Below are 115,343 nucleotides of genomic sequence, written 5' to 3'. Positions count from 1 at the left end.
TCGCATACAAAGTAGGATTTTCATAAACAGTAGAATCTGCCATTTGCTGTTCGAGCGAGCGGAGCGTTTGTTCTTGGGCTAAAAGGGGTTCGAAAATGGTCATCATTTCATCCCAAATAGTTAACGTAGAATTTAATCCGGCATGTTGCTCTAAATAGCCAACCTGGATGCCCTTTGGAATAATGATATCCCCTGAGTCATAGGACATTTGCCCAGCGATTATTTTTAATAAAGTCGATTTACCTGCACCGTTTCGCCCTACTAAGGCAACACGATCACGGTGTTGAACTTCTAATTTCACACCACTCAAAATTTCATCTGCAAGAAAGGATTTAGTTAGTTGATTGACCTGTAAAACAATCATTCTTGACACCTCAATTCTACCTTAGTGTAATGGATGAACGATTTGCATGCAATGTCGGTGCTTTACTTATTCCAAGCAGTCATGTAAGATTGAAACGATTTCTTTTTAGTTAGCTGCGTACATAGCGCCATTAACTAAAGAGAAATACGCTAGTGGATTGCAAAAATGTTGTATATAGTTAAGGATAAATGTATTAAAATTAGTAGTTAAATACAGTAAAATTGATTGAGGTTCAACATAAGGAGGAGAAAGTTTGAAACAAGAATTAAAAATTCCACAAGCCACTACAAAAAGACTTCCTCTTTACTATCGATTTATTCAAAACTTTGCACAAGAAGGTATGGAACGTATTTCGTCGAAGGAACTGAGTGAAGCGATGAAAATAGATTCTGCAACCATTCGCCGTGACTTTTCTTATTTTGGTGCACTTGGAAAGAAAGGCTATGGCTACGATGTACAGCATCTATTACAGTTTTTTAGCCAGACGCTTGATCAGCATGAAACAACAAAAGTAGCGTTAATTGGCGTGGGGAATTTAGGCAGTGCATTATTAAAATATAATTTTCAAAAAAACCACAACACACATATTGTTGTAGCATTTGATTCGAAAGCTCCGAAGGATGGCAAAATGATTAGTAACATTCCTGTTTTTCATCCTGATTTGCTAGAAGAAAAGTATGCAGAATACGGGGCAGAGCTAGCAATTTTGACAGTATCACCACGCTCTGCACAAAAAATGGCAGATCGCTTAGCGGCTATGAATGCAAAGGGAATTTTAAATTTTACGCCCGAGCGATTGACTGTGCCAGATAGCATGCAGCTCTTAACCATTGATTTATCGGTAGAATTGCAAGCGCTTATTTATTTAATTCGTAATCAGGAAGTGTGAAAATTTTACATATTTAAAGTGGAGTTCACCGTTTCTGTCAAATAGTAATTTTAAACAAAACGCGGTAATATCAGTGAGAGTGACGAAAAACTTTCACATATAATTAGTTAGCAAAATGGCGAAATATGCGTTAAAATGATGGATATAAAGAGGAGGTGGCTGTAATGGGTGGTATTGGTCCTATGAGCCTCATTATTATCGGAATTGTCGCGTTACTAATTTTTGGTCCTAAAAAGTTACCAGAGCTTGGTAAAGCATTTGGTTCAACACTACGTGAATTCAAAAATGCTACTAAAGGTTTAGCCGACGAAGATGATGATGACAAGAAAAAGAAAGAACTAGATAAGTAAGTTAGGATGTTTGAGGAATGAATCCAAAAGATCTAACTGTCATTGAGCATATAGAAGAATTAAGAAAACGGCTGTTCATTGTTGCCGTTTTCTTTGTTCTCGCTATGGCTGGCGCCTTTTTTGTCGCAAAGCCACTTGTTAAATATCTTCAAACTACAGGAGCAAAATATAATATCGAGCTCCATGCATTTGACGTAGTAACACCACTAGCCATTTATATTCAAGTTGTTTTTTTAATTGCATTTATTCTTTCATCGCCAGTTTTAATGTATCAATTGTGGTCGTTTATTAGTCCAGGGTTAAGGGAAGTAGAGCGAAGAGCAACCTTAAGCTATATACCATATTCTTTTTTATTGTTTATCGCAGGGTTATCATTTTCATACTTTTTACTATTCCCGTATGTCATCAAATTCATGATGAATTTATCAAATGATTTAGATATTCAGCAAACAATTGGTATACATGAGTATTTTACATTTTTATTTAAACTCACAATACCATTCGGTTTTCTATTCCAATTACCTATTGTAGTATTATTCTTTTCACGGATTGGAATATTAAGTCCAGATCTATTAATTCGTATTCGTAAATATTCATATTTTGGTTTATTTGTATGTGCTGCTCTCATTGCGCCGCCTGAATTGGCGTCTCACTTAATGGTATCAGTACCACTGTTTATCCTGTATGAAATTAGTATTATGATATCTCGGGTTGGTTATAGAAAATATCTAAAATCAGAGGAAATTCGATTAAAAGAAGAGCAGGAAGCTGAACAAAAGCGCCAGATTGAAGAGGCATTGGAACAGCAACGACGACAAATAGAAGAATTGAATAATCAGTAATAGTTAAAGCTCGGTGGCCTCATGAAGGCACCGAGCTTTTGTATTTTTGGCAACTTTATATAGCTTTTAAAAAAATTATTGCATTTTTTCTAGTTCTTGAAGAAACTTTTGCAATGGTTCTGCATAGAATTGTACAAGTGTCACAAATCCATTCAACATGACGTGTGCAATAATAGAAGTCCAAATACGTTTTGTTTTGTGATATAAAAAGGCAAAGATTAAACCACAAATTGTATAAAGTAAAATATGAGAGAAGTCGAAGTGTATAATCGCAAAGAATATAGCACTTACTATTGCCGCCACCCAGAAGTTTGTTGTTTGGACAAGTGATCCAAATATAACTCTACGGAAGACGAACTCTTCTAAAATGGGACCGAATACAACAATCGCTAATATGGCAATAGGAGCTCCTTTAGCTATAGCGACAATATCTGCGGTATTTTGGGAACCTCCTTCGATACCAAAAACGGCCATTTCAATAGCTGCTCCAATCATTTGACCAAAAAATACAAGGATGAAGCCAAGAATACCCCAAATAATTGTGAGCGGTATCGTTTCTTTTTTTCCTTGATAAACGTTCCAAAAGGTTTTATCACGAGATGTTAAGATTAAACTTAAAATGAGCGCAATTGCAAAGCTAAGCGCAATATACCAGCCTTGAGTTATAGGCGCTGCTTGCTCAGAAGTTAGGTCGGTCATCTTCATAACGAGCTTGTGAAACGGTAAGAGCAACCATCTACTTGAGATTTGCATAAGGATATAAATCAGTAAAACATATAGAGCGGTTTTTTTATGTTTTGTTACTTTTGGAGAATTAGTCACAGTCAAAATCCTTTCCATTCATAGGCTTCCTTTCTATTGTAGATGAATATGGAAAGAAAACAAAATTTTTCGAAGTTCTGACTTGCAAAAAAAAGTGTGATTGATTATCATAATAATTGTGTTAGCACTCGATGATATAGAGTGCTAATAAATTCAACAATTATTATTATTAGGAGGTTGTTTCACTTGTTAAGACCACTAGGAGATCGTATTGTAATTGAACTAATCGAGGTAGAGGAAAAATCTGCATTCGGTATTGTACTACCTGACTCTGCAAAAGAAAAACCACAAGAAGGTAAAGTTGTAGCAGTTGGGACAGGTCGTGTTTTAGAGAACGGACAACGTGTAGAGCTTGACGTTAAAGTTGACGACCACATTATTTTCTCTAAGTACGCTGGTACAGAAGTTAAATATGAAGGTAATGAATACCTAATTTTACGTGAAAGCGATATTCTCGCAATTATTGGATAATTTTTAATGCACCTTCAATGAAGGTGAATGCTTATTGTTTCTTGAACGAAAAGTGACAATAAGATGAAATTGATATAAATATATTGAAGAAGCTTAACGAATATTCCATTTCAGGAGGGTAAATTCTCATGGCAAAAGATATTAAATTCTCAGAAGACGCTCGTTCATTAATGTTACAAGGTGTAGATAAATTAGCGAATGCAGTAAAAATAACATTAGGTCCAAAAGGACGTAATGTAGTGTTAGAAAAAAAATTCGGTTCACCACTTATTACAAATGATGGTGTGACAATTGCAAAAGAAATCGAGCTGGAAAATCCATACGAAAACATGGGAGCAAAATTAGTAGCTGAGGTTGCTTCTAAGACAAACGAAATCGCTGGTGATGGTACAACTACTGCAACAGTTCTTGCACAAGCAATTATTCGTGAGGGCTTGAAAAACGTGACAGCTGGTGCAAACCCTGTAGGTATCCGTAAAGGGATTGATAAAGCTGTTGCTGCGGCATTAACTGAATTACACACGATTTCGCGTCCTGTAAGCAATAAGGATGAAATCGCACAAGTTGCTGCTATTTCGGCAGCTGATGATGAAGTTGGACAGCTTATTGCTGAAGCGATGGAACGTGTAGGTAATGATGGTGTTATTACAATTGAAGAATCTAAAGGCTTCACAACAGAGCTTGATGTAGTAGAAGGTATGCAGTTTGACCGTGGCTATGCATCACACTATATGGTAACAGATACAGATAAAATGGAAGCAGTTCTGGATAACCCATATATCTTAATTACTGATAAAAAAATTACAAACATCCAAGAAGTATTACCATTATTAGAACAAGTGGTACAACAAGGTCGTCCACTTTTAATGATTGCTGAAGACGTTGAAGGAGAAGCACTTGCAACACTTGTCGTGAACAAGCTTCGTGGTACATTCAACGCTGTAGCAGTAAAAGCACCAGGTTTTGGTGATCGTCGTAAAGCAATGCTTGAAGATATCGCTATCTTAACTGGTGGTCAAGTAATTACAGAGGAATTAGGTTTAGACCTAAAATCAGCTGATATTTCTTCGCTAGGTCGTGCTGCAAAAGTAGTTGTGACAAAAGACAATACTACAATTGTTGAAGGTGTAGGCGGTGCAGATGCAATCGAAGCACGTATTGGCCAAATCCGAGCACAACTTGCTGAAACAACTTCAGAATTCGATAAAGAAAAACTACAAGAACGCCTTGCGAAATTAGCGGGTGGTGTAGCAGTTATCAAAGTAGGGGCTGCAACAGAAACAGAGCTTAAAGAGCGTAAACTTCGTATTGAAGATGCTTTAAACTCAACACGTGCAGCTGTTGAAGAAGGTATCGTATCAGGTGGTGGTACTGCACTTCTTAACGTGTATGCAGCAGTGGAAAAAGTGTCTGAATCTGAAGAAGGCGATGTAGCAACAGGAGTGAAAATTGTTCTTCGTGCTTTAGAAGAGCCAGTTCGTCAAATCGCTAACAACGCTGGTCTTGAAGGCTCTATCATCGTGGATCGCCTGAAACGTGAAGAAATTGGCATTGGTTTCAATGCAGCAACAGGCGAATGGGTAAACATGATGGAAGCAGGTGTAGTAGACCCAGCAAAAGTAACTCGTTCAGCATTACAAAATGCTGCGTCAGTAGCTGCTCTATTCTTAACAACAGAAGCAGTAGTTGCAGATATTCCTGAACCAGCTGGCGCAGGTATGCCAGATATGAGTGGTATGGGCGGCATGCCAGGAATGATGTAATCGAACGCTAAATGCGATTTGAGTAATAAACTTATAAAAGAAACCAGTTCTCAGTTATAAAATTGAGAGCTGGTTTTTTGTTATGGATACGAAATTCAAATTAAAAATTTTTTCCTGTTGTTTTTCTATAAGATATCACTTACAATACAAATTGATAATGATAATCGTTATCAACGATAGTGATTTTGATAGATAGAGGTGACATTTTGGATAAACAGGAAGCTAACAGAATAGGGATGGGCAATATATATTATGTCATAGTTTTACTATTAATTGCCTCCATTGTAATATCTGCCATTTTTTCTGTATCAATTGGGCAGGTCAGTATACCCTTCAAGCAATCAATGGATATCTTGTTGCATGCTGTATCTAATGGGAGGTTTGGCACACTTGATAGTGTGGATAGTGAATCCTATCTGAATATTATTTTACAGGTCAGAATGCCGCGTGTTATCTTTGCATTGCTCATCGGTATTGGACTTGCTTTATGTGGGGCTGTGATGCAAGCAGTTGTACAAAACCCCCTTGCTGATCCATACATACTTGGCATTTCTTCAGGTGCATCCTTAGGTGCAACTTTTGCCATTCTCGTTGGTTTTGGGAGTAGTGCATTACTGGCACAATTTGGTGTAGCCTTTGGTGCATTTGCTGGAGCTATGCTTACTTCTATGGCAGTGCTTATTTTATCTAGTATAGGTGGTAAAGCAACATCGGTAAAACTTGTTTTATCTGGTGTTGTCATAGGTGCATTATGTAGCTCCTTTTCAAGTCTTATTATCTTTTTTGCCAATAATGCTGAGGGCATAAAAACTGTTACTTTTTGGTCTATGGGAAGTTTAGCCTCTGCAAGCTGGGATAAAACACCGATTTTAGCAATCGTCATTGTATTAGGAGCTGCGTTATTTCTTTGTCAACATCGTGTGCTTAATACGATGCTACTTGGAGATGAATCTGCAATTACATTAGGTATCAATTTAAGTGTTTATCGTAAATTGTATATGATTCTCACATCACTAATAACAGGAACGATGGTTGCTTATGCAGGTATGATTGGTTTTGTCGGCTTAATTATTCCGCATATTACGAGAGGGATTTTTGGAGCAGATCATAAACGATTAATGTTAGGAACGTTACTCTTAGGAGGACTTTTCATGATATGGGCAGATATTTTATCTCGAACATTAATCGAGAATGTAGAACTACCGATTGGCATCATTACTTCTGTCATTGGATCACCATTATTCATCTATATGATTGTAAAAAAAGGTTATAACTTCGGAGGGTAGAACAATGGAATTAGTAGCGAAGGAAATAGAAGTAAAGATTGGAAAGAAGGAAATTGTAAAAAACATATCGATTCATGTAAACAAGCAGCAATTTGTGGGCTTAATCGGACCAAATGGATGCGGAAAGTCAACTTTATTGAAAAGTATTTATAAAAGCTTAGTACCACAAAAAGGGATGGTCTTTTTAGATGATTTAGACGTTTTGAAAAGCCCAGAAAAAAAGATTTCACAGCATTTAGGTGTAGTGGGGCAATTCAATGAAATGCACTTTGATTTAACGGTACAGCAAATGGTGATGTTAGGCAGAACACCTCATAAGAAAATGTTAGAGTCCGATAACCAAAAGGATTTTGACATTGTCGAAGAGGCTTTAACACGGACAAATTTACAAGCTTACAAGGGTCGTAGTTTCCTATCATTATCTGGTGGGGAAAAACAACGGGTTATTTTAGCGAGAACAATCGCCCAGCAACCTAAATTTATGATTTTAGATGAACCAACGAACCATTTAGATATACGCTATCAAATTGAAATACTATCTTGTGTGAGAAGCTTAAATATTGGTGTGTTAGCAGCACTGCATGATTTAGAAATGGCTGCACATTACTGTGATTATCTTTACGCAGTAAAAGATGGTGAGATTTATGCGCATGGTACCCCGGAGCAAGTTTTAACACCCGAGATTATAGAAGCTTTATATCATATCAAGTGTCAAACGTTTACTAACCCAGTGACGAATGGATTAGGCTTTGCATATGGACTATAGGAGGAGCAACAATATGAAGAAAAAATTATTATTAGGAATTGGTTTAGCCGCTGTATTAACGTTAACAGCTTGCGGTAATACTACCAAAAATACTTCAGAAGAAGCACAAACAAAAGAGCATTATCCATTAACTATCGAAAACTTTACAAAGGCTGAAGGTGGTTCGACATGGGAGAAGAAAGATCAAGTATTCGATAAAGCACCTGAAAAAATTATGGCAAATACACGCCCAGCAGCGGAACTACTATTGCATTTAGGACTAGGGGATAAAATCGTTGGTGTTGGTGCAAACTTTGGTGCTGTAGATAAATCTGTAGAAGAGGCATATTCAAAGTTAAATATATTAAGTGATGAATATGTAGGGAAAGAGGTAACATTAGGAACTAATCCAGATTTAGTATTTGGTCGTGGTGGCTTATTTGATAATGCTGAATGGGGGGTAGGCACAGTAGACTCACTAAACGACATGGGCATTAAAACATTTGTATTAGAATCATCCATTACAGGTGGTACATATGATTCTATTTATAAAGATATCGAAAATATCGGTGAAATTTTCAATGTTCAAGACAAGGCCACTAGCTTCATTAAAGAATTAAAAGATCGACAACAAGACATTACTTCAAAATTAGAAAGTATTAAAGAAGAAAAGTCATTTGCTTATTTACATACAAATGATCCAAAAGAACTTTTTGTATACCCCGCGCACGATGAAACATTTTTTAACGACGCATTCAAAATGGTGAAGTTAGATAATATTTTCAAAGATGAAACAGGAGATGTTAGTGTAGAAACATTAATTGCATCAGATCCAGATGTGTTAATTCTTCCAAACTGGGATGGGTCTGATCTGACAAAAGTTCGTGAAGAAATCTATGCTAACCCTAAGCTTTCAAGCATGAAGGCTATTAAAAACAAACAAATTTATATTGTGGATTACAATTATATGTTTGGTTATGGCTATAATACAATAGATGGTATGGAAGCCTTAGCGAAAGAAATGTATCCAGATTTATTTAAATAATATATTGGAGCTGCCCAGACGGTTTATAAAACAGACACAATGGGCAGCTTTTCTATTCATAAAAAAGGGAGGAGAAATGATAGTTTTCTCCTCCTTGTTTTATTACTGTAGAAGCTGATGTTTATTTAATGTTGTTATTTTTACATGGGTAGAGCCATTGTTCCAGCAAATGGTTACAGGATGACGTTGATCGAGATAATGTAATTGCGTTGAAAGATCCGCTCTTGTTTTTTTTATATCGATAGTATCAAGCATGTGAGGTGATAGGTGAGGGAATAAGCCTGTTTTAAAAAGAGCCTCCTTTAAAGTCCAAAGCTCATAAAAAACATGTAGAGGTTGATGAAGAGCCATGTGGAACTCTTGTTTAGATAATGCAAAGTGCATAATATCTTTATTCACTGGCTTTATTTCTTCAACATCAATTCCTACTCGCCCGTTTGTTGTTAGGGCCAGGACAATCCAATCACCAGAGTGAGAGAGATTAAAATCGCCTTTCCAGTGCTGATGACTCGCTACATTTGGACGACCATATATGTCTTGAGTTATTTGGAATGTGGTCTTATCCATGAATGGGAGGAGCACCCACCTAATAAGCGTGTTACCTAGCAAGGCTCTTTGACGGTCCTGCCACTGCTTGTACTGCTGGATATTTCTTTGAACATGAGAAGGGAGTACATTATGAAATACATTCCATTCTGCTGAAGTTAACGGTTCCCCTAATGGTAGTGCAAAAAGCTGTATATCATTTGTGCTCATCGTATATTGACTTGCGTAGGCTCAGGAAAGTAGCCAGTTTCTATCCCGTATTCAATCATTTGGTGAATAAATGCTGTATTTGGTGCAGCACATTCAATTCTTGCATTGGCTAGAAATTCAATCGTTTTTTTACAGTTAAAGATAAATGGTGAGTCACTAGCTCCATCACCTTCTAGCTGTGCAATAGCTAATGCTAAATATTCCTGTACTTCTATAGAATGATCATCATGTAATAGCCAATTTGTATACTCTTGCTTTGACATAACTTGTAAATCATAGCCAAATTCCTTCAGCATGTCGATTAATTCTAAATAAGTAAGCGATACAGGGTTACATAAATGGAAGACATGACCATTTGATGCTGGCTGATTAGCTAGACATACTAATGCTTGGCTAGCATAATTAATTGGTGTAAAGTCTACATGCCATTGTACAGAAGGTGTTTTACCTAAATAAAGCATAGCTTTAATCATACGGTAAAAGGCGTTATCATCGATATTACGTTGGAATTTTCCTGTTTCAGAATGACAACTCAAATTACCTACTCGATAGATTGAAATAGGAATCATATCATGTACTGCATTTCTTACGAGATTTTCTGCTTCCAGCTTACTTTGTGTATAGACATTATGAAGCTTCGTATCGTAGTTGAAATCACCATTAGCCTCTTCTGCCCCCCATTGAATGGCAGCGAGCTCCTCTGGAATACCGATTGTTGATACATAATGAAAATGAATACCAGGTTTACGCTCTGCCAATTCAAGTAAATAACGTGTCCCATTTACATTGACATTATTAAAATGCTCAGTCGCTCCGAAGTGACGTACATCAGCTCCACAGTGGATGATGGCATCGATTTCATCTATTAGTGTCTGTTCATCTTCACTAGTTAGATGAAGTTTTTTCTTTCCTAAATTGCCTTTAATGATAGTTACTCGATTCTGCATATGTCTACCAATGTTATGTCCAAAGTAAAATTGCATACTTTCCATTAGCTTATCCTCTAAAGTGCTCTTTTCACTTGGTCGAATAAGGCAATAGATGTGCGCTTTTGTTGAGACTAGTAGCTCATATAGCACGTGGCTTCCTAAATAACCTGTCGCACCTGTTAATAAAACCGTAGTCATCGGTAATGGCTTCACTATTGGTGAGATTGGTAGCGGACCAGGCTCCATTAAATCCTTATAAACAAGGTTAGTAGGTTGCGTTTGCACGTCTAAATCTTCAGGCTGATGGTTGCAAATATATTGATCTAATTCAGCAATCGTTTGATATTGGAAAAAATCCTGAATCTTTAGGAATGGTATATGCTTCTTCACTTGTACAAGAATTTCAAGTACTTTTAATGAATGTCCGCCAATGTGAAAGAAGTTATCATGAATACCTATTGGGCTGACGTTAAGTACATATTCCCATGCATTTGCTAGTAAATGCTGCGTATCATTTTCAGGGGCAACGTATAAATTACTCCGTGATAAATGTGTATCCATTGAGGCCAACTGCGTGCGATCAATTTTGCCAGTAGGGGATAATGGCATTTCTAGTAATTCGATGAATCGTTCAGGCACCATATAATCTGGTAAAAGATTGTGTAAATAGTCTCTTAAATTGCGTTCCTCTAGCTGAATACCACTTGCCACCGTATAATAAGCAAATAAATGGTTCTGACCATCAGACATTTTCTTAGCTATCACTACAGATTCCTGAATGGTAGGGTAATTGCTTAATACTGTCTCAATTTCTCCAAGCTCAATACGGAAGCCTCTTACTTTAATTTGCGAATCCTTCCGTCCAACAAATTCAATGACACCATTAGGTAAAAGGCGCACTAAATCACCTGTGCGATACATTTTTTGATCTGGTTTAAACAGATGCGGGACAAAGACCTCGGCTGTTTTTTCAGGCTGATGTAAATATCCTGCTGCCAAGCCAACCCCAGCAATACATAGTTCGCCTGTTACATGAACTGGGCAAAGCTGTTCATCCTCATTCACCACATACATCTCATAATTGGCAATCGGTTTGCCGATAGGAATACTAGATTGCATGTCTGTAAGCTGACTTTTTATCTTAAAGTAGGAAGTTAACACTGTACATTCAGTTGGTCCATAAACATTTATAATTTCTGTAGAATATCCGAACTTTTCTTGCCATTTTTGAACAATGGCAGGCAATAGAGCTTCGCCGCCGACGGATAAATATTGTAGTGTCATCAACTTGTCCCGATACTCTACAGGTAAATGTGTGGCTAATTGTGTAAAGAAAGCGTTTGGTACAGTTGCTGTTGTTACTCGCTCTCGTGCAATCATATCAGCAAATGCTTCTATTGAAAGACGCTCAATACTTGTGAGCATATGGAGTCTTGCACCAGAAAAGAAAGCGGTAAAAGTCTCTGTCACAGAGGGATCAAAACTGTAAGAAATAAACTGAGAAAATACACCTTCTTCAGTCGAATGGTAAATTCTTTGATTATCTGTAATTAGGTTAATAACGGCTGTATGTTTAAGCAAAACACCTTTAGGTTTACCAGTAGAACCAGATGTATAAATAATATAGGCTAAATCGGATGGATGTAGGTTACATGGCAAATCCTCTTTTGAAAGGCCACTCTCCATTTGATTGATTGTTAGCACTGTGTGTGATTGGAACTTATTATGTATTAGGTCATTCAGTAAGTCACTATATTCGTTTTTCGTAATGATAAATGGTGCACCTGTATCATGTAACAAATACTGGCAACGTTCTTTTGGATAACTAGGATCGATAGGAACATAAACACCACCCGCTTTTAGCACACCTAACAAACTAATAATAGTTTCCTTACTACGGTCCATGATAATTGCCACATAGTCACCTTTTTGAAGACCATTGGCTAATAGCATATGTGCAACTTGGTTGGACTGTTCATTTAACTGACGATAGGTCATCTTGCCATCTTCATAGGATAGAGCGATACGGTCTGCAAATTGCTGTGCTACTTGATAAAATACTTCTGGTATTGTAATAGTTTTATCATAGTCAGCCATAGTGCGATTTAATGTTTGATAAGCTAATGTATCCTCTTCATTTAATAGCTGTGTATGATTGGATAGTAGCTTCTCTTGTTTAGAAAAATGCTTATTAAACTGTGATGTAGGACAATCAAATTCTCGTTTATTATTCAATCATTACAACCCCTATTCTAGAAAAGGGCAGTCACTTATGCAGGAAATTTTAAGTCCGTTAGCTCTGACAGAAAGTATTCTGTAGAAGCTAAGGGACCAAAAACACCGTATAAGGGCAGCCCTTTCTCTTTTTATTTCACTACAAAGGTATTGACAACATTCAATAATTCTTCAGATAACTCGGATAGTACTTGTGCTTCTTCAGATACTTGCTGTACTGTATTTAGCTGAGAGGCAGAAGTTGCAGCTACTGCTCTTGTACTATCTTTAGAGTTGATGGAGAAGTCCTCCATATCTTTAACAGCAGAAGTGACTTGTTCCATGCCAGCCGCCATTTCTTCAATAGTTGCGGATAGCTCTTGTATTTGCCCTGTTACATGATGAATAGATGTTAAAATTTGACTAAATGATTGTTCTGAATCGTTGATCATGACAATACCATGATCAACTTCCTCTACCGCCCGAACCATGATATTAACAGATTCATTCGTATCGTGCTGAATATGAGATATAAGCGTGGAAATTTCCCGGGCTGAGGCCTCAGACTGTTCAGCTAGCTTACGCACTTCATCAGCTACAACGGCAAATCCACTGCCAGCTTCTCCTGCACGAGCAGCTTCAATGGCTGCATTTAAGGCTAGGAGGTTTGTTTGAGAGGCAATGCCAGTAATAATGCCGACAATTTCTTCAATTTTATTAGAATGATCGCCCAGCAATTTAACAGATGCCGCTGATTGATTGACTGCCTGACTAATCGCATTCATTTGAGCGACAGACTTATTAGTTGAATCATTCCCTCTTTCAGCTTCCTCAGATGCTAAAATAGAAGATTCTGAAATCTGATTGGATGTCATCGCAATACGTTGAATTCCAATACTCATTTCTTCTATTGTAATTGTACTTTCTTTAGCTCTTTGAACTTGAAGATCAGCTGAACTCGCAATTTCTTGCATGGAAGAAGCTACGGTATTGTAGGAATCAGAAGTTTCCTGCATATTCGTAGACAAAATATTAGCTGTGTTTGATACACGTGCTGATACATTTGTTGTACTTTTAATAACAGTTTTTAAGTTTTCAATCATCGAATTAAAGTTTTGAGTAAGCGTTCCTACTTCATCCGTTGAAGTAACTGGTAAAGGCTCAAGCTCTAAATTACCATTTGCTACTTTTTTAGATTGTAAGGATAGCTGCTGAATAGGTGTTAATTTTTTTCTTAAAAGAGTATACACAGCAATAGATGAACCAATTAAGAAAATAACCGTTACTACCAATGTCCAAAGTGCCTCTGACATAGCCTTACCAGTTACCATCGACACGTCATAATCAATAGCATACGCAGCTAGCATATTTCCATCATCATCTAAAATTGGTGTAAGGCCAGTTTTATAGCTACCAAATTCATCGCTATAGATATCTGTAGCTGTAGCCTCTTTTGTCTCAAAAACCTCTTTAATTCTCGCTAGGAAATCAGGCGATAAACCCATAGCAATCATGTCCTGATTATACTCAGCTCCTAGTTTAAGTATACTAGAAGAAAGGACAGGTGCATTAATATTTTCCCCATTAACAGTTATTAAAAAGAGATTGGTAATGCTATCTGAATAATCATTAATAGCATCCATTTCCTTCGTCAGTCGAAGTGCATCAGGGTTACTGTCTGAAGGATTATCTAATATCGATTTCAATGTGTTAACATCAATTGTTTTGGCTAAGATCATGCCTTTGTCATCAAGTGATTGATTCATATCTGTTAAATTACTATTTCTTACTATATAATAAGAAAGACCTAAAGTAACTAATCCAAACAGTAATAAAATACTTACCATTATAGCAGTTATTTTCTTACTAATAGACATATGCTGCTTCTTACGTTTTTTCATGCTTTTCCTCCTAATTATATTATACCGATTATTTCATGTTAAGGATGAGAAATGGGTATTTAATCGATGAAATAAAAGCTCATTCAATGTAATGTCGTGGTGTCATTCATAGAATTCTAGATGCATTCTCAATAAATATATACCAGTGAAAAATAATCTAATTATCCCCTAACAATAAACTACTATACTGCCAAAAAAAATGATTCACAACCCAGAAAACTTACTATTTGAAGTGTAGATTTTAGTAGATGAATGAGAATTTTTAGTGTTTTAGTCTATGTATTTTTCAGCTTAGACGATATTTTTACGAAAATTTAGAGGCTATTTAATATAAAAAACAAGTATGCTCAAAACTGAGTCAAATTTAATTTAATTAAAATTTGGCTAAAATCTTATTTTTTAATCTCTCGTTAAGTCTTTTTGCCTATTAGGGAATGTCATTTCTTCTAGAAAATACTATTGCTTATCGTAGTTTTGTTACGGGAATAAAATATAAAAATGTAAAAAATAGGCTTTCTCTTTATTCGTAAATGAATAAAGAGAAAGCCTATTATTTTTTACGGCTGTCTGGGATTACCGATGATACCTGGCATTATATTGGGGAGTCCTGGCAATAATGGGGGTGGGAAGCCTGGGAATTGTCCCCCTGGAAATGGCGGATATGGCCTTGGTGGTTGTGGTGGATAAGGTTGTGGTGGATAAGGTTGTGGTGGATAAGGTCTTGGTGGATAAGGTCTCGGTGGATATGGCCTTGGTGGGTACGGTTGCGGCGGATAAGGTGTCGGATAGGGTGGTGGATAAGGTGGTGGATAGGAATTACCAGGAGGTGCTCCTGTACCAGCCGCGGTTATTTGGCTAACATCAACAGTCACTATTTGACCGTTATCTAATTGAATTTCAGCAGTTCTTCCTCCTGTTCCAAATGTTCGAATTAATGTACCTGAATAAGTCCCAGTAGGAAGTGTCACCCATATTTTCATTCCTGGACGGAATTGACTGTTAAAATCTTCAGGGGCCAATCTAGGATAAACCAATGAAACACACCTTTCTTCATTTTCTTTAACATATTCCCACTTACTGTGAGTGTCATAGGCTATAGGCTAGTTGATAATTAAGTGGAATATTGTTATAAAATATATCAATTTTCATTATAATAGGGGAAAAGAGCTAAAGGGTGTTTAGCAGATGGCAATCATTAAAGTGAAAAAAATAAACATAAAAAATTTACGGAATGTACGACATGGTGAGATTATTCTGGCTGTTAACTTTGAGACCTTCTTAAAAGCAAATGTTGTTGGACTATACGGACAAAATGGCTCAGGGAAGACAACCATTGTTGATGCGTTTGGTTTATTGAAGACCCTTATCTCAGGTTGGCTTGCTGAAGTGAAGCTGCCCTCGCAAGAGAAGCGGCTAATTTTAGCAGGCGAGGATACAGCCAGTCTTGATTTTGAATTTTTAGTTGAGAATCAATTTGGTACATTTTTTGTCCATTATTATGTAGAGCTGCAGGAGGATCAACATCGGCTCTATACAACACTGGAACGTCTCACGTACCGAGAAAATGACAAAGGAAAACGCTCAAAGGTGTTAATGGCTATGACAGAGAATGGTATTCAAATTCGTAACTCTCATTTGCCTGATATGAGTGAACAAGCACGTATTCAATTGCTTGTTATTCAACAATTAGCAAGAAAGGAATATCGATCCTTTCTCTTTCATAAAGATTTGAAGCCATTATTACAGGAACGGCTTACCGAGCAAGAAATACAGCTGCTCCAAAATATGGCCGTTGATTTTAATCGAGATTTACATGTAGTGAATAATCAAAATATTGCTCCTCTATTTGAAGAACGTATCATGCCATTTAGTATTCATTTAGAGAAAACAAGAGGGCAAATTCCGTATGATTTAAAGGGTCCTGCATTATTGCCAGAGGATGAATTCTATGCCTTATGTGAAGTGATTGAACAGAGTAACCGAGTGCTAGCTGCTATTATTCCAGGTCTAACTATTAAAATCAATATCATTACAAAGCAAACAATGGATGATGGTGGACAAGGCATCCGTTTTGAATTTTTATCGCAGCGTGGAGAGCAGGAATTACCCTTACGAACAGAGTCTGAAGGGATATTGAAGATTATTTCAGTTCTTAGTGTATTGATTGCCGTATATAACAATCCAAATGCTTGTGTCGTGATTGATGAATTAGATTCAGGTGTTTTTGAATATTTGCTAGGTGAGTTGTTAACAGTGATAGATGAGGATGGAAAAGGACAGCTTTTTTTCACATCCCATAATCTACGAGTGTTAGAGGTGCTAGCTATTAAAAATTTATGGTTTACGACAACGAATGAAAATCACCGTTATATGCAGTTAAAGGGCATTAAAGAAGTAAATAATGCCAGAGATGTCTACTTGCGTGCTATTCAGCTTGGCGGCCAGGATGAAGAGGTTTATAAGGAGACTAAAACATTTAAAATTAAGCGTGCTTTTCGTAAGGCAGGTGTGCACCATGACTAAAAAAGTACTTTTAATCATTGTTGAGGGGCAGACGGAGCAAATTATTTTAGAGGATTACTTGGATGCTTACTTCGAGAATGCAACTATACGATTTGATGTCCAGCGTGAGGATGTATTAACAAAATGGGATGCCCATAAACGCATCCCGAATATTAAAAACAGTGTTATACGGGTAATCCAGAGTTATTTAGAAAAATATAAATTTTTGGCGAAGGATTTAACTGCTGTTGTTCATATAACAGATGCAGATGGTTGTTTTATTGCACCAGAATGCGTCCAAGTCGATGAGAAAATTGAGCAAAAATTGTTTTATACTGAGGAAGCCATTTTAGTGAAGTCTAATAAGCGTAAGGAGCAAATTGAACAGCGCAATGAAATGAAGGCGAGAAATGTCAGAATTTTAATTGCCAATGACCATTTTAGTATTAATCGCTTAAAAGTGCCTTATCAATTATTTTATTTCTCTACAAACTTAGAACATGTACTATGGGATGAACGCAATGAAATCCCAACAGAGAAAATCCACAAGGCGGATGAGTTTATAGAAAACTTGTCTGGTACAATCGAAGATTATTTAAAGGCTTATTTGCCAGTCGATACTGAATTACCATATAGGGAAAAAATGAAAAAAAGCTGGTCATATTTAATGGAAGGAAGCCATTCATTACAGCGAGGAACGAATGTACCCCTTTTATTTGAAATGATAAAAACAGACGTACAATAAAACAGGTGACATATGTTTCGTCACCTGTTTTTGTTTTATATCTCTTAATGCGTTTGTTCATAACTTCGAATATGAGCTAAAATGGCTGGGTCCTTAATTTTAGTATCTTCACTTAGCAATAAAAGCTTTGCCATAATTTCAGCTGTCCGTGGATCATCATCCACCATAGGTAAAAATATACGTCCACGATGCTGAGATGGGACTGCGACAATCGGTATCATCGAACCACCGACTTGATGAACGATACCGCTGCCTAAATGCAAGGAATAGCTTGCTAATTTACCTTCAATAAGGACATGTTGTTTTTTAGTTTCTACGTTGGATAGTTTTAATAATTTAGCTAATTCTTCAACGATAATACTCCGCATGTCAACAGTAGAATGACTGGCCTCAGGGTCGACACCACCAACATGGGCAACGCTGACAACGAGGTCCATATCCCGCATAACCTCGGAGAAGATTGCGGCTGGAATATCATCTAAGACGATATCTTTTCCTGTTAAACGGTTGTAGAAATAAACACCTTCGATTGTAGGTGCTTCGATTTCTGCTGGAGTAAACCAGTCTGCCTGCGCATACAAGGAAGCCACTATATTTTCTTTGTAATACACCTTACGAGGTCCAGTTTCATAACTAATTTGCCAGCCTCGTGTTTTTAACAAGGCTACTGTTTGAGATGGATTGACTTGATGTCCCGCATAACGCAATGATTGTTTTCGTCCTTTTTCGTCTGCATTTATAAGGTATAGTTCACGGAACACTTGTTTAAATGGCTGTTGTATTTTGTGCTCGAACATATAGGCTTGCCATTGTCTCCATTGACCACTTTCAAGAAGATGATAAGGATGAGCAATCATTAAGGTTGTTGTTGGAGCCAAATTCACAACGTTACCTGATAGTACTTGTAAGCCCTCTGGTGTTATCATCCCAACATGCTCGCCGCTAATAAAGACAAGCTTTTGTAAAAGAGGAGCTAGAATTGGGTGAGCTAACAGGTTGATTAGCTCTTCCGCTGAAAATATGGTTTCTAATGCCATTGCCTGCTCAAGTGCTGGACGTGCACGTTTATATTGCTCTTGCAAATCTTTGCGAGCTTCTTGAAGAGTGACAACGTCAGCATGCTTTTTTAAAGCAGTAGGTATGTTTTTTAGTCGTTTACCATCTTTTTCAACAATTATCGTAATAGTTGCATCTTCTTCGATTTGTAAATGCGCTGTTATTTGTTCGATAGGCTGTGCTTTAAATAAATGCTGAATATCGTTAAAGGCTGATAATTCCATTCGCCATATGAAGCGAGTGGCTTCCCCATCTCCAGCATTACGGGCTAAATTTTCTAGTGCAATACTAGCTGCTCGTGCCTCACTTGCCCTACGTTGAGCGCCAAATTGTTTACTCTCCTTTAAAAACTGTTGAATAAATTGGTAACGATCTAGAGCATCTTTGTCATCTGCTGATTTTAAAGGAATAAGTCCAAGTGCACGTAGTTTATCTTTATTGCGCTTTTCTTGAATTTCTTTCATTAATGGTTTCGGACTAAGTTTGCCAATGGCTGTATCTGCATATAACTGAGCTCGACGATGGTTGGCTCCTTCAGAAGCATATTTTGCTGCATCATATACAACTTTAAATTTCTTCGAACCCAATGTTTGGTAAGCACTTTGGAACCATGCTAAATCAAAGGCGCCATCACCAAAATCTTCTGCCGTTATGCTGGAGAAGAGAGCTATCTGATCTTTGGCAAAATCTGATAAAGAATCTGTAGTATGAGCAATAAAATACCAAGCTGATTCCTTTAGTCCTTCCCAGTCAATCACTTCACTGACAAGGTCAATCCAATGCTGGTTATACATCATAGCTTCAATTAAACGCTCTTTAGAAATCTCTGTTTTTTGCCATGCTTCTTTTAATTGCTGTGCCGTTTCTTCTTTTTTAGGATAGCAGCTAGTTAAAAGGCGGGAGAATACATCTTTCTTCGTTTCAGCCTGCCATATATAGCCTCGCGAAAGCTTTTCACCATCAAGTGCCTGTAAAATTTGCAGGAAATAATCAATCCCTTCAAAGTAAGAAATGCTACTAGCCAGCTTGGTAACAGCTGTTGGAGTATCACCACGCTTCAGTTCTATAGCTAAGATGCGATCTATAGCTTCATTACGAATAGCAAGGAAATCCGTTAAGTCATCAAACGATTGATAGCGATCTAGTAGTTTACTTGGTTCAGTAAATATTTCTGAGGCAAGAGTATTCGTAAAAATGGCTTCATATAAATGGTCTTGCTTTAATAGACCAGCTTTAAAGGCATCTAAATATTGGAATAATGATAAATCGTATAGAATTGGGCTATAATTTTCTTTTTGCATACGTTTTGTTAGCTCTTCATTGATGGCAAGCATTTTAGCATAGTCTTCATAAGTTGCATAATTCGATAGTCGATCGACAAATGCCTCAATAATATCTAAGTCGATAATTGTAGAGGTAGATTGATAGTAGTAATAACCTTTATCTCTTACATTCACTCGCCATTGATCAGCAGGGATTTGATGTAATAGCTGAAGCACAATACCAGCCGCCTGATTGAAGCTATTAAATGCCGGTGTATGTCTTTCCAGTAATGAAACTGCTTCTGTATGCAGTGTTGTCTCTCCTGAAATATTTTTGATATCTTGTGACAAAACAGAAAAAATTTGTTGAAGTGTATAGTGATATTTCAAGGAATTAAATTGAGCAACATATTTTTTTATTTCTTCATACTGAAAGAATGGTTGTATAAGAACATGGGCTGCTTCAGAAAGGTCATGCGCAGCAGGGTATTCAGATAGATGACTATAAAAATTAAAATACGCTAAGTCTTCACTGCTAAAGGATGATGATTGAATCCATTGAACAATAGCCTCTGGGATAGGATAAACATCCAAACTAGCATGTCGCTGACTGTCTGTTTTAGTGGCCAATATACTGTATTTTTGTCCTAAAGTAGTGGTCATTTTAGTGTCATTCCATTGAAAAGTTTCATATTCAAAATCAGCATATTCATCAAGAATATGAATAAGTTGCTCTAACTTGAAGAGAAGCTTATCTAAATCATATTGGAAAAATTTTTCAATAGGTGTAGGTGTTTGTACATATAAAGGTATAAGCTGTTGCCAAGGTTCTTCACTGTTCATTTTGATGGAGCTATTGGTAATGCTATCGTATGAAATAGGGGCATGTGGTGTATACAAGCCAAAGCCATTGCTTTCGTTATATTCTGGTACATCCCTTGCTACTAATTGTTCTAAAAATACTTGTTCATTTTTTGTTATCTTTGGTAATAGTGAGCATAATGCCGTAATTTGCTCGTTAGCTAAATTGTAGTCCTTAGAGGCCTCTAATAATAATTCAAGACCGCCAAGCCTCTTTAGCTGTTTATTATCTTTTATTAATCGTTCAGCGCTTTGCAATACATGATCTTGTGGTTGTACTTTCAAGAGTGAAATAGCTTCTTTTCGCAGAGCCCCAGATTTATTAGCTAAAAGATCCTCAATTTTTGCTATTTCTTCTTGGGTTGGTGTCAGGGCATGTATTTTTTTTAATGCAAGGGAACGATTGATAGAGCTTCGATCTCGTAAAGAATTGAATAGAAATTCACGCTGTCCTTGTGTGATTGGATCAAGACAATAAATATTCAATAGACCAATCCTACTTGATGGTGGATAAGCATCTGAACGTGCAATGATTCGTTGGAATAACTCTTCATCCTGAAGATAATGCGCAAGAATGATTTGTGTTGAAATTAAGTCTTCGAATGACAAGTGTACAAAGACAAAAGATAAAGGCTTGCCTGTAATGGATAATCCGTCTTTTGTCATTTCATTTTTTGCCCATTCAAGCTGTTCAAATAAAGGATATTCTATGCCTTGTAGCTGTGGATTTTCTTTCATAAAGCCTTGAAGTGTTTTTTCCCATTCGTTATCTCTCGCATATTCACTATTTATATAGTGGTTGGCATGAATGAAATTATTCCATGCAAATGCAAATAACTCGATATCCTTCGTTGTTAAAATTAATTCCTTCACAAAAGGCGCTGTAAAGGAGATTTTTGATAGATTCTTTAAAAAGGCTAATGTTGTAAGCTGAATATGCTTGTCTCGCTTTAAGAGATCAGCTAATAGCAATTCTAGCTTCGTATAGTCTTTTGTAGAAGTCGCCCATAATGCGACGTAAATATCAATGGTACGTTCACTTTTTAGCAGCTGTTCGGTGAAATGATCATCTTCCACCGCTTGGATGGCTAAAGACAAAACTTCTTCCGTAATTTTTTGATTTTCAAAGCTACTATAGCCAAGTCCCATCCATGTATCGACCGCTCGAATAACAGAGGAGAACCTTGTTAGTTGATGTTCCTGGATAAGTTTCATCATTTTTAGTTGTGCATCTAGATTCCCATGGTCAATATTTTCTACAATTGCTTGTCGAAGCCCTTCTTGACGTGCAGCCGCTACTAATAATTTACCAAGTGCTTCATGCATCCGACTATTGCTTGATTTAAAAATGCCACGAATGAGGGGATGACCGAAAAAGCTACTGCGGTGCTCATCAAATAAAATACTTTCTATCTTTTCTTCAATGATAGGATTTTCTAAGGATAACTCTTCAGCAAGCAATTGCTCAAATACATGAAAGCTCATTACTTTTTCATTTTCGTTTTTCAATACATAGGAGCTATAGTTAGGGTATGTACCATGCTCATATTGGCTGTGGTGAGCTAGTAAATCTTGTAAACCAATTTCCTCAAATGTCAGCATCTCCTCTATTAATTGTAGACATTGAAAAAGATGATCTTGTACGGACGAGGCTGACCGAAATGAGCGACGTAAACTATCAGTTTGGAATATCGTAGCATCAAAACGTAAAGCTAATTTCTTGATATGGAATGCCCGTTCCTGTGAAGAAAAAAGTGTAAGCACTTCTAATAATGGTCCGCTAAATAGTTCCTCTAGTGATTGAACGTGCTGTTCTGTAATAAGCTGTTCAATATCATAATTCCGATTGTCCATATATTTTAGTAATGCAGCCGCTAATGGCTGTATAGTTGACGGTGCTGTGTCAACTATACTTTGAAAATGTGTTTTTTGTTCATGTGAAAGTGTCATGAAACATTCCTCCTTACCAAATTCGTCCTGCAAGCATTGTTAATTTAATAAATGTAAAAACATCGTCCTCCTGTACAGCTAGTGGTGAGTTAAGCGAATCTATGGTCTCCTCATTATGAAGGACTAAAAAAAGTTCATCTTGAAAAGCTTGGAGCATTGTAGAGACGGCTTGGTCTACTGGTTGGAATGAATCGTTTTTTTTCTCTCCAAAATGGACTTTGCCGTACTGAGCAGCATGATCTAATTGCTGATCGGTTAAATATAGATGGAGAGGCGTATCTACCATTTTTTCGTTATATTGTTGTACCTGTTGTGTGACAATCTTTATAAGTAAATCCTGTAAATTTATGACAGGCTCTTCGATAAAAAATGGAATCTTTTGAAGCTTACGTGATTTCTTACCGATTACTTTTTGTTGGTAAAATAAACGCAATCTAACACCTCCTTACAATAATTTCATTATACAAGAGGGGTAGCTGTGAAAAGAATAAGGCATACGAAGCTAGTTGCATAAATATTTTTGGGAAATGTGTAACAAAAATAGTGTATTACGGATGATTTGTAAGGTAAAAAGAGGGGGAAGTTCTGCTAAAGGATACTTCAAAAATAGAACGTTTGTACGATTATTTTCGTTGGGGTATGTATCATTTTGCGCTCTAACACAAATAGTAGAGAAAAGACAGAGGATGTTACGCAAGTATTTTTCAGGAATAAATACGTATGGAAATATATACTAAAAAAGAAGGTGCTTTTCTTACTTGAACAATTATTTGCCCAAGCTGTAAAGCTATTAAAAAATCCATTACTGCTTCTAGTGAATGGATTTTTTATGAGATTTCTAGTAAGACATCATTTCATTCCTTATTTCATAAACTTTATAGGTATGATTTATCAAGCTAGAAGGAGGCAAAGTCATTCAAATACATGTTGTACGGGCTGGCGAGTCTTTATGGGGTATTGCGGAGGCATATGGGACTACAGTTCAAAGTATTGTAGACGCCAATAAAATTCCAGAGCCAAATCGTTTAGTCGTGGGGCAAGCACTCGTTATTCCAATTGTCGGCAGTTTTTATTATGTACAGCCAGGAGATAGTCTATGGTCAATCGGGCAACGATTGGGTATTAACTATGTAACACTTGCACAAGTAAATGGTATTAATCCAAACCAACCATTAGCTGTTGGGATGAGATTATATATTCCGCAACCACCAAAAACCAGAGCAGAAACGTTAGCATACTTAGAACCAAGGGGTACTTCTGTTAGTGAGGTGCTTTTGGATCAAGCCAGAGAAGCGGGTCCCTATTTAACATACTTGGCTTTATTTAGCTACGAAGCCAGACGAGATGGCACCTTACGGATACCGCCTAGTCAAGGTGTACCTCAGATTACGGATGATACTGGGGCTTCTTTGGCAATGGTTGTTACGAATCTGGAAAACTTCAGTTTTAGTGGAGAGCTAGCGAGAGATATTTTTCAAAGTACGGCTGTTCAGGATTTACTCTTTGATAATATTCTTGCAGAGGCTAATAAGCTAGGTGACGTTAAGGATATCCATTTTGATTTTGAAAATTTACCAGGCGATCAACGAGAAGCCTATAACAATTTTTTAAGAAGAGCTGTGGAGAAGTTTCATGCTCAGGGTTACACAGTATCTACTGCGTTGGCTCCAAAAACAAGTGCAAGTGATCGAGGTCCATGGACTGCGGGACATGATTATAGGGCACATGGTGAGATAGTGGACTTTGTTTTACTAATGACCTATGAATGGGGTTATTCAGCAGGACCACCAATGGCTGTTTCCCCACTTCCTGAAGTGGAGGAAGTGGTCAAGTATGCGGTGAGTGAAATACCTGCAGGCAAAATTATGCTGGGACAAAATTTATATGGTTATGATTGGACGTTACCATTTGTTCAGGGGGGGCCTATTGCAGAAGCATTGAGTCCTCAACGAGCTATTGAGACTGCCAAACGTTACAATGCGGCAATTCAATATGATTGGAGAGCACAAGCTCCGTTTTTTGAATACTATGATGAACAAGGTAGGGCACATATTGTATGGTTTGAAGATGCAAGATCCATTCAAGCTAAATTTAATCTTGTTAAACAATATAATCTTCGGGGGATCGGCTATTGGAAATTAGGACTACCATTCCCTCAAAATTGGCTATTAATTGGTGCTAACTTTGATGTGGTAAAGAAATGATATGCGATAGAAGAATAGGGTTTACCCAATGTATTTTCTGCGTAGTTGGTAATTATCTGTAAAATTGTTTCTAAATATAGGAATCTGTATTATAATTATGGTAAATTGTATTTTAGGAGGGATATTTTGGGTAAATTTAAAAAGTTAGGAATCATTTTAACATCAACAGCTTTTTCTGTTGGTATGCTAGCACCAATATCGCAGGCATCAGCAAATGTAAAGGAATCATCGGAGCGTATTGAAATTCAAGTAGCTTCAACTGAAACAAAAATTACAAAAAATATGCTGATAAAAAAGCTCCGTTCACTATTCCCGGAAGAGTTCAAATTTGTAGCGGATCAAGATTTTAATTCTGGACCTGGACATTTCTATAGAGATGATACAACGGTTCGATATGAACTAAATTTCTATAAAACCATTAAAGGTAAAGATGTACATGGTAGTTTTGTATTTAAGGGTGATGATTTAGAATTAGAACACTTTTATTATCAGCCTGCAAATATGGCAGAGGCAATCTATCCAGCAAAGTATTCAGAGAATGAAGCACAAAAAATTGCGCAAAAATTCCTGGGTAAATTTGTGAATTCGGATAATTTTAAACTTCGAGATGATAATAACGAATATGGTTTTAATATTACTAGACCGTTATCAGAACCAATTACTTACTCCTTTACCTATTCACCAATTTATAATGGGGTTCTTATTGGAGATCAAAGTATAACTATTAATGTTCTGGCAAATGGTGATGTTACCGGGATGTCTAGTAATGCAGAGTCTATTAGTAAAGCTTCTTTTGATAATTTAGATCAAAAAAAGAAAGAAGAAGATGTGTTGGCGCAAGTTCGTGAAAACCTAGCTATGGAACTTCGTTATTATATTGATTATGATTACAGATCTGACCAAAGTAACGTGAAGCTTGTTTATGCGCCTGTTACAGGGTTCAATGGTGTACATGCTCTTAATGGGCAATGGCAGACAGCAAATGGCTTCACTGAACAGTTGCCGAAGACAAAGAGTGTTGAAAAAATTTCAGCACAACCGCTACCTCCAAGAAAGAACGGTATAACGGCAACTGAAGCTGAAGAATTCGCAAAAAATTTCTTAAAAGTTGATGAGAGTAAAGCAAAGCTTACGATCGATTTAGTAGATGAAAGAGAAAATGACAATGGTGAGACGATCTACTCTGTAAACTATACGTATATGTATGGCAATGGTGGATCGGGTAGCTCTTTAGAAATTAATAAGGCGACAGGTGAGCTAGTTCAGTATCATGACCTATCAAGAGACTTTTTAACAGATAACAAAGTAAACGCTATTTCTAAGGACGCTGCATTGAAGAAGGCAATCGATTACTTAAAGGAATGGGCACCTTCGTATTTACATGAATATTCAATGCCAATAGAGGATGCTGTATTTGATCAATATAGTAAGGACTATTACTTCACCTTCCCACGCATCATGAATGGAATTGCAGTTGTAGGAGATGGTTTACATGTAGGGATTGGGGCTGATGGAACCTTACGCTCATTAAGTGTTAATAAGCAGAAGATAGATAACTGGCAGCCGATTAAAAATGTCATATCAGCTGACAAAGCAAAAGAAGCTTATAGCAAAGCACTTACATTGCAATTACAATATGTAAAACAAGATACAGAGAGTAAACTACATTACGATTTAGTCTATGCGCCTACTTACAATGGCAGTTTATATAACCAGATAGATGCTGTGTCTGGTGAATGGCTAAATAATGTAGATGGCTCCACAGAGAAACCAGTTATTTCTCATCCAACAGCTGCCAAAGAGTTGAACTATTTATTCAATCAAAATGTGTTAGATGTAAAAGATATAGCAAACTTTAATGCGGACGCTGCTGTAACAAAAGGAGAAGCATTGAAAATTTTATTGCATTCCTTAACATATGGTTACTATGGTAGTGGAGATGGAGAAAAGCAATCCTTCAACAATATTGATAAAAAACATCCTCTCTATGGGGTAGTAGAGCAAGCTGTTAAAATGGGCATCATTCAGCCAGCTAATCAATTTGCATTAGATGCTACTCTGAGTCGTCAAGAGTTCGCAGAGTGGTCAATCAAACTATTACAATTAGACAATGTTGCTAAGTATAAGGATATTTATAAATTAAACTTTGCTGATGCAGCTTCAATTGATCCAGCGTATACAGGCTATATTGCATTAGCAAATGGTATGGGTCTGATTGACGCACAGCAAAATAACTTTAATGCTACGAAGAGTGTGTCATATGCTGATTTAGCTGTCTCAACAGTCCGTTTAGCAAAGGCTATTCAAGAAAATAAAGTTGATCGCAACTTCTATTATTAAGTTATATGTCATAAAAAGGGCATTTCCTCATTAGAGGAGATGCCCTTTTGGGGTTAGTTTATAGCAGAATGGGGAAATAATATGAAAAGAAAGGAGTGTACAACTAGATGAAATTAAAATTATTATTAGCGATTTCTTTCGTAATGGTTATATTGTATGGCTGTAACAAAGAAGAGGTGAAGGATGTACCTACTAATGCGCCGGCAGATCAGAATGCTTCACAACAGACTGGTGATACGCCTACAGACCAAGTGACATTCAATTTTTTAGAGTTTTCATTAGATGTTGATTATTCTGCTACGGAGTCATACGAGGTAGAGTATGAAAATAAAAAAACAGGTATCTCAGCGAAGTTACAGGATGATCGACAAAATGTAAAGTTACAGGGTGATGAAGCCTATACAAAACTAGAGCCGTTATTTAAGCAGTTAAATTTTGATTCTACCACTCCAAATGATGAAGTGATTGATCAAGTAATTAAAGTTTTTAATATTGAAGATAACTATCAGTCCATTGAAGTCGAAGTAGAGTTTATGGACGGAAATGAGAAGGAATTCAAACGACTACCTTAAAAATGAGACAAGCCAGCTAAAGCGTTAGCTGGCTTTTACATGTATGAACGTTAACGTTCCCAATGTCGATGCTTTGCAAGGAGTTGAATAAAAGAAGGTAAGTTATTAGCAACCCCATTTTTATTGGCGAGATGCTGTGAAAACGATACATTTTTAGCAAGGCCAATTGTTTTAAAGTGCTGGTAGGCTTCTTCAATAAATTGCTCTGCTTTAGCTTGTTGATTCAAATCATGGAAGGAACCAGAAACGTAAATCCCATCATAAAGTACGGAAGAAGCAGTGGCAAATGTTTCATGAATCTCAAAGCCATTTAGTAACCCCTGTTTTGTACTAACTAATTCAACTACTATATTTTTGCTCAGCAGTGTAGCTATTAGCTCATTTAAGTTTTCTTCCGTATTTTCTGCTACAATCACCGCTACTTTAAAAGTTTTGACACTTTCTACTGCATTCAAGATTTGGCTAACAGCAGGGGAAGTTTGCATTATGTGCGGGACCTCTACTTGTACAGGCGGTACGATACCAATATTATCTGCAATAGCTGTAGCAAGGGAATGGCTGACATGAGCAAACATATCAACAACTTGTTTTCGAATGGCTTTGCTTTTTACTTTTCCCAGTTCGAAGCTAAAAGCATTGATGATATGTTCCTTTTCAATCTCTGTCATACTCAGCCAAAATAACCTAGCTTGTGTAAAGTGGTCTTTAAAACTTTCACTGCGGGCGCGTACCTTATGTCCCTCTACTTTTTCCTCATAATGTGTATAGCCACCTTCTTCCTCAGAGACAGGGGACGGTGTATTATCAGCTAAGGAATTTTTATGGTAGCTAACTTGCCCAACATTAATCGTTTGTCGACCATAGCCATCTCGTTGATTATTATGGAAGGGACAGATGGGTTTATTAATAGGGATCTCGTGAAAGTTTGGGCCACCTAATCTTATTAACTGTGTATCTGTATAGGAGAATAAGCGGCCTTGTAATAAAGGATCATTAGAGAAGTCAATGCCAGGTACAACATGTCCTACATGAAATGCAGCTTGTTCTGTTTCAGCAAAAAAGTTGTCCACATTTTTATTAAGCGTCATTTTGCCAAGGATACGGACAGGAACTTCTTCTTCAGGCCATATTTTCGTTGCATCTAAAATGTCAAAATTAAATTTGAATTCATCTTCGAGCGGAATAAGCTGCACGCCGAGTTCCCACTCCGGATAATCCCCTCGTTCAATGGATTCCCATAAGTCTCTGCGGTGGAAATCAGGATCTTTACCAGCTATGATTTGTGCCTCATCCCATACTAACGATTTAACACCTAGAACAGGCTTCCAATGAAACTTAACAAAATGGGACTTCCCTTCAGAATTGATGAAACGATAAGTATTCACACCGAAACCTTCCATCATTCGATAGCTTCGTGGAATTGATCTATCTGACATATGCCACATAACCATATGGGCAGATTCCTGATTGTTTGCAATAAAATCCCAAAATGTATCATGGGCACTTTGAGCTTGAGGAATTTCGTTATTTGGTTCGGGCTTTACTGCGTGTACGAAATCGGGGAATTTAATAGCGTCTTGTATAAAAAATATAGGAATGTTATTTCCGACCAAATCATAATTACCTTCCTGTGTATAAAATTTTGTAGCGAAGCCACGTGCATCGCGGACGGTATCAGCGGAGCCTCTTGAGCCTGCAACGGTCGAAAAACGAACAAAGACAGGTGTTTTCGTTCCTTTACCATTTAAAAATTGTGCTTTTGTAATGTCACTTGCACATTCATAGGTTTCAAAAATCCCGTGTGCAGCCGATCCACGTGCATGAACGACTCTTTCTGGAATACGTTCATGATCAAAATGCGTCATTTTTTCACGAAAATGAAAATCCTCTAGTAAAGTAGGACCTCGATTGCCAGCCTTTAAAGAATGTTCATCCTCAGCTATTTTTAGCCCTTGATTGGTTGTGAGTGGTTGATTTTTATCACTTACTCGGAATGCTTCTAATTGATGTTGTTTTTGATTGATATCTTTTTTCATTTTATAGAATCCTCCTTTATAAGTTACAACTACCTTCTACCCGCAGAGGATGATCACAAACATTTTCAGCTCACAATTAAAATACGAAACAAAATGATTGCTGATTAAAAATGGATATGTTATTATTATCTCGAATTAAAGATAATTAAATTCGAAATAAGTGAGGGAGTCGTATGAAGGAAGACAATCGTAACTTAAAAGCATTTACGGTCTTGTTCCGAGCATATCAAACGATTCAGGAAGCAACAAAAAGGGATTTACTTCAATTTGACTTAAATCAAACCGAATTTTCAGTCCTTGAATTTCTGTATCATCGTGGCGAGCAGCCCATTCAAGTAATCGGCAAAAGAATATTAATTGCTAGCAGTAGTATTACGTATGTAATTGATAAGCTTGAACAAAAAGGCTATGTATATCGCAAATCTTGCCCTAGAGATCGACGTGTCACTTATGTATTGCTTACACATGAGGGACAAATTTTAGTGGAAGAGATTTTCCCTAAGCATGAACAAAAAATAAATGAAATATTTGAAGTATTGGAGCCTCAGGAGCTGGATACAATGATTTTGTCCCTTAAAAAGGTTGGCAAAAATGCTAATGAACATTAAAAAAATTTAAATAAATATCTCGATTTCGAGATAATAGGAGGAGAATTTTATGAACCATTTAAAAGGTGTACACCACGTAACGGCTATTACAAGCAGTGCTGAAGAAAACTATAAATTCTTTACCTATGTATTAGGAATGCGTTTAGTGAAGAAAACAGTAAATCAGGATGACATTCAAACATATCATTTATTCTTTGCAGATGATAAAGGTAGTGCTGGTACAGATATGACGTTTTTTGATTTCCCTAACATTCAAAAAGGTGTACATGGTACGAACGAAATTTCAAAGACTTCCTTCCGTGTGCCAACAGATGCTTCCTTAGAATATTGGGAAAAGCGCTTTGATCGATTGCATGTAAAGCATACTGGTATTAAAGAGCAGTTTGGTAAAAAAACATTATCATTCGTGGATTTTGATGATCAGCAGTATCAGCTTATTTCTGATGAGCATGATACAGGAATTGCATCAGGTACGCCTTGGCAGGTCGGTCCTATTCCACTTAAATATGCTATTACAGGTTTAGGACCAGTATTTATTCGCGTAGCTAATTTCAATTACTTTAAAGATGTTTTAGAAAAAGTAATGCTGTTTACCGAGATTGGGGAGGAGGGTGACTTCCATCTATTTGAAGTAGGTGAGGGTGGAAATGGAGCCCAAGTGATTGTAGAACACAACACTGTGTTACCAGTAGCGCGCCAAGGTTTTGGTACTGTTCACCATGCAGCCTTCCGTGTAGAGGATCGTGCAGTATTAGATGAATGGACTGCGCGTTTTGAAAGCTTTGGTTTCCACACATCTGGCTATGTAAATCGTCATTTCTTTGAATCATTATATGCACGTGTAGCGCCACAAATTTTATTTGAGTTAGCAACAGATGGCCCAGGATTTATGGGAGATGAGCCGTACGAAACTTTAGGAGAAAAACTTTCATTACCACCATTCCTAGAACCAAAACGTACCCAAATTGAAGGCCTTGTTCGCCCTATAGATACTGTAAGAAGTTCCATTACGTTCGATAAAGAATATGAGTAATATTATTTTATTCAGTAGACAATTTTTTCTCTACTGAATGGTTACATATTGGATTGGGGGTTTAATGAATGGAATTTTCCAAATTAATTGATAAGCGTCGATCGGCGAACAATTTTTTAAAGGACGTAAAAATGACTGAGGAAGATATACGTCCAATTTTAGAGGATGTTAAACTTGCTCCGTCAGCTTTTAACTTACAGCATGCCAATTACATCGTTGTGTTAGATGAGACTATGAAGGAAAAAGTAAGAGAAGCTGCATATGGTCAATATAAAGTACATTCAGCTTCTGGGGTCATTCTTGTATTAGGTGATAAAAAAGCTTATAAAAACACGGCTGAACTAAGTCAGGGTATGGTGGACTTAGGGATTATCACAACATATGAGTTAGAAGAAATAGTTGCTGAGAATACTCACTTTTATGAAGATCGCGGCGATGCATTTATGAAAGAAGAAGCGATTCGAAATGCATCTTTGTCAGCAATGTTATTTATGCTAGCAGCGAAAAATCGCGGATGGGACACTTGTCCTATGATAGGCTTCGATAATCAAAAAATGCGTGAGCTTTTCAATGTGCCCGAAGAGCAAGAAATAGCTCTCATGATTACTATTGGGAAAGAAAAAGAAAGCAGTCGTCGTTTACGCGGTTATCGTAAGCCAGTCGAAGAATTTGCCACTTATTATTAAAGTGGTATAAAATTACAAAAGTTATATAAATACTATGAATAATATACATTTAGGAGGAAACATCGTGAAAGTAGTAGCCATCGTAGGGAGTATCCGTAAAGAATCTTATAATATGCAATTAGCTCAATTTATTGAAAAACGTTATGCCGAGAAATTGGATCTAGAAGTGTTAAGTCTGAAGGATTTACCGATGTACAACCAAGATATCGAAAATGAAGCACCACAAGCAGTACTTGATTTTAAAGCGAAAGTAAAGGCTGCAGATGCAGTGTTATGGATAACACCAGAATATAATGGAACTGTTCCAGGTGTGATGGTTAATGCAATTGACTGGTTATCTCGTGTAGATAAAGTAATGATTGGCAAGCCATCTATTATAATGGGTGCATCTATGGGGAATTTAGGTACTGTTAAAGCACAATTACATCTGCGTGATATATTATTCTCACCTGGTATTAATTCACCATTACTAAGTGGTAATGATGTTTATATCGGTGCTGTGCATACTAAATTTGATGAAGAAGGTAATTTGACGGATGAGGGTACAGTGAAATTCTTAGATGTAGTCATCGATAATTTCTTAAACTGGTCAAAAAAATACATTTAATTTAAAACCTAACCCATAAGTTTATAGTATACTTATGGGTCTTTTTCTGTTTGGATCGAGTTTTTTTCTGCATGAAATCTTCATATTTTGCCGATATACTAGTAAGAAACTCTAAAATGGTGGTTACAGATGAGAAAATTATCACTAAAGCTAGGCATCATCTTTTTCATTACATTATTTTGTATTGAAACATTTATGATGTTTTTTTTACACGCCTCATTGACTAATTCTAGAGTCGAAGAAGAATTAGCAAGTTTGCAAGCGAGAGGAAACTCACATCGCACAATATTAGAACAGAACTTTAATAACGAAACATTAGCACATGTCGTCCTGATGGAATCGGAAGAATCTACAGATGTAGTGGTGACAGATGCTGAGGGGATCATTTTAGCCTCCTCGCAACTACATCCTGAAATCAAAGAGCTGATAAAGAAAATAGATGAGACTATTCCATACGAGGGAAAGATTCTACAAGATAACTGGCGAGAGGTAAAAGCTATTGCTACTATTAGTCCAATGAAAAGAGAGCAGACAACGATTGGCTATGTCTTTATGTTTCAAAATACAGACTCAATCCATGCTTTAATGAAACGTTTAAATAAACATTTTCTTATTGTGGGCATCGTCTCTGGTTTAGTAACCATTGCTGTCATCATTGTGTTATCTAGAAAACTTGCGGAACCATTAATTCAGATGAAAGAGGCCACTTTGAAAATGAGTAAAGGGGATTTTACTGTCGCTCTTTCTACAAATGGCAAAGATGAACTTGGAGATTTATCGAATGCCATTCAGCTACTATCCAATGAGTTAAATCATTTAAGGCAGGAACGCGAAGAGTTTTTATCTAGTATTGCCCATGAGCTTCGTACACCGATAACCTTTATTAAAGGCTATACCGATATTCTTTATAAACGTGATTTATCAGCGCAGGATCGACAAAAATATTTAGCCATTATACGGGAAGAGACAAATAGACTTTCTCGTTTAATAAAGGATTTATTTGATCTAGCTAAAATGGATGAAAACTCCTTTATAATTGAAAAACAAAATCTAGATTTACAGGCTTTTTTTACTGGCATTAAGGGGAAATTAAGCCCTGCTTTTCAAGAAAAAGATATCCACTTTGAGGTATGCTGTGAAAACGGCTTAACGTTATGGGCAGATGAGGCAAGATTAGAGCAAATAATAATCAATCTATTAAATAACGCATTGACCTATTGCGGACAGGGAGATACTACCACGGTAAATGTTAAGAAGGTCAATGGTGTTTTAACGATTATTATTCGTGATACAGGAAGAGGGATTCCCAACAAAGATTTACCGTTTATTTTTGAGCGCTTTTACCGTGTAGAAAAATCTAGAAGTCGTGCTTTAGGTGGCTCTGGATTAGGTCTTGCAATTGTTAAGGAACTCGTACAGGCCCATGGGGGAGAAGTGACGGTTAAAAGTGAACTAAATAAAGGGACTGTTTTTGAATTATCGTTTAAAGGAGTAGGATCGGATGAAAACCATTTTATGCATAGACGATGAACCAAGAATGTTAGATTTATTGACTCTTTATTTAGAGCCCGTGTTTCATTGTAGAGCCATGTCGTCCATTCATGATGCGCTCATATATCTAGAGGAAGAGCATGTTGATTTAGTTCTTTTGGATATTATGATGCCAGAGATGGATGGATTTCAAGTGTGCCAAGAAATCAGGAAGTTTTGGCATGTACCTATCATCATGCTTACGGCAAAAGGAGAGCACTCGGATATTGTAAAAGGATTAAACATTGGGGCAGATGATTATATATTAAAACCTTTCGATGAGGAAGAGCTATTAGCACGTATACATGCTGTATTAAGGAGAACCAAAGTAGAAAACAAAGTCGTTGTCTTTGAGGGGTTACGCTTAGATAAAGAATCCTTTGAATTATATTTTCAACAAGAAGCCATCCCATTAACACCAAAAGAATTTTCCATGATGTCCTTATTTCTAGATTATCAAAATAAAGTATTTTCAAGGGAACATCTTATTAATACAGTTTGGGGATATCATGTATCCATTGAGGATCGCACTATCGATTCCCATGTCCGAAATTTACGTGAAAAATTAAGAAAAAGCGGTTTTCCTGCTGATGATTATTTGCAAACTGTTTGGGGAATCGGCTATAAATGGCATAAGTTTGCGGATCGAAAGCCTTTAGAACATAAAAACTAGAAAACAACCTCTGCCAAATCTATTGGGAGAGGTTGTTCGGATTATTGCGCTGTTAACTCATCTTCTGTTACCCATTTATGATTTTTCACTGTTTCACCATTCGTCGTAGAAATATAATCAACCATATAAACAGTGGTTGGTACAGCTTCTTCAATTCGGACAGTCGCGTTTTTCATTCCTGCCATATGAGTAGCAGTCGTTTTTACCTCTGTGTCAGAGGATAAAGGCGCTTCTCCTACATCAATTAATTCCTCATGGATAATCCATTTATGATTCTCTACACGTTCGCCACCAGATGTTGGATTATAAGAAATAATATAGGCTGTAGTTTTATAGGCACCAACAATTGTCGCTTCAGCACCTTTCATCCCTTCCATATGCCCATCTTTAATCAAAGCGGTACTTCCTACCGGAAATGTTGGATCTTCAGCCTTTGTTAATGTAGCTGGTACTTCTGCTGAGCTAGAATGGTTCATCGTGGAGTGATCCATTTCTGTTTGTTGCTCCGACTCTGGAGTATTATTTGAAGTTGATGAAGGCTCCGTTTTATCTTCAGAACAAGCTGATAAAGTTAGTAAAACAACTGCTAATAATAGTCCACCTGACCACCTTCGTTTGAATGTCATATGAGATTCTCCTTTCTATTTGCCCTTACTGTAACAAACAAATATGCAGAAAGGATGAACATTAACGATTACAAAAAACTTCTTTAGTCCATTAACTAAAGAAGTGGGTGTAAGCGTTATTGAATGGGTAAGATTTTCAATGTTTTTTGCAGTCGGTACGCTAAAAAACCAGCGAAAATAGCTAAAATAATATCTTTTGGAAGTGGGGGGATCATCCAGAGCCAAGCTAATCTATAGGAAAAATCCTCTGGCGCACTGGCCCATAGTTTGTATGCAATAAACAGCCAGTTGGTACCTATTAAATAATTGAGAGCAGTTGCCAAAAATGCCGCTAGAATATAGCTTTTTCTTGTACCACTTCGTTCTACCATTAATCCAGCCATATACGCTGCTAAAATAAAGGTAATAATGAATCCAAATGTGGGGCTTAATAGTTGACTAAAGCCTCCACCAAAGCGAGCAAAGACAGGGGCTCCTGCTAATCCAATGCACATATAAACTGTGCAGGCAAGCGCTCCCTTTCTACTACCCAAAATAAGTCCTGCTAAAATGGCAAAAAGGGTTTGGAGAGTAATCGGTACTCCTCCCACTGTCATAAAGGGTACAAAGGAAGTTATATTGGCGCCGATCATCATAAGGGTAGAAAATAATCCAATATATGCCATATCTACAGTTCTTAATTTTTGATGACTTTGATTTGTTGCTGTTGTCATGATTTCACCTCTTATTTCAGAGTACTTACCGATAGTGTAAAAAACTAAGTTTTTTGTGTCAACTTAATTTTCGTTCATTGTTAACTCAAGTATGCTGGAAATTCCTTGTAGACTAAGTATCTATAAAAATGTATGATAGAATCGTCATAATTTTATAACTTCACATACTATTGGTGTGACATTTGAAACAATGTCGCTTAAAAGGGAAATCGGTGGAAGTCCGATGCTGTCCCGCAACTGTAACGAGGAGTCCTATCATGTTTATTTGCCACTATTAAAATGGGAAGGCTAATTATAGGATGATGAATCGAAGCCAGGAGACCTGCCAATAAGTAATACCTGTAATGCCCACGAGGATGCAAGCAATTACGGACAATAGCTGGATTTTCTGACTTTGTTTATTCGAGGGTATTTTTGTGCATATTTTGCACGAAATGCCCTTTTTTTATTGAGTGCTAACTGAAGTAAGAGGATCTGGCCAAAATCATGCGAAAGTATATTTAATTGCTTCATTCATCATCTTAGTAGGAGTTTAATGAATGAATAAAAAATTTATGTTATTTTCTTTAGTGCTTCTTTTAGTATTAATCGTATCCATGACATTTGCTGTGATGGTAGGATCTGTTTCTGTGACGCCATTATATGTATGGAAAGTAATTCTTTCAAAATTACCCTTTATACAACACACAATAGAGCAGGATTGGAGTCGCTCACAGGAAATTATTATATGGCAAATAAGAGTACCCCGTGTCATCCTTGCGGCTATTGTTGGAGCGGGTTTAGCCATTGCAGGGGCAGCAATTCAGGCACTTGTAAGAAATTCCATTGCAGACCCGTACATATTAGGAATTTCTTCAGGAGCAGCAGTTGGAGCAACTTCAGTAATTATTTTAGGTGCTTTTTCATTTTTAGGTATTTACGCACTTTCTGTATCAGCTTTTATAGGGTCTTTGCTTGCGATTGGGTTAGTGTTTTTCTTATCGCGCGTAGGTGGCAGGGTCTCGATTTTTCGCTTGCTATTGGCAGGAATGGCAGTTTCCTTTATATTAACAGCCATTTCTAATTTTATATTAATGATGTCAAAGCAAGAGGGTGCATTAAAGGCCGTTATGTTTTGGATGTTAGGTAGCTTAGCTGGAGCTAAATGGAGTAATATTATTATTCCAGCTTCCATCTTTTTCATAGTGTTTGCCCTTTTATGGCTATTTTATCGAAATTTAAATTTGCTATTACTTGGGGAAGAGGCTGCTGTAACATTAGGAGTCAATCTTCAACAATTTCGCATACAGCTCATATTACTTGTCTCTCTTTTAACGGGGGTACTTGTAGCAGTCAGTGGTTCTATCGGATTTGTGGGATTAATTATTCCGCATATAGTACGGTTAATTGTCGGTTCTAACTATAAATATGTAATACCGGTCAGTGCTTTATTAGGAGGGATATTCTTAGTCTGGGCAGATGCTTTAGCTCGCATTATAATTGCCCCACAGGAGATGCCAATCGGTATTATTACAGCTTTCTGTGGAGGACCATTTTTCATTTGGTTACTCCGTCGTAACAATTATTCTTTCGGTGAAGGAGATTAAGTTCCATGACATTAGAAGCAAAACAAGTATCATTCTCCATTTACGATCAGCAAATACTTCACGAGGTAAGTGTAAAAATAAAGAAAAAGCAATTTGTCGGGTTAATCGGCCCTAATGGTAGTGGGAAGTCGACCTTGCTTAAAAATATGTATCGTCTCCTAAAGCCGGAAAGTGGGACAGTCTTGTTAAATGAACAAGATATTTTAAAGCAATCTAGTAAAGCCATTGCTAAAAATTTAGCCGTTGTGAGTCAAGAAACACCTGTATTATTTGACTTTACTGTTCACGATTTAGTCAGTATGGGAAGGACTCCACATAAAAAGCTTTTAGAGCTTGATCAGGAACAGGATTTTCAAATTGTTAAAAATGCTCTCAAGCAAACGGGTATATTGCATCTCGCGAAACGAAGCTTTAGCTCACTTTCCGGTGGGGAAAAGAAGCGTGTCATGGTGGCAAGAGCACTTGCTCAGCAAGCACACGTACTTATATTAGATGAACCAACAAATCATTTAGATATTCAACATCAACTTCAGTTGATGGACTTAATTCAAACCTTACATCTAACAGTAGTAGCCGCTTTGCATGACTTGAATATCGCCGCAATGTACTGTGATCAAATTTATGTTTTACAGCGTGGACGCATTGTTTGTCATGGTACACCAGAAGAAGTGCTTACACCATCATTACTGCAAGAAGTATTTGGAGTATTTGCAGATATTCAAACACATACACTGACGGGTAAACCGTATCTTACATATGTCCCTGAACAATTTGCAAGAAGGACCAACCCTATTTAGTAATCACAATTGTCTTGCCTCAATCATTTAACATCATCTAAATAAAAAGGGCGCCACTTCATTAAGAGGGCGCCCTTTGTAATCAAATATCAAGATACTGCTTTTAAACCTGCAACTCCAATGATAATTGCAACGATACTGATGATTCGTGCAAGGTTTTTAGATTCCCCAAAGAACATAATATTGACAAGCACGGCACCTACAGTTCCAATACCAACCCAAACAACATAGGCGATACTTAATTGTAAATAATTGAAGGAAGCATATAAAAGTGCAAAAGATAAACCAAAGCCTCCGATGTATAATAATAAATTTCGGACGGTTTTATGTTGACTATAAAAGCGTAAACCAATGACACCGACTATTTCCGCCACTGCTGCTAATATAACGAATACCCAGCCCATTATGCATCCACTCCTTTTGTCGTACTAGGATCTTTCGATGGATTATCCGCCAATTTTAGGCCAATAACGCCCAACACTAAAATAACCATAAATATCCCCTTAATCGCATTAAAGTCACCATTGAAAATAAAAATATCCATTAAGGTCGTTCCGATTGCACCTGCTCCAGCGAAAATTGCATAGACAGTACCAGTAGGAAGTTTTTCACAAGCCTTTGATAAGAAGTGAAAATCAATAGCGATAATAGATACAATAATGATCCAATGCCACCATGAATTTGCTACATTAAAACCGAATATCCAGAACAATTCAAATAAACTTGTTAGTCCTACATACATCCATTCTTTTTGCATAAATAAATTCCTTTCATAGTAAAATATTATGACTGACATTCAGTCATTTTTGAGGTAAAAGAGAACGCCACTTATGCGTGACGTAGGCCAAGTGCATGATATAAAAAGTCTAGAAGCTCAAGTTTAAGCTGTTGCATGGTTTCATCCTTACTATCGTCAAACAAATAAATTTGTTCGGCAGCAGATTCAATTAGCCCAATGATAAGCTTGGCTGAACGTGATGGGTTAATGGAATCTCGTATGACTCCTTGCTGTTGAGCCGTTAATAAGAAATTACTCATCCAATGATAGTAGGGTGAATAGATGTTTTCCCATTCTTTCAAATGCTCAGTTTGTGCAATACCCGCATAAATAAGTGCAACGATATCTCCATATTCTTTCGTAATTAAGAAAATCATTTCAACCACTTCTTCAAGCTGCTGTTCAAAGGGTTTATGATCTGAAACTCCTTCTTCGACAGTCGCTATAATGCGCTCTACCATATTTTTTGCAATAGCAGGCATAACTGAAAGGCGCGATGGGAAATAAAGATAAAATGTTCCTTGTGCAATACCAGCGGCCTTTACGATATCTGAAACCTTTGTTTTTTCAATACCTTTTTCTCGAAATACTTCAATGGCTGCTTGAATAATTTTTTCTTCCTTTGACATGATATCCCTCACTTTTGCCATCTTTATTAGTATGTTACAGGAGAGAAAAATGAATGTCAACGAAAAATGACTGATAGTCAGTCATTTTTTAGGTAAGTATAGTTGTTTTAAATTCGGGGAACTTTATATTTGAAAGGATTGATGACAATGGAAGACATTAAATTTGCACAATTAGATTCACAGCAACTTGCGAAAATTAATGAACTGGAGAAAAAAATGGGTGTCACATTAGTTGCCTATGATTCATCATCTACACCCCCACACAGCTCTGGGGCTTATGAGGAAAATAATAGCACAACCAATAATCATCCATCATAATAAAATGTGAAATGCCTTGCAGTCATGTAAGGTATTTTCGTTTAAGTAGCGCTTAAGGAGTGAATGAACATGAAAGAATTCTATGCTGATTTACATATTCATATTGGTCGTACAGCCAAAGGGCGTGCCGTGAAAATTACTGGCAGTAAAACGTTGACATTAGCCCGTATATTGGAGACTGCTAGTGCAAGAAAGGGACTGGACATCATTGGTATTATTGATTGCCATTCGCCCGAGGTAATAGAAGAAATGAAAGTGATGATTGACCAAGGAGAACTGGTGGAGCTGGCAGAGGGTGGACTACGTTTTCAAGAAACGACACTGATTCCTGGTTCAGAAATAGAAATCTATGACCATCATTGTCATGGTCCCATTCATGTACTTGCTTACTTTCCTACATTATTGCGAATGGAACAATTTTCAGATTGGATGTCTCAGCATATGAAAAACATTCATTTAAGCTCACAACGAATTTACTGTGAAGGAAGGACATTACAAAAAAAGGTCCGTGAGTTGGGAGGGCTATTTATCCCTGCACATGTATTTACCCCATTTAAAAGTTTATATGGGAAAGGTGTTCATCGCAGTTTAACAGAGGTTTTTGATCCGCAGCTAATAGATGCCATTGAATTAGGGTTAAGCTCAGATACAAACATGGTACGCCAGATTAAAGAGCTTCAATCCTATCCATTCGTGAGTAATTCTGACGCTCATTCTCTTGGAAAACTGGCACGTGAGTATCAAAAATTACGATTAGCAGATGCAAATTTTATAGAATTACAAATGGCTCTCCGTGATCAACAGGGACGAGCCATAATAGCCAATTATGGCTTAAATCCATTGCTAGGTAAATATCATCAGACAGTTTGTAGTAAATGTGGAGAACAGCTTAGTAACGAGGCTATGATTTGTACGAACTGTGAAAGTACGCAAATCATAAAAGGCGTTGCTACACGTATTCAGGAGTTATCAGAGAATTTTCCACATGAAAAAAATAGACCACCGTATATCCATCAAGTACCGCTCGATTTTATTCCAGGGATTGGCCCAAAAATGATGGAAAGACTACTACATGCTTTCGGAACAGAGATGAATATTTTACACCAAGTTACCATGGAACAGCTTGAACAAATAGTGCCATATAAAATAGCCAAATTAATTGATGCGGCAAGAACAGGTCATTTAGATATTGAAGTTGGTGGTGGAGGAATTTATGGGAAGGTACACATGGAATAGCAAAAATGATTAAAAAACATTGCTGGGTTTTTAACCTATTTTTATCCTTCTTCTAGTAAAATAGTTAAAACAATTACTATTTTTAGGTAGGGGAGAGAGTGTATGAAACTTTCAAAGAAATGCCAATTTTTAGCTACTAGTATGCTAGCATTACAATTAACGATACCTGTCGTTGCGAATGCTGAAGAAACAGGAGATTACATAGCACCAAGTTGGACTACTCAGGCAGATTATGTAGCTCTAGGTGATTCAATTGCACATGGGATGAATGAGGTCGGTGCAATCGGATTAGGCTACCCAGATTATGTTGCACAAGCTTTACAAAAAGAGGGTTTCATTACTTCTTTTAATAAAGGCTTTGCGATGTCAGGCTATACAACAAAAAATGTGTTGGCAGATATACAAAATGATGTTGCAAAAACAGTGACAGGTTTTGGCTATCCCATTGAACAGGTTAAATTAAAAGCATCTATTAAAGAGGCAGAGATTATTACGTTAACTATTGGTGCTAATGATTTACTGCCAATATTAAAAGAATCACAGACAGCGGGAATTGATACACTAGCCATTATAAAGGCTACAAAAGAGGCTGTAACCAATATTGCAGCAATTTTAACTGAAATAAAAAAACTAAATCCACAAGCAGAAGTTTATGTGATGGGCTATTACAATTCGTTCCCCTATTATGGTGAGAGCCTACAAAATCAATTTAAAATACTATTGGCTACAATGAATACAACCATTAAAACGACAGTTGAAAAGGCTGGAGCATTTTTTGTACCAACATCTGATATTGTAGCAAAGGATGTTCCAAGCTATCTTCCAAATCCAGAAAATATTCATTTAAGTGAAGCCGGTTATTTCGCAGTAGCCAATGAGGCATTTTTACCAATCATAAAAACTAGTTCCTTATGGGATGTAACAAATGCTATTCAAGTACATGTGAGAGATCATAAAACTGTGGATATAAGTTGGCGAGAAGCGACGGATAATGTAGGTGTGGAAAATTACCAAGTATATGTAAATGGGAAATTAGCTTCAACAGTAACTGCTGATACAACAGAGATGACACTTACGGATCTGACTGAGAATACAGACTACACTATTACAATAAAAGCAATTGATGCTGCTGGTAATGAAAGTGTTCAAAATCCAACAGCGGCTTTCACTACTAGAGAAACGATACGTTTTACAGATACAGCTCATCATTGGGCAAAAGAGTATATTCAACAAGCAGCAGAAGCGGGGATGATGAATGGCTATCCAGATGGTACATTTAAACCTAATCAAAATGTGACACGAGCACAAGTAGCTTCAATACTAGTGAGAAGTCTGGGGATATCAACACAGGAAAAGACGCCGTTTACAGATATCGCCAAATATGATGCGAAAACACAGTCGGAAATTGCGGCAGCGTATGCACATGGCATTATTAAGGGTGCCGATGGGAAATTCAACCCTGCAAGACCTGTAAGCCGCGCTGAATTAGCAGTAATGATTGAGCGTGCCTATGAGCAACAATTTAAACAGCCTTATATTGTCCAAGGAAGTTCACCATTTACAGATATTACATCTTATAATGCAGAGACAAAACATGCCATCACGATGTTATTTGAGCTAGGAATTGTGTCCGGAGATGGACAGAAGTATTCACCAGCGGCTTCAACTACAAGAGGGCAAGCAGCTAAAATAATGGTGAATCTGAATCAATTATTCAATAAGTAGACCATCAAAGGTAGAGGTGAAATGGCGCCTCTACCTTTTAACGTTTTCGTGATAAATGAAAGCTTCTATGTTTTTTATTCGTCATACAACTTTTTCAGCAACGTTTTCATTACCTGTCAAGTGACGAGGACCTGCCTGACAGTGTTGTTCACCACCGGTTTTTCTTTGGAAAAGATTTTCGTAATGATTGAAGCGCCATTACACAGTTCAACTGTATACCGCAAATGCTATAGCGACATAAACTAAACAATAATAAGCGATAAGGATAAAAATGAGATTGAACTTGTCCTAAATTACTACAATTTAGATCAGGTTTAAAAATAAATGTGTTGAATACCCTCTAATGATAGTTATAGGGTGTTTTTTTATGATTAAAAGATATAAGATTTGTCTAGATAAAATTATAGTAGGTAAATACCTGGGTTAGAGGATAATATATGAATATAAGCAATACTTTTAATTCGTACTTATATAGAGTTTACTGAATTAAAGAAAGGAAAATGAGGATGTTATCATTTATTTTATCTACCAAAAGATTAGTTAAAGGATTGTGGCGGTCATTTAAAAGACCCCAGTTTCTTTCATTATTTACAACTCTATTCCTCATCATTCTATCGGGTACGTTGTTTTACAAGGGGACAGAGGGGTGGCATTGGCTAGATGCCATGTATTTTGCCGTAGTCAGCTTGATTCCAACAGGCGTAGAAACGGGGCTATACCCAACAACCTCGTTCTCCAAGATTTTTACCATGATCTATCTTATTGTAGGTACGGGTGTAATGTTTATTATGTTGCTCACGCTTGGCCGCTCTATCGTAGACTTTTCCTTAAATGAGGAGGAAGCGGTTGCGGTTAAGAAACGTTTGAAAAAGTAAAATAGCCGTACAATGAATCTGGTGAAAGATTCATTGTACGGCTATATTTTTATGAAAGTTTAGCTATAATGCCTTCTTCGTCGTCTAAAACAAGTTCAATACCTGTTGAAAAAGGATCACCATGTAGAACATCTTTTATCCAAACACGTAAGGCACCAATCATGGCTCCTGTATTGAGTATTTCGATTTGACCATTTACTTCAACCTCCGCACCGAAGCCTGTGCCATCATCATATGTCAATTCGACGATAACATCCTCTGGGCGAATGCTCTTATAATACGCTTGAGATAAACAAATAGCGTTAATAATATCTTGTTCGTTAATTATTTGTGCCATTGGGCTTCCTCTTTGCGTTTTTTATCTTTAAACATATTCATAATTTTTACGACTAGCATCACAATAACAGCAATTGCAGCTACGTTAATGAGCAATCCTAAGATGTTTCCAAGTAAACCCATACCGCTAAATAAGCTACCGAATAATAAACCTGCAAGTCCCCCAAGCATTAAACCTTTCATAAGACCACCCGAGAAGAAACCACCTTTTTTAGTTGTATCAGCTTTATTTGTTGAGTTGGTATTGTTTTTATTTGTTGTGGCATTTTTTTGATCTTTAGAAGTGTCCTGAGACTTCTGGATATTTGAGCTATTGTTATTATTTGAGAAGCCTTTTTTACCTGATTTATAGGACTTAGCCTCTGCTGTTGGTGTGTCAGAGATGAATAATGTTGCACCAACTGTGGAAAATATCAGTGTCGCTGCAAATAGAGCGGCAAGAATTTTTTTCATTACTTACATTCCTCCAATATAATTTTTGGTTTGGTCATAAACTAGTTCTTATATAGTAATATTACATGAACTTTATTAAAAAATAAAACCAATACCTTCTATAAATAAGCAATATCAAAAAATTTGAACAAATAGTGACAGATGTAGCGTTTGGGAAAATTTTATAATAGAAAGAGGTGAAATGATGCTAGTTACATTCATATTCTTCATCTCCATATTTTTATTGCTGTACCTGACAGAAAAAAGGCGTTTCCTTAACGCGGTAGCTCTGGGTTTGATAGGTGTATATATAGTCAGGGTGCTCATTATACATTTTCCTTTATTACTGCCGAATAATCAGGGCATCATATCAGAAATGGGGATTTTTATTATACTAGGAAGCTTTCCTAGTATCATGTTTATGTTATCTATAGCTATGTTTTTCAATAGTAAGGTTTTGTTAGAGAAGGAAGGACGTAAAGTAAGGAATTTAATGTTAGCTATTATGGGGCTTAGTTTTGTTATTATGATGATAGGGTATGTATTCGTTATTTTTATTCAGATTGAAAATGTGCTTTGGCATATTCTTTTCTTCTATGCCTTTTTAATTTTTGGCTATACCATGTTTTTATACACAAGTGTCCTAGCATACGCTGTATTGTATCATTTCACACCTATACGCTATGAACCAAACTATATAATAGCTCTTGGATCAGGATTAATTGGCGATAGAGTTCCACCACTTTTAGCAAGTCGCTTAAATGAAGCGGTAAAGCAATACAAGAAGTACGGGGAAAGACCGTTTATCATTGTCTCAGGTGGTCAAGGGACTGATGAAAACGTATCTGAGGCAAAGGCTATGAAAAAATATTTATTAGATGTTCATGATATTCCCGCTAATAAAGTTCTAATGGAAGATCAGTCAACCAATACAGAAGAAAATATGATTTTTACGAAAAACATAATGGATCAACATGCTCAAGGAGAAAAATATCGTTCCATATTTGTGACAAATAATTTTCACGTATTTCGCGCAAGTCTCTATGCAAAAAAAGCAAAATTAGATGCAGAAGGAGTTGGCTCAAAAACAGCCTTTTACTATGTTCCTAATGCATTTACAAGAGAATTTATAGGCTTATTAGAAATGAATAAGTGGGCCCATATGACAGTTTTTTTGATCATTACGCTATTCATAGGCTTACTGTTGCGAGCATATGTGTAACCAAAAATCAACTGTCTTCCATATAATAATGGCAAGACAGTTTTTTACATAATGTGCAAGGGAGGAAAACAATGTACGAGCAAATTTTAGCTAAGCGCAATAAGGAACGCATTCAGTCCCTACAAGAAATCATGCAAACAAAAAATACAATGTTTGCTCAAAATATTACATTACTAACATTCACTGAAGTTAACTTAACAGCCTTGCAAAAAATACTGTATCAAATAGTGCGAGGGTTATTAAAAGATCAGCAACAGCGACATTTACAAATTGTCCATTCAGATCAAACTCAATCTGTGCAGGATAATGTTTTAACGTTGTTAGCAGAGTATGATGATGTGTTGCGTGATGCCATTCCACAACCAATCTATATACTCATTTGGCAAATTTCATCCCTCGAAAGGTTAACAAGCAGAGTAGAAGTTGTAGATGATGTACTTGATGTTGTTGAATGGTATTTCGACCATCAGGATGATCAAGTCAAGATTTTAGATGAAGAAGATTTAGATCATGAGGTAATGATTGATTTATATAAAGAGGCGGTTGAAGATCAAGACACGGATGCACAATATCAGCTAGGGGAGTATTACAATGCTAAGGAAGGGAATTGTTTTCAACCTGAAAAATCATTAAAATGGTTCGAATTAGCCGCAGCCCAAGGAAATGCAGATGCTCAATATGTGCTAGGGAATTTTTATTTTGAGGGAGTCGGTGTTGAGGAGAATTACACGCAGGCCTTTTCTTTATATGAAAGGGCTGCTTTACAAGGGCATGCCGATGCTGCCAATAATTTAGCGGATATGTACTTTAATGGAGAGGGTGTGCCGCTGGATTTTACTCTGGCAAGAAAATGGTTTGATTTTGCAGCTAGTAAGAATGTGGCAGAGGCTATGTTTACGCTAGGAATTATTTATGAGCAAGGATTAGGAGTCAATAAAGATACAAATGCAGCTTTTAATATGTATAAAAAGTCTGCCGAAGCAGGATATGTGGAAGCGCAGTATCGTCTAGGGGGTATTTATCTAGAGGGGCGCCTTGATCAAGCAAAAGATATAAATCGAGGTCTATTTTGGTATGAAAGAGCTGCAGAGCAATTTCATATCGATGCCTTTTATGATTTAGGCTTTATTTGGAGTAAAGGTTTAACAGGCATCCGAAATATTGAAAAGGGCATTCATTGGTTTAAACAGGCTGCTCTACAAGGGGATGCAGATGCAAAGCTACAACTTGGTCATATATATAATAATGATGAAGGCATTGCTAGAAATCTGAAGGAGGCTCTTAAGTGGTATAGACTTGCTGCAGATGCTGGCATAGAAGAAGCGGCTAAAATAGTAGAGGAACTTAAGGGATTGTAAATTTTATATTAAAATTTCATAGCTCAATAAGATTATTTATACGAATGTATATAATGAACCTTTTGTATTGTTAGAGAGCTAGATATTAGGTATTTATGATTATTTAAAATAAAGGTATAAAATATTAATATAGTGAAATTCAATGATGATTGATCGAAAAATAGAAAAAAGGTAAAAAAAATAAGCATAATCAAACAAACAAATGAAACAAAAGGCTACCAATAATATTGTGGTAGCTTTTTTTTGATGATATTCATACAATGTAACAACAAGGACTTTATATACATATTATGTAAAATTATGGTAATGATAAAATTGACAGTATTTTTTAAAATGTTTAAGGTAAATGAGTAATTTTGAAATGAATCAAACATAAATAAATCGACTGTAGTCAATGTATAGAGAAGATCTGTTAGTTGGGTGCAAATTACCTTTTATTCATGATAGAACAATGTGTGACTGCTTTTTTGGGAGGAAGAAGTGTGACAAATGAAATAGCTGAAGCAAATGGGCTCATAGTAATATGCTAAGCTATTTATCGGTATTTTTTGTTGTATCAATCAATATGCTAAAAGGTATTTGTTGTTTCTCAGCCTAATAAAGTAAACGGGACGAAAGAGGGAAGATAAGTGATTTTTCAAAAACAGAGTAAGACGAAGGCGTTGGATTTACAGCAATATACGGTGAAAATGGATCTGTCTAATCGCCAATTAATGGTGAAGCAAATTGAAATGCTGAATGTAACGAAGCAGGACTTACAATATTTAAAAGCATTCCAGCCGTATGTTATGGACAATGTAGACCACATCGTAAACCGTTTTTACAATATGATCGGTACCGAACAACATTTGGTAAATATCATTAGTCATCATAGTTCTGTAGAAAAGCTTAAAGTAACGTTACGGCAGCATATTATTGAAATGTTTAATGGAACGATTGATGAGGTGTATTACCAAAGGCGTGTGAAAATTGCAAAGGTGCACGTCCATATTGGGCTTAGAACACAATGGTATATTTGCGCATTCCAAGATTTATCTCTCTCATTTATAGACTTGGTTGAACAGCATATTGGTCATCCGCAAGATCAGTTTAATACAATAAGAGCTATTTCTAAAATTTGTAATTTTGAGCAACAACTTGTTTTAGAGGCATATGAAAATACAGTGGAACAGCATAAAGAAAACATGGAACAAGAAAAAGAAGTAATTGAACGACAAATTGTACAATCTTCTGAATTACTTGCAGCCATTTCACAGGAAACCAATAGTTCATTTTGCAGACTAAGCGAGCAGTCTGGGGATATTGAACAATTGGCGAAGAGATCACTAGAAGTGTCTACTCTTGCTGAAAACCAAGCACTGGATGGACGTGAATGTTTAAAGAAACAATCACAAAATATGCACAATATTATTCAATCTCTTCATGATATAGAAGAAAATATTGAACAATTATCTGATATGTCGAAGGAAATGGAAACGATTATGAGTGTCGTTACCAATATTGCCAATCAGACTAATTTGTTGGCTTTAAATGCCGCTATTGAAGCAGCCCGTGCCGGAGAAGCAGGGAAGGGATTTAGTGTAGTAGCTGATGAAGTACGTAAATTATCCATTCAAACAAAGGAATCTGTCACGGCTGTTGCATTATTGCTGCAAAAAACGAGTGAACGCACAGAGAAGTTAGAGCAATCTCTCATTAATATCCAAGATGAGGTGGCATCTGGTGAGGATAATATGTTACACACGGAAGGTCAATTTACAAATATAGTAGGTGCAATGACAGAAGCAAAAGATCAAAATGATTGCATGGCGACGAAAATACAAGCAATTGCAGGTATATTAAGTGGGTTGGGTACTTCTTTTACTGAAGTAACGAACTCAGCAGAAAAATTAGCTAGCTTTGCCCAAAATTTAAAAAGCTAGACCACTAGTAACAATATTTAACACTATAGTACTCATTGTAATGTGTGTTTAGTAAGTATCATTCTTTTGAGCTAGAGTTATCTCACGGTTGAGATAGCTCTATTTTTGCTAAATTTGTAAAGGGTTTAACGTAATTTTCAATGAAAATAAGTTTATACTGTAGACAGAACTAAAAATAGGGGCGGTTTACTATGAAAACAGTTGTTGTATTAGGTGGCGGTATTACTGGGTTATGCACAATGCATTATCTACAACGTCAAGTGAAGGAAAAAAATTTAGATGTTCAGCTAGTGCTCGTAGAAAAAAATACATATTTAGGTGGTAAATTATATTCAGCCTATGAACAAGGTTTTATTATGGAAACTGGTGCTGATTCTATTGTAGCTCGCCATAAAGGTGTAATGGAGCTAGTGCAGGAGCTAGATTTTGAAGATCATCTCGTTTACAACGAAACAGGTATATCCTATATTTATACAAATAACGAGCTGCACGCCATCCCAGCGGATTCTACTTTCGGTATACCTATGAGTGTGGCATCACTTGAAGAAAGCACACTTATCTCTGATCAGGCCAAACAAGAAGCTTTAAAAGATTTAACTTTACCCAATGCAGGCTTTACAAAAGAAAGCTCGATAGGGGAATTTCTAACTTATTACCTTGGTGAAGAGCTAGTGGAAAATCAAATTGCACCAGTTCTAGCAGGTGTCTATTCTGGTGATTTACACCAGCTTTCTATTGCCTCCACTTTACCGTATTTAATTGACTATAAAAATGAATATGGAAGTATCATAAAAGGTTTTGATGCGAATCGTGAGCAATTTGTTAAAGCAGCTAATAAAAAATTTATTTCATTTCAAAATGGATTATCCTCTTTAATTGAGCGATTAGAGCAAACATTAACAGATGTAGACATCATTAAAGGTGTAGCCACAAGTCAGGTCAAAAAAATGGAGAACCACTATTTGATTTCCTTAACAAGTGGTCAAAACATTGAGGCAGATTATGTTGTTCTAGCACTACCAAATGAGGCAGTCCAAAGTATATTGCAGGACGACTCCTTAACACATTATTTTAATCAGTTTACTACAGCGTCAGCCATTACCATTTATCTGGGCTTTGATGTGCCTGATGCAAACTTACCAGCGGATGGTACAGGCTATATTGTATCTCATAATTCTGATGTCACTTGTAATGCAGCAACTTGGACGAGTCGTAAGTGGAAGCATACATCGAAAAACAATCAATTACTTGTGCGCCTATTCTATAAGAGTATAAATCCGGCGTATGAGCAGTTACGTGATATGACTGATGATGAATTGGCAGCGGTTGCTTTAGAAGATGTTCGAAAAAGCCTAGGAATCGATGAAAAACCAACCGTTGTGAATGTTACAAAGTGGATTGATCAAATGCCTAAATATGACTTAGCACATCGTGAAGCGCTGCAAGGCTTATTACTAGAGCTAAATGAAAACTACCCGAATTTATCGATAGCAGGTTGCTCTTATTTTGGAGTAGGTATTGGTGCTTGCATTCAAAATGGGAAAAAAATTGGTGAAGAGCTTGCGGAAGAACTATCCAATCTTTAAGTTTTTAAGCGGAAAAATTCTTTGTTGTGAGAAATAGTCTTGACTCATACGTCTGTAAACGATATGATTCTTTTAATTATTTAAAAAATTCATACTTAATAATTCTTATCAAGAGAAGCAGAGGGACTGGCCCATTGAAGCTTCAGCAACCAACTTTTTGTCAGGTGCTAAATCCAGAAGACCGTTGAGTCGAAGATGAGAAGGAACAATAATGATGAGTCGTTAAAGCCTTCTTTTTATATAAAAGAAGGCTTTTTATTATACAGAGATAGAGGAAGAGAGGCTAGATTTATGGGATTGCTGGAAAGGTTAAAAACACATGTATTGACGGCAGATGGTGCAATAGGCACAGTGTTGTATGGCTATGGATTGGAGTATTGCCATGAGGAAATGAATGTTCAAAGACCTGAATTAATTGAAAAGATTCATAGAGAGTACATTGCAGCTGGTGCTGATATCATTCAAACGAATACATACGGTGCCAATGCCATTAAATTAGCTCGCTATGGACTAGAATCGAGTGTCCAACGATTTAATGAAGCAGCTATTACTATTGCCAAGCGAGCAGCAGCAGATGGCGGTCAATTTGTTTTAGGAACAATAGGTGGTATTCGTGGTATTCGTAAAAGCGATGCCACATTAAATGACATTTTAAAGACCGTTGAAGAACAGGCAAGTGTGCTACTTGCAGGGAATCCAGATGGCCTTTTACTCGAAACCTATTACGATTTTGAAGAATTAACAGCAACATTAAAAATGCTACGCGCCAAAACTAATATACCGATAATTGCTCAAGTATCTATGCATGAGCCTGGTGTTTTACAAAATGGTATGTCTCTAAATATTGCACTACATGAGCTAGAGATTCTTGGTGCAGATATAGTAGGTGTCAATTGCCGTCTAGGTCCATATCATACGATTCAAGCCTTTGAGGGTGTAGAACTTCCAGAAAAGGCGTTTATGTCGGCCTATCCAAATGCTTCGTTATTAGATTTAGAGGATGGGCGTGTTGTTTATGAGTCGGAGGCTGATTATTTTGGTCGCGCTGCTGTCGAGCTGCGTGATCAAGGGGTACGCTTAATTGGGGGGTGTTGTGGTACGACACCAAAGCATATTGCAGCCGCAAAGAAGTATTTAGAGGAGCTATCACCAGTTAGTGAAAAGTATGCGAAACCTGCAAAGATTGAGATTGTTCGTGATGCAGAGCCAGCTAAGTATGAACCACTTCATGAAAAAGTAAAACGTGAGCGCTCGGTCATCGTGGAGTTGGATACGCCTAGACACTTAGAAATAGAAGGATTTCTTGAAGGGGCCAAACAACTATATGAGGCAGGTGCCGATGTAGTGATGATGGCAGACAATTCATTGGCATCCCCACGTATTAGCAATATTGCAATGGGTGCCTTATTGAAAAGTACGAATGGTGTACGCCCTCTTACTCATATTACCTGTCGAGATCGTAATTTAATTGGCCTGCAATCGCATTTAATGGGCTTAAATGCATTAGGGATTCATGATGTGTTAGCTGTTACGGGTGACCCAACGAAGGTTGGAGACTTTCCTGGTGCCACCAGTGTATATGATGTCTCCTCGATGGAGCTTATCCAATTAATTAAACAATTAAATGAGGGAGTCTCTTTCTCAGGGAAACCACTCCGAAAAAAGGCAAATTTCTCTGTGGCTGCTGCATTTAACCCAAATGTTCGTGTTTTAGATCGTGCTGTTGCACGCTTAGAAAAAAAGATTGAGCATGGGGCAGACTACTTCATTTCACAGCCTGTGTATACGAAGGAAAAAATGATAGAAATTTATGAAGCAACCAAGCATTTACAAGCACCGATTTATATTGGTATTATGCCCGTTACGAGTTATAAAAGTGCTGAATTTTTACATCATGAGGTGCCAGGTATTAAATTATCTGAAGATGCTTTAGCAAGAATGAAAGCATGTGGTGAAGATAAGGAACGCGCCACACTTGAAGGTATTGCAATTGCCAAGGAATTAGTAGAAGTGGCTGCGCAATATTTCAATGGAATTTACCTCATTACACCATTTTTACGCTACGATGTGACATTAGAGTTAATGAAATATATAGAGCAATTGGATGAACAGAAAAAAGGGGTAAGTATAAATGGCTAAGCACTTAATTGAAGAACAACTTGATAAACGAATATTAATTCTTGATGGCGCGATGGGAACAATGCTGCAAAATGAAAACTTAACAGCAGATGATTTTGGCGGGGAGGAGCTAGATGGGTGTAATGAAAATCTAGTGCTAACTAGACCTGATGTCATTGAAAAAATACATCATAAATACTTAGAGGCAGGAGCAGATATTATTTGTACGAATACATTCGGTGGAACACCACTTGTATTAAATGAATATAGTCTGGGTGCAAAAGCGGAGGAAATTAATAAACGTGCAGTCGAGATTGCTCGCCAAGCAGTAGATAATTATTCTACTTCTGATTGGCCCCGCTTTGTTGCTGGTGCAATGGGTCCAACAACTAAAACACTATCCGTAACAGGTGGTATTACATTTGATGAATTAGAAGAAAATTTTTATGTACAAGCAAAGGCATTGATTGAAGCAGGGGCAGATGTGCTTTTACTAGAGACAAGTCAGGATATGTTAAATGTGAAAGCAGGTACCCTTGGGGTAACGCGTGCTTTCGAGAAAACTGGCAAAGAGCTACCTGTTATGATTTCTGGAACGATTGAGCCTATGGGTACTACTCTTGCAGGACAAACCATTGATGCTTTTTATATTTCCATGGAGCATATTCAACCACTATCAGTGGGCTTAAACTGTGCAACGGGACCGGAATTTATGACGGATCATATACGCTCGTTAGCAGAGCTGTCAACAGGGTATATTAGCTGTTATCCGAATGCAGGCTTACCGGATGAGGAAGGATGTTATCATGAGTCTCCAGAATCTTTATCGCAAAAATTAAAAGGATTTGCAGAAAAAGGTTGGCTCAATATTGTAGGTGGATGCTGTGGTACAACTCCAGCACATATTGCGGCCATTCGTGAAGCTTTAAAGGATGAAAAGCCTCGTCAGCTACCAGAAAAAACGCATGGTCACGTAGTATCAGGGATCGAGCCACTTCTATACGATGATTCTATGCGTCCGTTATTTATTGGGGAAAGAACAAATGTTATTGGTTCCCGCAAATTTAAAAACTTAATTATTGATGGAAAGTTTGAGGAAGCGGCTGAGATTGCAAGGGCGCAAGTGAAAAACGGCGCACATGTCATAGATATTTGTTTAGCGAACCCAGATCGGGATGAATTAGCAGATATCCGTGGCTTTATGCAGGAGGTCGTAAAAAAAGTGAAGGTTCCACTTGTTATTGATTCCACAGACGAAAAGGTTATTGAAGAGGCACTCAAATTTTCGCAAGGAAAGGCCATCATTAACTCTATTAATCTAGAAGATGGCGAAGAACGATTTGATGCAGTATTGCCATTAGTGAAAAAGTATGGTGCCTCGTTAGTTGTGGGAACAATCGATGAGACAGGGATGGCAGTCGATCGTCATCGGAAGCTTGAAATTGCTGAGCGTTCCTATCAATTACTAACAGAAAAATGGGGAATTGAACCTGAAGATATCATCTTTGACCCATTAATGTTCCCAGTAGGAACGGGGGATGAGCAATATATTGGCTCAGCACTTGAAACAATTGAAGGAATACGTCTCATCAAAGAAAAAATGCCTCGTACTTTAACGGTGCTTGGCGTTAGTAATATTTCGTTTGGCTTACCACCGGTTGGACGCGAAGTTCTCAATGCTGTATATCTTTATCATTGTACACAGGCTGGTTTAGATTATGCCATTGTAAATACCGAGAAGCTAGAACGGTACGCATCTATTCCAGAAGCAGAAATAAAACTAGCCAATGATTTGTTATTTAATACAAATGATGAAACATTAGCTGTATTTACCGATTTTTATCGTGACAAAAAGAAGGAAAAGACGGAAGCTGATATTCCGAAAACTGTAGAAGGTCGCTTAGCCTACTATATATTGGAAGGGACCAAAGAAGGACTTATTGCTGATTTAGAGGCTGCCCGAGAAATATTTGAGACACCTCTTGATATCATAAATGGACCTCTTATGAATGGGATGGCTGAGGTTGGTCGTTTATTTAATGATAACCAACTGATCGTAGCGGAGGTTTTACAATCTGCTGGAGTGATGAAGGCTGCTGTTGCCCATTTAGAGCAATACATGGAGAAGAACGAGGAGAGCGCTGGTAAGGGTAAAATGGTGCTTGCTACTGTAAAAGGTGATGTGCATGATATTGGAAAAAACCTTGTTGATATTATTTTAAGTAATAATGGCTATAAGGTTGTAGATTTAGGTATCAAGGTGACGCCTGCTCAATTAATAGAAGCTATTCGCAAGGAAAAGCCAGATTTCATCGGATTATCAGGTTTATTAGTCAAATCTGCACAGCAAATGGTCACTACTGCTCAAGATTTCAAAGAAGCGGGAATTGATGTACCCATTTTAGTAGGAGGAGCTGCACTTTCTCGACGTTTTACAGAAACAAAAATTGCTGATGAATATGGTGGTCCTGTTATTTATTCAAAGGATGCGATGCAAGGATTAGAGCAGGCAAATTTACTAATGGGTGAGGGGACACGTGAAAACTTCTTAGCAGAAATAGCGGAATCTCGACAAAAACGTTTAGAGGCAGATGAAAAAAGAGCGGCTCGTCCTGCCAAAGAGGTCACAATAAAACCTGCGCGTACCGTAAAGGAAGCACCAGTTTTTTTACCTGCTGATTTACGCCGTCATGTAAAGAAAGAATACGCTGTCTCTCATTTATATCCATATGTGAATATGCGGACATTGTTGGGGCATCATTTGGGGTTAAAAGGGCAAGTGCAACCATTACTAGATGCTGGCGATCCAAGAGCTACAGAGCTAAAAGATTTAGTGGATGATTATTTAAAAAGTGATTTATTAAAGCCTTCAGGTTTATATCAATTTTTCCCTGCCCAAGCAGATGGAGATGATGTAATTATTTATGATCCAGCGGATAGCAAGACAGAAATTGAACGTTTTACATTCCCACGTCAGCAGATAGACCCTTTTTTATGCCTGGCTGATTTCTTAAGAACGGTAGAAAGTGGAGAAATGGATTATATTGCCCTTATGGTAGTGACAGCAGGGCAAGGAGTTATGGCAAAAGCTCGTCAGCTAAAAGAAGATGGCAAATTCCTTGAAAGTCATGCCTTGCAGTCGACGGCACTAGAATTAGCAGAGGGCTTTGCTGAACGCATGCATCAAGAAATACGTGATCAATGGGGTTTCCCAGATGTGACAGATTTCACGATGCGCGATCGTTTTGCGGCTAAGTACCAGGGACAACGTTTTTCATTTGGTTATCCAGCATGCCCAAACTTAGAGGATCAAGAAAAATTATTTGGTTTACTAAAGCCAGAAGATATTGGTGTTCATTTAACGGAAGGCTTTATGATGGAGCCAGAAGCATCTGTATCGGCGATTGTTTTTGCTCACCCTGATGCTCGTTATTTCAATGTGTAAGGCGTAAAATTGAGGATATAGATAGTGGAATGATAAGTCTATCTATATCTTCTTTTCTTACAATCGAAGATAAGGATAATGTCGGAAGGACGTGAGGAAAATAATTCGATTGATGGAAGAAAAAGATATACCTGAGGTATTAGAAATTTATAATGATATAATTTTAACAAGCAAAGCAGTCTATCGATATGAAATTCAATCTTTAGATGAAAAAGTGAAGTGGTTTAGGGAACAGCAAGCATTAGGAAATCCGTTGCTTGTATTTGATGATAATGGGATGGTCGCTGGCTTTGCAACTTATAGTCAATTCCGTCCTTATCCGGGTTATAAATATACTATGGAGCACTCCGTTTATGTACATAAGGAGCACTATCAAAAAGGTATTGCAACGAATCTTATGCTTCAGCTTATAGAGATAGCGAAGGAGCAAGGGGTAAAGACATTAGTTGCAGGTATAGATGGAGAAAATATTGGTAGTATTAAAGCACATGAGAAACTAGGCTTTGAATATGCAGGAACCATAAAAAATGCAGGCTATAAGTTTGAACAATGGCTAGATCTTGTGTTCTATCAACTACATCTGACTGGACCGATTCATAAAAGGATATGACAAATGTCATATCCTTTTTGTGATGTTTGCGTCTGTTGCTGACTTATACTCTTATTTTATGATGAGGTCATAAGAAAAAGGAAACGAGGGAGTAAAAGATGGCAACAATAAAAGAAAAAACAAAAAAATTACGCCAAGATGTAGCGCCTTTTGCTAAATCAGACACGCGTAAAAGTGTTTTTCAAATGATTAATACCATTGTACCGTTAATTGCTTTGTGGGTGGCAGGTTACTTGTTAGTTGATGTTTCACCTTGGCTAACAGTTGGTTTAAGTGTTATTTCAGCAGGTTTTGTCGTAAGAACTTTTATTATCTTTCACGATTGTACACATGGATCATTTTTCAAAAGTAAAAAGGCAAACGACTGGGTTGGATTTTTTACTGGGGTGTTAACTTCATTCCCATATGAAAAATGGAAACGTGAGCATACAATTCACCATGCAACAAGCTCAAACTTAGACAAGCGTGGTATTGGTGATATTGATATGATGACTGTGGAAGAATATATGCAAGCCTCAAAGGGACAACGATTATGGTATCGCTTTTATCGTAATCCATTTGTAATGTTTGGTTTAGGACCTTTATATATGGTACTTGTTTTAAATCGTTTTAATCGTAAGGATGCAAAGCAAAAGGAACGTACTAACACAATTTTAACGAATATTGTTATTGCTGGAGTTTGTGCCGCTTTAATCTTCTTTATGGGCTGGCAAGCGTTTTTATTAGTCCAAGGTGTAACATTATTTATTGCGGGTGCTTTAGGAATTTGGTTATTTTATATTCAGCACACCTATGAAGATTCTTACTTTGAACATGATTCAGAGTGGGATTATGTGAAAGCCGCAGTAGAAGGTAGCTCGTATTACAAATTGCCGAAAATCTTGCAATGGGTTACTGGAAATATCGGTTTCCATCATGTTCATCACTTGGCACCTCGTGTACCTAACTATAATCTTGAAAAGGCTCATAATGAAACGCCGCCATTACATACGGCGACAACGATTACTTTACGTACAAGTTTAGAATCATTGCGTTATAAGCTATATGATGAAGAGCAAAGTAAATTTGTCACATTTAAAGAAGTCGAATTAATTATAAAACGTAAAGCAAAAGGCAGTATTGCCGCTTAGCTAGAAACAGCCATCTCAATTAGAGAGATGGCTGTTTTAAATATAGCCGAGAAAATAAGCATGTATGGGCAAAAAAATAATTTTCTTGTTATAATAAGGGAAAAGTAGGAAAGAGCGTGAGATTATGTTGAGGAAATGGCATAGTATTATTCCGAATAGTCCTATGCTCAGTATATATTTATGGATTATTTTTTGCTTTCTACCGTTTTTCTTTATTTTTAGAAAATCATCTTATATAGAAATCTCTATAGGCATTACGTTTTTAATGCTATATTTTATTTTTTATCGATTTTCCATGAATTCGAAAAGCGGTCTTGTATATATGTGGATTAGCTTCGAAATGGTTATTAATATTGTCATGACGATTTTATATGGTTATGTTTATCTTTCCATTTTTACAGCATTTTTCATTGGAAATATACGAAGACCAGTTGGTTTCTATATCATGTACGGTCTACATATTGGCTTTACAGTCATTTCTACAGGCGCTGGCTTTTTTGTCGAGCTTCACTTATTTTTATCACAATTACCTTTTGTCGTGTTAACTATTTTGGCTGTTGTTCTTTTACCACTAACAATCTATTCCAAAAACAAACGTGAGAACCTAGAAGGACAGTTAGAAACGGCCAATGAACGTATTGCTGAGTTAATTGTTTTTGAAGAACGACAACGTATTGCACGTGATTTACATGATACATTGGGGCAAAAATTGTCTATGATCGGTTTGAAAAGTGATTTGGCATCAAGGTTGATTGAGCGTGATCCACAGCAAGCTTTAGTTGAGATTAAGGATATACGCCAAACTGCCAGTATTGCCTTAAAAGAGGTTCGTGAATTGGTTTCAGACATGCGGACAGCAAAATTTGAAGATGAGCTTATGCGTATTTCTCAAATACTAAAGGCAGCAGAGATGGAATTTGTCTTTGAGGGCGATAAAAATGCCTTGCAAGTGCCACCACTTGTAGAAAATGTTTTGTCTATGTGCTTAAAAGAGGCTGTTAATAATGTTGTTAAACATAGTGGTGCGACAAAATGCGAAATAGCATTCCATCAAAATTTTAAAGAAGTTTACTTAGTAGTTCGTGATAATGGACAAGGGATTACAAAAAAACAAGCATGGAAGACTGGGAACGGGTTAAAAGGAATGCGAGAGCGTTTAGAGTTTATCAATGGTTCCTTTAAAATTGAAAGTGTTGACGGAACGACATTATCGGTAACCATTCCAGTGGCTATTACGCATCAAAGTGTAAAAGAAAATCTGAAGAACATATAGAAAAGAGGCTTGTGACATGATACGAATTGTGATTGCTGAAGATCAGGGGATGCTATTAGGCGCTCTTCGCTCTTTACTTAGTATGGAGGATGATATGGAGGTCGTTGGCTTAGCCAAAAATGGTGAGGAAGCAGTGATGCTTGTTGAAGAGCACCAGCCTGATATTTGTGTGATGGATATTGAAATGCCTGTTAAAACTGGCCTTGATGCAGCAGAAGAGATGCATGGCTCTGGCTCGGATTGTAAAGTCATTATTTTAACTACGTTTGCTAGACCGGGTTATTTCGAGCGTGCTAGAAAAGCTAGTGTAAGGGGATATTTATTAAAGGATAGCCCTATTGAAGAATTAGTTTCTGCAATTCGTACGATAATGGATGGTAAACGGATTTATGCCCCAGAGCTCGTTGATTTTGTTTATGAGGATGATAGCGAGAATCCATTAACAGAGCGAGAAAGCCAGGTGCTGACACTTGTGGCAGAGGGCAAAACAACAAAGGAGATTGCCGCAGAGCTATTCCTATCTGCTGGAACCGTTCGTAACTATATTTCTACGATTTTAGAAAAATTAAACGTAGGCAATCGTATTGAAGCCATCGCACGCTTTAAAGAAAAAGGATGGAATAAATAAGAAAAGAACCTTATCGCATGGTTGCGGCAAGGTTCTTTTCTGTTTTATTTATTGCGTTTTGTTAAACGTCCAAGAACGAATGCACCTGCTGCTACAGCAAGAACTGTATTCGTCTTTTTCGTAAACACTTGTTTTGTGACAAGGTTAAGGTTTTGAGGGCGTTCAGCTAGGCGACGCATAAAGTAACCATACCAATCTTCGCCGAATGGAACGTATACACAGAAGTTATAGCCTTCTTTAGCTAGTTCTTTTTGCATATCTGTACGGAATCCATAAAGCATTTGGAATTCGAATTTATCAAGTGGAATATTATGATCAGCTACAAAGCGTTTAACGTGAGCAATAATATTATGGTCATGTGTTGCAATGGACGTAAATTTACCATGTAATAAATGATATTCAATTAACTCAATAAAGTTTAAATCGATATCCAATTTATCCTGATAAGCAACTTCAACAGGCTCTTTATAAGCACCTTTTACGATACGTAAACGATAGTCCTTGAATTTTTCAATGTCGTCCTTTGCACGGTAAAAGTAAGATTGAATGACAGTTCCAACATTACTAAATGTTTTAGATAATTCTTCTACCATATCAAAGGATGTTTGAAGACGCCCGAAGTCTTCCATATCGAAGTTAACGAATATATCGTAAGCAGCCGCTTTTTCAACAATTTCATACAGATTGTCATAGCAGAAATCTACATCAATATCTAAACCTAATTGAGAGGGCTTTAATGAAATATGTGCTTTTACATCATTTTCATGAATAGCTTCTACGACAGAGAGGATTTTATCTTTTGCAGCAGTTGCTTCTTCTTTACTTGAAACAAATTCCCCAAGGTTATCAACTGTACAAGAGATATTATGTGCATTTAGTTCTTTGATGCTTGCAATCGTTTCTTCAATATTTGTACCAGCTACTACACTTTGTGCTCCTAATTTTAGGCCATATTTCTTTGCAGCACTATTCAATAGTTGGTTTTCAGATAGATGGATGAAAAAATCGCGTAATAACATGGTCATTCTCCTAACTGCATTTTCTTTTTAGTATATCATAAATTATTAAAACTATATTAAATCTGCTTAACAATTATTTCATTTCAAGTATTTGCATACGCTCATTAAAAAGTGCAGGATAACTTAAAAAACCAATCATGATACTTGATAATGTTGCCGTTGTTAGAAGAGCGAAGATGATCAAAAGCTGAAATTGTACAGCCTGAATGGGGTCGGCACCACCGATAATTTGACCGCTCATCATGCCTGGTAGCTGTACCAAGCCAATTGTTTTTTGGCTTTCAATAGTAGGAATCATACTTGCTTTTACGGCATTGATAAGTTGTCGATGAACGGCTTGTTTAGGTGTGCCTCCAAGTGACAAGATTAATTCCATTTGATCTTTATGGCTAGTAATTTCAGCCGTAAATCGGTTTAAAAATAAAATGGATAACACCATTGAATTGCCAATTAACATGCCACTAATGGGAATAATATATTGAGCGGTTGCTGGCACAATGTTGAAGCCCAGCAAGACACCTTGTGTAATAATTTCTATTATCACAAGCGTCAGTGCAATCTTCCAGGTGATTCCTTTAATACCTTCTCCTTTTTTTCGAGCATTAAACGTAGCAACTAGTATCATTAAAGCTACCATAAGAAAAATATACATATAACTATTTGCATCAAAGACAAATTTAAGTATATAGCCAACAGCAAGCAATTGAACTATTGAACGAAGAGTTGCAATAAGTGTATCTTTTTCAAGTCCTAATTTTAATGTTTTGGATAGCAGTAAAGGGATGCAAACAAATATTAATGTCAGTGATAAGGACGTATATGTCATATGTTAGCCCCCTGAACAAATTCAGCTACACGTGGGTTCGTTGGTGCTTTAAGTAAAGCACTCTTGCCAGTTTCAATTAGCTCTCCATTCATCATGACCCATGTGTAGTGTCCAATTGTTAACGCTTGTTGCAAATTGTGAGTAATCCAAATCATCGTTACATTGTATTTTTGATTAATAGTGACGATGAGTTTTTCAATGTCCTTGACTGATTGGCGATCGAGAGCGGAGGTTATTTCATCTAATAATAAAATAGAGGATTGATTAATAAGTGTTCTTGCTATAGAAACCTTTTGACGTTGTCCTCCGGATAATTCATTTGTGGATTGATATAAGAAGCTTTCATCTAAGCCAACATCCTCTAAATATTGAATGGCCTCCTGTTGAGAAAGTTTTTTTCCTTGCAATGTTCGCGGGAGTGCAATGTTTTCCTTAACAGTACCAGCAATCATAGGAGCAGCTTGTAGGGCAATACCAACATGTCTTCGTAATGCTGAGGGCTCATAATTTGAGATGGGTTCATTATCAATAAGTATTTGCCCATTTGTCGGTGAAAGAAGGCCATTACATAATTTAAGCAGGGTTGTTTTACCTGCACCAGAAGGGCCGACGAGAGTGGTAATTTGACCTTTCGGAAACGACCCCGTAATTGACTTTAATATCATTTTGTCATTTACTGAGAATTGAACTTGTTGAAAGTGAATGGCAGGCTCGTATAGCGTATTCATATAGTGAAACTCCTTTGCTATAGTCAGTAAAATAACTGTAGCATGAAATGAAGGAAAGATGCAGTTTAAATATAAGATTTTAGAAATGGGGAGAAAAGGGAATGGAAAAATTGTATTTTGATACATTAACGTTTGCACAAGGTAGTATGTACATTGTGGCTTCAAATAATGGACTTGCCTATATTGGAACACCTAATGCATCATTTGATGAGGTTAAAGAGTGGGCTAAAAAGCCTTTCAAAGGTTATAGCTTTGAAGAAAATCAAGAGCAATTGCAACCATATAAAGAACAATTAACAGCATACTTTAATAAGGAACTGACAGAATTTGATGTACCTATCCATGTGAAGGGGACACCTTTTCAATTAGCTGTATGGGACGCCCTTAAAGAATTACCCTATGGTTCAACAACATCGTATGGAAGTATCGCAGAACGTATTGGGAACCCCAAAGCGGTTAGGGCTGTAGGCAGTGCTATTGGTGCAAATCCAATCTTAGCAATTATTCCATGTCACCGGGTCATTGGAAAAAATGGTCAATTAACAGGTTTTCGTAGTGGACTAGATGTAAAACGATTTTTATTAGAACTAGAGAAAGCTTAACATCATTAGTTTGCTAAAAAAATCTGCCTGCTACTTTATTAAAGGCAGAGCAGATTTTTCTTTTGGTTATATGTGTTGTTCTTCTTGTTGTACGTTGCTTTGGGTTTTACCGAAATGTGTTAAACGATGTGCAAAGGTTTCTCCTCGAACAGCAGAACTCTTGAAAATATCTTGGAATTCGTAGGCCGGAGCTCCGTGCTCTATAACGTCTAAACCAGCAATTTCCTCTTCAGCCGTTACCCGTAATGGTACAAAAGCTTTGATGATAAATATACCAGCTGTTACAGAAACACTAACCCAGGCTATTGTAGCAATAACACCGACTGCTTGAATGCCTAATAGACTCAAGCCCGCACCATAAAATAAACCTTGACCGTTACTATCAAATAATCCAACTGCTAGTGTCCCCCATACACCGCAAATACCATGTACAGCAATTGCACCAACTGGATCATCCACTTTTAGCTTCCACTCAAGGAATCGTACACCTTCAACAAGTAATGGGGCGGCGATAAGGCCGATGATAATAGAACCGATAATGCTGACATTCGCTGCACCTGCTGTAATTCCTACTAGTCCTGCTAGTGCACCATTTAATGTGAGGGAGCCGTCAATATGGCCATAACGGAACTTCGTATAGAAGGCGGTTGCTACGACACCAGCGGCCGCTGCAAAAAATGTATTAGCAATGACATTTGGAACAAGTTCAGGATCAGCAGCTAAAGTGGATGCACCATTAAAGCCAAACCAACCGAACCATAGTAAAAATACGCCTAATGCTCCTAATGGTATACTATGACCTGTAATAACATTTACTCGACCGTTTTCATATTTACCTAGTCGTGGTCCAACCATAACTGCTGCGACAAAAGCGGCTACAGCACCTGTTAAATGAACGACTGTCGAGCCGGCAAAATCTACAAAGCCTAAATCAGTCAACCAACCTTGACCACTCCAAACCCAATGGCCTACAACTGGATAAACAACTAATGACATTAGTATAATAATTCCTATATAAGCAAAAATATTAGTACGCTCTGCTACAGCGCCAGATAAAATAGTTGCTCCTGTTGCAGCAAACATTGCTTGGAAAATAAAGAATGAAAGATCATCGACTCCGTTTAAAGCAAAGCCGCTTATGCCGAAAATACCACCTACAGTGTCACCAAACATAATGGCATAGCCACATAAAAAATAAACAATTCCCCCTAGGGAAATGGTAAGAAAATTTTTCATGATGATGTTAACAGCATTTTTTGAACGTGTAAATCCTGCCTCTACCATAGCGAATCCAGCGTGCATAAAAAAGACTAAAATTGTGCCTAACATCACCCAAATTAAATTAACCGATAATATTATTTCTTCCATCTATATCGCCCCCTTATTCTACTGCAATTGATCCGACTTCTTTTGTTCGGATACGAATCGCTTGTTCTACTGGATAAATGAAGATTTTCCCGTCCCCAACCTTGCCAGTGGCTGCTTCACGCAATAGTATTTCTACAATGCCATCCACTTTACTATCATCTACAATCATTTCTAATTTCAATTTAGGTAAAAATTCGATTTCATACGTATTACCACGAAATAAACCAGTCCGCCCTAATTGACGACCACAACCTGCGATTTCAGAGACACTTAACCCTGCAATTCCTTGTTGTGCAAGACCGTCCCGAACGGCTCCAAAAACCTCAGGACGAATGATTACTTCGATTTTTTTCATCTGTACCAGCTCCTTGCGTAATTTTAATTTACATGATAAATTGCCTTGAACAGGAGTGCAATTACTTTTTGGAAGTTCGTGTCAGTTTTTATTACATGAATTATTTTTGTTCTCGAAATATTCGTGAGAAAAAGGTTTCAGAATGGGAATGAAAGCGGTACTAAAATTTGTGTCTAAAATATGAACAGTTCTAAATTTTCTGACTATTAATGTTAGAAAACCTAACATGGAGGAGTGAGAATGTCATACGCAAGAATTTGGGTATATAGTGTATACTAGGACTAATTATCAAAGCGGAAGAAGGGGTTTCTTGTGAGATCAAACTATGCAGACGATAGCTTAGCGCTACACACAGACTTATATCAAATCAATATGGCCGAATCCTATTGGGCTGATGGGATACATAATAAAAAAGCAATTTTTGAGTTGTATTTTAGAAAATTACCTTTTGGCAATGGCTATGCAGTATTTGCTGGCCTAGAGCGAATGCTGGATTATTTACGCAATTTCCGTTTTAGTGAATCTGATATTACGTATTTACGTGAGGAAGTTGGTTATAAAGAGGACTTTATTGAGTATTTAAAAGATATTCGATTCACAGGTGATATGTATTCGATGGTAGAGGGAGAGCTTGTTTTTGCCAATGAACCAATTGTTCGAATTGAAGCTCCATTAGTGGAGGCTCAGCTTATAGAAACAGCATTATTGAACATCGTTAATTATCAAACATTAATAGCAACGAAGGCTAGCCGTATTAAACAAATTATTAAAAATGAAGTGGCCATGGAATTTGGTACACGACGCGCTCAGGAAATGGATGCAGCTATTTGGGGGACGCGTGCAGCATTCATAGGTGGCTTTGCTTCCACTAGTAATGTACGAGCAGGTAAACTGTTTAACATCCCGGTGTCTGGCACACATGCTCATGCTTTGGTACAGGCGTATAAAAATGATTACGATGCTTTCCATTCTTATGCAAAGCGTCATAGAGATTGTGTTTTTCTTGTAGATACGTACAATACTTTGAAATCTGGTGTTCCAACCGCTATAAAAGTAGCCAAAGAATTAGGTGACAAAATTAATTTTATTGGTATACGTTTAGATAGTGGAGACATTGCGTTTTTATCAAAAGAGGCTCGTCGCATGCTAGATGCGGCTGGTTTCCATGATGCGAAAATTATTGTTTCAAATGATTTGGATGAATACACCATATTAAATTTAAAAGCTCAAGGGGCAAAAGTTGACGTGTGGGGAATTGGTACGAAGCTTATTACAGCTTATGACCAGCCTGCGTTAGGAGCTGTTTACAAAATGGTTGCCATTGAAAATAGTGAAGGTCAATTGGAGGATACCATTAAAATATCAGCGAATGCTGAAAAGGTAACAACGCCAGGTCTCAAAAATGTATATCGTATTATCGATAAAAAGAATGGCAAAGCAGAGGGAGATTACATCGCGATGCAGGATGAAAATCCTCAGGAGGAGGACCGTATTAAAATGTTCCACCCAATTCACACGTTTGTATCTAAATTTGTCACGAATTTCGAAGCGAAAAATTTACATCAGCATGTGATTCATCATGGCGAAATAAACTATACAAACCCAACGCTTGAGGAAATGCGTGACTATGCAGCCGGAAATTTAGAGCTGCTATGGGATGAATATAAACGTGCGATGAATCCTGAAGAGTATCCAGTCGATTTAAGTCAAAAATGCTGGGATAATAAAATGCGCAATATTGAAGAAGTTCATAACATGGTTAAGCAAATGTAAATAGGGAGTGATGGAACGATGACTTTACAGCAACAGATCATTGAAGAATTACGTGTACAACCAACTATTAATGCGCAGGAGGAAATACGTAAATCCATTGATTTCTTAAAGGAATATGCGAAACATTATAGTTTTGTAAAAGGATTTGTTCTTGGTATTTCTGGTGGTCAGGATTCAACGTTAACAGGAAAACTAGCGCAACTAGCTGTTGATGAATTGAATAAAGAAGTTGGTGAAATGAAATATTCATTTTGGGCGATTCGCTTACCGTATGGAGTGCAAGCAGATGAGCAAGATTGTCAGGACGCTATCGACTATATAAAGCCAACGGGGTCTTATACAGTTAATATAAAAGATGCTGTCGATGCGAGTGTGAAGGCCCTAGCAAATGCGGGTGTTGAGCTGAATGATTTTGTCAAAGGGAACGAAAAAGCGCGGGAGCGTATGAAAGTGCAATATTCGATTGCTGCAATGAATGGAGCAGTTGTATTAGGAACGGATCATGCGGCAGAGGCTATTACAGGTTTTTATACTAAGTTTGGTGATGGAGGAGCTGACTTAATGCCAATCTTTCGTTTAAATAAAAGACAAGGGAAGCAGTTATTGGCAGAACTCAATTGTCCAGAGCATCTTTATACGAAGGTACCAACAGCAGACTTGGAGGAAAATCGTCCATCTTTGCCAGATGAAGTGGCTCTTGGTGTGTCCTATGATCAAATTGATGATTATTTAGAGGGAAAGGAAATCCCAGAAGAACCTCGCCAATTACTAGAAGGGTATTATTTGCGTTCACAACATAAACGCCATATGCCTATTACAATATTTGATGTTTTTTGGAAGTAAAATTAGGGAAAAGGGTTATAAAAGTGAATCTCACTTTTGAAAATAGCTCTTTTCTCTCTTTTTTTATGCAATTTGGTTCTATGTTGTTAAATATCATCATATAATGTCGATATAATTACCTATAAGGATTATAAAATGTAAGGGAGGGTAACTTAATATGAGGACTTCTAGAGTAAATGCAACGACAAGTAGTGTTTTTCGTCAGGAAAATCAGTATCTACATGCAGGTGATATTAGCCATAATTTTGGGCAAAATCCACAAAATTTATTTAAAAATAGTTTGCAAAGAAATAAAGAGAAGAAGCGCAGTTCGATCAATACACCAAATCAACAGAAACAGCATCAGCAAACTGCGCCCATCCATATGGATAGTACGAATGATTTGCAAATTCGTCGCGAATTAAATGAAACTGCGTTAAAACTTAGTCGTTTAAGCAGACAAAAGAAGTTACTTAATAGTTACCGTTCTTCCATATAAAGACTAAACTCCCCACAGCTAAACATGTGGGGAGTTTTTGATGCGAGTGAAAAAGAAGCACTAAATTCAAATTATTTGAAATGAAGATGTTCATTGAATGTTCAAGATAATTTTTCCAAATCTTCACCTCGATTTTTTACTAATTTCACAACTAATCTGTATTGTAGAATATGGCAACACAAAATTAAAATTGGAGGAAAAAATTTGTGAAAAAATTATGGTTACCAGCATTATTATTATTATTTTTACTTGCAGCATGTAATGGCGAAAAACCACAGGTAAAGGAGAAGGGATCAGAGCAAGATGCTACCGAAATGGAAACGGAAGTAGTGGATGATTCTGTACAAGTTGCTTCGCTTGTCGATTCACGGTTACAAGAGCCAAAGGAAGATACAGTTTGTGAAATGTGTAATATGAAGGTATACATGAAGGATCATGAGATGGGCGTATTTTCAACGCAAGCGATCAAAGAAGATGGAACTATTGCATTTTATGATGATATTGGCTGTTTGTTAAATGCAGAGGTTGCCAATGAAGAGAAAAATGCCAAATTCGTCCGTGATTTTGTGACGAAGGAGTGGGCGAAGGTCGAAGATGTAACAATTGTGAAAACAGAGCTGAAATCTCCGATGAACTGGGGCTATATTTACTTCGTGAACAAAGCGGAAGCAGATACATACATCCAAGAAAATCCGAATGCTTATGTTGAAGAACTACAAAAAATTAAAGATGACGCATTGGAACGACGTAAGAAAATGATGGAAAAAAAGGCTAAGGAAGAAAGTGGAGATTCTAGTTCTATGCATTCAAATGAAATGAATCATGGGCAAGAGGGACATGGCCATTAAAAGCCTAGACTAGGGGGCTCTCCTCTAGTCTTTTTATGCTGAATAAGGTGGTGAACGTGATGAAACGAATATGTTTGTTCGTATTGTTTTTTCTATGGGCAAGTCAAACAGCGAATGCGGAGTTTGATCTTCAATTGGCTATTGATCAAGCGAAACCAGGAGAAATTGTTCATATTCCTGCCGGTCGTTACCAAGGAAATTTTATAGTAAAGAAACCGATTAAACTCCTAGGTGAAAAAGGGGTTGAACTTTATTCTCAAAATACTGAACCTGCACTAAAAATTGACCATACGGCTAATGTCTCTATCGAAAATATAATGATTTCTGCCAAAAACAAAGGAATTGTTGTTAATGAAACGGAGAATTTAAAACTGAAAGCTATTGAGATAAAGAATATACAAGTGGGTATCCATATTCAACGTTCTAAGCATATTCGAATAGTTGAAAACAAGATTGTTGGTAATCAGTTACATTATGCTGAAAAAGGCAATGGGGTTGCTGTGTTTAAAAGTGAGGACATTGCTATTGAACACAATGCTATTGATCTTGTGCAAGATGGAATATATGTAGAAGAAGCAAAACAAATCGATGTGCGTCAAAACGAAGTGACAAATAGTCGATATGGGACGCATTTTATGTATTCAAGTGATGTCAAGGTGGATTTCAATTCATATTTTCAAAATGTTACAGGTCTTATGGTAATGATGACTACTGACTTAGAAATAGCCAGTAATACAGTTAGAAACCATAATGATTTCAATAGCTATGGTCTTTTAATGTATGACACTCAACAGGCAAAGGTAAGAAAAAATAGCTTTCAAAATAATCGGGTGGGCGTAGCATTGCAAAAATGTTCAGTTATACAAATACAAGAAAATCGGTTTCAGATGAATCAGACTGCCTTAGAAGGAACAAAGGTAGATAAGCACTCTATTATAAAGGATAATCAGTTTACTGGAAATATATTGACAGCAAGATCAGACCAACAAGGTTTGCGATTAGTTCGCAATTTTTATGATGATTATAGAGGGATAGATGTTGCAGGAGATGGTTTTGGAGATGTTCCATATGTAGCTGTTTCGAGCTTTGGTCAATGGATGGTGAGACAACCAGTTTATCAATTTTTTGTGGCATCACCGAGTGTTATGATCCTGACGTCACTTGATCAGCAAGTGAATAAGACAGAACAAAATTTACTTGTAGATAACGAACCGAGATTAATTAGCCATACGAAAGAGAAGGGGCTTTCGATTAACATCCTACAATTCATTATTGGTTTGGTTGTAACTATGGGTGGATTTTGGCTGTGGAAAAGAGGAATGTTAGTATGATAAGGTGGATAACCATTCTAGTTATATGTAGTACAATATTGGGCGGTTGCAGCGGAAAAGTATATAACCCACGTGATATTATCAGTGAAACAGATATTTGTGAAATTTGTAATATGAGTATCGTTCATCAAGAATATGCTGGACAAATTGTATTAACAAATGGAGATTATAAGATTTTTGATGATATTGGATGTTTGATGGATTATCTTACGCTAAATGGTGAGGGTGAAATTGGCGCAGCCTATATTAAAAATAAAGCAAATAATGAATGGATTGATGTTTATAAAGCTACCTATGTATATAATCCAGGCTATTGGACGCCGATGAACTATGGCGTTCTTGCGTTTGCGACAGAGGCTGAGGCACAGGAATGGATGACCAATGAAGGAGAGGGGCAATTATTAGCCTATCAAGATTTGCTGACGTTTAATTGGGGGATTCATAAATGATGTTTGTGAAAATAGAGCTAAAGCAAATTTTAAGAAGCCATTGGATGCAACTAGTAGCTTTTCTGTTTACATTTGTATTTGTAGCCATTATAGTCATTCAACGAATGGCATTACCTGATATGGAGGGCTTTACACGTCAAACAGCATCATTTTTAAATGTGTTATTGTTTCTATTGCCCTTATTCATTATCACCATTGGAAGTATGAGTTTAGCTGGCGATATAGAATCTGGTTGGTTTTCGTTATTAAAAACATATCCCATGAAAATAGCGCAATATATTATAGGGAAGTATGTGGCTATATCACTTGCTTTTTTATTAGTAGTGCTTGTGGCGTTTGGTGTTGTCTTAGCATTAGGTGGTCTATTGGATGGCGTACAGTTACCGATTATTTTAGTAATCCTTACGTTATTATGTATCTTTATATTTGTCTCATTGGGTATTGTACTGGGGGCAATGGCTAAAACAAGATTATTTGCACTAGCCCTGTCACTTGTTGTATGGTCCTTTTTTTTACTGCTCATTTCTTATGCTTTAATGGCTCTTGGTGCAGTTGTAGCGGGTCATGTTTTACAAAAACTTACCATTATATCGATACATATTAATCCAGTAGAATGGCTACGCTTTGGTTATTTTATATTCACCCATCAGGCTAGTGTGCTTGGTCCAGCATTTTATGGTGTAACGAAATTTTATTCCTCACCTGAGGGTCATGTGATGTATGTGATAGTGACGCTTCTTTGGATCATTCTACCACTTATACTGGCTACGAAGTTTTTAAAGGAGGACCCAAAGCGATGATTCTATTAGAAGCAAAAAATGTAGCCAATGTCTATGGAAATGGTAGAGGCTTAAAAGAAGCTACCTTTACACTACATTCGGGTAAAATTCTAGCATTGGTTGGGGGCAATGGAGCTGGGAAGAGTACGTTGATCCGTTTACTAACGGGACAAGAAAAGAAAAAGTCTGGAGAAATGATATGGCATAAACCGCAAGTAATTCGTTATATGCCTGATGACGTAAATTTTCCAATCATGCTAACGGCGGCAGAAATTTTTGAACTGCTGGCATCTTTAAAACAAGTAGATCAAGATGAGCAAGAGCGTATATTGAAGCGTGTTTCCTTGTGGGATGTTCGCAATCAACCAGCTAAACAGTTCTCTAAAGGGATGCTTCAACGATTAAATCTTGCGCAAAGTTTACTTGGAAGTGGATCCTTGCTAATCTTGGATGAACCGACAAATGGTCTTGATCCATTTTGGATAGCACAACTGAAACATGTGATGATAGAGGAAAAGAAAAAAGGAAATACGGTCATATTCTCTACTCACTTGCTGTCATTTGCTGAAGAAATAGCAGATGATGTATTAGTTTTACATGATGGGGAAATTATTATTTCTGGTCCGATCACTGAAATTTTTACACAAGAAAATTCTACATCTTTGGAAGAGATATGGTTAAAAAGATTAGAATTGTAACATTCTAATGATTAGTGACGTTGTATAATAAACAAGGCTTGTTTGACTATGTTCAAACAAGCCTTGTTTATTAAGTGTTATCAAAGGGAAGGAGTTTCTGATAATTGTTTTACTAGACATATTTCGATATGCTTATGATAAGTTATCGTGCAATTCACACAATTGTTCGGTGGAATGGAGGTTTTTTTATTTATGAATTCTCAAATACAAAATGTGCTAGAAAATATAGAGAAAGTAATGATTGGAAAGAGAGAGGTGGCTGAGCTGAGCCTTGTTGCTTTATTAGCGAGGGGGCACGTATTGTTAGAGGATGTGCCTGGTGTTGGGAAAACAATGATGGTTCGTTCATTAGCCAAATCCTTTGATGCACAGTTTAAACGAATTCAATTTACTCCAGATTTATTACCTTCCGATGTAGTGGGAATCTCTATTTATAATCCAAAGACTTTGGAGTTTGAATTTCGTCCAGGACCGATAATGGGCGATGTTATTTTAGCTGATGAAATTAATCGTACCTCGCCAAAAACGCAATCAGCTTTACTAGAGGGGATGGAAGAAGCATCTGTTACTATTGATGGTAAAACACTTGCCATTAATCAGCCTTTCTTTGTAATGGCCACGCAAAATCCGATAGAACACGAAGGTACTTATCCATTGCCGGAAGCCCAGCTTGATCGTTTTTTGTTGAAAATAAAGATGGGCTACCCTACTAGAGGGCAAGAAGTAGAAATTTTACGTCGAGCGGAAAATGGCAAAGCAATTGAAAAGATCGACGCTGTATTGTCAGTAGCTCAATTAATTGAATTACAAGAGCTTGTTCAAGGAGTGTACGTTGAAGATTCAGTAAAAAATTACATGGTGGAGCTTGCTACTCAAACTAGAGAAAACAGCTATGTTTATTTAGGAGTAAGTCCCCGGGCTACATTAGCCTTAATGAAGGCTTCGCAAGCTTACGCGTTTATGAAAGGGCGCAGCTATGTCATACCTGATGATGTCCAATACCTTGTACCTTTTGTTTTCAGTCATCGCCTAGTTTTAAAACCAGATGCTCGCTACGATAATGTAACGGCCAATGAAATTATTGAACGGATCATTGCCAAAACGCCAGTACCAACAAAAAGGTTTGCAGAACAATGAGGCAATGGAAAGCTTTTTTGGAGAAAAGTAAACATTTCCTATTAGTGGTTTTCTTAATGGTTGTAACATTTTGTTATGCAATGTTCCAAGGTGGTTTTGTTAGTTGGTTTGTGTTTTTTACCGTAAGTCCATTTTTAGTGTACGCCTTATTTTTCTTTGTTGTTAGGGAAAGTATCCTAGTAGTAGAGCGCAAAATTGAACCTTCACACATAGAACGTGGTCAGTCAGCGAAGGTAACGATTTCGGTCGAGAGAAAAACACGTTTCCCTTTTGCTTATATGATGATGGAGGAACTTGTAGATAGTGAGGGATTAGTACAGGCCAAGCTACAAAGTTCAGCTGCTATCAAATTTGTTGGCTTTAGAAAAAAATTTAACTGGCATTATGAACTAGTAAATATGCCTCGTGGTGAACACCGTTATTTGGGTGTTACGATAGCTTTCTATGATTTTTTTGGCTGGGCCAAAAAAATGGTTGTGGCTGAGAAAGAACAAACTATTTTAGTTTATCCAAGGCTCAGAGAAATGAAATATTCGGCACTGCAAACAAAATATGATGTTGGGCCAATGATGTCCCCTTATTCCATAGTTAAGGATACTACTATGTCTGTTGGATTACGAGAATATGTTCCAGGGGATCGTTTTTCTTGGATTCATTGGAAATCTTTCGCAAAAACCCAAACCTTACAATCGAAGGAATTTGAGGATAGACAATCCTCTGAGTTAATGTTAGTGCTTGATGCCAAGAAATCAACGTTATTTGAGGATAAGATTGAACTAGTTGCATCTATGCTCAATATGATCGTGCAGGAACTTGGTGATATTTCCTTTATTGCTGCTGGAGAAATGACGAAGGTGTTTCCGGTTATACAAGGTGAAAAGCAGTTAGATCAGGTTATGTATCATTTGGCAGCTATCAAACCTACTGAGAATGTAAAATTTCGATTTTATGACCAGCAAGCCTTTAAGCAAGTTGCGACATTGCTTTATGTAACTAATGAAGTATCAGATGAATTCCTACATACTCTTGCGAATATAGTGAAAAGTTGTATTTGTTTTGTCGTGACAAAACAGCCACCTGTGCAATCTGAGGTTACGTTGCGTTATAAACATATTCAAATGGTCTATGTAGATCCAACAGATTTTTATCATGTTTTCACGGGGGTGATGAAGCCGTGAAACAGTCGTTAGGAGAATTTTTAGAGTTGGCAGTCGCCTATATTATTGTTTTCTTTATATTGCGTGAATGGCTAATGCCCATTATGCAATTAACTAATACAGGAGGGTTTCATCTCTTCCTAGTCTTTATTGGCTTGTCTCTAGCTTTAAGTTTATTCCGAGTGCATCCTGTATTATCAGGAATTGTAAAGTTAGGTTATATTATTTGGTGTATTGTCTTTATTTATAGCGAAAGCCCAGTGCTCTCTGGAAAGACCATATCCTTCTTATTAGCAGAATGGAAAGGCAATATGGCCGCCATTATTTCAGGTGATTTTGGACTAGTATCCGATGCTTTTAGAACAGTGCTATTTCTAGTATTAATATGGATGCTTGTTTACTTAATTCACCATTGGGTCTCCGTGCGGAAAAATATATTTTACTTTTTTGTCATGACAGTATTCTTTATTGCTACGTTAGATACGTTTAGTGAATACAATGGTAAAACAGCTATTGTTAAAGTGGTTATACTAGGATTAATGATGACAGGTGTCCTATTTGTCAAACGTTTATGGCTTCAAGCGGGTGCAACGAGCAATGCGTTTGGAAAATGGAAAATTGTTATTCCGATGCTTGTTTCCGTAATACTTTTTGGTAGTATCGCCTTCTTTTTACCAAAGACAGGGCCGACATGGGCAGACCCTGTGCCATTTATCCAAGGTGTTACTGGGCAAGATGGGAATGGAGCAGGCATGAAATCAGTCGGCTATGGTCAAGACGATAGTCAATTAGGTGGACCTTTCCAAGGAGATAATACATTAATTTTTACTGCTTCTTCTCGTGATCGTCATTATTGGCGTGTTGAAACGAAGGATACTTATACCTCAAAGGGATGGATTTTGTCAGAGGGGAACTTTGGGAAAAATGTATATGAGTCAAATGCGCCGATTATGACCTCATTACAAGTGGGATTACCTGAAAACGAGCGTCAAATTCAATTGGACATTGCGGCCTCGATGCCATTTTTAATCCAAACATATGGTTTATTATCTGTTTCGGCACAAGATTCCACATTATTTATTCAGGATGAGCAGACGGAACGGATGACTATAGAGCAGCAGAATGATACATCTAAATCGTTATCAAACTATACATTATCATATAGTGAGCCAGTCTATAGTATGGAACAGTTGCAATTATCTCTGCCAGCCACACTTGAAACGTTAGATTTATCTTTTGATCGCTTTATGCAGTTGCCAGTGGAATTGCCACAACGGGTAAGAGATTTGGCGTTGGCGATAACACAGGATGAAACTACGGTTTACGATCAAATTAAGGCAGTGGAAGGTTATTTTCGGACAAACGGGTTTAGGTATGATAAAACCCAAGCGGCTATTCCAGCAGAAAATCAAGATTATGTCGATCAGTTTTTATTTGATACAAAAGTAGGGTATTGTGATAATTTCTCAACGTCAATGGTAGTGCTTTTGCGTTCAATAGGCATACCGGCTCGCTGGGTCAAAGGTTTTGCGCCTGGTACGGCAGGGCCAATGACAGATGGTCTGCGAGAGTATCGAATTACCAATGACAACGCACACTCATGGGTAGAGGCATATATACCTGGGACAGGTTGGATGGAGTTTGAACCTACAATAGGCTTTAGTGGCAATGCTAACATTGATTATGATATACCATTAGATACATCAGAACAGGAAGAAATTCTACAGCCAGAGCAAAAACCTGAACAGCCACAACAGCAGGAACAAGTGTCCAATAAAGAGCAAAGTAAATCAACGTTTAGTCTGGATATGCTCTGGGCATGGATGAAGAAGTTCGCTTATGTTTGGGGAATTGGTTTAATATTATTACTGATTAGTGGGATTGCATTATACTTGCAGCGCAAAACATGGCTGCCTAAAATGCATGTGCGAGCATATCGTAAAAAGACTGCCGATTGGTCTACCTTTGATTCCTCTTATCATATTCTTCTGAAGCAATTATCACGTATTGGACTGCGTATGAGAGATGGAGAAACGTTGCACATGTTTGCCGAACGTGTGGATGCATCCTTAGAAACAGATGAAATGCAAAAGCTAACGGCTGTTTATGAGCAACATGTTTATGGGAAGGATAAACAAGAAGTGGATTTCATGAAGCTGAAAGAAAGTTGGGAATATTTAATCAATCGCACTATCGGTTGATTTTAACTTAGACAAAGAGTAAAATGAAAAAAATTAAATGCAAGGATTGCTTTCATATAAGTTCGATAATAAGGTTCGGATGTTTCTACGAAATCACCACAAATGATTTCTCTATGAAGGCGGATGTATTCGCTAGGTGAGAGGTATAGTAAATCACTTTACTTTGCTACGCATTCGCCTTTATAAATCATCATGAGCTTTTTGAACGCGTAGAAAGATTTTACTTTCTTCGCGTTTTTCTTTGAACAAATGAATGATCCTTTAATAATAGTAGAAGAGGTGGAAATTTTGACAGCTAGCCCTTTATTAAAAGAGCAAGAAAAAATCGTTGTACTTGACTTCGGTAGCCAATTTAACCAATTAATTACTCGTCGTATCCGTGAGTTTGGTGTATTCAGTGAATTACATCCACATACAGTAACTGCTGAAGAAATTAAAGAAATGAACGCAGCTGGTATTATTTTTTCAGGTGGTCCAAACTCTGTTTATGATGAAAATGCTTTCCATGTGGATCCAGCCATTTTTGAATTAGGCCTACCAATCCTAGGTATTTGCTATGGTATGCAATTAATGGCGCATACAAATGGTGGTAAAGTAGAAGGCGCTGAAACTCGTGAATATGGTAAAGCTGAAATCAAAGTAACTGCTTCCAATAAATTATTTGGTGAGTTACCAACTGAGCAAATCGTGTGGATGAGCCATGGTGACCATGTAACAGAAGTTCCTGCTGGATTTGAAGTGATCGCAACGAGCGCATCATGTCCGATTGCAGCAATGGCAAACGTAGAACGTAAACTATACGCTGTTCAATTCCACCCAGAGGTACGTCACTCTGTTTATGGTAATGATTTATTACGTCAATTCGTATTCGATGTTTGTGAAGCAAAAGGTGATTGGTCAATGGCCAACTTCATCGAACTTGAAATCGCAAAAATTCGTGAAATTGTAGGCGATAAAAAAGTATTATGTGCGCTTTCAGGTGGTGTTGACTCTTCAGTTGTAGCTGTTCTTATCCACAAAGCGATCGGTGACCAATTAACTTGTATGTTCGTAGACCACAACTTAAACCGTAAAGGTGAAGTTGAGCAAGTAATGAAAACATTTACTGAAGATTTCGATATGAATCTTATTAAAATTGATGCTCGCAAACGTTTCATGGACAAGCTTGCGGGTGTATCAGATCCAGAGAAAAAACGTAAAATTATCGGTAATGAATTTATTTACGTATTTGATGAAGAAGCATCAAAGCTTGAAGGTATGGATTTCTTAGCTCAAGGTACTCTTTATACAGATATTATTGAATCAGGTACTTCAACTGCACAAACAATCAAATCTCACCATAATGTTGGTGGACTTCCAGAAGATATGCAATTCCAATTAATCGAACCACTAAAAACTTTATTCAAAGATGAAGTACGAGCATTAGGCTTAGAGCTTGGTCTGGATGAAAAAATCGTTTGGCGTCAACCATTCCCAGGTCCTGGATTAGGTATCCGTGTACTTGGTGAAGTAACAGAAGAAAAATTAGAAATCGTTCGCGAATCTGACTTCATCTTACGTGAGGAGATCGCCAATGCTGGCCTTGATCGTGACATTTGGCAATACTTCACGGTATTACCTGATATCCGTTCAGTTGGTGTAATGGGCGATGCACGTACGTATGATTACGCAATCGGTATCCGTGCGGTAACATCTATCGACGGTATGACATCTGACTGGGCACGTATCCCATGGGATGTACTAGAAAAAATCTCTGTCCGTCTAGTAAACGAAGTAAAACACGTTAACCGTGTAGTGTATGATATTACATCTAAGCCACCAGCAACGATTGAGTGGGAATAGTAGCAAACGCCCTAAAAGCCCTGAGAGGTTTTTAGGGCTTTTTTGATTTCACTATGTCTGAATTTATGCTAAATAAAGTATCTCAACATGGAAAAATTGCTGGTAAAGTGTTGTGTGTAGTAAACTAAATGAATGCAAAAGAAATGATACTATTCAGATTAGGGGGGGATTCAAATGGAAAAAAATAAACCAATAATTCATACATTAGCAGTTGGGATGCCAAAAGAATTGATTGATAGTAAAGGGCGTTCAATGATTACAGGTATTGAAAAGCAAAAAATTCAAGAAGTTTATTTGTCAGCTCATGGCTTCGACGGAGATGATGTTGCTGATAAAAAACATCATGGTGGTCCTGATCGTGCAGTTTGTTTATATCCTGCGGAACATTACATACAATGGGAACAAGAACTTGGTAAACCACTACCAACTGCTGCTTTCGGTGAAAATCTAACGGTTACAAATATGCTAGAAGCGGATACTTGTATTGGTGATATTTATAAAATAGGAGATGCTGTCATTCAAATTACACAAGGGCGTGTTCCCTGTAGCACGATCGACAAATATACTGAATCAAACACATTGCTGAAACGTATGATTGAAACTGGTTATACTGGCTTCCTTGGGCGTGTACTAGAAGAGGGGACAATCTGTGCGAGCTCGAATATTGAATTAGTAGAAAAGCATCCTGCCCAAGTTTCGGTTTTGTATTGCAACGAAGTATATTTTAAAAACAAAGATGCGGATGCGATGAAACATATCCGAGCAGTAGATGCATTGGCGGAAGATTGGAAACAGAAGTTAGAAAAAAGAATTCAGGTTTTGCAAAGTAAAGTGATGAATTAAAGATTGTCTGCAATTGAGTCCTTCCATAAAATCCTTTAGAATTCGAGTGAGTTCTAAGGGGTTTTTTATTGTTTGCGTTCGGAGAATTGTTCCGTACTTAGGCTTTTTAGTAGCAGTTTATTAAAATATGAACATTAAATAAGAAATTTACACGAACTTTCGTATTTTATTTTATAAAATTGTTCGGAAATAGGGTTGAAATCTAAAAAGTGAAATGATATATTACGAATGTAAATTAAATAAGTCGTCGTATAATGTCGGGGATAGGGCCCGTGAGTTTCTACCAAGTTACCGTAAATAACTTGACTACGATTGAGGTTTATATGCGAATGTATAAACCCTAATTTATTTCACACATTAATGTGGATGAAATATATCGTAGACATGCGACTAGTAGATTAGTCAGCGTGTCTTTTTTGTTTTCGATATTGAGGACGACCATACGGAGGATTTTTTTATAATGAAAAAATATTTCATGTTTGATGAATTAGGAACTAATTACCGCCGCGAAATAATAGGCGGTATTACAACCTTTCTTGCGATGGCATATATTCTAGCTGTTAACCCAGGTATTCTAGAAAATGCAGGGATGGATAAAGGTGCTGTTTTTGTAGCAACAGCATTAGCTGCAGCAGTTGGTTCTTTAATAATGGGTATTTTCGCTAAATTCCCAATTTCACTAGCTCCTGGTATGGGATTAAATGCATTCTTCGCCTTTACTGTAGTTGGAGCTTATGGTATTCCATGGCAAACTGGTCTAACTGGCGTCTTCTTCTCTGGGATTATCTTTATCATCCTATCTCTAACAGGTATTCGCGAAACAGTTATTAACGCTATACCAGTACAGCTTAAATATGCTGTTTCGGCAGGAATAGGATTGTTTATTACTTTCGTAGGTTTACAAGGTGCAGGAATTGTTGTAGATAGTCCAGCTACATTAGTAACTTTAGGAACTTTCACTGGCTCTACATTACTAGCGGTATTCGGCATCGTTCTATCTGTTATTCTGATTATTAAATTACGCAGTGTCGGTATTTTCTTAGGGATGGTTATTACTGCGATTATTGGTATGGTGACAGGTATTATTGAACCTCCAACAGCAATTGTTTCTGCTATTCCAAGTGTGGATTCTACATTCATGGTGGCACTAGAACCACTTGGAGATATTAAATCATTATTTAACGTGAAGTTTTTAGTAGTTGTATTAACATTCTTGTTTGTAGATTTCTTTGATACAGCAGGTACTTTAATGGCTGTGGCAACACAGGCTGGCTTAGTCAAAGATAATAAATTACCACGTGCAGGTCGCGCATTAATGGCAGATGCACTTGCAACAACAATTGGTTCTTTATTTGGTACATCTACGACTACTGCCTATGTAGAATCAACTTCGGGGGTAGCAGCTGGGGCTCGCTCTGGGTTCTCGGCGGTAGTAACAGCAGTACTTTTCTTAGTAGCTTTATTTTTCTCTCCGTTATTAGCAGTAGTAACGCCAGCAGTAACAGCACCTGCGCTAGTAATTGTAGGGGTATTAATGGTTTCGTCATTACGTTTAATTGATTGGGATAAATTTGAGATTGCCGTACCTGCATTCTTTACGGTATTAATGATGCCTCTTGGTTATTCTATAGCTACGGGTATTGCAATTGGCTTCGTGTTCTACCCAATCACAATGTTGTTAGCGGGACGGAGAAAAGAAATTCATCCTATGATGTATGGTTTATTCTTTGTCTTCCTAGCATATTTCATCTGGGTACGATAAATTAAATATACTTTGAAAAAAACTCCATTGTTAAGTAAGGATTCTAACAATGGAGTTTTTTATGATTGAATAAAAAATTTTATTGTTACTCTATTCATCTTTTTTATTATTCATAGAGCATTACTTTATATAAAGTTGCTTTCACCTTTATTATAGAAGAAACTCACTTTTAAATAATAAGAATAGTTTTACTTTAATGAAACGCTTGCAAACTTTATTTTATGATGATATATTTAAACACGTTGTTACGAAACAAACGAACAACTTTTAAAATATTAACATAGACAGTTGACAATATGTTAACAATATGTTAAATTATAAAAAGTTACTTGAGAGTAACTAGCAAATGAACCTTGAAAACTGAACAAGCAAAACGTAATCAATAAAGTTTTAAGTAGCTAGCCTAGCTAGTGAACGAAACAAAATTTTGGACATCAAAATGATGCCAGCAAAACAATTTGAGCTAATCAAATTTCTTTTATGGAGAGTTTGATCCTGGCTCAGGACGAACGCTGGCGGCGTGCCTAATACATGCAAGTCGAGCGAACATCAAAGGAGCTTGCTCCTTTGATGTTAGCGGCGGACGGGTGAGTAACACGTGGGCAACCTACCCTATAGTTTGGGATAACTCCGGGAAACCGGGGCTAATACCGAATAATCTGTTTCACCTCATGGTGAAATATTGAAAGACGGTTTCGGCTGTCGCTATAGGATGGGCCCGCGGCGCATTAGCTAGTTGGTGAGGTAACGGCTCACCAAGGCGACGATGCGTAGCCGACCTGAGAGGGTGATCGGCCACACTGGGACTGAGACACGGCCCAGACTCCTACGGGAGGCAGCAGTAGGGAATCTTCCACAATGGGCGAAAGCCTGATGGAGCAACGCCGCGTGAGTGAAGAAGGATTTCGGTTCGTAAAACTCTGTTGTAAGGGAAGAACAAGTACAGTAGTAACTGGCTGTACCTTGACGGTACCTTATTAGAAAGCCACGGCTAACTACGTGCCAGCAGCCGCGGTAATACGTAGGTGGCAAGCGTTGTCCGGAATTATTGGGCGTAAAGCGCGCGCAGGTGGTTTCTTAAGTCTGATGTGAAAGCCCACGGCTCAACCGTGGAGGGTCATTGGAAACTGGGAGACTTGAGTGCAGAAGAGGATAGTGGAATTCCAAGTGTAGCGGTGAAATGCGTAGAGATTTGGAGGAACACCAGTGGCGAAGGCGACTATCTGGTCTGTAACTGACACTGAGGCGCGAAAGCGTGGGGAGCAAACAGGATTAGATACCCTGGTAGTCCACGCCGTAAACGATGAGTGCTAAGTGTTAGGGGGTTTCCGCCCCTTAGTGCTGCAGCTAACGCATTAAGCACTCCGCCTGGGGAGTACGGTCGCAAGACTGAAACTCAAAGGAATTGACGGGGGCCCGCACAAGCGGTGGAGCATGTGGTTTAATTCGAAGCAACGCGAAGAACCTTACCAGGTCTTGACATCCCGTTGACCACTGTAGAGATATGGTTTCCCCTTCGGGGGCAACGGTGACAGGTGGTGCATGGTTGTCGTCAGCTCGTGTCGTGAGATGTTGGGTTAAGTCCCGCAACGAGCGCAACCCTTGATCTTAGTTGCCATCATTTAGTTGGGCACTCTAAGGTGACTGCCGGTGACAAACCGGAGGAAGGTGGGGATGACGTCAAATCATCATGCCCCTTATGACCTGGGCTACACACGTGCTACAATGGACGATACAAACGGTTGCCAACTCGCGAGAGGGAGCTAATCCGATAAAGTCGTTCTCAGTTCGGATTGTAGGCTGCAACTCGCCTACATGAAGCCGGAATCGCTAGTAATCGCGGATCAGCATGCCGCGGTGAATACGTTCCCGGGCCTTGTACACACCGCCCGTCACACCACGAGAGTTTGTAACACCCGAAGTCGGTGAGGTAACCTTTTGGAGCCAGCCGCCGAAGGTGGGATAGATGATTGGGGTGAAGTCGTAACAAGGTAGCCGTATCGGAAGGTGCGGCTGGATCACCTCCTTTCTAAGGATATTTTCGGAATACAAACCTAGGGTTTGTAAGATTACGTTTTGCGTTCAGTTTTGAAGGTTCATTCTTTCTGAATGAAATACTTCAAAACTTGTTCTTTGAAAACTGGATAAAACGACATTGAAATTGTAACAAACACATTTATTTTTTAAGTTTTTTTATAGGCTTAATAACATGATAAGGTTTTCAGACACGAGCAGTTCTAGGAAGCAATCGAGTAAATGAAGGAGCGTACTTCAGTACGTGACTGATTGAACGAGTGAGGCTGACAACGAAATGTGAAGTGTATGGAAAGCTGATAGGTTAAGTTATTAAGGGCGCACGGCGAATGCCTTGGCACTAGGAGCCGAAGAAGGACGGCACTAACACCGATATGCTTCGGGGAGCTGTAAGTGAGCTTTGATCCGGAGATTTCCGAATGGGGGAACCCACTACGTTTAATCGCGTAGTATCTTGACGTGAATACATAGCGTCTTGAAGGCAGACCCAGGGAACTGAAACATCTAAGTACCTGGAGGAAGAGAAAGAAAAATCGATTCCCTGAGTAGCGGCGAGCGAAACGGGAAGAGCCCAAACCAAGAGGCTTGCCTCTTGGGGTTGTAGGACACTCAATACGGAGTTACAAAAGAACGAGTTAGATGAAGCGACTTGGAAAGGTCCGCCAGAGCAGGTAAAAGCCCTGTAGTCGAAAGTTCGTTCTCTCCTGAGTGGATCCTGAGTACGGCGGAACACGTGAAATTCCGTCGGAATCCGGGAGGACCATCTCCCAAGGCTAAATACTACCTAGTGACCGATAGTGAACCAGTACCGTGAGGGAAAGGTGAAAAGCACCCCGGAAGGGGAGTGAAAGAGATCCTGAAACCGTGTGCCTACAAGTAGTTAGAGCCCGTTAATGGGTGATAGCGTGCCTTTTGTAGAATGAACCGGCGAGTTACGATTACGTGCGAGGTTAAGCTTTAGAAGGCGGAGCCGCAGCGAAAGCGAGTCTGAATAGGGCGAAATAGTACGTGGTCGTAGACCCGAAACCAGGTGATCTACCCATGTCCAGGGTGAAGGTAAGGTAACACTTACTGGAGGCCCGAACCCACGCACGTTGAAAAGTGCGGGGATGAGGTGTGGGTAGCGGAGAAATTCCAATCGAACTTGGAGATAGCTGGTTCTCTCCGAAATAGCTTTAGGGCTAGCCTCGTGATGAGAATACTGGAGGTAGAGCACTGTTTGGACTAGGGGGCCATCCCGGTTTACCGAATTCAGACAAACTCCGAATGCCAGATATTTATACACGGGAGTCAGACTGCGAGTGATAAGATCCGTAGTCAAAAGGGAAACAGCCCAGACCACCAGCTAAGGTCCCAAAGTAATCGTTAAGTGGAAAAGGATGTGGCGTTGCACAGACAACCAGGATGTTGGCTTAGAAGCAGCCATCATTTAAAGAGTGCGTAATAGCTCACTGGTCGAGTGACGCTGCGCCGAAAATGTATCGGGGCTAAACGATTCACCGAAGCTGTGGATTGACATCTACGATGTCAGTGGTAGGAGAGCGTTCTAAGTGCGTTGAAGTCAGACCGGAAGGACTGGTGGAGCGCTTAGAAGTGAGAATGCCGGTATGAGTAGCGAAAGACGGGTGAGAATCCCGTCCACCGTATGACTAAGGTTTCCTGAGGAAGGCTCGTCCGCTCAGGGTTAGTCGGGACCTAAGCCGAGGCCGATAGGCGTAGGCGATGGACAACAGGTTGATATTCCTGTACCACCTCCTCACCGTTTGAGAAATGGGGGGACGCAGTAGGATAGGGTAAGCGCGCTGTTGGTTATGCGCGTCCAAGCAGTAAGGCGTGTGTGTAGGCAAATCCGCACACTGTAACGTTGAGCTGTGATGGCGAGTCCGTATGGACGAAGTTCCTGATTTCACACTGCCAAGAAAAGCCTCTATCGAGGTGAGAGGTGCCCGTACCGCAAACCGACACAGGTAGTCGAGGAGAGAATCCTAAGGTGTGCGAGAGAACTCTCGTTAAGGAACTCGGCAAAATGACCCCGTAACTTCGGGAGAAGGGGTGCTCTTGAGCGTGCAAGCGCATGAGAGCCGCAGTGAATAGGCCCAGGCGACTGTTTAGCAAAAACACAGGTCTCTGCAAAACCGTAAGGTGACGTATAGGGGCTGACGCCTGCCCGGTGCTGGAAGGTTAAGAGGAGTGGTTAGCGCAAGCGAAGCTGCGAATTGAAGCCCCAGTAAACGGCGGCCGTAACTATAACGGTCCTAAGGTAGCGAAATTCCTTGTCGGGTAAGTTCCGACCCGCACGAAAGGCGTAACGATCTGGGCACTGTCTCAACGAGAGACTCGGTGAAATTATAGTACCTGTGAAGATGCAGGTTACCCGCGACAGGACGGAAAGACCCCGTGGAGCTTTACTGTAGCCTGATATTGAATTTTGGTACAACTTGTACAGGATAGGTAGGAGCCAGAGATCTCGGAGCGCCAGCTTCGAAGGAGGCGTCGGTGGGATACTACCCTGGTTGTATTGAAATTCTAACCCATGCCCCTTAGCGGGGCAGGAGACAGTGTCAGGCGGACAGTTTGACTGGGGCGGTCGCCTCCTAAAAGGTAACGGAGGCGCCCAAAGGTTCCCTCAGAATGGTTGGAAATCATTCGTAGAGTGTAAAGGCACAAGGGAGCTTGACTGCGAGACCTACAAGTCGAGCAGGGTCGAAAGACGGGCTTAGTGATCCGGTGGTTCCGCATGGAAGGGCCATCGCTCAACGGATAAAAGCTACCCCGGGGATAACAGGCTTATCTCCCCCAAGAGTCCACATCGACGGGGAGGTTTGGCACCTCGATGTCGGCTCATCGCATCCTGGGGCTGTAGTCGGTCCCAAGGGTTGGGCTGTTCGCCCATTAAAGCGGTACGCGAGCTGGGTTCAGAACGTCGTGAGACAGTTCGGTCCCTATCCGTCGTGGGCGTAGGAAATTTGAGAGGAGCTGTCCTTAGTACGAGAGGACCGGGATGGACACACCGCTGGTGTACCAGTTGTCTTGCCAAAGGCATCGCTGGGTAGCTATGTGTGGACGGGATAAGTGCTGAAAGCATCTAAGCATGAAGCCCCCCTCAAGATGAGATTTCCCATTACGCAAGTAAGTAAGATCCCTCAAAGACGATGAGGTAGATAGGTTCGAGGTGGAAGTGTGGTGACACATGGAGCTGACGAATACTAATCGATCGAGGACTTAACCAAAAAGTTTGAAGCATTCAATGAACCGTTTATCCAGTTTTGAAAGAATAATTTCTTTTATAAAGGGTTTCAAGATACGAGTAGTTCGAGGAAGCAATGGAGAGAGGGAAGGAGCGTACTCAAGTACGTGACTGACTGAACGACAGAAGCTGACGAAGAAATGCGATGTATATTGAAAGCCGAACATAGTCTAGTGATGATGGCAAAGAGGTCACACCCGTTCCCATACCGAACACGGAAGTTAAGCTCTTTAGCGCCGATGGTAGTTGGGGGCTTCCCCCTGTGAGAGTAGGACGTCGCTAGGCACTTAAAAAGTCATGGATATATTCCATGGCTTTTTTTATTTTATAAAATAAAAAGTAGTGGTATAATTCACTAAATGTTAAATTTATACTGATGTAAGGATAATTAAAATAGACAGCACTTCCTACTTATCTTGAATGGAATGATGGAGGAATGAAAATGAAGCGTAATATGTTTTCGACTCTTTCGATTCTGTGCCTACTCCTAACATTCTTAATGTTTGGATATGATTCTACAAAATGGTATGGGAGTTTTTTTAAATTCCTCTCTGACCTGAGTATATTTACGCCATTTATACTAGGAGGAATAGGTATGGTTAGTACCTTTTTAGGTATTAAAGAATATCGTTTCATTCTTGTTGTCCTTCATTCATTCTTGTTGCTACTAATATTAGGCATCTATATAAAAGCTTTATATGGATTTTACTGAACTTGCAAGTAAAACTGCGGATATATATCTGCAGTTTTTTATATTTAACAAACAATTAATTAGTTCTTACACACTTCCTAAGGCAACTCAAGGTATAATGAAGTAACAAGTGCTAGGAAATAAATTATGTTATTGAAAGGGAGAAAAAGTTGGGAAAGAAGCAAATTTGGTATGAAGTACAAGAAAACGAATCCATTGAAGAATGTTTAGAAAGAATGCGAAACGATGGGTACATGGCAATTGGACGAAAAGAAGAGCCACTATTTCATTTAGTCGATGGTGAACCAACATTATTACGTCAAAAAATTCAATTTAAAGCTATACTTACTCAAGATATGGAATGATTTTGACTAAAATCCGAACGTTTTTTTTAGGTTATAAAAAAATGTTCGCATTTTTGCATTGACGATAATACGATCCCTTGTTAAAATATGATAAGGAAAAACAAATAAATCCCACATATATGCTAGAGGATTGGCTCTAGTGTCTCTACCCGGCACCGTAAATGCTGGACTATGCGGGAAAGCACTTTTGGCTTTTATGAGAAGATCCATGTACAAAATTGTATATGGACAAATTCTTGCCCTTATAAGTCCTCAAGTAAGCTGCTTTCACGCGTAAAGGTAGAGAGTAGTTTATTTGGGGATTTTCTTTGTAAAAAGGTAAAAATTGCAGAGCTATTTTATATAGAGGCTTGCACAATAATTGATCATTTTTCTATCGTTTAAAAGGAGCGACAATTTATGAATCCGAAAATCGGTGTCATTATGGGTAGTTCAAGTGACTGGGAAACAATGAAACATGCATGTGATATTTTAGACGAATTACAAGTACCGTACGAAAAGAAGGTTGTATCTGCACATCGAACACCAGATTTAATGTTTGAATATGCGGAAGCAGCACGCAAACGGGGAATACAAGTAATTATAGCTGGGGCAGGCGGAGCTGCACATTTACCTGGAATGGTAGCAGCTAAAACAACTTTACCTGTCATCGGTGTACCAGTTCAATCACGTGCACTGAATGGGCTTGATTCACTGCTATCCATCGTTCAAATGCCTGGTGGTGTGCCTGTAGCAACTGTAGCTATTGGGAAAGCGGGAGCAACAAACGCAGGTTTACTAGCAGCTCAGATTTTGTCAACGACAGATGCAGAACTTGCTGACAAGTTAGATGCTCGACGTGAAGCTACAAAGCAGCAAGTTTTAGAAAGCACAGGTGACTTAGTGTGACAAAAATTATTTATCCTGGACAAACGATAGGTATTATAGGCGGGGGGCAGCTTGGTCGAATGATGGCTCTTGCTGCAAAGGAGTCTGGTTTTAAAATTGCTGTACTGGAACCGGCAATGGACTCACCTTGTGGGCAGGTGGCAGATGTTCGTATTGTAGCTCCCTATGATGATGAAGCTGCTTTAGAAGAACTTGCAGAAGTCAGTGATGTCATCACATATGAATTCGAAAATATTGATTATGAAGGCTTAAAGCGTTTATCACAAATGGCTTATGTTCCTCAGGGAGCTGAATTGGTACGCATTACACAAAACCGCATAACCGAAAAGGACGCGATTGTGAGAGCTGGTTGCCCAGTAGCACCATATATTGTTGCAAAAACTTATGAAGAATTAGTAGCCAATATTGATTCGATTGGTTATCCTTGTATAGTCAAAACAGCAAGAGGTGGTTATGATGGCAAGGGACAGCAGCTGTTAACATCAACTGAAGATCTTCCGTTAGCGAAAGAACTCTTTATGCATTCTCCATGTATTGCTGAAGGATTCGTACCCTTCGTAAAAGAGGTATCAGTCATTGTTCAAAGAAATGGTAGTGGTGAATCGTATTGCCAGCCAGTTGGAGAGAACATTCATGTTCATCATATTCTGCACGAAACAATTGTGCCTGCTCGCATAACAGAAAGCACAGCCCAGGCTGCCGAACGAGAAGCTTTAAAAATTGCAGATTACTTACATTTAGTAGGAACGTTAGCGGTAGAAATGTTTGTGCTAGAAGATGGTGGCATTGTGATTAATGAATTAGCACCAAGACCTCATAATTCAGGGCACTATTCAATAGAAGCGTGTAATGTTTCACAATTCCATCAGCATATACGAGCTGTTTGTGGTTGGCCATTACGTAAGCCAGAGCTTTGGGCACCATCCATTATGATCAATGTATTAGGGCAGCATGTCGTGCCATTGAGTAACTCCATTGCTAAATATCCTGAATGGTCTATCCATCTTTATGGGAAAGCTGAGGCTAAGGTTAACCGTAAGATGGGCCATGTAACGATTATGACAAAAAACTTAGAAGAAACATTACAACAAATCGAGAGTTCTGGCATTTGGTCAGAATAGAAGGAGATACGCAATGATTGAACGTTACACAAGACCCGAAATGGGCGCAATTTGGACAGAACAAAATAAATATCAAGCTTGGCTAGAGGTAGAAATCCTAGCTTGTGAGGCGTGGGCTGAAATCGGCGATATTCCAAAAGAGGATGTTGCTAAAATTCGTGAGAATGCTTCATTCGATGTGAACCGTATTTTAGAAATTGAACAAGAGACTCGTCATGACGTAGTAGCCTTTACACGTGCCGTTTCAGAAACCCTTGGTGAAGAGCGTAAATGGGTACATTATGGTTTAACTTCTACAGACGTAGTAGACACAGCACTTTCTTATTTAATCAAACAAGCAAATGATATTTTACGTAAAGATATCGTGAATTTCATTGATATTATTGCTGTTAAGGCAAAAGAACATAAACATACAGTGATGATGGGCCGTACTCATGGTGTCCATGCAGAGCCAACAACTTTTGGTTTAAAGCTGGGTTTATGGTATGAGGAAATGAAGCGTAACTTGGAACGTTTTGAAGCAGCAGCTAAAGTAATTGAAACTGGAAAAATGTCTGGCGCCGTTGGAACATATGCCAATATTGATCCTCGTGTTGAGCAATATGTTTGTGATCAACTAGGTCTAGCTGCATCACCGATTTCAACACAAACCTTACAGCGTGATCGTCATGCACAATATTTAGGTGCATTAGCTTTAATCGCTACTTCCATTGAAAAATTCGCAACAGAAATTCGTGGTTTACAGAAATCTGAGACACGCGAAGTGGAAGAAGCTTTTGCTAAAGGTCAAAAAGGATCTTCAGCAATGCCACATAAACGTAATCCAATCGGCTCTGAAAACATGGTTGGGATGTCTCGTTTAATGCGCGGATACATGGTGACTGCTTATGAAAATGTCGCTTTATGGCATGAACGTGATATTTCTCATTCTTCTGCAGAGCGTGTTATTTTACCGGATGCAACGATTACTCTTAACTATATGTTAAATCGCTTCGGTAATATTGTGAAAAACTTAACAGTATTCCCTGAAAACATGAAACGTAATATGACTCGTACATTCGGTCTTATTTACTCTCAGCGCATTTTGTTAGCATTAATTGATAAAGGATTAGTACGTGAGGAAGCTTATGATACTGTACAGCCTTTAGCTATGCAGGCATGGGACGAGCAGGTACAGTTCCGCACATTAGTGGATGCAAGTGAAAAAATCACATCTTATTTAACAAAAGAAGAGCTGGACGAGTGCTTTGATTATAACTACCACTTACAGCATGTTGATATGATTTTTGAACGTCTAGGACTTAACTAATATTTATTTCGCCAATACAAAATAAATGTTAGAGCCACCAGTAAATGCTTCAGAATTGAATCGTGGAGAACACGGTTCGATTCTGATCATTCATAAAAGCGTATCTCATAATATCAGGGGGAAAAACGAATGACTAAAGGTCAACTTTTGTATGAAGGTAAAGCAAAAAAATTGTATACAACGGAGGAGCCGAATGTGCTGCTTGTGGAGTACAAGGATAGTGCGACTGCATTCAATGGTGAAAAGAAAGAAGAAATAGAAGGTAAGGGCATTTTAAATAATCGCATTACTTCATTAATTTTCGAAAAATTACAAGGAAACGGAATTGCGTCACATTTCGTAAAACAATTATCTGATACGCAACAACTTGTAAGAAAAGTAGATATTATTCCGATTGAAGTAGTCGTTCGTAATATAGTTGCAGGAAGTTTAGCAAAGCGTATTGGTCTTGAAGAGGGGGCACCTTTAAAACGACCAATCGTCGAGTTTTACTATAAGGACGATGAGTTAGGTGATCCATTCATCACGACAGAGCATATAGATGTTCTTGAGCTTGCAACGTCTGCTGAAGTATCGGCTATTTACGATAAGGCACTAGCTATTAACAAAGTTCTACAGCCAATCTTTGCTGATGTCAATGTGACGCTAATTGATTTTAAATTAGAGTTTGGCCGTGATGCTGATGGTCATGTTTTATTGGCAGATGAAATTTCACCAGATACATGTCGACTTTGGGATGCAACAACGAAGCAAAAGTTAGACAAAGATGTTTTTCGTAGAGACCTTGGTAATTTAACTGAAGTTTATACTATTATACTTTCTAGACTCGGAGGCAAATAACAATGAAAAAAGTAAAAATCTATGTAACATTACGTGAGAGCATTCTTGATCCACAAGGCTCTGCAGTACAGGGTTCTTTAGCTAAAATGGGCTACGGTGAAGTAGAGGATTTACGTATCGGTAAATATCTTGAACTATCAATTAATGATACAGAGCGTGACATTGATACTCTAGTAAAAGAAATGTGTGAAAAGGTTTTAACGAATGTTGTCATTGAGGACTACCGTTATGAAGTCGAGGAGGCTAACTAATCATGAAATTCGCAGTACTCGTATTCCCTGGGTCAAACTGTGATATCGATATGTATCATGCGATTAAAGACGAGCTAGGTGAAGAAGTAGAATATGTATGGCATACAGCAACAGATCTAAGTGGCTTTGATGGTGTATTAGTACCTGGAGGATTTTCATATGGAGATTATCTTCGTTGTGGTGCAATGGCTAATCAATCTAACATTATGGCAGAAGTTAAGAAAGTAGCAGACGCAGGTAAGCCTGTACTAGGTGTATGTAATGGATTCCAAATCCTAACAGAGGCGGGATTATTGCCAGGTGCTTTATTACGCAATACAAACTTGAAATTTATGTGCCGTACAGTGCAGCTAAAAGTGGAGAACAACAATACATTATTCACAAACCAATACGAGCAAGGTCAAATTATTCATATCCCAATCGCACATGGTGAAGGGAATTACTACTGTGATGAGGAGACATTACAATCATTAAAAGATAATAATCAAATCGTATTCACATACTCAGGTGACAATCCAAACGGTTCTTTGGAAGATATCGCAGGGATTATAAACGAGCGCGGCAATGTATTAGGGATGATGCCCCACCCAGAACGAGCTGTTGATGCACTGGTGGGTGGCGCAGACGGTTTAGCAGTATTTAAATCAATTGTGAAGCAGTGGAGGGAAAATCATGTCAACAACTAAGTTTGAGCCAACAGCACAGCAAATTAAAGATGAAAAGCTATACGCTGGAATGGGGATGTCAGACGAAGAATTTGCATTGGTAGAAGGTATTTTAGAACGCCTACCTAATTGGACAGAGACAGGTCTTTTCTCAGTAATGTGGTCTGAACACTGCTCATACAAAAATTCAAAACCGGTATTACGTAAATTCCCTACAAAGGGGCCACAAGTTTTACAAGGACCTGGGGAAGGTGCAGGTATTGTTGATATCGGTGACGAACAAGCCGTAGTGTTTAAAATGGAATCTCATAACCATCCATCTGCAATTGAGCCATACCAAGGGGCTGCAACTGGTGTTGGCGGTATTATACGTGATGTTTTCTCTATGGGGGCACGTCCTATCGCAATGCTGAACTCATTACGCTTTGGTGAATTAAAATCAGCGCGCGGTAAATATCTATTTGAAGAAGTCGTAGCTGGAATCGCTGGATATGGTAACTGTATCGGTATTCCTACAGTAGGTGGCGAGATTCAATTCGATCCTTGCTATGAAGGCAATCCACTTGTTAATGCGATGTGTGTAGGCTTAATTGATCATAAAGATATTCAACGAGGTATTGCAGCAGGTGTTGGAAATACAGTGATGTACGTGGGTGCGAAAACAGGGCGAGATGGAATTCATGGTGCGACATTTGCTTCTGAAGAATTAACGGAGGAATCAGAAAATCAACGTCCAGCGGTACAAGTAGGGGACCCATTCATGGAGAAGCTTTTACTTGAAGCCTGTTTAGAAGTTGTGAAATCGGATGCTCTAGTTGGTATTCAAGATATGGGCGCAGCTGGTCTTACTTCTTCTTCAGCAGAAATGGCTTCAAAAGCTGGCTCTGGTGTAGAAATGAATTTAGATTTAGTACCTCAACGTGAGACAGGTATGACAGCATACGAAATGATGCTATCTGAATCTCAAGAGCGTATGCTGCTAGTCGTGAAAAAGGGTCGCGAGGATGAAATTAAGGCTATTTTTGATAAATATGATTTAGATGCGGTAGCAATTGGTCGTGTAACAGATGATAAAATGCTTCGCCTTTTACACAATGGACAAATAGTGGCAGAAGTACCTGCGGATGCGTTAGCCGAGGATGCTCCAGTTTACCATAAGCCATCTGCTGAACCTGCTTACTATGCTCAGTTCCAAGCAATTGAAAATACAGAGCCAGTTGTAACAGATTATAAAGAAACGTTAAATGCTTTATTAAAAGCACCGACAATTGCTTCAAAAGAATGGGTTTACGATCAGTACGATTATCAGGTTCGTACGTCAACTGTTGTTAAACCAGGTTCAGATGCTGCAGTTATTCGTGTACGTGGTACAAATAAAGGTTTAGCAATGACAACAGACTGCAACTCTCGCTATATTTATTTAGATCCAGAAGTCGGTGGCGCTATTGCAGTGGCTGAAGCAGCTCGTAATATTGTTGCTACTGGTGGTACACCACTTGCAATTACAGACTGCTTAAATTTTGGTAATCCAGAGAAGCCAGAAATCTTCTGGCAAATTGAAAAATCTGCTGATGGTATTTCGGCTGCATGTACAGCATTGAATGCACCAGTAATTGGCGGTAACGTATCGCTTTATAATGAGCGCTCTGGTGAAGCCGTTTATCCAACACCGACAATTGGTATGGTAGGTCTAATCGAAGACTTAGCGCATGTTACAACACAGGAAGTAAAGGGCGCAGGAGATATCGTATTTGTCATTGGTGAAACAACGACTGAGTTCGGTGGTTCAGAGCTTCAAAAATTATTAAATAATGGCGTTATTTCTGGGAAAGCACCAGCTATCGATTTAGAGATAGAAGCAGCACGTCAGCAGGCTTTATTAAAGGCTATAAAAGCTGGTATTGTGCAGTCTGCGCATGATGTGGCTGAGGGTGGTCTTGCAGTGGCTATTGCAGAAAAAACTTTCAGTGCAAATGGTCTTGGTGTTGAGGTTACATTAACAGGTTCTGCTACAACTGCGTTATTCAGTGAAAGTCAATCACGATTTGTTGTTACTGTTAAAGAAGAACATGCAGCTACATTTGTCGAAATCATCAAAGATGCTCATAAAATTGGCGTCGTAACAAACGATGCACTTGTTAAAATCAACGGGGACAAAGGTGTGCTTGTAGAAGGTACAGTGGAGGAATTCCGTTCTAATTGGAAAGGAGCAATCCCATGCTTGCTGAACTCAGAGGCTTAAATGAAGAATGTGGGGTGTTTGGTATTTGGGGTAACCCAAATCCAGCACACCTTAGTTATTACGGGCTTCATGCTCTTCAACACCGTGGTCAAGAAGGCGCAGGTATCGTCGTTTCCGATGGTCAGCACCTTCGCGCGGTAAAAGGCGAAGGACTAGTTAATGATGTTTTCAACGAAGATAAATTAAAGGCAGTGAACGGCAAAGCAGCCATTGCCCATGTTCGTTATACAACTGCTGGTGGTGGCGGTATTGAAAATGTACAGCCATTACTATTTCATTCCTCAACTGGTAGCCTTTCTATTGCCCATAACGGTAACTTAGTCAATGCGACACATCTTAAACAGTATTTAGAGCGACAAGGTAGTATTTTCCACTCTAGCTCTGATACAGAAGTGCTGGCGCATCTTATTAAGAAAAGTTCGCATTCACCATTTCGGGCTAAAGTGAAAAATGCCCTTTCTTTATTAAAGGGTGCGTATTCTTGCTTAATTATGACAAAGGATGAAATGCTTGTTGCACGTGATCCACATGGTTTACGCCCGCTCTCTCTTGGTAAGCTAGGAGAAGGCTGGGTAGTAGCTTCTGAAACTTGTGCATTTGATTTAATAGGAGCGGAGTTCGTTCGTTCTGTAGAACCAGGTGAATTATTAATTATTAACGATGAGGGTGTAAAGTCAGACCGCTTTGCTGAGATGGAAAAGCGTTCTATGTGTGCGATGGAATATGTGTATCTAGCACGTCCTGATTCGGATATTGATGGTATTAATGTCCATATGGCACGTAAACGTATGGGGAAACAGCTTGCTCGTGAATGCGCGCATATTGAGGCTGATGTTGTAACGGGGGTACCGGATTCTAGTATTTCAGCTGCTATCGGTTTTGCAGAAGAAAGTGGTATTCCTTATGAACTTGGTCTGATTAAAAACCGTTATGTAGGGCGTACTTTTATTCAACCGACACAGGAATTACGAGAACGTGGTGTGAAAATGAAGCTTTCACCAGTTGTTCAAGTTGTCAAAGGTAAACGCGTAGTGATGGTAGACGATTCTATTGTACGTGGAACAACTTCACGTCGAATTGTCAAAATGTTAAAAGACGCTGGTGCAGCAGAGGTTCACGTGGTCATTTCGTCACCACCTATGACAAACCCTTGTTATTATGGCATCGATACGTCAACACATGAAGAACTTATTGCTTCCAGTCATAATGTGGATGAAATTCGTGAAGTAATTGGTGCAGATTCTCTGACATTCCTTTCTGTTGAAGGTATGGTTGAGACCATTGCACGTCCATATGAAGATGAAAACCGTGGACTATGCCTTGCATGCTTTACAGGTAAATATCCAACAGAGATTTTCCCGGATACCATCTTACCACATGAAAAAGAACTTTTACGTTAAAAAAACATCGCAGTGAATTAGTGTCTACTAGAAGGTTGAAAAATGAATTCTAGGATACTGGTAGGCGATTTAGATGATAAGGAGGAACTCTGCGTGTCAAAGGCATATGAACAAGCAGGAGTAAATATTGAAGCGGGCTATGAAGCTGTAAAACGAATGAAATCTCATGTTGAACGGACAAACCGTCTAGGTGTCATGGGAACGTTTGGTGGCTTTGGTGGTATGTTTGACTTGTCAGAACTAAATCTAAAAGAACCTGTTCTTATTTCAGGAACTGATGGTGTTGGGACAAAGCTAAAGCTAGCCTTTATGGTAGACAAGCACGATACAATTGGTGTGGATTGTGTAGCAATGTGCGTGAATGATATCGTTGCACAAGGAGCGGAGCCGCTATACTTTTTAGATTACGTAGCACTTGGAAAAGCAGAACCTGCAAAAATTGAGCAAATTGTTAAAGGTGTTGCGGATGGCTGTGTGCAATCAGGTGCAGCTCTAATTGGTGGCGAAACAGCAGAAATGCCAGGTCTATATGAAGAGGATGAATATGATTTAGCTGGCTTTGCAGTGGGGGCTTGTGAAAAGTCTGCCATTGTGACAGGAGAAAGAATTGTCGAGGGCGATGTACTTATTGGTATTGCTTCAAGTGGTGTGCATTCAAACGGTTATTCTTTAGTGCGTAAAATTGTCTTTGCAGATCGTCAATATGCGGTGGATGCCATTGTAGAAAATTATGAGGATTTAGGACCAATCGGCGAGGCGCTATTAGTGCCAACAAAGCTTTATGCTAAGCCTGTATTAGCGGCTTTAAAAGCAGCAGATGTACACGGCTGTGCCCACGTTACTGGTGGAGGTTTCTATGAAAATTTACCACGTATGATGCCTGAAGGATTAGCTACAGAAATTGACTTAGGTTCATGGCCAGTATTACGTATCTTTGAATTCCTAAAGGATAAAGGTCAGTTAGAAGATAAGGATTTATATAATGTGTTTAATATGGGGATAGGTTTTGTCATAGCTGCTCCAGCAGCAGAAGCCGATAAAGTGATGGCAGCAGTAGAAGCAAATGGTGAAAAGGCTTATACAATCGGTCGTGTTATTAAAGGCAATGGAGTAGTGTTTAATGGAACACATGATGGGAGTTTAGTGTAATGACTGCACCAACAAAAATTGCCGTGTTCGCATCAGGGAGCGGTAGTAATTTTCAAGCCATTCAAGAGGCTATTGAACGAAAGGAACTGCATGCAAAGATTGAGCTAGTAGTGACAGATAAGCCTGGTGCATATGTAGTGACACGTGCTGAACACTTGGGGATTCCTGTATTAGCCTTGAACCCAAAAGATTTTGCCTCGAAAGCAGCTTACGAGAAAGTAATTGTCGATGCACTACATGAGTGCGATGTGAAATGGATTGTGCTTGCGGGATATATGCGTTTAATCAGTGATGTATTATTGGCGGCCTTTCCGCAGCGAATTGTTAATATTCATCCTTCCTTATTGCCAGCCTTTCCTGGGAAGGATGCTATCGGACAAGCATTGAATCATGGGGTGAAAATAACGGGCGTAACGGTACATTTTGTTGATGAAGGAATGGATACTGGCCCAATTATCGCACAGGCTGCTGTATCTGTCATTGAAGGAAATCGAGAGGCAACAGAAGCTGCTATTCATAAGCAAGAGCATTTATTATATACAAAGGCTTTACAGCAATTATTACAATAACTGAAGGAGGAGTTAGGTCGAGAACCTTACTCAACACCTAACTCTATAAATCTATGACAGCAAGTTAGTTCGTGCAAGCACGATAAAAATTAGGAGGATATTGTTGTGACAAAACGTGCATTAATCAGTGTTTCCAATAAAGATGGTATTTTAGAATTTGCAAAGGAATTAGTAGCATTAGGTTATGAAATTTTATCAACAGGCGGTACTAAAAAAATGCTACAGGACAATGCAGTAGCTGTAACGGCAGTAGATGAAGTAACGAAGTTTCCTGAAATTTTAGATGGCCGTGTTAAAACTTTAAATCCAATGATTCACGGTGGTTTATTAGGGAAATTTGATGATGACTCTCATCAGGCACAAATGAATGAGCATGGAATTGAGCCAATAGAAATTGTTTGTGTCAATCTTTATCCATTCGTTGAAACAATTTCAAAGCCTAATGTAACATGGGATGATGCGATTGAGAACATAGATATCGGTGGTCCTACAATGTTACGATCTGCTGCAAAAAACCATCAATATGTAACAGTCATCGTAGACAGCAATGACTATGCAACAGTGTTAGAGGAACTAAAAGCTGGTGGTGCCACAACAATTGAGACACGTCGTAAATTGGCTGCAAAGGTTTTCCGTCACACAGCCGCCTATGATTCGTATATCTCGAATTATTTGACAGAAGAAGAGTTCCCAGAGAGCCTAACAATGACGTATGAATTAAAGCAGAACTTACGCTATGGTGAAAATCCTCACCAAAAAGCGGCATTTTACCAAAAACGTCTAGGGTCTGATTTCTCATTAGCTTATGCCACACAATTACATGGTAAAGAGTTATCCTATAACAACATTCAAGATGGGAATGCAGCTTTGCAAATCGTGAAAGAGTTTGAAATGCCAGCTGCAGTTGCTGTAAAGCATATGAATCCTTGTGGAGTTGGAACAGGCGTCACATTAGAGGAAGCATTTGATAAAGCGTATGAGGCAGATCCAACATCTATTTTTGGTGGAATTATCGCTCTTAATATGGAAGTGGATGCAGCAACTGCTGAGAAGCTAAGCCATATTTTCCTAGAAATTATTATTGCTCCTGCTTTTTCACAAGAGGCACTCGATATTTTAACGAAAAAGAAAAATATTCGCTTATTAACAATTCCATTCGAGCAAGCTAAGCAAGATCAATTTAATGTAGTATCTGTAGAGGGCGGTCTGCTTGTACAGGAACCAGATCGCTATGGTTTTGCCAATGCAGATATAAAGGTAGTAACAGATCGTGAACCAACAAAACAGGAATGGGAAGCATTGCAACTGGGTTGGTCTGTTGTGAAGCATGTTAAATCAAACGCGATCGTTGTAACGGATTCTCAAATGACACTTGGAGTAGGCGCTGGTCAAATGAACCGCGTTGGCGCTGCTAAAATTGCCTTTGAGCAGGCTGGTGAAAAAGCAAAGGGTGCTGCATTGGCATCAGATGCATTTTTCCCAATGAGTGATACTGTTGAGGCTGCAGCGGCAGCAGGTATTACAGCTATTATTCAACCAGGTGGATCTATTAAAGATCAAGATTCAATCGATAAAGCAAATGAATATGGTATTACGATGATATTTACAGGCGTACGCCATTTTAAACACTAATTAATATTGACATAAAACAGACCGAGATGTGGGTTCATCTCGGTCTTACTCACAAAGAGGAGGATTCTCTAAAATGAATGTATTAGTAATCGGAAGTGGCGGTCGTGAGCATGCAATCGCTAGACAATTTAACATTTCTCCATCCGTTAACCAAGTATTTGTAGCACCAGGAAATGACGGGATGCGAGGCGAGGTAGAAGTAGTTAGTATTGACACAATGGATTTTGCAGGACTTGCCCAATTTGCTAAGGAAAATGATATTACTTTAACATTTGTCGGCCCAGAACAACCACTTGCTGAAGGGATTGTCGATTTCTTCACAGCTCGTGGATTACAAATTTTTGGTCCGACAAAGATGGCTGCTCAATTAGAAAGTAGTAAGTCGTATGCAAAAGATGTGATGAGTAAATACAATATACCAACAGCCGCCCATAAAACATTTACTGATGCAGAACAAGCTATTGCCTATATTAAAGAACAGGGCGCACCCATTGTTATTAAAGCGGATGGTTTAGCAGCTGGTAAGGGCGTTGTTGTGGCGATGACAGAGCAAGAAGCCATTGAAGCTGTGCAAGATATGATTGGCAATCAACGCTTTGGTGAATCATCTTCTCGCGTTGTCATCGAAGAATTTTTAGACGGGGAAGAGTTCTCCTTTATGTCCTTTGTGCATAAAGGACAAATATATCCCATGGTGATTGCACAGGACCATAAACGTGCCTATGACGGTGATAGAGGACCTAATACAGGTGGGATGGGTGCTTACTCACCAGTACCACAAATCTCACAAGAAGTTGTAGATATCGCTTACCAAACGATTGTTAAGCCAACTGTCAAAGGGATGGAGGCGGATGGCGCTTCCTTTACAGGTATTTTATATGCAGGCTTAATTTTAACGAAGAAGGGTCCTAAGGTTATTGAGTTTAATGCACGCTTTGGTGATCCAGAAACACAAGTAGTTTTACCTCGAATGGCTTCTGACTTTGGTGCATTTATGGTGGCATTAATGAACGAGCAACCCTTTGATTTGCAATGGTCTGAAGATGCTATGCTGGGCGTTGTCATTGCAGCTGAAGGATATCCTGGAGATGTTGAAAAAGGTAAAACATTACCCAATTTAGCGGAGATATCCAAGTCATATGCTGTATTCCATGCAGGTACAAAATTAGTAGATGGCCAATTTGTTGGGAATGGTGGTCGTGTTCTGTTAGTTGGGGCTAAAGCGCCTACTTTACAGGAAGCACAGGAAAAAGTATATGCTGGCATGACTAAAGAAACATGGGATCACTTTTTCTTCCGCAAAGATATTGGATGGCGTACGTTCAAAAAATAATCATTATTTTTACTAAAATTTAAAATATTTTTAATCCTCTTTTGAAACCTCTTAAAGTTTCAAACGTAAGAGGTAAGAGCCGTCTCCAAATTAGATTGGGACGGCTCCTTTGACTAAGAAGGGTTTTGAGCAGTATTCGATGTCGAATTGCTCCTTGTTGAGGAATTTTGAGTTGAAGTGCTGGTATCAGATTGCGTTGAAGCGGTAGCTTGTGAACCTGAGGAATTGCCAGCTATTGCAGAAGAGAAATCCTTCATGAGTTTATCGATTTGCTCAGAGGACATAGAATTTTGCCCGCTGAACATACTTTGCATAGAGGTGTTCATGGCATTTTGCATATTGGTGCTCATGAGAGCCTTGGCAGGGCAATATTTAAAGATTCCTTCTGCCATTTTCATGGCTCCTAATGCAATCATTAATCGACCTTTTGTACAATTAGGATTTCTTGAAACTTTAGCGATACCGAATGCTGTCAAACTTGTACCCATGGCAAAACGACAAAATGCATTTTTTTCGCTTAAATTTGCTTGCTGCATCATATTACTTCCTCCTTTAGTCATTGTGGAAAAAATTAAGCGAGGTGCACTTTGCTTTATGAAAGTGCTGTGTTACGATTGAAACAAGATGATTGCATAAAGCATAAATTTTATGAAAGTATGCGATTATGCAATAGTAGTATGTGATTCAAGGTTGATTTTACACAATGAAAAATTACGTAATTTAGGAAGGAGCGAATAGCATGGATCCAGTATGGAAAATAACAAAAATACGTCAGCAATTAGCTGTAATTGATGGAAAAAAGGCGCCTGATATTGTGCTAAAAAATGCAAGGTACTTGCATAGTATGATGAAACAGTGGATTGTAGGAAACATTTGGATTTTAGGGGACCGCATTGTCTATGCTGGTGACAGGATGCCTCCTTTAATAGAAGGAACACAAGTAGTGGATTGTACAGGGAAAACAGTTGTACCAGGCTATATTGAGCCACATGTACATCCTTTCCAGCTTTATCACCCACAATCCTTTGCAGATTTTTGTGGTCAGCTAGGGACAACAACTTTTATTTCTGATAATTTAAGTTTTGTTTTAAATTTAGAAAATAAGAAAGCGTTTTCAATTTTAGATCATTTAAAAAAGTTGCCGTTTTCTTTTTATTGGTGGACTCGCTTTGATTCGCAAACTGAGTTGGAGCAGGAGGAAGAAGTTTTCTCTAACACGTCTATATTAGAATGGTTAGAGCGAAGTGATGTTTTGCTTGGGGGAGAGTTGACAGGCTGGCCTAAGCTATTACATGGGGACGATCAAATGCTTTATCGCATGCAAATGGCAAAGGGACTAGGTAAAAAAATCGAAGGTCATTTTCCTGGAGCCTCTGAGAGAACTTTAGCTCGTATGAAACTTCTTGGTGCCGATGGTGATCATGAGGCGATGACGGTGGAAGAAGTGGAACGTCGTATAATGCAAGGTTATGCTGTTACATTACGTCATTCTTCTATTCGACCAGATTTACCGCACCTATTAAAAGGAATCGTAGAAAAAGAGCTTCCTATTTTTGATCATTTAATGATGACAACAGATGGTTCACCACCTTCGTTCCATGAGGATGGGGTGATGGATAAGTGTATACAAGCAGCCCTAGATGCAGGAGTTTCTCCAATCGATGCCTACCAAATGGCTTCGTATAATGTAGCGCGCTATTATAATATGTCCAATTTACATGGTTTTATCGCGACAGGTCGCTTTGCCTCACTTAATATTTTACAAGATGAATATCATCCTGTACCTGAAAGTGTCCTATCAAAAGGCGTTTGGCTAAAACGTAATGGAGATCGTGTGCATAGGCTGGCAGCCATTGATTATTCTGCTATCCCCGCATTTCATTTAGATTTTTCATTAGACGCACAAGATTTCCAGTTTTCTATGCCTTTTGGAATTCAGCTTGTTAATGATGTCATTACAAAACCGTATAATTCATTAATTACTAGAGAAGGGCAACTAGCGGATCACGATGAGTGCTATTTAATGCTAATAAACAGGCAAGGTCACTGGCATGTTAATACAATGATTAAAGGGTTTGCAACAGGTGTTCAAGGCTTTGCATCGTCCTACTCAAACACAGGCGATATTTTATTAATCGGAAAAAATAAAGAAGATATGATCAAAGCCTTCGAAGAAATGAAGGCCATGAATGGTGGTATCGTCCTTGTAGAAAAAGGGGAAGTCATAGCAGATATACCATTATCAATTGGTGGACTTTTATATGATGGGGATGTATTGACACTAGCAGAGAAAGAAAAGGCTTTAAAGCAAGCTTTAGCAGAGCGTGGGTATCATTTAGGAGATGCTATTTACACGCTATTATTTTTACAGTCCACCCATTTACCCTATATTCGTATAACACCGAAAGGGATTTTCGATGTAATGAAGAATAAGTTATTATTGCCTGCTGTTATGCGCTAATATATGAAAGTGTAAACAGGTACTTTCATATGGAAATGTTCAAAGGAGAGTAATGCTTGTGTTCAAAACGAAGAAATTATGGATGACTATGGCATTTAGCGCTTTAGTGATCGGAGGATGCTCAAAGGATACACCCAAGGTTAAAGAAGATGATGAGAGGGTAACACAGGAAGAAAAAGTAGTTGAGGAGCAAATACAGAAACCAGCATTTGTTGCGCCACTTACAGGAGAGGCAGTGCAAGAGGAAATTACTCAACGGCCTATTGTCGTGACGATTAATAATCATCCAGCTGCACGTCCGCAATCAGGATTAGCTGCAGCGGATATCATTTATGAGATGCTTGCGGAAGGCAATGTGACTCGCTTTTTAGCAGTTTATCAAAGTGAGCTACCTGAAAATATAGGGCCGGTTCGTAGTGCACGCTCTTATTTTATCGATATAGCAAAAGGATTCAATGCCTTTTATGTAGCTCATGGTTATAGTCCAGAGGCAAAAACAATGCTCGATAATCGTGTAGTCGACAATATCAATGGAATGGCTTATGATGGTATACTTTTTAAACGTTCAAGCGAACGAGTTGCACCACATAATTCATATATTACATCGGAAAAGATCAGAAAAGGTGCTGAAATGGTAGGCACTTCAATGAATTACAGTGAAAAAGTACTTCAGGCTTTTTATGAACCCGATGAACGTGGTAAAATAGGCATTGAAACAAGTCAAGTTGATATTTACTACGGGAATAATGAAGATTTCCACAATTCGTATGTGTATGATCATCAAAGTAATTATTATGAACGACAATCGGCTGGCGTGGACACAAAAGATATGTTAACCGGCGAAGCATTATCATTGGCAAATGTTCTATTTTTTGAAATGGATCACCAAATAGTCGATGATATTGGTCGCCAAACAATTGATTTAACTTCTGGTGGAAATGCGTACGTATTTCAAAATGGCTATTTGAGGGAAGTCAAATGGGCTAATGTGAATGGAATACCAACGGCTGTTGAGCAATCAGGGGAGCCTGTAAAGCTAGTACCTGGAAAGTCGTGGGTCCATTTTGTACCATCCTCACCAGGGTTACAAGCAATGGTGAAAACGCAGCCTTAAAGGGAGGAAAATTGCATGCAAATCGAAAAAATTCGAGGGCATCAAACAGATCAGTTATTTAAAGCAGTGTTAGAGCTGAAAGACATCGAAGAATGCTATAAGTTTTTTGATGATTTATGTACGATTAGTGAAATTCAATCGTTGGCACAACGCTTTGAGGTTGCACATTTATTACGTTTAAAGAAAACCTATGAATCCATTAAAAAGGAAACAGGTGCAAGTACAGCAACGATTTCACGTGTTCGACGTTGCTTCGATTATGGAAACGATACATATGATGAAATGCTAGGTCGTTTGTATCCTGATGAGAAACCATTTCAAGCACCAAAAGAATAGTTGAAAAAGAGACTGGGTAGATGTTCTACCCAGTCTTTTTCATTTTTTTGTGGTCCATCATAAGCTATACTTGTAAACGAATAGATAGAAAACGATAGGTGGTAAAATAAATGGATTATTTAGAATGGAGACATGTGTTCAAGTTAGATCCTGCAAAGGACATATCAGATGAAGACTTAGAAAAAATTTGTGAATCTGGAACTGACGTTATTTTAGTCGGTGGCACAGACAATGTGACATTGGATGGGGTATTAGATTTACTTGTTCGTGTTAGGCGGTTCGAAGTCCCGATAGCTTTGGAAATTTCAACGATTGATGCGATTACACCAGGCTATGACTATTACTTTATTCCGACGGTCTTAAATAGTGATGATCCAAAATGGATTAAAAATTTGCATCATGCAGCTATTAAAGAATTTGGAGATATTATGGTGTGGGATGAATTAGTAGCAGAAGGTTATTGTATTTTAAATCCGGATTGTAAAGTGGCACATGTAACAGGTGCTACAACAGATTTATCGATAGACGATATCGTAGCCTATGCACGTATGGCAGAAAATTTCTTTAAACTTCCGGTGTTTTATTTAGAGTACAGTGGAATTTACGGAAATCCAGAAGTAGTAAGTGCTGTGAAAAATGAATTGAAGCACACTAAGCTCTTTTATGGTGGAGGCATTACATCAGCCAAGCAGGCAGAGGAAATGGCACAGTATGCAGACACGGTTGTAGTTGGAAATATTATTTATGAAGATTTAAAAGCTGCACTTGCGACTGTTAAGGCTGTTAAAAATACGTTATAATTTTAGAACAAATGTTTGTAAGGCGGTGCGAAATGGAACAGTTAACAAAAAATTTACTAGCAGGAATGAATCCTGAACAAGAAAGAGCGGTCAAAACCACTGAGGGACCACTACTGATTATGGCTGGTGCTGGGTCAGGAAAAACACGAGTATTAACACATCGTATTGCTTACTTAATTATAGAAAAGGAAGTATACCCATCCAAAGTTTTAGCCATTACGTTTACTAATAAAGCTGCTCGTGAAATGCGAGAGCGTATCGACGGTATTCTTGGCAATGGGACAGGCGATAGTATGTGGGTATCTACTTTCCACTCCATGTGTGTAAGAATTTTACGTCGCAATATCGATCAACTAGGCATATCTCGTAATTTCTCCATCCTAGATTCTACGGATCAACTTTCAGTGATTAAAAATGTAATGAAGGATGAGAATATCGATCCAAAGCGTTTTGAGCCAAGAGCAATTTTAAATGCTATTAGTGCAGCTAAAAATGAGTGTATTACAGCAGATGATTACGCCGGTCATATGAATGATAAAAATCCTTATGAACAAACCGTTGCACGTGTTTATAAAGGCTATGAAAAAAGATTACGTCGTAACCAATCCCTCGATTTTGATGATTTAATTATGACAACCATTACGTTGTTCAAACGCGTACCAGAGGTGTTGGAATACTATCAAAATAAATTTCAATATATTCATGTAGATGAATATCAGGATACCAATAAATCCCAATACTTACTTGTGCAATTATTAGCTAAAAAATTTAAAAATATTTGTGTTGTAGGGGATTCTGATCAATCAATTTATCGCTGGCGTGGTGCAGATATCGGTAATATCCTTTCCTTTGAAAAGGATTATCCGAATGCTAAGGTGATTATGCTTGAGCAAAATTATCGTTCAACTAAACGCATCCTCCAAGCAGCAAATGACGTCATTCAAAATAATACAACACGTTACCCAAAAGAACTGCGTACAGAAAATGCAGAGGGAGAAAAAATTGCGTTATACAAAGCTTATAATGAGCAGGAAGAAGCACAATTTGTTGTACAAACCATCCAACAGTTGATGGAAAAGGAAAACCGTACATTTGATGATTTTGCCATTTTATATCGTACGAATGCTCAGTCACGTGTGATGGAGGAAGTACTTGTTAAATCCAATATGGTGTATCAAATTGTTGGCGGGACAAAGTTCTATGATCGAAAAGAAATAAAAGACTTACTTGCTTATTTGCGCCTTATTGCTAATAATGACGATGATTTATCACTTGCACGTATTATTAATGAACCCAAACGTAGTATAGGCGCCACTTCTTTTGAGAAAATGGCCCGTTATGCTATTGAGCAGGATCGTTCCATTTTTGATGCTATGAATGATCTTATTTTCATGGGTCTATCTGGGAAAGCGGCAAACTCAGCAGAGCAATTTTATGCAATGATTAAAGGTTTTACTGAAATGCAAGAATATTTATCGGTCACTGAAATTGTTGAGCAAGTCATTGATAAATCTGGGTACCGTACAATGCTCCAAAATGAAAAGACGATTGAAGCTGAAAGTCGTTTAGAGAATATTGAAGAGTTCTTATCTGTCACAAAAGCATTTGAGGAGCGCAGTGATGATAAAAGTTTAATAGCATTTTTAACAGATTTAGCATTAATTGCTGATATCGATGCACTTGATAAAGAGGATGCTTCCAAGGGAAATATTATTTTAATGACGATGCATGCTGCTAAGGGCTTAGAGTTTCCTATTGTTTTTATTATCGGTATGGAGGAAAATATCTTCCCGCATTCGCGCTCCCTTGATGATCAAGATGAAATGGAAGAAGAACGTCGCCTTATGTATGTTGGTGTGACGCGCGCAGAGGAACGTCTATATTTAACATGTGCACAAAGCCGAACAATTTTTGGCCGTTCGAGCTTTAATAATGCTTCACGATTTTTAGGTGAGATTTCCGAAGATATTACCGAATCCATCTCCAAAGCTGGTGCTAAAACGAATGTACCGTTTGCTACTAGCAATCGTTCAAGTAATTATCAAAAACGTACACTTGGGTCCGTTCAACAAACTCAGCCTGCCACAGCGCGCTTACAATCGACAGGCGGAGATCAGTACGGCTGGAAGGCTGGAGACAAAGCCGTCCATAAAAAGTGGGGCACAGGTATGGTTGTAAGTGTAAAAGGCGAAGGTGATAGTACAGAGCTTGATATCGCTTTTCCACAACCAATTGGTATTAAGCGATTACTGGCACAATTTGCACCGATTGAAAAAGCGTAAGCGGAGGAACGTAAATGAACGAAATAGAACAGCGAATAGCGGAGTTAAATAAATTATTACATGAATATGGTTATGCCTATTATGTACTAGATAAACCAGTCGTTGCTGACAGTGTTTATGATCAATTATTGCATGAATTGATTGCGTTAGAAGAGGCCAATCCATCACTTATTTTTCCCGATTCACCCACGCAACGTGTTGGCGGAACTGTCGTAGAGGGCTTTAAAAAGGTGACACATGATTACCCAATGCTAAGTCTATCAAACGCTTTTAACGAAGCAGATTTACAAGAATTTGATCGTAAGGTTCGACAGGCTATTGGTGATCATTTCTCCTATGTATGTGAGCTGAAAATAGATGGTCTTGCCATTTCGTTAAAATATGAAAATGGCGTGTTTGTCCAGGGTGCAACAAGAGGAGATGGTGTTGTAGGGGAAGAAATTACAGCCAATTTAAAGACCATTCATGCTATTCCTCTGCGTTTAAAAGAACCAATTACAATCGAAGTACGCGGTGAGGCGTACATGCCAAAAAAATCATTTGAAAAATTAAATGCGCAACGTGCTGACAATGGTGAAGAACTATTTGCTAACCCACGTAATGCTGCTGCAGGCTCTTTACGACAGTTAGACCCTAAAATTGCTGCAAGTCGCCAGCTATCAACTTTCATCTATGCCATTGGAGGAGATGGTGAAATCTATGGCATCGACGGACATGCAGAAATGCTTGATTATTTAGAGGATCTAGGTTTCCCTTCCAATAAGGAGCGTCAGCGTTGCTCTACAATTGAAGAGGTTATGGCCTTTATTGAGCATTGGACAGAAAATCGTCCACATCTAGCCTATGAAATAGATGGAATCGTTATAAAAGTCGACCGCTATGCTCAACAAGATGAGCTAGGCTATACGGCAAAAAGTCCACGCTGGGCCATTGCTTATAAATTCCCTGCAGAGGAAGTTGTCACGACATTACTAGATATTGATTTAACAGTAGGGCGTACAGGGGTTGTCACGCCAACAGCTATTTTAACGCCTGTTCAAGTAGCGGGGACGACGGTGCAGCGTGCTTCCTTACACAATGAAGATCTTATACGAGATAAAGATATACGTCTTGGGGATACGGTCATTATTCGAAAGGCCGGTGATATTATTCCACAAGTTGTTGGTGTGCTCATCGAGCAGCGTCCTGAAAACTCTGTACCGTTTGAGATGCCTAAAAATTGTCCGGTTTGTGATAGTGAATTGATTCGTATTGAGGGTGAGGTTGCTTTGCGCTGTGTAAATCCTGCATGCTTTGCTCAAATTGCAGAAAGCATTAAATATTTTGTGTCTCGTAATGCTATGAATATTGATGGCCTTGGAGATAAAGTGGTTGAGCAGTTATTGCGTGCGGATTTAATACATGATGTATCTGATTTATATCATTTAACCATTGAGCAATTGGTTGAGCTAGAACGGATGGGCGAAAAATCTGCAACCAATTTAGTCAATGCGATTCAAGCCTCGAAGGAAAATTCGATGGAACGTTTATTAATTGGTCTAGGAATTCGTCACGTTGGTGAAAAGGCTGCAAAAATTGTATCAGAGCAATTTGGCTCAATGGAAGCTGTCATGGCAGCAACAGAGGAACAACTTGTGGCTATCTATGAGATTGGCGATAAAATGGCATCGTCATTAGTGGAATACTTCTCCAATGATGACGCACGTGCAGTCATTGAACGTCTTGCTGAAGTGGGCGTGAATATGACTTTTAAAGGAAAAAAAGTAGAAGTAGTGGTAGGCGATAATCCTTTTGCAGGAAAAACAATTGTTTTAACTGGTAAACTTGAGCAATTGACACGTAACGAAGCAAAGGCGAAAATAGAAGAGTTAGGTGGGACTGTCACAGGTAGTGTCAGTAAAAAAACGGATCTTGTTATCGCAGGCGAGGATGCAGGCTCTAAGCTAGCAAAGGCTGAGCAATTAGGTATTGAAGTTTGGAATGAAGACAACTTAATTGAACAACTTAACCTTATCTAATAAATATACTGAAGATATAACCTCATAAAAGACATGCGTTTTGCTAAATGGTTATATCTCAGTGATTCGTCGAACCAAATTGATTATGAGTAAAGGAGCACTAAATATAATGAAGTCTTTTCGACTCATTCCAGCACTTGTAGCAGCTGCAATGTTAGTCGGCTGTGTACCTTCTAATGAAGGGGGAACAGAGCTTACGCAGGAAACACAACAAAATGAAAAAACTGAAACAACCATTATCCCCAGTATACAAATTGACGATTCTTATTATAAGACACTTATTCCTTATAAAGAGAGTGCCAGTAGAGGCCTAGTTGTATCAAATATTTTTACGAAGTATGATATGAAGGAAGTGGAAGCAGGTTTAATGCGTCTTTCGCACAATGAGTTTGACACTGAAAACTATTACTTCCAAGAGGGTCAATATTTAGCTGAAAGTACGGTGAGCTCTTGGCTTGCTCGAAGCTCTCAGACAGAAGACGGATTAAATCCACCAACAACAGATACAATGACACCCGAAGAGCGAGCAACAAAGGCACCTATTTATTTATCTCATATTGTTGAGCAAAATTACTTAACAAAAACAAAAGATAATAAAGTGAAATTAGGTGGAATTTCAATAGGTCTTGCGCTTAATTCTATTTATTATTATCAAAAAGAACAGTATGGTGAATATTACGAGAAACCAATATCAGAGTCTGAGCTTGTTGAGCAAGGGAAAAAAATGGCCGCTGAGATTGTTTCACGTTTACGTACGCGCGATGAGCTAAAGGATATTCCAATTGTTGTTGGCCTGTTTAAGCAACAACCTCGGAATCAGATTATTCCTGGAGCCTATTTTAGCTATGGTGTAGCAAAAGCTGGACAGAACAACATTGCTGATTGGGAAGGAATAGATGAAAACTATGTATTATTCCCAACAGATGATTCGCAGGATGTATACCGAGACGTGAGTAAAAACTTCAAAATCTTTAAGCAAGACGTTGATAAATATTTCTCAAATTATACGAGTGTTATTGGTACAGGTTTCTATCGCAATAAAGAAATCCAAAAACTGACGATCGAAATTCCTATCCAATTTTTCGGCAAAGCAGAAATCATTGGATTCACACAATATTTGACAGGTATATTAATCAATCGATTTAATAATATTCATGTTGAGGTGAGTATTACTTCTGTCAATGGTCCCGAGGCATTAATCAATAAAAAGGCCAATGACACGGACCCTTATGTACATGTCTATGAATAATATAGTCAGCCTTTGTGCTGACTATATTTTTATGTAGAAAGAGAGACTTAAAGGAAAACAACTGGTATAGATTCACAACACTTCGTTATAGTAGTGAAAGTTTCTATATTTTTGGTGAAAGTTGTGATTTTTAATATGAAAAATGTTATGATTATTGGCATGGTTAACTTTATCCAACCCTATTGTTATCAATAAAAACAATAAATGGAGCAAGTATTCGGAGGTGTAAAAAATGGCTAAATTAACAAAAGAAGAAGTAAAGCACGTGGCAAATTTAGCACGTCTTGCAATTACTGAAGAGGAAGCTGAGAAGTTTGCTGAACAGCTTGGTAAAATTACTGACTTTGCAGAGCAATTAAACGAACTAGATACAGCGAATGTTGAACCTACAACGCATGTTTTACCATTAGTTAATGTAATGCGTGAAGATGTTGCAGTAAAAGGTCTAGACCGTGAAGTAATGATGTTAAATGTAAAAGAACAAGAAGATGGTCAAGTAAAAGTACCAGCTATCATGTAATACTAAAACATAGGAGGATTCCTCATGACGTTATTTGAACGTTCAGCTAAGGAGTTACAAGCGGAAATTAAAGCAGGTAACTTATCAATCGCTGACTTAACGAAAGAAGCATACGAGCGCATTGCAAAGCTTGATGGCGATGTACAAGCATTCCTTGCTTCAAACGAAGAAAAAGCAACTGCACAAGCTGCTGAAATGGATAAGGTACCATTTGAAGAGCGTGGACCGCTATTTGGTCTTCCAATCGGTGTGAAGGACAATATTGTAACAGAAGGCTTAGAAACAACATGTGCTTCTAAAATTTTGGAAGGCTTTATGCCAATTTACGATGCAACTGTTGTCAACAAGCTACGTGAAGCCGGTATGATTACAGTCGGTAAACTAAACATGGACGAGTTTGCAATGGGTTCATCGAATGAAAACTCATACTACAAAACAACAAAAAATCCATGGAATTTAAATCATGTGCCAGGTGGATCTTCAGGTGCATCTGCAGCCTCAGTAGCAGCAGGGGAAGTGCCATTTTCACTTGGTTCAGATACAGGTGGTTCAATCCGTCAACCAGCAGCATACTGTGGTGTTGTAGGGATGAAACCTACATATGGTCGTGTGTCTCGTTTTGGTCTAGTGGCATTTGCCTCTTCTTTAGATCAAATTGGACCCATTACACGCAATGTTGAAGATAACGCGTTATTACTTGAGGCTATTGCAGGCTTAGATCCAAATGATTCTACTTCTGCTGACGTAGAGGTGCCAAACTATGCTGCAGCTCTTACTGGAGATGTAAAAGGCTTGCGTATCGCTGTACCAAAGGAATTCCTCGGTGAAGGTGTAGGAGAAGCAGCACGTCAATCAGTGCTTGCAGCATTAGAGGTATTAAAAGGTTTAGGTGCGACTGTAGAAGAAGTATCTCTTCCTCATTCTAAATATGCGCTTGCTGCGTATTATATCCTTTCTTCATCTGAAGCGTCTTCTAACTTATCTCGTTTCGATGGGATTCGTTACGGTTTCCGTGCAGAAAACGTGACAAATTTAATGGATCTATATAAAGAAACACGTGCGCAAGGTTTTGGAGATGAAGTAAAACGCCGTATCATGCTTGGGACTTATTCATTAAGCGCAGGTACATATGATGCGTATTACAAAAAAGCACAACAAGCACGGACACTGATCAAAGCAGACTATGACAAAGTATTTGAAGACTTTGATGTTATCATTGGACCTACATCACCAACACCAGCTTTCAAAATTGGTGAAAATGTTGATGATCCGATGACCATGTATGCAAACGATATTTTAACAATTCCGATGAACTTAGCGGGTGTACCTGCTATTTCCATTCCATGTGGTTTTGACAACGGACTACCACTAGGTTTACAAATTATAGGTAAATACTTTGATGAAGCAACAATTTACCGTGTAGCTCATGCTTTTGAACAAGCAACGGAGTTCCATAAACAAGTTCCTCAAATGTGGGAGGGAAAATAACATGAACTTTGAAACAGTCATTGGTTTAGAAGTACACGTTGAGTTAAAAACAAACTCAAAAATCTTCTCACCAGCACCAGCTCACTTTGGTGCTGAACCAAATACAAACACAACAGTAATCGATCTAGGTTATCCTGGTGTCCTACCAGTTCTGAATAAAAATGTGGTAGATTTCGCTATGCGTGCAGCTCTTGCATTAAATATGGAAATCGAACAAGAAACGAAATTTGACCGTAAAAACTACTTCTACCCTGATAATCCAAAAGCTTATCAAATTTCACAATTTGATAAACCAATCGGCAAAAATGGCTGGATTGACATCGAAGTAGACGGATACACAAAACGTATCGGTATTACTCGTCTTCATATGGAAGAAGATGCAGGTAAACTTTCACATGCGGGTGATCACTCACTAGTGGACTTTAACCGTCAAGGTACGCCGCTTGTTGAAATCGTTTCTGAGCCAGATATTCGTACGCCAAATGAAGCTTATGCTTACTTAGAAAAATTAAAATCAATTATCCAATATACAGATGTTTCTGATTGTAAAATGGAAGAAGGTTCACTTCGTTGTGATGCCAATATTTCTATTCGTCCTTATGGTCAAGAAGAGTTTGGTACAAAAACAGAGCTTAAAAACCTGAACTCTTTCAACTATGTTCGTCGTGGTTTAGAGCATGAGGAATTACGTCAAGCAGATGTATTATTATCAGGTGGCGTTATTGAGCAAGAAACTCGTCGTTTCGATGAAAAAACGGGTAAAACGATTTTAATGCGTGTGAAAGAAGGAACAGATGATTACCGTTACTTCCCAGAGCCAGATTTAGTTCGTCTTTCTATTGATGACGCTTGGTTAGAGCGCGTAAAATCAGAAATTCCTGAGCTTCCAGATGCTCGTAAAAAGCGTTATGTTGAAGAGCTAGGATTAACACCATATGATGCAGGAGTTCTTGTTATTTCTAAAGAAATTTCAGACTTCTTCGAGTCGATGATCGTCAACGGTGCAGATGCGAAACTTTCTGCTAACTGGTTGATGGGTGATGTTTCTGCTTATTTAAACGCAGAACAAAAAGACTTAAAGGATACTGCATTAACACCTGAAAACCTTGCTGAAATGGTGAAATTAATCACTGACGGTACTATTTCTTCTAAAATCGGTAAAAAAGTGTTTGCTGAATTAGTTGAAAATGGCGGTTCTGCACAAGAAATTGTAAAAGCAAAAGGCTTAGTTCAAATTTCTGATGAAGGTGCTTTACTTGCCATTGTTACAGAAGTTTTAGACAATAATGCACAGTCTATTGAAGATTTCAAAAATGGTAAGGATCGTGCTATTGGTTTCTTAGTTGGTCAAATTATGAAAGCTACTAAAGGTCAAGCTAACCCACCAATGGTCAATAAATTATTGCAACAAGAAATTGCCAAACGATAATTACTCGTTGTAACATAGTAGCCGAGAGAGCTTAATTGCTTTCTCGGCTATTATTTTTCATAAATGTAACAATATTGAAATTTATAATACTTAATAGTTGTTTAAAAGGAGTATTCATAGCAAAATATAGATTAGATAATTATAAGGGGGACGAGAACTAATGAAATCAGAACAACAATATTTTAATGAAGCTATTTCAATTCAACAATATATGGACAATATGACAACTCTTAAAGAAGAGAGTTTCCGCATTTATGAAAGTTATGTAGTGCCAACAAACGATGGCTTTATTGAATTATTAAAAGACAAAAAACCTAAAATTTTAACGATTACGGAAGATTGGTGCGGAGATGCTATGTTAAACAATCCCATTGTTCGTCGTGTTGCTGAAGCAGCTGAATTGGACATGCGAACAGTTTTCCGTGATGCGGACACAGATTTAATTGATCGTTATCTAACAAATGGTGGTCGTGCTATTCCTATTTA

Annotated in this window: 96 protein-coding genes, 3 rRNA genes and 5 riboswitches (2 of these 104 only partly in view); of the genes, 77 read left to right on the top strand and 22 right to left on the bottom strand. The window is 38.2% G+C overall.

Features of this window, described 5'->3' with window-relative positions:
• Positions 1 to 364: the start of a ribosomal protection-like ABC-F family protein gene (abc-f, locus tag ACE1MS_RS20215; protein ID WP_036160378.1), read on the bottom strand. 1,580 nt of this gene lie to the left of the window's left edge; only the first 364 of its 1,944 coding nucleotides appear in the window; the start codon lies at positions 362 to 364; the stop codon falls past the left edge of the window.
• A gap of 253 nt (positions 365 to 617) precedes the next feature.
• Between abc-f and ACE1MS_RS20210 the strand changes: the two genes are divergently transcribed.
• The 3 genes from ACE1MS_RS20210 to tatC all read left to right on the top strand — a co-directional run bounded on the left by ACE1MS_RS20210 (position 618) and on the right by tatC (position 2,445).
• Complete coding sequence (locus ACE1MS_RS20210) at positions 618 to 1,253, top strand: redox-sensing transcriptional repressor Rex (protein ID WP_012291935.1); 636 nt, start codon at positions 618 to 620, stop codon at positions 1,251 to 1,253.
• A gap of 164 nt (positions 1,254 to 1,417) precedes the next feature.
• Complete coding sequence (locus ACE1MS_RS20205; protein WP_010857065.1) at positions 1,418 to 1,603, top strand: twin-arginine translocase TatA/TatE family subunit; 186 nt, start codon at positions 1,418 to 1,420, stop codon at positions 1,601 to 1,603.
• 17 nt (positions 1,604 to 1,620) lie between these two features.
• The gene (gene tatC / locus ACE1MS_RS20200; RefSeq protein WP_012291937.1) at positions 1,621 to 2,445 is read left to right on the top strand and encodes a twin-arginine translocase subunit TatC; all 825 of its coding nucleotides are present in this window, start codon (positions 1,621 to 1,623) and stop codon (positions 2,443 to 2,445) included.
• Positions 2,446 to 2,520: 75 nt separating this feature from the next.
• Here the strand turns inward: tatC and ACE1MS_RS20195 are convergent, their stop codons facing one another.
• Positions 2,521 to 3,285 carry a CPBP family intramembrane glutamic endopeptidase gene (locus ACE1MS_RS20195; protein WP_031416324.1) on the bottom strand — a complete coding sequence of 255 codons (765 nt, stop codon included), beginning with the start codon at positions 3,283 to 3,285 and terminating at the stop codon, positions 2,521 to 2,523.
• Positions 3,286 to 3,453: 168 nt separating this feature from the next.
• Here ACE1MS_RS20195 and groES point away from each other — a divergent pair, with 168 nt between their 5' ends.
• The 5 genes from groES (at position 3,454) to ACE1MS_RS20170 (ending at position 8,577) form a co-directional block, all read left to right on the top strand.
• Positions 3,454 to 3,738 carry a co-chaperone GroES gene (gene groES / locus ACE1MS_RS20190; RefSeq protein ID WP_024363933.1) on the top strand — a complete coding sequence of 95 codons (285 nt, stop codon included), beginning with the start codon at positions 3,454 to 3,456 and terminating at the stop codon, positions 3,736 to 3,738.
• A gap of 128 nt (positions 3,739 to 3,866) precedes the next feature.
• Positions 3,867 to 5,501: a chaperonin GroEL gene (groL, locus tag ACE1MS_RS20185; RefSeq protein ID WP_447402585.1), complete on the top strand. Its 1,635-nt coding sequence runs from the start codon at positions 3,867 to 3,869 to the stop codon at positions 5,499 to 5,501.
• A 206-nt stretch (positions 5,502 to 5,707) separates the two neighbouring features.
• Positions 5,708 to 6,787, top strand: coding sequence for a FecCD family ABC transporter permease (locus tag ACE1MS_RS20180; protein ID WP_447402584.1), 1,080 nt, complete (start codon positions 5,708 to 5,710; stop codon positions 6,785 to 6,787).
• 4 nt (positions 6,788 to 6,791) lie between these two features.
• Complete coding sequence (locus ACE1MS_RS20175) at positions 6,792 to 7,553, top strand: ABC transporter ATP-binding protein (protein WP_012291941.1); 762 nt, start codon at positions 6,792 to 6,794, stop codon at positions 7,551 to 7,553.
• Positions 7,554 to 7,566: 13 nt separating this feature from the next.
• Positions 7,567 to 8,577: an ABC transporter substrate-binding protein gene (locus ACE1MS_RS20170; RefSeq protein ID WP_012291942.1), complete on the top strand. Its 1,011-nt coding sequence runs from the start codon at positions 7,567 to 7,569 to the stop codon at positions 8,575 to 8,577.
• A 102-nt stretch (positions 8,578 to 8,679) separates the two neighbouring features.
• On the opposite strand, the gene ACE1MS_RS20165 is transcribed toward ACE1MS_RS20170, so the two are convergent.
• From ACE1MS_RS20165 to ACE1MS_RS20150, 4 genes are all read right to left on the bottom strand, one after another.
• Positions 8,680 to 9,333, bottom strand: a complete 654-nt coding sequence (locus tag ACE1MS_RS20165) for a 4'-phosphopantetheinyl transferase family protein (protein ID WP_036164138.1) — start codon at positions 9,331 to 9,333, stop codon at positions 8,680 to 8,682.
• Entirely contained in the window at positions 9,330 to 12,497 is a 3,168-nt protein-coding gene (locus tag ACE1MS_RS20160) for a non-ribosomal peptide synthetase family protein (RefSeq protein WP_198696199.1), read from the bottom strand. The genes ACE1MS_RS20165 and ACE1MS_RS20160 overlap by 4 nt, the downstream gene beginning before the upstream one ends.
• Before the next feature lie 131 nt (positions 12,498 to 12,628).
• The gene (locus ACE1MS_RS20155; RefSeq protein ID WP_012291945.1) at positions 12,629 to 14,377 is read right to left on the bottom strand and encodes a methyl-accepting chemotaxis protein; all 1,749 of its coding nucleotides are present in this window, start codon (positions 14,375 to 14,377) and stop codon (positions 12,629 to 12,631) included.
• A gap of 557 nt (positions 14,378 to 14,934) precedes the next feature.
• The gene (locus ACE1MS_RS20150) at positions 14,935 to 15,411 is read right to left on the bottom strand and encodes a hypothetical protein (protein ID WP_447402583.1); all 477 of its coding nucleotides are present in this window, start codon (positions 15,409 to 15,411) and stop codon (positions 14,935 to 14,937) included.
• Positions 15,412 to 15,562: 151 nt separating this feature from the next.
• Here ACE1MS_RS20150 and ACE1MS_RS20145 point away from each other — a divergent pair, with 151 nt between their 5' ends.
• Together ACE1MS_RS20145 and ACE1MS_RS20140 are read left to right on the top strand one after the other, a co-directional pair.
• Positions 15,563 to 16,900, top strand: coding sequence for an AAA family ATPase (locus tag ACE1MS_RS20145; RefSeq protein WP_012291947.1), 1,338 nt, complete (start codon positions 15,563 to 15,565; stop codon positions 16,898 to 16,900).
• On the top strand, positions 16,893 to 17,624 hold the full coding sequence (locus ACE1MS_RS20140; RefSeq protein ID WP_012291948.1) for a hypothetical protein: 732 nt from the start codon (positions 16,893 to 16,895) through the stop codon (positions 17,622 to 17,624). The genes ACE1MS_RS20145 and ACE1MS_RS20140 overlap by 8 nt, the downstream gene beginning before the upstream one ends.
• 44 nt (positions 17,625 to 17,668) lie before the next feature.
• Here the strand turns inward: ACE1MS_RS20140 and ACE1MS_RS20135 are convergent, their stop codons facing one another.
• Together ACE1MS_RS20135 and ACE1MS_RS20130 are read right to left on the bottom strand one after the other, a co-directional pair.
• A complete protein-coding gene (locus ACE1MS_RS20135) occupies positions 17,669 to 22,753 on the bottom strand; it encodes a DUF5724 domain-containing protein (RefSeq protein ID WP_447402582.1) in 5,085 nt (1,694 codons plus the stop codon).
• A 13-nt stretch (positions 22,754 to 22,766) separates the two neighbouring features.
• Positions 22,767 to 23,186: a hypothetical protein gene (locus tag ACE1MS_RS20130; RefSeq protein ID WP_036164143.1), complete on the bottom strand. Its 420-nt coding sequence runs from the start codon at positions 23,184 to 23,186 to the stop codon at positions 22,767 to 22,769.
• A gap of 598 nt (positions 23,187 to 23,784) precedes the next feature.
• On the opposite strand from ACE1MS_RS20130, the gene ACE1MS_RS20125 reads away from it, so the two are divergent.
• The 3 genes from ACE1MS_RS20125 (at position 23,785) to ACE1MS_RS20115 (ending at position 27,869) form a co-directional block, all read left to right on the top strand.
• The gene (locus tag ACE1MS_RS20125; RefSeq protein ID WP_416278008.1) at positions 23,785 to 24,957 is read left to right on the top strand and encodes a glycosyl hydrolase family 18 protein; all 1,173 of its coding nucleotides are present in this window, start codon (positions 23,785 to 23,787) and stop codon (positions 24,955 to 24,957) included.
• 126 nt (positions 24,958 to 25,083) lie between these two features.
• Positions 25,084 to 27,297 carry a YcdB/YcdC domain-containing protein gene (locus tag ACE1MS_RS20120; RefSeq protein WP_036160386.1) on the top strand — a complete coding sequence of 738 codons (2,214 nt, stop codon included), beginning with the start codon at positions 25,084 to 25,086 and terminating at the stop codon, positions 27,295 to 27,297.
• Positions 27,298 to 27,404: 107 nt separating this feature from the next.
• On the top strand, positions 27,405 to 27,869 hold the full coding sequence (locus tag ACE1MS_RS20115) for a YusW family protein (RefSeq protein WP_012291954.1): 465 nt from the start codon (positions 27,405 to 27,407) through the stop codon (positions 27,867 to 27,869).
• A 50-nt stretch (positions 27,870 to 27,919) separates the two neighbouring features.
• Here ACE1MS_RS20115 and ACE1MS_RS20110 read toward each other — a convergent pair whose 3' ends face one another.
• Entirely contained in the window at positions 27,920 to 29,905 is a 1,986-nt protein-coding gene (locus tag ACE1MS_RS20110; RefSeq protein ID WP_031416335.1) for a catalase, read from the bottom strand.
• 173 nt (positions 29,906 to 30,078) lie between these two features.
• On the opposite strand from ACE1MS_RS20110, the gene ACE1MS_RS20105 reads away from it, so the two are divergent.
• The 6 genes from ACE1MS_RS20105 to ACE1MS_RS20080 all read left to right on the top strand — a co-directional run bounded on the left by ACE1MS_RS20105 (position 30,079) and on the right by ACE1MS_RS20080 (position 35,042).
• Positions 30,079 to 30,513: a MarR family winged helix-turn-helix transcriptional regulator gene (locus tag ACE1MS_RS20105; protein WP_197148531.1), complete on the top strand. Its 435-nt coding sequence runs from the start codon at positions 30,079 to 30,081 to the stop codon at positions 30,511 to 30,513.
• Positions 30,514 to 30,562: 49 nt separating this feature from the next.
• Positions 30,563 to 31,546, top strand: coding sequence for a ring-cleaving dioxygenase (locus tag ACE1MS_RS20100; protein ID WP_012291957.1), 984 nt, complete (start codon positions 30,563 to 30,565; stop codon positions 31,544 to 31,546).
• Positions 31,547 to 31,614: 68 nt separating this feature from the next.
• Complete coding sequence (locus ACE1MS_RS20095) at positions 31,615 to 32,232, top strand: nitroreductase family protein (RefSeq protein WP_012291958.1); 618 nt, start codon at positions 31,615 to 31,617, stop codon at positions 32,230 to 32,232.
• 64 nt (positions 32,233 to 32,296) lie between these two features.
• The gene (locus ACE1MS_RS20090; protein WP_036160389.1) at positions 32,297 to 32,839 is read left to right on the top strand and encodes an NADPH-dependent FMN reductase; all 543 of its coding nucleotides are present in this window, start codon (positions 32,297 to 32,299) and stop codon (positions 32,837 to 32,839) included.
• A gap of 129 nt (positions 32,840 to 32,968) precedes the next feature.
• Complete coding sequence (locus tag ACE1MS_RS20085) at positions 32,969 to 34,369, top strand: ATP-binding protein (RefSeq protein ID WP_036164146.1); 1,401 nt, start codon at positions 32,969 to 32,971, stop codon at positions 34,367 to 34,369.
• Positions 34,341 to 35,042 (top strand): response regulator transcription factor, encoded by a 702-nt coding sequence (locus ACE1MS_RS20080; RefSeq protein ID WP_031416338.1) that lies wholly within the window; start codon positions 34,341 to 34,343, stop codon positions 35,040 to 35,042. The genes ACE1MS_RS20085 and ACE1MS_RS20080 overlap by 29 nt, the downstream gene beginning before the upstream one ends.
• A gap of 41 nt (positions 35,043 to 35,083) precedes the next feature.
• Here the strand turns inward: ACE1MS_RS20080 and ACE1MS_RS20075 are convergent, their stop codons facing one another.
• Both ACE1MS_RS20075 and ACE1MS_RS20070 read right to left on the bottom strand, forming a co-directional pair.
• The gene (locus ACE1MS_RS20075) at positions 35,084 to 35,668 is read right to left on the bottom strand and encodes a YdhK family protein (RefSeq protein ID WP_099806287.1); all 585 of its coding nucleotides are present in this window, start codon (positions 35,666 to 35,668) and stop codon (positions 35,084 to 35,086) included.
• A gap of 116 nt (positions 35,669 to 35,784) precedes the next feature.
• On the bottom strand, positions 35,785 to 36,381 hold the full coding sequence (locus tag ACE1MS_RS20070; protein ID WP_036216403.1) for a biotin transporter BioY: 597 nt from the start codon (positions 36,379 to 36,381) through the stop codon (positions 35,785 to 35,787).
• 154 nt (positions 36,382 to 36,535) lie between these two features.
• Positions 36,536 to 36,725: riboswitch (cobalamin riboswitch) on the top strand.
• Between the two features lie 195 nt (positions 36,726 to 36,920).
• On the opposite strand from ACE1MS_RS20070, the gene ACE1MS_RS20065 reads away from it, so the two are divergent.
• Entirely contained in the window at positions 36,921 to 37,967 is a 1,047-nt protein-coding gene (locus tag ACE1MS_RS20065) for a FecCD family ABC transporter permease (protein ID WP_031416342.1), read from the top strand.
• Positions 37,968 to 37,972: 5 nt separating this feature from the next.
• Positions 37,973 to 38,764 carry an ABC transporter ATP-binding protein gene (locus ACE1MS_RS20060; RefSeq protein WP_012291964.1) on the top strand — a complete coding sequence of 264 codons (792 nt, stop codon included), beginning with the start codon at positions 37,973 to 37,975 and terminating at the stop codon, positions 38,762 to 38,764.
• Positions 38,765 to 38,853: 89 nt separating this feature from the next.
• Here ACE1MS_RS20060 and ACE1MS_RS20055 read toward each other — a convergent pair whose 3' ends face one another.
• The 3 genes from ACE1MS_RS20055 to ACE1MS_RS20045 all read right to left on the bottom strand — a co-directional run bounded on the left by ACE1MS_RS20055 (position 38,854) and on the right by ACE1MS_RS20045 (position 40,174).
• A complete protein-coding gene (locus tag ACE1MS_RS20055) occupies positions 38,854 to 39,168 on the bottom strand; it encodes a DMT family transporter (RefSeq protein WP_012291965.1) in 315 nt (104 codons plus the stop codon).
• Complete coding sequence (locus ACE1MS_RS20050) at positions 39,168 to 39,521, bottom strand: DMT family transporter (RefSeq protein ID WP_012291966.1); 354 nt, start codon at positions 39,519 to 39,521, stop codon at positions 39,168 to 39,170. Before ACE1MS_RS20050 ends, ACE1MS_RS20055 begins: the two co-directional genes overlap by 1 nt.
• A gap of 71 nt (positions 39,522 to 39,592) precedes the next feature.
• A complete protein-coding gene (locus ACE1MS_RS20045) occupies positions 39,593 to 40,174 on the bottom strand; it encodes a TetR family transcriptional regulator (protein ID WP_036162504.1) in 582 nt (193 codons plus the stop codon).
• Between the two features lie 144 nt (positions 40,175 to 40,318).
• Here ACE1MS_RS20045 and ACE1MS_RS20040 point away from each other — a divergent pair, with 144 nt between their 5' ends.
• The 4 genes from ACE1MS_RS20040 (at position 40,319) to ACE1MS_RS20025 (ending at position 44,325) form a co-directional block, all read left to right on the top strand.
• Complete coding sequence (locus ACE1MS_RS20040) at positions 40,319 to 40,489, top strand: hypothetical protein (protein WP_196243869.1); 171 nt, start codon at positions 40,319 to 40,321, stop codon at positions 40,487 to 40,489.
• A gap of 69 nt (positions 40,490 to 40,558) precedes the next feature.
• Complete coding sequence (locus tag ACE1MS_RS20035; RefSeq protein ID WP_447402581.1) at positions 40,559 to 41,725, top strand: endonuclease Q family protein; 1,167 nt, start codon at positions 40,559 to 40,561, stop codon at positions 41,723 to 41,725.
• 102 nt (positions 41,726 to 41,827) lie between these two features.
• Positions 41,828 to 43,450, top strand: coding sequence for an S-layer homology domain-containing protein (locus tag ACE1MS_RS20030; protein WP_198695858.1), 1,623 nt, complete (start codon positions 41,828 to 41,830; stop codon positions 43,448 to 43,450).
• 500 nt (positions 43,451 to 43,950) lie between these two features.
• On the top strand, positions 43,951 to 44,325 hold the full coding sequence (locus tag ACE1MS_RS20025) for an ion channel (protein ID WP_230584423.1): 375 nt from the start codon (positions 43,951 to 43,953) through the stop codon (positions 44,323 to 44,325).
• Between the two features lie 49 nt (positions 44,326 to 44,374).
• On the opposite strand, the gene ACE1MS_RS20020 is transcribed toward ACE1MS_RS20025, so the two are convergent.
• Positions 44,375 to 44,662, bottom strand: a complete 288-nt coding sequence (locus ACE1MS_RS20020) for a DUF2653 family protein (RefSeq protein ID WP_031416350.1) — start codon at positions 44,660 to 44,662, stop codon at positions 44,375 to 44,377.
• The gene (locus ACE1MS_RS20015; protein WP_008176901.1) at positions 44,650 to 45,114 is read right to left on the bottom strand and encodes a hypothetical protein; all 465 of its coding nucleotides are present in this window, start codon (positions 45,112 to 45,114) and stop codon (positions 44,650 to 44,652) included. The genes ACE1MS_RS20020 and ACE1MS_RS20015 overlap by 13 nt, the downstream gene beginning before the upstream one ends.
• A gap of 394 nt (positions 45,115 to 45,508) precedes the next feature.
• Here ACE1MS_RS20015 and ACE1MS_RS20010 point away from each other — a divergent pair, with 394 nt between their 5' ends.
• The 10 genes from ACE1MS_RS20010 (at position 45,509) to ACE1MS_RS19965 (ending at position 60,385) form a co-directional block, all read left to right on the top strand.
• The gene (locus ACE1MS_RS20010) at positions 45,509 to 46,315 is read left to right on the top strand and encodes a YdcF family protein (RefSeq protein WP_230584424.1); all 807 of its coding nucleotides are present in this window, start codon (positions 45,509 to 45,511) and stop codon (positions 46,313 to 46,315) included.
• Between the two features lie 71 nt (positions 46,316 to 46,386).
• Positions 46,387 to 47,673: an SEL1-like repeat protein gene (locus ACE1MS_RS20005; RefSeq protein WP_031416355.1), complete on the top strand. Its 1,287-nt coding sequence runs from the start codon at positions 46,387 to 46,389 to the stop codon at positions 47,671 to 47,673.
• Between the two features lie 629 nt (positions 47,674 to 48,302).
• Positions 48,303 to 49,595, top strand: coding sequence for a globin-coupled sensor protein (locus ACE1MS_RS20000; protein ID WP_012291975.1), 1,293 nt, complete (start codon positions 48,303 to 48,305; stop codon positions 49,593 to 49,595).
• A 191-nt stretch (positions 49,596 to 49,786) separates the two neighbouring features.
• Entirely contained in the window at positions 49,787 to 51,181 is a 1,395-nt protein-coding gene (locus ACE1MS_RS19995) for a protoporphyrinogen oxidase (protein ID WP_031416356.1), read from the top strand.
• Between the two features lie 102 nt (positions 51,182 to 51,283).
• Positions 51,284 to 51,383, top strand: a riboswitch (SAM riboswitch).
• A gap of 89 nt (positions 51,384 to 51,472) precedes the next feature.
• Entirely contained in the window at positions 51,473 to 53,320 is a 1,848-nt protein-coding gene (locus tag ACE1MS_RS19990; RefSeq protein WP_031416357.1) for a bifunctional homocysteine S-methyltransferase/methylenetetrahydrofolate reductase, read from the top strand.
• Positions 53,313 to 56,744, top strand: a complete 3,432-nt coding sequence (gene metH / locus ACE1MS_RS19985) for a methionine synthase (RefSeq protein ID WP_447402580.1) — start codon at positions 53,313 to 53,315, stop codon at positions 56,742 to 56,744. Before ACE1MS_RS19990 ends, metH begins: the two co-directional genes overlap by 8 nt.
• 100 nt (positions 56,745 to 56,844) lie before the next feature.
• Positions 56,845 to 57,354: a GNAT family N-acetyltransferase gene (locus ACE1MS_RS19980; RefSeq protein WP_031416360.1), complete on the top strand. Its 510-nt coding sequence runs from the start codon at positions 56,845 to 56,847 to the stop codon at positions 57,352 to 57,354.
• A 98-nt stretch (positions 57,355 to 57,452) separates the two neighbouring features.
• Complete coding sequence (locus ACE1MS_RS19975; protein ID WP_012291981.1) at positions 57,453 to 58,484, top strand: fatty acid desaturase; 1,032 nt, start codon at positions 57,453 to 57,455, stop codon at positions 58,482 to 58,484.
• A 124-nt stretch (positions 58,485 to 58,608) separates the two neighbouring features.
• Positions 58,609 to 59,757: a sensor histidine kinase gene (locus tag ACE1MS_RS19970; RefSeq protein WP_418903501.1), complete on the top strand. Its 1,149-nt coding sequence runs from the start codon at positions 58,609 to 58,611 to the stop codon at positions 59,755 to 59,757.
• A gap of 16 nt (positions 59,758 to 59,773) precedes the next feature.
• A complete protein-coding gene (locus ACE1MS_RS19965) occupies positions 59,774 to 60,385 on the top strand; it encodes a response regulator transcription factor (RefSeq protein ID WP_031416364.1) in 612 nt (203 codons plus the stop codon).
• Positions 60,386 to 60,429: 44 nt separating this feature from the next.
• On the opposite strand, the gene ACE1MS_RS19960 is transcribed toward ACE1MS_RS19965, so the two are convergent.
• The 3 genes from ACE1MS_RS19960 to ACE1MS_RS19950 all read right to left on the bottom strand — a co-directional run bounded on the left by ACE1MS_RS19960 (position 60,430) and on the right by ACE1MS_RS19950 (position 62,958).
• Positions 60,430 to 61,404 carry a proline dehydrogenase family protein gene (locus ACE1MS_RS19960; protein WP_012291984.1) on the bottom strand — a complete coding sequence of 325 codons (975 nt, stop codon included), beginning with the start codon at positions 61,402 to 61,404 and terminating at the stop codon, positions 60,430 to 60,432.
• 73 nt (positions 61,405 to 61,477) lie between these two features.
• Positions 61,478 to 62,230, bottom strand: a complete 753-nt coding sequence (locus ACE1MS_RS19955; protein WP_012291985.1) for an ABC transporter permease — start codon at positions 62,228 to 62,230, stop codon at positions 61,478 to 61,480.
• Positions 62,227 to 62,958 (bottom strand): ABC transporter ATP-binding protein, encoded by a 732-nt coding sequence (locus ACE1MS_RS19950; RefSeq protein WP_036164149.1) that lies wholly within the window; start codon positions 62,956 to 62,958, stop codon positions 62,227 to 62,229. The genes ACE1MS_RS19955 and ACE1MS_RS19950 overlap by 4 nt, the downstream gene beginning before the upstream one ends.
• 101 nt (positions 62,959 to 63,059) lie before the next feature.
• On the opposite strand from ACE1MS_RS19950, the gene ACE1MS_RS19945 reads away from it, so the two are divergent.
• A complete protein-coding gene (locus ACE1MS_RS19945; RefSeq protein ID WP_447402579.1) occupies positions 63,060 to 63,560 on the top strand; it encodes a methylated-DNA--[protein]-cysteine S-methyltransferase in 501 nt (166 codons plus the stop codon).
• Positions 63,561 to 63,626: 66 nt separating this feature from the next.
• Here the strand turns inward: ACE1MS_RS19945 and ACE1MS_RS19940 are convergent, their stop codons facing one another.
• Positions 63,627 to 64,928: an ammonium transporter gene (locus ACE1MS_RS19940; RefSeq protein WP_289449804.1), complete on the bottom strand. Its 1,302-nt coding sequence runs from the start codon at positions 64,926 to 64,928 to the stop codon at positions 63,627 to 63,629.
• Positions 64,929 to 64,941: 13 nt separating this feature from the next.
• Positions 64,942 to 65,283, bottom strand: a complete 342-nt coding sequence (locus ACE1MS_RS19935; protein ID WP_012291989.1) for a P-II family nitrogen regulator — start codon at positions 65,281 to 65,283, stop codon at positions 64,942 to 64,944.
• Positions 65,284 to 65,595: 312 nt separating this feature from the next.
• Here ACE1MS_RS19935 and ACE1MS_RS19930 point away from each other — a divergent pair, with 312 nt between their 5' ends.
• From ACE1MS_RS19930 to purD, 30 genes are all read left to right on the top strand, one after another.
• Positions 65,596 to 67,056 (top strand): nicotinate phosphoribosyltransferase, encoded by a 1,461-nt coding sequence (locus ACE1MS_RS19930; protein ID WP_281486871.1) that lies wholly within the window; start codon positions 65,596 to 65,598, stop codon positions 67,054 to 67,056.
• Positions 67,057 to 67,074: 18 nt separating this feature from the next.
• On the top strand, positions 67,075 to 67,899 hold the full coding sequence (nadE, locus tag ACE1MS_RS19925; RefSeq protein WP_031416370.1) for an ammonia-dependent NAD(+) synthetase: 825 nt from the start codon (positions 67,075 to 67,077) through the stop codon (positions 67,897 to 67,899).
• 157 nt (positions 67,900 to 68,056) lie between these two features.
• Entirely contained in the window at positions 68,057 to 68,377 is a 321-nt protein-coding gene (locus ACE1MS_RS19920; protein WP_012291992.1) for a hypothetical protein, read from the top strand.
• Between the two features lie 206 nt (positions 68,378 to 68,583).
• Positions 68,584 to 69,225 (top strand): hypothetical protein, encoded by a 642-nt coding sequence (locus ACE1MS_RS19915; RefSeq protein WP_281486872.1) that lies wholly within the window; start codon positions 68,584 to 68,586, stop codon positions 69,223 to 69,225.
• Positions 69,226 to 69,284: 59 nt separating this feature from the next.
• Positions 69,285 to 70,556, top strand: a complete 1,272-nt coding sequence (locus tag ACE1MS_RS19910) for a right-handed parallel beta-helix repeat-containing protein (RefSeq protein WP_281487123.1) — start codon at positions 69,285 to 69,287, stop codon at positions 70,554 to 70,556.
• Entirely contained in the window at positions 70,553 to 71,005 is a 453-nt protein-coding gene (locus ACE1MS_RS19905) for a nitrous oxide reductase accessory protein NosL (RefSeq protein WP_031416375.1), read from the top strand. The genes ACE1MS_RS19910 and ACE1MS_RS19905 overlap by 4 nt, the downstream gene beginning before the upstream one ends.
• On the top strand, positions 71,002 to 71,805 hold the full coding sequence (locus tag ACE1MS_RS19900) for an ABC transporter permease (RefSeq protein ID WP_031416377.1): 804 nt from the start codon (positions 71,002 to 71,004) through the stop codon (positions 71,803 to 71,805). Before ACE1MS_RS19905 ends, ACE1MS_RS19900 begins: the two co-directional genes overlap by 4 nt.
• Complete coding sequence (locus ACE1MS_RS19895) at positions 71,802 to 72,482, top strand: ABC transporter ATP-binding protein (RefSeq protein ID WP_012291997.1); 681 nt, start codon at positions 71,802 to 71,804, stop codon at positions 72,480 to 72,482. Before ACE1MS_RS19900 ends, ACE1MS_RS19895 begins: the two co-directional genes overlap by 4 nt.
• A 192-nt stretch (positions 72,483 to 72,674) precedes the next feature.
• Positions 72,675 to 73,619: an AAA family ATPase gene (locus tag ACE1MS_RS19890; RefSeq protein WP_012291998.1), complete on the top strand. Its 945-nt coding sequence runs from the start codon at positions 72,675 to 72,677 to the stop codon at positions 73,617 to 73,619.
• Positions 73,616 to 74,797, top strand: a complete 1,182-nt coding sequence (locus ACE1MS_RS19885) for a DUF58 domain-containing protein (protein WP_012291999.1) — start codon at positions 73,616 to 73,618, stop codon at positions 74,795 to 74,797. Before ACE1MS_RS19890 ends, ACE1MS_RS19885 begins: the two co-directional genes overlap by 4 nt.
• Positions 74,794 to 76,977, top strand: a complete 2,184-nt coding sequence (locus ACE1MS_RS19880; protein WP_036164153.1) for a DUF4129 domain-containing transglutaminase family protein — start codon at positions 74,794 to 74,796, stop codon at positions 76,975 to 76,977. Before ACE1MS_RS19885 ends, ACE1MS_RS19880 begins: the two co-directional genes overlap by 4 nt.
• Before the next feature lie 32 nt (positions 76,978 to 77,009).
• Positions 77,010 to 77,111, top strand: a riboswitch (purine riboswitch).
• A 154-nt stretch (positions 77,112 to 77,265) separates the two neighbouring features.
• Entirely contained in the window at positions 77,266 to 78,819 is a 1,554-nt protein-coding gene (gene guaA / locus ACE1MS_RS19875) for a glutamine-hydrolyzing GMP synthase (protein WP_031416382.1), read from the top strand.
• 174 nt (positions 78,820 to 78,993) lie between these two features.
• Positions 78,994 to 79,662 carry an MOSC domain-containing protein gene (locus ACE1MS_RS19870; protein ID WP_031416432.1) on the top strand — a complete coding sequence of 223 codons (669 nt, stop codon included), beginning with the start codon at positions 78,994 to 78,996 and terminating at the stop codon, positions 79,660 to 79,662.
• Between the two features lie 227 nt (positions 79,663 to 79,889).
• Positions 79,890 to 79,991, top strand: a riboswitch (purine riboswitch).
• 131 nt (positions 79,992 to 80,122) lie between these two features.
• Positions 80,123 to 81,424 carry an NCS2 family permease gene (locus ACE1MS_RS19865; protein WP_031416433.1) on the top strand — a complete coding sequence of 434 codons (1,302 nt, stop codon included), beginning with the start codon at positions 80,123 to 80,125 and terminating at the stop codon, positions 81,422 to 81,424.
• Between the two features lie 477 nt (positions 81,425 to 81,901).
• Positions 81,902 to 83,453, top strand: a 16S ribosomal RNA gene (locus ACE1MS_RS19860).
• A 307-nt stretch (positions 83,454 to 83,760) separates the two neighbouring features.
• Positions 83,761 to 86,688, top strand: a 23S ribosomal RNA gene (locus ACE1MS_RS19855).
• 186 nt (positions 86,689 to 86,874) lie between these two features.
• Positions 86,875 to 86,990: ribosomal RNA gene (gene rrf, locus ACE1MS_RS19850) — 5S ribosomal RNA — on the top strand.
• Together the 16S, 23S and 5S rRNA genes form the textbook arrangement of a ribosomal RNA operon.
• Before the next feature lie 576 nt (positions 86,991 to 87,566).
• The gene (locus ACE1MS_RS19845) at positions 87,567 to 87,761 is read left to right on the top strand and encodes an NETI motif-containing protein (protein WP_012292006.1); all 195 of its coding nucleotides are present in this window, start codon (positions 87,567 to 87,569) and stop codon (positions 87,759 to 87,761) included.
• Positions 87,762 to 87,854: 93 nt separating this feature from the next.
• A riboswitch (purine riboswitch) is annotated at positions 87,855 to 87,953 on the top strand.
• A 207-nt stretch (positions 87,954 to 88,160) separates the two neighbouring features.
• Positions 88,161 to 88,649, top strand: a complete 489-nt coding sequence (purE, locus tag ACE1MS_RS19840; RefSeq protein WP_012292008.1) for a 5-(carboxyamino)imidazole ribonucleotide mutase — start codon at positions 88,161 to 88,163, stop codon at positions 88,647 to 88,649.
• Complete coding sequence (gene purK / locus ACE1MS_RS19835) at positions 88,646 to 89,770, top strand: 5-(carboxyamino)imidazole ribonucleotide synthase (RefSeq protein ID WP_012292009.1); 1,125 nt, start codon at positions 88,646 to 88,648, stop codon at positions 89,768 to 89,770. Before purE ends, purK begins: the two co-directional genes overlap by 4 nt.
• A gap of 13 nt (positions 89,771 to 89,783) precedes the next feature.
• Positions 89,784 to 91,079, top strand: a complete 1,296-nt coding sequence (purB, locus tag ACE1MS_RS19830; RefSeq protein ID WP_012292010.1) for an adenylosuccinate lyase — start codon at positions 89,784 to 89,786, stop codon at positions 91,077 to 91,079.
• Positions 91,080 to 91,208: 129 nt separating this feature from the next.
• Positions 91,209 to 91,919 carry a phosphoribosylaminoimidazolesuccinocarboxamide synthase gene (gene purC / locus ACE1MS_RS19825; RefSeq protein WP_031416791.1) on the top strand — a complete coding sequence of 237 codons (711 nt, stop codon included), beginning with the start codon at positions 91,209 to 91,211 and terminating at the stop codon, positions 91,917 to 91,919.
• A gap of 2 nt (positions 91,920 to 91,921) precedes the next feature.
• Positions 91,922 to 92,170, top strand: coding sequence for a phosphoribosylformylglycinamidine synthase subunit PurS (gene purS / locus ACE1MS_RS19820; RefSeq protein WP_012292012.1), 249 nt, complete (start codon positions 91,922 to 91,924; stop codon positions 92,168 to 92,170).
• Positions 92,171 to 92,172: 2 nt separating this feature from the next.
• Complete coding sequence (gene purQ, locus ACE1MS_RS19815) at positions 92,173 to 92,856, top strand: phosphoribosylformylglycinamidine synthase subunit PurQ (protein WP_012292013.1); 684 nt, start codon at positions 92,173 to 92,175, stop codon at positions 92,854 to 92,856.
• The gene (gene purL / locus ACE1MS_RS19810) at positions 92,843 to 95,077 is read left to right on the top strand and encodes a phosphoribosylformylglycinamidine synthase subunit PurL (RefSeq protein WP_036165176.1); all 2,235 of its coding nucleotides are present in this window, start codon (positions 92,843 to 92,845) and stop codon (positions 95,075 to 95,077) included. The genes purQ and purL overlap by 14 nt, the downstream gene beginning before the upstream one ends.
• The gene (purF, locus tag ACE1MS_RS19805; RefSeq protein ID WP_031416793.1) at positions 95,053 to 96,477 is read left to right on the top strand and encodes an amidophosphoribosyltransferase; all 1,425 of its coding nucleotides are present in this window, start codon (positions 95,053 to 95,055) and stop codon (positions 96,475 to 96,477) included. The genes purL and purF overlap by 25 nt, the downstream gene beginning before the upstream one ends.
• Before the next feature lie 93 nt (positions 96,478 to 96,570).
• Positions 96,571 to 97,626: a phosphoribosylformylglycinamidine cyclo-ligase gene (purM, locus tag ACE1MS_RS19800; protein WP_012292016.1), complete on the top strand. Its 1,056-nt coding sequence runs from the start codon at positions 96,571 to 96,573 to the stop codon at positions 97,624 to 97,626.
• The gene (gene purN / locus ACE1MS_RS19795; protein WP_012292017.1) at positions 97,626 to 98,195 is read left to right on the top strand and encodes a phosphoribosylglycinamide formyltransferase; all 570 of its coding nucleotides are present in this window, start codon (positions 97,626 to 97,628) and stop codon (positions 98,193 to 98,195) included. Before purM ends, purN begins: the two co-directional genes overlap by 1 nt.
• A 105-nt stretch (positions 98,196 to 98,300) precedes the next feature.
• Positions 98,301 to 99,827 (top strand): bifunctional phosphoribosylaminoimidazolecarboxamide formyltransferase/IMP cyclohydrolase, encoded by a 1,527-nt coding sequence (purH, locus tag ACE1MS_RS19790; protein ID WP_012292018.1) that lies wholly within the window; start codon positions 98,301 to 98,303, stop codon positions 99,825 to 99,827.
• Positions 99,828 to 99,900: 73 nt separating this feature from the next.
• Positions 99,901 to 101,160 carry a phosphoribosylamine--glycine ligase gene (purD, locus tag ACE1MS_RS19785; RefSeq protein WP_012292019.1) on the top strand — a complete coding sequence of 420 codons (1,260 nt, stop codon included), beginning with the start codon at positions 99,901 to 99,903 and terminating at the stop codon, positions 101,158 to 101,160.
• 113 nt (positions 101,161 to 101,273) lie between these two features.
• Here the strand turns inward: purD and ACE1MS_RS19780 are convergent, their stop codons facing one another.
• The gene (locus ACE1MS_RS19780) at positions 101,274 to 101,699 is read right to left on the bottom strand and encodes a YgaP-like transmembrane domain (RefSeq protein ID WP_031416795.1); all 426 of its coding nucleotides are present in this window, start codon (positions 101,697 to 101,699) and stop codon (positions 101,274 to 101,276) included.
• A 200-nt stretch (positions 101,700 to 101,899) separates the two neighbouring features.
• Here ACE1MS_RS19780 and ACE1MS_RS19775 point away from each other — a divergent pair, with 200 nt between their 5' ends.
• The 11 genes from ACE1MS_RS19775 to ACE1MS_RS19725 all read left to right on the top strand — a co-directional run.
• Positions 101,900 to 103,621, top strand: a complete 1,722-nt coding sequence (locus tag ACE1MS_RS19775) for an adenine deaminase C-terminal domain-containing protein (protein WP_197224130.1) — start codon at positions 101,900 to 101,902, stop codon at positions 103,619 to 103,621.
• Positions 103,622 to 103,679: 58 nt separating this feature from the next.
• A complete protein-coding gene (locus ACE1MS_RS19770) occupies positions 103,680 to 104,735 on the top strand; it encodes a DUF3048 domain-containing protein (protein ID WP_447402578.1) in 1,056 nt (351 codons plus the stop codon).
• 15 nt (positions 104,736 to 104,750) lie between these two features.
• Entirely contained in the window at positions 104,751 to 105,071 is a 321-nt protein-coding gene (locus tag ACE1MS_RS19765) for a YerC/YecD family TrpR-related protein (RefSeq protein ID WP_004225717.1), read from the top strand.
• Between the two features lie 110 nt (positions 105,072 to 105,181).
• The gene (locus tag ACE1MS_RS19760; protein ID WP_031416796.1) at positions 105,182 to 105,871 is read left to right on the top strand and encodes a heptaprenylglyceryl phosphate synthase; all 690 of its coding nucleotides are present in this window, start codon (positions 105,182 to 105,184) and stop codon (positions 105,869 to 105,871) included.
• A 32-nt stretch (positions 105,872 to 105,903) separates the two neighbouring features.
• Positions 105,904 to 108,153 carry a DNA helicase PcrA gene (pcrA, locus tag ACE1MS_RS19755; RefSeq protein ID WP_012292024.1) on the top strand — a complete coding sequence of 750 codons (2,250 nt, stop codon included), beginning with the start codon at positions 105,904 to 105,906 and terminating at the stop codon, positions 108,151 to 108,153.
• Positions 108,154 to 108,167: 14 nt separating this feature from the next.
• Positions 108,168 to 110,171 carry an NAD-dependent DNA ligase LigA gene (ligA, locus tag ACE1MS_RS19750; RefSeq protein WP_012292025.1) on the top strand — a complete coding sequence of 668 codons (2,004 nt, stop codon included), beginning with the start codon at positions 108,168 to 108,170 and terminating at the stop codon, positions 110,169 to 110,171.
• A 109-nt stretch (positions 110,172 to 110,280) separates the two neighbouring features.
• Complete coding sequence (locus ACE1MS_RS19745; protein ID WP_031416797.1) at positions 110,281 to 111,420, top strand: CamS family sex pheromone protein; 1,140 nt, start codon at positions 110,281 to 110,283, stop codon at positions 111,418 to 111,420.
• 232 nt (positions 111,421 to 111,652) lie between these two features.
• Positions 111,653 to 111,940 carry an Asp-tRNA(Asn)/Glu-tRNA(Gln) amidotransferase subunit GatC gene (gene gatC, locus ACE1MS_RS19740; protein ID WP_008173651.1) on the top strand — a complete coding sequence of 96 codons (288 nt, stop codon included), beginning with the start codon at positions 111,653 to 111,655 and terminating at the stop codon, positions 111,938 to 111,940.
• A gap of 24 nt (positions 111,941 to 111,964) precedes the next feature.
• Positions 111,965 to 113,428: an Asp-tRNA(Asn)/Glu-tRNA(Gln) amidotransferase subunit GatA gene (gatA, locus tag ACE1MS_RS19735; protein ID WP_012292028.1), complete on the top strand. Its 1,464-nt coding sequence runs from the start codon at positions 111,965 to 111,967 to the stop codon at positions 113,426 to 113,428.
• A 1-nt stretch (position 113,429) separates the two neighbouring features.
• Positions 113,430 to 114,857, top strand: a complete 1,428-nt coding sequence (gatB, locus tag ACE1MS_RS19730) for an Asp-tRNA(Asn)/Glu-tRNA(Gln) amidotransferase subunit GatB (protein ID WP_012292029.1) — start codon at positions 113,430 to 113,432, stop codon at positions 114,855 to 114,857.
• A 160-nt stretch (positions 114,858 to 115,017) separates the two neighbouring features.
• Positions 115,018 to 115,343, top strand: the 5' portion of a protein-coding gene (locus ACE1MS_RS19725; protein ID WP_447402577.1) for a thioredoxin family protein. 238 nt of this gene lie beyond the right edge of the window; only the first 326 of its 564 coding nucleotides appear in the window; its start codon is at positions 115,018 to 115,020; the stop codon falls past the right edge of the window.

This window comes from Lysinibacillus sp. fkY74-1, from assembly GCF_053165895.1.
This window is presented reverse-complemented; position numbering and strand designations above follow the sequence as displayed.

Coding starts and splice junctions, on each gene's coding strand:
- ACE1MS_RS20205 (WP_010857065.1), top strand. CDS start 1,418: ATGGGTGGTATTGGTCCTATGAGCCTCATTATTATCGGAATTGTCGCG.
- tatC (WP_012291937.1), top strand. CDS start 1,621: ATGAATCCAAAAGATCTAACTGTCATTGAGCATATAGAAGAATTAAGA.
- ACE1MS_RS20195 (WP_031416324.1), bottom strand. CDS start 3,285: ATGGAAAGGATTTTGACTGTGACTAATTCTCCAAAAGTAACAAAACAT.
- groL (WP_447402585.1), top strand. CDS start 3,867: ATGGCAAAAGATATTAAATTCTCAGAAGACGCTCGTTCATTAATGTTA.
- ACE1MS_RS20175 (WP_012291941.1), top strand. CDS start 6,792: ATGGAATTAGTAGCGAAGGAAATAGAAGTAAAGATTGGAAAGAAGGAA.
- ACE1MS_RS20170 (WP_012291942.1), top strand. CDS start 7,567: ATGAAGAAAAAATTATTATTAGGAATTGGTTTAGCCGCTGTATTAACG.
- ACE1MS_RS20165 (WP_036164138.1), bottom strand. CDS start 9,333: ATGAGCACAAATGATATACAGCTTTTTGCACTACCATTAGGGGAACCG.
- ACE1MS_RS20155 (WP_012291945.1), bottom strand. CDS start 14,377: ATGAAAAAACGTAAGAAGCAGCATATGTCTATTAGTAAGAAAATAACT.
- ACE1MS_RS20145 (WP_012291947.1), top strand. CDS start 15,563: ATGGCAATCATTAAAGTGAAAAAAATAAACATAAAAAATTTACGGAAT.
- ACE1MS_RS20140 (WP_012291948.1), top strand. CDS start 16,893: ATGACTAAAAAAGTACTTTTAATCATTGTTGAGGGGCAGACGGAGCAA.
- ACE1MS_RS20135 (WP_447402582.1), bottom strand. CDS start 22,753: ATGACACTTTCACATGAACAAAAAACACATTTTCAAAGTATAGTTGAC.
- ACE1MS_RS20115 (WP_012291954.1), top strand. CDS start 27,405: ATGAAATTAAAATTATTATTAGCGATTTCTTTCGTAATGGTTATATTG.
- ACE1MS_RS20110 (WP_031416335.1), bottom strand. CDS start 29,905: ATGAAAAAAGATATCAATCAAAAACAACATCAATTAGAAGCATTCCGA.
- ACE1MS_RS20105 (WP_197148531.1), top strand. CDS start 30,079: ATGAAGGAAGACAATCGTAACTTAAAAGCATTTACGGTCTTGTTCCGA.
- ACE1MS_RS20100 (WP_012291957.1), top strand. CDS start 30,563: ATGAACCATTTAAAAGGTGTACACCACGTAACGGCTATTACAAGCAGT.
- ACE1MS_RS20095 (WP_012291958.1), top strand. CDS start 31,615: ATGGAATTTTCCAAATTAATTGATAAGCGTCGATCGGCGAACAATTTT.
- ACE1MS_RS20085 (WP_036164146.1), top strand. CDS start 32,969: ATGAGAAAATTATCACTAAAGCTAGGCATCATCTTTTTCATTACATTA.
- ACE1MS_RS20080 (WP_031416338.1), top strand. CDS start 34,341: ATGAAAACCATTTTATGCATAGACGATGAACCAAGAATGTTAGATTTA.
- ACE1MS_RS20075 (WP_099806287.1), bottom strand. CDS start 35,668: ATGACATTCAAACGAAGGTGGTCAGGTGGACTATTATTAGCAGTTGTT.
- ACE1MS_RS20070 (WP_036216403.1), bottom strand. CDS start 36,381: ATGACAACAGCAACAAATCAAAGTCATCAAAAATTAAGAACTGTAGAT.
- ACE1MS_RS20065 (WP_031416342.1), top strand. CDS start 36,921: ATGAATAAAAAATTTATGTTATTTTCTTTAGTGCTTCTTTTAGTATTA.
- ACE1MS_RS20060 (WP_012291964.1), top strand. CDS start 37,973: ATGACATTAGAAGCAAAACAAGTATCATTCTCCATTTACGATCAGCAA.
- ACE1MS_RS20055 (WP_012291965.1), bottom strand. CDS start 39,168: ATGGGCTGGGTATTCGTTATATTAGCAGCAGTGGCGGAAATAGTCGGT.
- ACE1MS_RS20050 (WP_012291966.1), bottom strand. CDS start 39,521: ATGCAAAAAGAATGGATGTATGTAGGACTAACAAGTTTATTTGAATTG.
- ACE1MS_RS20040 (WP_196243869.1), top strand. CDS start 40,319: ATGGAAGACATTAAATTTGCACAATTAGATTCACAGCAACTTGCGAAA.
- ACE1MS_RS20035 (WP_447402581.1), top strand. CDS start 40,559: ATGAAAGAATTCTATGCTGATTTACATATTCATATTGGTCGTACAGCC.
- ACE1MS_RS20030 (WP_198695858.1), top strand. CDS start 41,828: ATGAAACTTTCAAAGAAATGCCAATTTTTAGCTACTAGTATGCTAGCA.
- ACE1MS_RS20025 (WP_230584423.1), top strand. CDS start 43,951: ATGAGGATGTTATCATTTATTTTATCTACCAAAAGATTAGTTAAAGGA.
- ACE1MS_RS20020 (WP_031416350.1), bottom strand. CDS start 44,662: ATGGCACAAATAATTAACGAACAAGATATTATTAACGCTATTTGTTTA.
- ACE1MS_RS20015 (WP_008176901.1), bottom strand. CDS start 45,114: ATGAAAAAAATTCTTGCCGCTCTATTTGCAGCGACACTGATATTTTCC.
- ACE1MS_RS20010 (WP_230584424.1), top strand. CDS start 45,509: ATGTTTATGTTATCTATAGCTATGTTTTTCAATAGTAAGGTTTTGTTA.
- ACE1MS_RS20005 (WP_031416355.1), top strand. CDS start 46,387: ATGTACGAGCAAATTTTAGCTAAGCGCAATAAGGAACGCATTCAGTCC.
- ACE1MS_RS19995 (WP_031416356.1), top strand. CDS start 49,787: ATGAAAACAGTTGTTGTATTAGGTGGCGGTATTACTGGGTTATGCACA.
- ACE1MS_RS19990 (WP_031416357.1), top strand. CDS start 51,473: ATGGGATTGCTGGAAAGGTTAAAAACACATGTATTGACGGCAGATGGT.
- metH (WP_447402580.1), top strand. CDS start 53,313: ATGGCTAAGCACTTAATTGAAGAACAACTTGATAAACGAATATTAATT.
- ACE1MS_RS19975 (WP_012291981.1), top strand. CDS start 57,453: ATGGCAACAATAAAAGAAAAAACAAAAAAATTACGCCAAGATGTAGCG.
- ACE1MS_RS19970 (WP_418903501.1), top strand. CDS start 58,609: ATGTTGAGGAAATGGCATAGTATTATTCCGAATAGTCCTATGCTCAGT.
- ACE1MS_RS19965 (WP_031416364.1), top strand. CDS start 59,774: ATGATACGAATTGTGATTGCTGAAGATCAGGGGATGCTATTAGGCGCT.
- ACE1MS_RS19960 (WP_012291984.1), bottom strand. CDS start 61,404: ATGTTATTACGCGATTTTTTCATCCATCTATCTGAAAACCAACTATTG.
- ACE1MS_RS19955 (WP_012291985.1), bottom strand. CDS start 62,230: ATGACATATACGTCCTTATCACTGACATTAATATTTGTTTGCATCCCT.
- ACE1MS_RS19950 (WP_036164149.1), bottom strand. CDS start 62,958: ATGAATACGCTATACGAGCCTGCCATTCACTTTCAACAAGTTCAATTC.
- ACE1MS_RS19945 (WP_447402579.1), top strand. CDS start 63,060: ATGGAAAAATTGTATTTTGATACATTAACGTTTGCACAAGGTAGTATG.
- ACE1MS_RS19940 (WP_289449804.1), bottom strand. CDS start 64,928: ATGGAAGAAATAATATTATCGGTTAATTTAATTTGGGTGATGTTAGGC.
- ACE1MS_RS19935 (WP_012291989.1), bottom strand. CDS start 65,283: ATGAAAAAAATCGAAGTAATCATTCGTCCTGAGGTTTTTGGAGCCGTT.
- nadE (WP_031416370.1), top strand. CDS start 67,075: ATGACTTTACAGCAACAGATCATTGAAGAATTACGTGTACAACCAACT.
- ACE1MS_RS19920 (WP_012291992.1), top strand. CDS start 68,057: ATGAGGACTTCTAGAGTAAATGCAACGACAAGTAGTGTTTTTCGTCAG.
- ACE1MS_RS19910 (WP_281487123.1), top strand. CDS start 69,285: ATGAAACGAATATGTTTGTTCGTATTGTTTTTTCTATGGGCAAGTCAA.
- ACE1MS_RS19905 (WP_031416375.1), top strand. CDS start 70,553: ATGATAAGGTGGATAACCATTCTAGTTATATGTAGTACAATATTGGGC.
- ACE1MS_RS19900 (WP_031416377.1), top strand. CDS start 71,002: ATGATGTTTGTGAAAATAGAGCTAAAGCAAATTTTAAGAAGCCATTGG.
- ACE1MS_RS19895 (WP_012291997.1), top strand. CDS start 71,802: ATGATTCTATTAGAAGCAAAAAATGTAGCCAATGTCTATGGAAATGGT.
- ACE1MS_RS19890 (WP_012291998.1), top strand. CDS start 72,675: ATGAATTCTCAAATACAAAATGTGCTAGAAAATATAGAGAAAGTAATG.
- ACE1MS_RS19885 (WP_012291999.1), top strand. CDS start 73,616: ATGAGGCAATGGAAAGCTTTTTTGGAGAAAAGTAAACATTTCCTATTA.
- ACE1MS_RS19870 (WP_031416432.1), top strand. CDS start 78,994: ATGGAAAAAAATAAACCAATAATTCATACATTAGCAGTTGGGATGCCA.
- ACE1MS_RS19865 (WP_031416433.1), top strand. CDS start 80,123: ATGAAAAAATATTTCATGTTTGATGAATTAGGAACTAATTACCGCCGC.
- purE (WP_012292008.1), top strand. CDS start 88,161: ATGAATCCGAAAATCGGTGTCATTATGGGTAGTTCAAGTGACTGGGAA.
- purB (WP_012292010.1), top strand. CDS start 89,784: ATGATTGAACGTTACACAAGACCCGAAATGGGCGCAATTTGGACAGAA.
- purC (WP_031416791.1), top strand. CDS start 91,209: ATGACTAAAGGTCAACTTTTGTATGAAGGTAAAGCAAAAAAATTGTAT.
- purS (WP_012292012.1), top strand. CDS start 91,922: ATGAAAAAAGTAAAAATCTATGTAACATTACGTGAGAGCATTCTTGAT.
- purQ (WP_012292013.1), top strand. CDS start 92,173: ATGAAATTCGCAGTACTCGTATTCCCTGGGTCAAACTGTGATATCGAT.
- purL (WP_036165176.1), top strand. CDS start 92,843: ATGTCAACAACTAAGTTTGAGCCAACAGCACAGCAAATTAAAGATGAA.
- purF (WP_031416793.1), top strand. CDS start 95,053: ATGCTTGCTGAACTCAGAGGCTTAAATGAAGAATGTGGGGTGTTTGGT.
- purN (WP_012292017.1), top strand. CDS start 97,626: ATGACTGCACCAACAAAAATTGCCGTGTTCGCATCAGGGAGCGGTAGT.
- purD (WP_012292019.1), top strand. CDS start 99,901: ATGAATGTATTAGTAATCGGAAGTGGCGGTCGTGAGCATGCAATCGCT.
- ACE1MS_RS19780 (WP_031416795.1), bottom strand. CDS start 101,699: ATGATGCAGCAAGCAAATTTAAGCGAAAAAAATGCATTTTGTCGTTTT.
- ACE1MS_RS19775 (WP_197224130.1), top strand. CDS start 101,900: ATGGATCCAGTATGGAAAATAACAAAAATACGTCAGCAATTAGCTGTA.
- ACE1MS_RS19765 (WP_004225717.1), top strand. CDS start 104,751: ATGCAAATCGAAAAAATTCGAGGGCATCAAACAGATCAGTTATTTAAA.
- ACE1MS_RS19760 (WP_031416796.1), top strand. CDS start 105,182: ATGGATTATTTAGAATGGAGACATGTGTTCAAGTTAGATCCTGCAAAG.
- pcrA (WP_012292024.1), top strand. CDS start 105,904: ATGGAACAGTTAACAAAAAATTTACTAGCAGGAATGAATCCTGAACAA.
- ligA (WP_012292025.1), top strand. CDS start 108,168: ATGAACGAAATAGAACAGCGAATAGCGGAGTTAAATAAATTATTACAT.
- ACE1MS_RS19745 (WP_031416797.1), top strand. CDS start 110,281: ATGAAGTCTTTTCGACTCATTCCAGCACTTGTAGCAGCTGCAATGTTA.
- gatC (WP_008173651.1), top strand. CDS start 111,653: ATGGCTAAATTAACAAAAGAAGAAGTAAAGCACGTGGCAAATTTAGCA.
- gatA (WP_012292028.1), top strand. CDS start 111,965: ATGACGTTATTTGAACGTTCAGCTAAGGAGTTACAAGCGGAAATTAAA.
- gatB (WP_012292029.1), top strand. CDS start 113,430: ATGAACTTTGAAACAGTCATTGGTTTAGAAGTACACGTTGAGTTAAAA.